Below are 115343 nucleotides of genomic sequence, written 5' to 3' on the forward strand. Positions count from 1 at the left end.
AATATGGACTTAAAACGCTCTTGTAATCTGCATGCACATGAATGACGAACATCGGAAAGCCGTATGAGGGAAAACCTCACGTACGGTTTGATGAGGAGGGGCAGATTTCTCTGCCCTTTACTCTAGGGAAATGATGCGCAGCCATATCCTGTGGAAATCCGGGGTCTCCCCCGAAAGGAAAGTCTACCCATAGAACGATCCCAGAGGAAGGGTTAGACGCCGATCCAGCTTAGGCTGGATGCGGACGGAATAAGCTTCAGAGCATCACGTCACTACCCTGGAAATTACTCTTGGTACCCCATTTCCATTGTCTGTGGTGCCGCGTCGGCGGCATGGATGGCTTTTGGGGGATTTGTTCTTGCCGGGAACCATGCAACATTTCCAGATTCATCCACGTTATGGAAGATAGCGCCGCGTTCGGAGAAACCCGTACGGCAGCGCAATCGGAAATTTACAGGGGGAATGGGAATGCAATGGGACGGAAGCGGGGCGAAGAGGAGCAGCAAAAAGGGGACGGCATGGCGGCTGCGGCTGCCGTGCTGGGCGGCGGCGCTGGTGCTGGCTGCGGCCGTCAGCGGCTGCGGCGCGGCGGATTCGAACAAAAGCGCCGCGAGCACGGAATCGTTGGCGGTGCGGCAGTCCAGCGCCGCCGACGCCAAAAGCGCCGCGCCCGCAGCGGGAGCGACGTCTATGGCATCGGCCGATCAGGCGGGGGCTGCGCAGACAGAGAGCGGCGCCCGCCCGGCCGACAGCTTTGACGGCAATGCGGCTGCGGATGTCAATGCGCTCGACCGCAAAATTATTTATCAGGCGAGCTTGACCATGCAGGTGGAGCAGTACGAAGAAGCGAGCGGCAAAATCGAAGAGGCGGTCAAGCAAGCGGGGGGCTATGTGCTGCAGTTCGATCAGAATGAAACGGCTTACGAGAAATACGGCAATTTCGTCATCAAGGTTCCGGCAGGAGGATTCACTTCCCTGTTGACCCAGCTAGAGAAAATCCATTCCACTTCGCAGAAAAACGTCCGCGGCCAAGACGTCTCCGAGGAGTATGTGGACCTTGCCGCGAGACTAAAGGCGAAGCAGGTCGTGGAGAGCCGGCTGATCGCCTTTATGGAAAAGGCGACGAAAACCGACGAGCTGCTGGCGTTTTCCAATGAGCTGGGCAAAGTCCAGGAAGAAATCGAACGGATCAAGGGCAGAATGAGGTATTTGGACCAGAATGTGTCCTATTCGACCGTGGAGCTTCGGCTGTCGCAGAAAATCGGCTCCGCCGCGGTCATAGGGGCGCAGGATGGAGGGCCCTTAACGAAGAGAGCCGCAGAGGCTCTTCACGGCAGCGCCGCCATTTTGTCGGTAATCTTTCAGTGGATCGTCGTTGCCGCCGCCGCGCTGCTCCCGGTTCTGCTCGTTTTGGCGGTCATTGCCGTGCCCGTGTTTGCGGTCAGGCGCCGAAGACGCAAGAAACTGCTCGAAATCCGCGGCAAACTGTCGGAGGATAACGGGAAACGGGCGCGAACCAAGTCGGAACTGGAAGAACCGGATGAAAACCGAGAATGAAAATATTTTGAGAAATCCTGCGCTGTTGCAGGATTTTTTGTTTTGGTGGAGAAATGTAACTATACAAGTGGTGGAAAGTGGGGTAAAGTGGTGGAAAGGGGTGAGGGTAGGCATGTTCATGGGAGAATACCAGCACACCGTCGACGATAAGGGTCGCATGATCGTGCCGGCGAAATTTCGTGAATCCCTCGGGCCTTCCTTCATCATAACCCGCGGCTTGGACCAATGCTTGTTCGTTTACCCTAAGGAAGAGTGGAGCGTGCTGGAGCAGAAGCTGAAGGCGCTGCCCCTAATGAAATCGGATGCCCGCGCCTTTACCCGGTTTTTCTTTTCCGGGGCGACGGAATGCGAGCTGGACAAGCAGGGCAGAGTCAACTTGCCGAACAACCTCATCGAGCACGCCAAATTGGAAAAGGACTGCGTCGTCATCGGAGTTTCCAATCGGGTCGAGATTTGGAGCAAGCAAATGTGGGAATCCTATTCCCAACAATCGGAAGAGTCGTTTAACGAAATCGCCGAGAAGCTTGTTGACTTTAACTTTGATTTGTAAACCCCGAATGAACAACACAGGAGGCTATGCAGCATGTTTCATCACATCACCGTATTGAAAGAAGAGGCCGTAGAAGGCTTGCAAATAAAGCCGGATGGCGTTTACGTCGACTGTACGCTCGGAGGAGCGGGACACAGCTCCGAGATCGCTTCCCGTTTAGGTCCGAACGGCTTGCTCATCGCGTTCGACCAGGACGACGCGGCGCTTGCCAACGCCAAGATCAGGCTGGAACCCTATCAAGACAAGGTGCGGCTGATCCGCAGCAATTTCCGCGAGATCGAGGCGCAGCTGGGGACGGTCGAGCGGGCTGTCCGGGACGGGAAGCCGCAGGTAGACGGCATTTTATTCGACCTTGGCGTGTCGTCGCCGCAGCTGGATGAAGCCGATCGCGGCTTCAGCTACAATCATGACGCCGAGCTGGACATGCGGATGGATCGAACGGCCGATCTCACCGCCAAGGAGATTGTGAACGAATGGCCGGAGCAGGAGATCGCCCGCATTTTGTTCGAGTACGGCGAAGAGAAGTTCGCCCGCCGCATTGCGGCGAATATCGCAGCGGCACGCGCCAAAGGGCCGATCGAGACGACCGGCCAGCTTGTGGAGCTGATCAAGGAAGGCATCCCTGCGGCGGCGCGCCGCACCGGGCCGCATCCGGCGAAGCGAAGCTTTCAGGCGCTGCGCATCGCAGTCAACGATGAGCTGGGCGCGTTTGAGGAAGCGCTGGAACAGTCGATCCGCAGTCTTGCTCCGGGGGGGCGGGTAGCGGTCATTACGTTCCATTCATTAGAGGATCGCATCTGTAAGCAGACGTTCGCCAAATATGTTGAGCGCTGCACGTGCCCGCCGGATTTTCCGCTGTGCGTCTGCGGCAACAAAGGCATCGTGAAGCTGGTCAACCGCAAGCCTCTCGAAGCGGGCGCCGAGGAGCTCGAAGCGAACCCTCGCGCGCGTTCGGCGAAGCTGAGGATAGCCGAAAAGCTGTAATGTTACCGTTCGTTAGAAGTGCAACCATTTAGCTGCGTGCTGCAAAGGAGGAGAATCATACATATGCCTGCATACATTCATGGGAATTTGGCCGTCGAGCAAAAATCGGGTCAAAAGGTTAGCGTCAAGGAGACGAAAAAGGTCGTCTACCGCAATAAAACGCTTCCGGTTCAAGAGAAGCTGCTGTACCTGTTTACCGTTGTCGTCTGCGTTGTCGTTGCCAGCCTGATCATTTGGCGTTACGCCCAAATCTATGAAATGAATACGAAAATATTAAAGCTCGAGACGGAGATTCAAAAGCTGCAGGCCGAAAATAGCATTTTAAAGCATAAGATGGACGGATTGTCCAGTCCTGACCGGCTGAGACAGGAAGCGACCAAGATGGGTATGGTTCCGGCGAAGGACAATCAAATCAGCAAGGTAGCCAGACCGAATTCCGCAAGCCCGTCCGGCGCGACGGCCGCCAACCAGAGTAAACCGGAGTAATTCCGTAATATCTGACTGGGAGAGTGAACTATGAACAAAAGGGCGAAGCTGAGATCACTGCTTATCGGGGGGGTATTTACCCTCCTTTTTGTTGCTTTAGTGGGGAGATTGTATTGGGTTCAAATTATAGAGGGCAAGTGGCTGTTGGCCGAGGCCCAGAAAAAATGGGAGACGGAGGAAGTGCTCCGCCCGGTTCGCGGTACGATAACCGACCGTAACGACAAGGTGCTGGCGGAAGATGCCCCGGCTTATACCATCGCTTTAAATCCGGATATGATCCGCAAATACCATCTGGACTCGGCGGTAACTACAGGGCTTGCGTCCGTGCTGAACACATCCGACGATCCTGCGGATTTGGCGGCGCTGCAGGAGAAAATTCGTTCCAAAATTGTGAAAACCTATTCCGTACCTAATCCGCAGGTCGAAATTCGCAACGAAGGCTGGAAGATCGACGCCGAGGTTGCCGAGCAGATCAAGCAGATGGTGGAGGAATGGAAAAAACAGGCGGACGCGAGCAATATCGGCGTCTACCTGCTCAAGGATACGAAGCGCTTTTATCCCGGCGGCAAGATGGCGGCGCAGCTGCTGGGCTATAGCGATAAAGAAAACAAAGCGGTCATGGGGCTGGAGGCGATGCTGGACAGCGATCTGAAAGGCGTCCCCGGTTCATTGACCTACGAGAAGGATTTGAACGGTGTCGAATTGCCGGATTCCAAAGTATCCTTTGTCCCGGCCATCGACGGGAACAACGTTAGGCTAACGATCGATAAGAACATTCAATATTACATAGAAAGCGCGCTGGAGAAGGCGTACAACCAATGGCATCCGAAAAGCATGACGGCCATCGCCGCCGATCCGAATACGATGGAAATTCTCGGCATGGCAAGCTATCCCAACTTCAACCCGAACCAGTATTGGAATTCGAAGCCGCAGGACTTCCAGAACAATGCCGTGGCCTCGCAATACGAGCCGGGATCGACTTTCAAGCTGGTCACTTTGGCGGGAGCCGTGGAGGAAGGTATTTTTAATCCCAACGACTCGTACATGTCGGGCAGCATTAAAGTGCCGGGGAACATTTTGCACGACTATAATACGAGCTGGGGGCCGATTACTTACCTGGAGGGCTTGAAGCGTTCCAGTAACGTAGCCTTCGTTAAGCTCGGCTATGAGAAGCTCGGTAAAGACAAGCTTAAATCATATATCGACAAGTTCGGCTTCGGCGCGAAAACCGGCATCGACGTTCCGGGAGAAGTCGCCGGCATGGTCGCTATGAAAAATCCCGTCGAGTTTGCGACGGCGACCTACGGTCAAGGCTTGACGGCGACATCGATCCAGCAGACGGCGGCCTATGCGGCGATCGCCAACGGAGGCAAGCTGATGCAGCCCCATGTTGTAAAAGAAGTGTACAATCCGAAAACCAAGGAAGTGGTCCGCACGATCGAGCCGAAGGTCATCCGTCAAGTGGTGTCGGAAGCGACGGCCAAGCAGGTCAGCGAGTACTTGGAGACGGTCGTCAGCGACCAGAAAATCGGAACGGGGAAAAAAGCGGCGATCGAAGGCTACCGCGTCGCAGGAAAGACGGGAACGGCGAATAAAGTCGAGCCCGGTAAAAAAGGTTATGCCCCGGATAAATGGGTTATGTCTTTTATCGGCTACGCGCCGGTGGAAGCTCCGAAAATTCTCGTCACCATTATTGCCGACGAGCCTGACGTAGGCGGGGACTTCCATCTAGGCAGCGACGTCACGCTCCCGGCCTTCAAGGAAATCGTTTCGCAAACGCTGCGGTATATGGGAATTCCGTCTTCGGCGCAGCAGATGAAATCGGCGGAGAAGGAAATCAAGGTAATGATGCCCGATTTGGCGGGCATGACGATGGAGCAGGCCAAAATCGCGATGAACAAGTACGGCGTCTCGATTGAAGCGATCGGCAAAGGGACGAAGATTGTCGAGCAATCTCCCGCGCCAGGTACTGAAATCGGAGCGGCCGAACGAATCTATGTAACGATGCAGGGAAGCGATGACCTTACGATTCCCAATTTAACGGGCAAATCGCTCCGGGATGCGCTGGAAGTGTGTTCGTTCCTGAATGCGAAATGTCAGTCGACGGGTGAAGGTTATGTCGCTTCGCAGACCGTAGAGAGCGAAGGCGACGTCAAAATCGTCACGCTTCAGCTCAAGCCGTACAACGAGCTCTTGCAGACGCCGCCTCCGGCGGATTCGTCCGACGGCAAGAAGGATAAAGCGTCCGGCACCGCCAAATCGGGCGACTCGTCCAAGGCTCAGGATACGCCCGACAAAAAAGTTGTCCAACAAAACCGATAAGCTTGTTCTATCCCCCGGTTGTCCCGAATAGTCTGGATATGAAACAGTCTAGACTTACCTTCCGGGAGGGGATAGAACGGTCATGAGGGCATCGAACGTAACCGTACGTCGACGGCTATTCGCCGCTTTAATTGTAGGAACTATACTTTTTGTCGCTTTGATCGTGAGGCTCGGATATGTGCAAATTTGGCTCGGTCCCGAGCTGTCCGAAATGGCGGAAGATTCATGGCGCCGCAATATTCCTTTTGAGGCCAAAAGGGGAGAAATTTGGGACCGCAACGGCGTGCAGCTCGCCTACAATATCAGCTCCCCTACCATCTACGCGATTCCGGCGCAGATCAAGGATGCCAAGGCGACCGCAGCGCAGCTTGCTTCGGCGCTGCAAATTACGGAAGAATCCGTGCTGAAGCAAATTACGACGCGTCAATCCAGCGTCCGCATTCAGCCGGGAGGCCGCAAAATTACGCTGGAAAAAGCCCAAGAAATTCAGTCGCTCAACCTTCCGGGAATTGTCGTGGCCGAGGACAATAAACGATATTACCCGTTCGGAGGGCTGGCGGCTCATATTCTTGGGTTTACTGATATTTATAATAAGGGATTGACGGGCATAGAATTGATGTATAACAAATTGCTGACCGGCATGAGAGGCAGTATCTCTTATCTTGCAGACGCGGCCGGCCGGCAGATGCCGAACTCTTCGGACGAATACGTCAAGCCGAAAGACGGCATGAACTTGCAGCTGACGATCGACAATCATCTGCAGTCCGTGCTTGAGCGGGAGCTGGACCAGGCGATGGTCAAGTATCAAGCCAACGACGCCATTGCGATCATGATGGACCCGAACAACGGCGAGATCTTGGCGATGGGCTCTAGACCGGGGTTCGATCCCGGCAATTTCCGCCAGTATCCGAAGGAAAGCTACGACAGGAATTTGCCGATCTGGATGACCTACGAGCCCGGTTCCACCTTCAAAATCATTACGTTGGCCGCTGCGCTGGAGGAGAAGAAGGTATCGCTCACCGAACCGTTCTTCGATCCGGGTGCGATCGAAGTTGCGGGAGCCCGGCTGCGCTGCTGGAAGCGGGGCGGGCACGGCAGCGAGACATTCCTGCAAGTCGTCGAAAATTCCTGCAACCCGGGCTTCGTCGTGATGGGACAGCGGCTCGGCAAGGATACATTGTTCAACTATATTAACAATTTCGGCTTCGGCAAAAAAACGGGCATTGATCTGAACGGGGAGGAAAACGGGATTTTATTCAAACCGTCCAAGGTCGGTCCGGTGGAGCTGGCGACGACCTCCTTCGGTCAAGGCGTGTCGGTGACGCCGATTCAGCAAATTACCGCCGTATCGGCGGCGATCAACGGCGGCAAGCTGTTCAAGCCGCATGTCGCCAAAGCGTGGTACAGCCCGGAAACCGGGCAGCTTGTCGAGACCGAGAAGCCGGAGATGGTCCGCCAAGTCATTTCGGAGGCGACCTCCAAGCAGGTCAGAGAAACGCTGGAGAGCGTCGTGGCGAACGGCACGGGGCGCAACGCCTTCATCGAGGGCTACCGCGTAGGCGGCAAAACCGGTACGGCGCAGAAGGTCATTAACGGCAGATACTCGGCGAGCGAGCATATCGTTTCCTTCATCGGCTTCGCACCGGCGGATGACCCGAAAATCGTCGTTTACGCCGCTGTCGATAACCCGCAAGGCATTCAATTCGGGGGAGTGATCGCAGCTCCTTTGGTCAAGAACATCATGGCGGATGCGCTGCAGTATATGAACGTGCCTCAGCGCAAAGACCAGCTTGAGCGCAAGTACGTCTACGGCGATACGAAGACGGTCGTCGTGCCGAGCTTGGTCGGTATGAGCGTAACCGACATTTACGAGGATTTGAATTCCGATTTCCTTTTGGCGAAGTCGGGAGCAGGCAATTACGTCGTCAATCAGGTGCCCAAAGCGGGCGCGAAAGTGGAGCAAGGATCGACGATCCGGATCTATTTGTCCGACACCGCTCCGAATCCGGATTCTCAGAAATAACAATTTGCTGAAAATGAAAATTTGGGCTTTTCATCGGCGCTTTTTTTGTCCATAATAGATACCATGTGTAAAAAACGGAGGGGGACTCATGCAGCTTAAGGAACTGGCTTCTCAGCTAGCGGTCAGCCATATTTTGGGTGACGGGGAAACGGTGGTTACCGGTATTCAAACCGACTCGCGCAAAGTTCGGCCCGGCGATCTGTTCCTGTGCATTTCCGGCCTTGTCACGGACGGTCATCAATATGCGGCCAAAGCGGTGCAGGCGGGGGCCGCAGCATTGGTGGTCGAGCATGATGTCGATGTGGAAGTTCCGAAACTTGTAGTGAAGGATAGCCGGTATGCGATGGCGGTCATCGCCTGTCACTTCTACGGTTATCCGAGTCGAGAGATGAAAATGATCGGTGTGACCGGGACTAACGGCAAAACGACCAGCACGTACTTGATCGACGCTATTTTATCGGGTCAAGGCTTTCGCACCGGCTTGATGGGCACGATTCAGATGAAAATCGGTTCGCAAGTGACCGATATGGAACGAACGACGCTTGAAGCGGTCGACCTGCAGCGCCATCTTAGACAGATGGCGGATGTCGGAACGGATTATTGCATTATGGAAGTGTCGAGCCATGCGCTGGATTTGGGAAGAGTGAAGGGCTGCCGCTTCCGGACGGGGGTTTTTACCAATTTAACCCAGGATCATCTGGATTATCACGGAACGATGGAACGGTACCAGGCGGCCAAAGGCTTGCTGTTTTCGCGGCTCGGCAACGAATTCACCGGCCGCTCCGACGAGCGCCAGTTCGCGCTGCTGAACGCGGACGATCCGGCTTCGGCCGAATATGCCACACAGACGGCGGCGCAGGTCGTTACCTATGGGATCGACTCGGAAGCGGATGTGAGGGCGGAGCGGATTGAAATTTCGTCCAAAGGAACGCGGTTTCGCTGCGTGACGTTCAAAGGAACCGCCGATTTTCAGACGAAGCTGGTCGGCAAGTTTAATGTGTACAATTCGCTTGCTGCGATTGCGGCAGCATTGCTGGAAGGAATCGAGCTGGACGCCGTTAAGTTGAGCCTGGAGGCCGTTCATGCGGTAGACGGACGGCTGGAGGTCGTCGATGCGGGTCAGCCGTTCCTCGTTCTTGTCGATTACGCCCATACGCCGGACGGCTTGGACAACGCGCTGTCTACCGTCAAGCAATTTACCAAGGGACGCGTCTTATGCGTGTTCGGCTGCGGCGGAGACCGCGACCGCACGAAGCGTCCGCTCATGGGCAAGGTGACGGCGAAATACAGCGATTATTTGTACGTCACATCGGATAATCCGCGGACGGAAGATCCCGGACAAATTTTGCTCGATATCGTGACGGGGATCGAGCAGTCCGGAATGCCGGCCGAGCGCTACGAGCTGATTGCCGACCGCAGGGAAGCGATCGAAAAAGCCATTGCTCGGGCAACCCCTGACGATGTAGTATTGATTGCGGGGAAAGGGCATGAAGCGTATCAGGAGATCATGGGTGTGAAGCATGATTTTGACGATCGTCAGGTTGCCAAAGAAGCGATAAGGGGACGATTCCGTGATTAAACGAACTTTAGAACAAATAGCGGCTATGGCTGGAGGCGCCTTGACGGCCGGAGCGGAGAGCCTTACGGTCCACGGGGTTTCCAAAGATACGCGGACGCTGCAGGAAGGCAATCTGTACGTGCCGCTCATCGGCGAATCGTTCGACGGGCATCAGTTTGTGGAGGACGCCGCAGCCAAAGGAGCGGTCGCTTCCCTGTGGCAGAAGGATCGTCATCCGCGACCAGCGGACATTCCGCTCATTGTGGTCGACGACACGCTTGAGGCGCTGCAGCGGCTCGCCAAAGCGTACCGCTTGGAGCTGCCCGTGCGAATTGTAGGTATTACGGGCAGCAACGGGAAGACGACGACGAAGGATATGACGGCCTCGGTACTAGGCTCTTCCTTTCAAGTGCACAAAACATTAGGCAACTACAATAATCATATCGGCCTTCCGCTGACGCTGCTGCAGCTTGACGAGAATACGGAAATCACCGTTTTGGAGATGGGTATGAGCGGGCGCGGCGAAATCCGTTTTTTATCCGAGCTTGCCGAGCCTGAGCTGGTGATCATTACCAATATCGGCGAAGCCCATCTCTTGCAGCTCGGCAGCCGGGAAGAAATCGCCCGGGCGAAGACGGAAATACTGGCCGGGCTGCAAGAGGACGGCACGTTGATCTACAACGGCGACGAGCCGCTGATCGAGCAGGTGCTCCCGGAGCTTGCGCAGGGCGGCATGAAGGCGAGCCGCTACCATCGCGTGCGATTCGGAGCAAAGGAAGATAATGATTTGTACCCGATCGACGTTCGTATGGATCAGTCGGGAACTCATTTCGGCATCCGGCGGTTTGACGGTGTTTCCTTTTATATTCCGCTGCTTGGCTTTCACAATGTCGTTAACGCTTTGGCGGCGGTTGCAGCCGGCATTCATTTCGGCATACCGGCGGCAGTTATCGCCGAAGGGCTGAAGCAAAGCGTGATGACGGGCATGCGCATCGAAATGCTGAAGGCTCCCTCGGGCCTGACGATTCTTAACGATGCGTACAACGCAAGCCCTACGTCGATGAATGCGGCCTTATCGCTGCTGCAGGAGCTGCAGGGCTATAAGCGGAAAGCCGTCGTTCTGGGCGATATGCTGGAGCTTGGGGAGCAGGAAGCGGAGTTTCACCGTGAGATCGGACGATTGCTGGACCCTAAACGGATTGATCGCGTGTACGTGTTCGGGGCGCTGGCGCGGCATATTGCCGAGGAAGCGGCGCGGACATATTCGCCCGGACATGTGCTCGTTTTCAACGACAAAAGCAGGCTGGCCCAGGCGGTCGCTTCCTTCGTCGGACCCGAGGACGTCGTTCTGGTCAAAGGCTCAAGAGGCATGAAGCTGGAGCAGGTCGTCTCGCTGCTGCAGCAGTTATAGCGGCAATACAATCAAATAGGCTTATGAAGTAACTTTCCTTCGGAAAGTTCTAAAGCAGATGCTTACGAAGTCAACTTTCCTTCGGAAAGTTTTTAGGGGGACTTAATCGTGGATTTTAAAGTGGTCATGATCACATTGGGGGCGGCGTTTCTGCTCGCCGTCATAATGGGGCCATTATGCATACCTATACTTAGAAGACTTAAATTCGGCCAACAAATCCGCACGGACGGACCGCAAGGGCATCTCAAGAAGGCGGGCACGCCGACGATGGGCGGAACGATCATTCTTCTGGCGCTGGCGCTGGCGGTGCTGCGCTTTGCCGATAAGAGCATGGAGATGGTCATCCTGCTGATCGCGTCTTTAGGTTACGGTCTGGTAGGCTTCCTGGACGATTATATCAAAATTTTCCTGAAACGCTCGCTCGGTCTGACAGCCAAACAAAAGCTGCTCGGTCAGCTGATCGTTTCGGTCATCGTCTGTATTTTGCTGGCCAAAATCGGGCACAGCACCGACGTGCGCATTCCTTTTATCGATTATACGATTCCCATGGGATGGCTTTATTATCCATTTGTTATCGTCATGATGCTCGGCACGTCCAATGCGGTTAATTTCACCGACGGCCTCGACGGTTTGCTGGCCGGAACGAGCGCGGTCGCGTTCGGCGCCTACGCCATCATCGCGTTGAACAACACGCAGCCGGATGTGGCCGTATTCTCGGCTGCGATGGTCGGAGCCGTGCTGGGATTTCTCGTCTTTAACGCACACCCGGCCAAAGTGTTTATGGGGGATACCGGTTCGCTCGGCATTGGCGGCGGGCTGGCGGTCGTCGCGATACTGACCAAGGCCGAAATTTTGCTGGTGCTGATCGGAGGCGTTTTCGTAGTGGAAGTGCTGTCCGTCATCATTCAAGTCGTTTCATTTAAAACAAGAGGCAAACGGGTATTTAAAATGAGCCCGATCCATCACCATTTTGAGCTGGTCGGCTGGTCCGAATGGCGCGTCGTCATTACGTTCTGGGCGACAGGCATCGTGCTTGCGGGAATCGGACTTTATCTGAATGAGGTGTTGTAGCATATGAACCATCCGCGATCGTATCGAAACGAACAAGTAGTCATTCTCGGCTTGGCTCGCAGCGGAGTCGCTGTAGCCAAGCTCTTTCACGAACTGGGCGCTATTGTCACGGTAAATGATAAAAAAGAACGGAACCTATGCCCCGAGGCCGATGAACTTACGGCTCTGGGTATTTCTGTTATTTGCGGCAGTCATCCGTCCGGGCTCATTCACGAAGGCGTGAAGCTGGTTGTCAAAAATCCCGGCATCCCTTATACTATTGAACCTATCGTTCGTGCGCTCGAGCTTGGCATCGAGATCGTTACGGAGGTGGAGGTAGCTTATCACGTATGTCAGGCGCCGATGATTTGCATTACCGGCTCCAACGGCAAAACGACGACGACGACATGGATCGGCCTAATGCTGGAAGAAGCGGGAATGAAGCCGATCGTAGCCGGCAATATCGGGCGCGCGCTGACCGAGGCCGCTCTGGAGGCGGGAGAGGACAACACCATGGTCGTTGAATTAAGCAGCTTCCAGCTAAAAGGTACATGCGATTTCAAACCGCAGATCGCCTGCCTGCTCAATGTATACGAAACGCATTTGGACTACCATGGCACGATGGACGATTATATCGCCTCCAAGGCCAAGCTGTTAGCTAATCAGGGCCCGGAAGACACCGCTGTGTTGAACTGGGACAAACCTGTCTGCCGCCAAATCGCCGAGACCGCGAAGGCGCAGGTGCTGCCCTTCTCGATTATGGAGGAGCTCGATTACGGCGTTTTCGTGCGGCCGTCTTTTGCCGACGACGTTCCCTCTGAGCAGAGACAGATCGTGTACCGCGACAAATCCGGGGAAGATCATCTGATCGTTCCGGTGAAGGAGCTCGGCATCCCGGCTTCGTTCAATGTGGAGAACGCGCTGGCCGCCGTATGCGCCGCCTTGACGGCGGGAGCGCCTATCGAACCGATCGCTCGCGCGCTCAAGCAATTTCGCGGGGTGGAGCATCGCCTCGAGCATGTCGCGACCAAAGACGGCGTGCAATTCTATAACGATTCCAAGGCGACCAATGCAGTCGCTACCATCAAAACGATAGAGTCGTTCGAGCAGAACGTTGTACTGATCGCCGGCGGTCTGGACCGCGGTTCGGATTACATGGAGCTGCTGCCCGTATTTAAAGACAGAGTCAAGGGGCTCGTCGCCATCGGTCAAACGAAAGAGAAAATAACTAATGTTGCCAAGCTCGCAGGCATGAGTCTCGTAAAAACGGTCGATACTGCTAACAATGTGCAGGATACGGTAAGCGAGGCGGTTCGCGAAGCTTTCCGCATGGCCGAGGCGGGAGACGTCGTTCTTCTGTCGCCGGCGTGCGCCAGCTGGGACATGTTTCCTTCCTATGAGGAAAGGGGAAGCATGTTTAGGCAGTCCGTGCATAACCTTTAAGAGGGGGGCATACAAGCCTACCCTACCATTTTGCGAGGTAAGAGGTGGCGCGTATGGCAAAAGCACGTTCTGCTCCAGATGTGACAATGTTGGTTTGTACCTTGATGCTGCTAGTCATCGGCGTAGTGATGGTTTACAGTGCCAGCGCCGTACTGGCGTTTCATGAATTTGGGGACTGGTACTATTATTTGAAGCGGCAGTTTCTGTTCGCCGTACTCGGCGTCGTGGCGATGGTTTTTACGATGAACGTAGATTATTGGGTTTGGAAAAAATACGCCAAGATCGGCCTCATCGTCTGCTTTGTCCTGCTATTGATCGTGCTGATTCCCGGCATCGGCGTCGTGCGGGGCGGGGCCCGGAGCTGGCTCGGCATCGGATCGTTCGGCATTCAGCCGTCGGAGTTCATGAAGATGGGAATGATCTTGTTCCTCTCCAAGCTGCTGTCCGAACGGCAAAAGCAAATTACGCTGTTTACCCAAGGGCTGATGCCGCCTCTGGGGCTTGTGGGCCTTGCCTTCGGCCTCATCATGCTGCAGCCCGATCTGGGAACCGGGGCGGTGCTGGTCGGGGCGTCGCTGTTGATCATCTATACGGCGGGGGCGCGCCTCATGCACTTGTCGTATCTTGGCATGGTTGGAGTAGCCGGCTTCGTCGGGCTCATCATTGCGGCGCCTTACCGGTTGAAGCGGATCACCGCTTTCCTGGACCCGTGGCAGGACCCGCTTGGAGCGGGCTACCAGTCGATCCAGTCGCTCTACGCGATCGGGCCGGGCGGCCTGGTCGGTCTCGGCCTCGGCATGAGCCGGCAAAAGTACAGCTATTTGCCGGAGCCGCAAACGGATTTTATTTTTTCCATTATCGCCGAGGAGCTCGGGTTTATCGGGGGCTCTTTCGTTCTTATTTTATTTATGGTGCTGGTATGGCGCGGGATGCGCACGGCGATTACGGCGCCGGATACGTTCGGGAGCCTGCTTGCGACCGGCATCGTCGGCATGATCGCCGTACAGGTCGTCATTAACATCGGCGTCGTCATAGGCATGTTTCCCGTCACCGGCATTACGCTGCCGCTCATTAGCGCGGGCGGGTCCTCGCTTACGTTAATGCTGACATCGATAGGAATTTTATTAAATATTTCCCGTTACGCGAGGTGAACGGCTTGAAAACCATCGTCTTTACAGGAGGCGGTTCGGCAGGGCACGTGACTCCTAACCTGGCTATCATAGCGAAATTGAAACAGCTCGGTTGGGATATTCAATATATCGGCTCCAAAGAAGGCATCGAAAAAGAAATTATCCAGCATGCAGGCATTCCTTTCCATCATATTTCCTCCGGCAAGCTGCGCAGATATTTTGATCTGAAAAACATCAAGGACCCGTTTAAGGTCGTTAAAGGAATCGGCGAAGCTTACTTGCTGCTTAGACGGCTGAAACCTTCCATCGTATTCTCTAAAGGCGGCTTCGTCTCGGTGCCCGTCATCATCGCCAGCTGGCTGAACCGGATTCCCGTCATCAGCCATGAATCCGACATGACGCCGGGGCTGGCCAATAAAATATCGATACCATTCGTTCAGCGCATTTGCGTCAATTTTCCGGAATCGCTGCAGCATATCAAAGGCGGCAAAGGCATCTGCACGGGCCTGCCGATACGCGAGCAGATTCTCCGGGGAAAAGCTTCCAAAGGGCTTGAACTGTGCGATTTTCACAAGCAAAAGCCGGTTCTGCTCGTGATGGGCGGAAGTTTGGGCGCGCAGAAAATCAACGCCGCCGTCCGCGAATCGCTGGGTACGCTGCTCGAACGTTATCAAATCGTTCATATTTGCGGCAAAGGCCAGTTGGACGAGTCGCTGACGAAGCGGAGAGGGTATCGTCAGTTCGAATATGTCAATGAAGAGCTGGCCGATTTGCTCGCCATGTCGGATCTTGTGGTGTCCCGCGCAGGGGCGACCTCGATTTTCGAATTTTTGGCTCTGGGCAAGCCGATGCTGCTCATCCCGCTGACCCGGCAGGCAAGCCGAGGGGATCAGCTGCTCAATGCGGCTTCGTTCGAGAAAAAGGGCTACGCCCGCGTGCTGTTTGAAGAACAGCTCTCCGTCGATACGCTCGTTAGCGGCGTGAACGCCGTGTATGACGGGCGCAGCGAGATGGCGGCGAACATCCGCGCCAATGAGCAGGCCGGCGCCACAGCGGCGATTATCGAGCTGATCCAAGCTAGCAGCTTGAAGTGACGAGTCTCCTTTTGAAGAAACTGTCTGGGCTATTGTCACACTATTTCCGATCTTACATAAACTACACTATAACCGTGACAGACACCCGAGCTTATGAAGGTACACCGACAGCTCCTTAAGCTGTCCGCTTGAAAAGAAACGCATCGCGCGCATTCAGGCGAAAAGCAGCTGGCGTAACGGTACCGGAAGCCGGTCGTTCTGTGAAGGAGGTTTTCCCATTGCAACAGGTCATTGCGCAATTGCTTAGCGGGGCATACGGAACATGTCGTCCGGATGTGCCGCTCGCGCCTTATACCACTTGGAAGATCGGCGGTCCGGCCGATGCGCTGCTGATCCCGCAAAGCAAAGAGCAGCTTGTCGAAGCCGTCAAGCTACTGTATCGGCATCAGACGCCTTGGACCGTCATCGGGCGCGGCTCCAATATGCTGGTCACCGATAAAGGGATACGAGGCATCGTACTCAAGCTTGGCCCCGCGCTGGAAACGCTGAGGATAGAGGGCGAGGAGGTTCATGCCGGAGGCGCTTATTCATTTATGAAGCTGTCCCGCATGGCCAGCAAGGAGGGATTGACCGGATTGGAGTTCGCCGGAGGCATTCCGGGAACGGTGGGAGGCGCCGTCTACATGAACGCCGGAGCTCACGGGTCCGATGTGTCACGCATACTGTTAAGAGCTGAGGTGCTGCTCCCGACAGGAGAATTGGTGACGATGCAGCAGGCTGATTTGGAGTACGCCTACAGGCATTCCGTATTGCAGAAGCGGCCGGGAATCGTAACGGAGGCCGTATTCAAGCTGCAATTCGGCGACAGAAACGAGATAGCCGGAGCGATGGCCGCTTATCAGGACCGCCGCCAAAAGACCCAGCCGCTCCAACTGCCCTGCGCAGGAAGCGTCTTTCGCAATCCGGAAGGAGGCTTTGCCGCGAAGCTGGTGGAGGAAGCGGGCTTGAAAGGTTTCAAAGTCGGAGGAGCCGAGGTTTCAACTCTGCACGCCAATTTCATTGTCAACACCGGGCAAGCGACAGCTCAAGATGTGCTCACCCTCATTGAACAAGTACAGCGGATCATTTGGGAGAAAAAAGGGATCCGTCTTGTTCCCGAAGTATTGGTGGTGGGGGAGCGGTAAATCGGAGGTGGGACTTTGGAAAAGTTGGTTATCGAAGGTGGGAGACCTCTATCGGGAGCCATCAAAATTCACGGAGCGAAAAATGCCGCGCTGCCGATCATGGCGGCTTGTATGATGGCGGAAGGAACCGCCATGATTCGCAATGTGCCCGATCTATCGGATATCGAAGTCATGCTGGACATTCTGAAGGCTCTTGGCTGCCGGACCGATTATCATCAGGATACGGTAACGATCAATACGTCCACGGCTCATTCGCACCATATTCCGGAAAGCTTGATGAGCCAGATGAGATCCTCCATCTTCTTGATGGGGCCGTTATTGGCGCGCTTCGGCAAGGTTCAAGTCTACCAGCCGGGCGGATGCGCCATAGGAGAGAGAAAAATAGATTTACATCTCAGCGGACTTACCGCGCTCGGGGCGCAAATCGAAGAGGCCGGCAACACGATCGTTTGTACGGCTAAGGAACTGCGGGGCGCAGAGATTGTGCTTGATTTTCCAAGCGTGGGCGCAACGGAAAATATCATGATGGCCGCAACGATGGCCAAAGGTCTTACTACGATATCGAACGCCGCCAGAGAGCCGGAAATACAAGATTTGCAGAACTTCCTGAATGCGATGGGGGCTAACATTATTGGAGCGGGCACCGATACGATCACGATCGAGGGCGTAACGGAATTGACTCCATGTACTTATCGCATCATTCCGGACCGTATCGTCGCAGGAACGATGATGATCGCAGCGGCGGTCACAAGGGGCAACATCACGCTTGAAAACGTATGTCCCGCGCATTTGACATCGGCCATTCACGTGCTCAAGCGCGCAGGTGTTCAAATTGCGATTAACGGTGATATAATGAATGTGAGCTGTCTGACGAGGCCGAGGGCCGTCGAACGCATCGTCACCTCGCCGCATCCGTCGTTTCCTACCGATCTGCAATCGCAAATTATGGTACTGCTCTCTCTGGCCGACGGGCTCAGCATTTTGAAAGAAACGGTGTTTGAAGGCAGATTCAAGCACGTCGACGAGCTGTCCCGCATGGGAGCCGATATCCGCCTCGATTTGAATTCGGCCTTCGTCAAAGGGGTGCCGAGGCTGTACGGAGCGACCGTAGAAGCTACCGATCTGCGCGCCGGAGCTGCGCTGGTCATCGCGGGCCTGGCTGCCCAAGGAACGACCGTGATCGAGCAAATCCACCATATCGACCGGGGCTACGACCGAATAGAGCAGATGCTGTCGCGGCTCGGCGCAAGCATCCATCGCGTCACACCGGTTCCCAGCGAATAAGCACTTTTGAAATATTATACGAATTCCTTTTGACCATTGCCGCTGAATGATCCCCTCTTTTTTAGACGGGGATGTCGGCGGTTTACATAGTTTTCGCTTACGAAGTAGGCTTTCTTCCAGAAAGCCCTTAGGAGGGACAACCTTGCATACAGAAGAAAGATTGCCCGTCATCAAGAAGCCCAAAAAACGATCCCGAGGCAGCAAAAGGCTGCTGTTCCTGCTATTTCTTTTTTTCATCACGCTGCTGTGCATTCTATTCTTCCAATCGTCCTTAAGTAAAATATCCGAGATTCAGGTCGATGGGCAGGAATTGCTGACGGCCGAAGCGATACAGGGGGCTTCAGGCGTCAATGCGGGCGACCACTTTTTTTCCGTATCTTCCTCCGCCATCGAGCAGAAGGTTAAGTCGTTGAAAATGGTAGAATCGGTGGAAGCGACGAAGCATTTTCCGGGCGTCATTCACATTCAGGTCAAGGAATATCCGAGAGTGGCCTATCAATTCGGAGATGCCAACCAGCCCGAGGCGATCCTTGCGGACGGCAGCGTCGTTCCTGTCGGCGGCGACATCAATTTCGTGATGGACAAGCCCATTTTGACCGGCTGGGGGGCCAGTCCCGAGCTGAAGAACAAGCTGTGCCAGGCGCTCGCCTCGACCTCGCCGTCGGCGCTTACGGATATATCCGAGATCAAGCCCGATCCTTCGGAATCGTATCCCGACAAGATCAAAATGTATACGAGATCGCAGTTCGAAGTCATTACGACGATCGGATATTTGCCCGAAAAGCTCAAATACTTGGATACGTATATCGCCGATCTGAAGGAAAACAAGATCAGCACGGGCGTGCTGAAGCTGCTGGAGGCGGACACGCACGCTCCGTTCGACACGGATGCGGGCAAAGCGGCCGGAAAAGACGGCAAAGATGCCAAAAGCAGCGCGGGCCAAGACGGCAGGACGGACAAAAAGACAACAACAACACCGACGCCAACGCCAACGCCGCCGGCTTCAGGCAATAACGCCGATTCGAAAAAAGAGTCCGACAATGCGCCGGCAGGCAAAGACACGAAAACATCTGATAAAGAAACGGGGCGAAATTGATACAAACACACTACTCAATCTTTGGAAATAATGATAGAATTGAGTTTATGGTATATTTGGCTACAAGTTTATTGAAAAAAGTTTGTGAAAAAAGAGGGAAAACCCTAACCGTGTGGAATAAGTACAGAAGCTTTCTTTTTCATCGAAGCTTATATCTAATACAAGACATAGGAGGTGCCACAGGTTGAGCAGCAATGACATCATTGTTAGTTTGGACATCGGTACATCCAAAGTTCGTGCTATTATTGGGGAAGTCGTTAACGGCGCCATTAATATAATAGGGGTTGGATCTGCCGACTCGGAAGGTATTCGCAAGGGAGCCATTGTCGATATCGATCAAACCGTACAGTCGATTCGCAACGCGATAGATCATGCGGAACGAATGGTCGGTATTCAAATAGCAGAGGTTTACGTTGGAATTTCCGGGAATCATATTGCTTTGCAATCTAGCCATGGCGTAGTAGCCGTTTCCAATGAGGATCGCGAAATCGGGGATGAAGATATCGAGCGGGTTATTCAAGCCGCTAAAGTGATACCTTTGGCTCCGGAGAGAGAAATCATTGGCGTGGTACCGAATCAATATTTAGTGGACGGTTTGGATGAAATTCACGATCCGCGCAGCATGATCGGCGTTCGGCTGGAAGTCGAAGCGACGATTATTACAGGAGCAAAAACGGCAATACATAACCTGCTGAGGGTAGTCGAGAAGGCGGGAGTGAAGGTGGGCGGCTTGATCTTGATGTCGCTTGCGGCCGGCCATTTATGTCTGTCCAAAGACGAGAAACAGGTCGGGACCGTGCTGGTCGATATCGGGGCCGGGCAAACGACGATCGCCGTATTCGAGCAAAATAATCTGGTCGCCACTTCGACGATTCCGATCGGCGGGGAATACGTGACGAACGATATTTCCATCGGCCTTCGTACTCAGGTGGACATTGCCGAGAAGATCAAGCTGAAATTTGGATGTGCTGTTATCGAACATGCGGCTGAAGATCAAGTATTCAAGGTGAATCGGATCGGAAGCAATGTAGATAAGGAATTTTCGCAAGTGGATCTGGCCAATATCGTAGAACCCCGCGTGCAGGAAATTTTTCATTTGATTCATCTTGAGGTGCAGCGCCTAGGTTATTCGGGACTTCCGGGAGGATACGTCCTCACGGGTGGAACCGTTTCAATGCCTGGCATGCTGGCTGTCGCTCAAGCTGAGTTAGCTACATCTGTCAGAATTGCCGTGCCTGATTTCATCGGGGTACGTGACCCGTCTTATACTAGTGGGGTTGGGATTATTCAATACGCTTCTAAGTACTTGAAATCTGCGAAGCCAATGGGTGCCGTAAGAAAATCCGTTTCCAATCCCAAAAAATCAACCGTTGCCAGCGAGCAGAAGCCCTCGGCTATGGAACGATTCAAAAATTGGTTGAGCGAGTTTATTTAAAGGTGCGCCTGACTTATGAAGCTTAATGAGGGGGAAAATGAAGGCTATGTTTGAATTTGATATGGACATGGATAGTTTAGCTAAAATAAAAGTAATCGGTGCCGGCGGCGGCGGCAGCAATGCGGTCAACCGAATGATCGACAATGGAGTGAAGGGCGTAGAGTTTATTACCGTCAATACGGACGCCCAGGCGCTTCACTTGTCCAAATCGGACCAAAAAATGCAAATCGGCGATAAGCTGACCCGCGGATTAGGGGCGGGCGCGAATCCAGAGGTAGGCAAGAAAGCCGCCGAAGAATCCAGAGAACTGATTTTCAATACGCTTAAGGGCGCGGATATGGTGTTCGTCACTGCGGGCATGGGCGGCGGGACAGGTTAACTTTCAGCACCAGTGATTACAATGCTGGCACCTCTATGCGGAGCGCTGACGGTCGGCGTCGTAACGAGACCCTTTACGTTCGAAGGACGGAAGCGCGCGATGCAGGCGGAGCAAGGGATTGCAGCGCTCAAGGAGAAGGTCGATACGCTGATCGTCATTCCGAACGACCGCTTGCTGGAAATCGTAGATAAGAAAACTCCGATGCTCGAAGCGTTCCGCGTAGCGGATAACGTGCTTCGCCAAGGCGTTCAAGGGATTTCCGACTTGATCGCCGTTCCCGGTCTCATTAACTTGGACTTTGCCGACGTGAAAACGATCATGACCGAGCGCGGCTCCGCATTGATGGGCATCGGTGTAGCGACAGGCGAGAACAGAGCGGCGGAAGCCGCCAAGAAGGCGATTCAAAGCCCCCTTCTCGAAACTTCCATCGACGGCGCGCGCGGCGTACTGATGAACATTACGGGAGGAGCGAATCTTTCCTTGTATGAGGTGAATGAAGCTGCAGATATCGTGGCGTCCGCTTCGGATTTGGAAGTGAACATGATCTTCGGCGCCGTCATCGACGAGAGATTTAAAGACGAAATTCAAGTAACGGTTATTGCGACCGGGTTTGAGAACAAGCCGGAAGCGCCGCCTCAATCGCGCAGACCGATGGGCGGAACGACGAGCTCCTCGGAAACGGCGTCGAGCGAAAGCCGCGTCAATAATCTGCGTCCGTTCGGAGGAGGCCAAACCTCCAACGATCAACTGGACATTCCGACCTTCCTGCGTAACCGCGGAAGAAGCAATTTCGATAAATAAGCCGTACGGCCTATAAACTCCTTGATCCTGAACCAGCGGATTCAAGGGGTTTTTTCGTTATGGGCGATAATGAAAATTTTTCATAGTAATGTATTGACATTTATCATGAGAATGATTATCATTTACATGTATTTGATACTGATAATCATTATCATAAAAAGATGAGCTTATATTTTCGGGAGGAATGGACATGTCGAAGATTATTATGGTTTTTGCCAGCATGACGGGAAATACGGAGGATATGGCCGACGCGATCGCCGAGGGCGTGCAAGAAGCCGGTGCAGAGCTTGACCAGAAAAATGTGATCGATGTCAATGCCGGCGTGCTTGAAGAATATGAAGGCATTTTGCTGGGTGCATATACATGGGGGGACGGGGATCTGCCGGACGAGTTTCTCGACTTCTACGAAGAGATGGACGATCTGGATCTGAGCGGCAAGAAGGCCGCCGTATTCGGTTCCTGCGATTCCTCTTATTCCGAGTACGGAGCTGCGGTCGATACGCTGATCGCCAAGCTGCAGGAACGCGGAGCCGAAGTCGTGCTGGACGGGCTGAAGGTCGAGCTGTCGCCGTCGCAGGACGAGAAGGAAACTTGCAAACAGTTCGGAGTCCAATTCGTTGGACATTTGGGATCATAATAAACATTCCGCATGGGGGGCTGAGGCCTCCCTTTTTTTCGTTACAGCCTCGCGCGTTGTCGGGCCATTTTCGTCTGCTGCAAAATTCCCGCCGCCGGCGCGCGCATGATATGACAAAAATAGTGACGTCTAATCGGCAAGTTTAGACAGACTTTGGAATAAGCTTACTATATACTTGTCTCATTCGCTGGAAACTGGCGGCGGGCAACGGCTGCATGCGGGAGGTCGGGAAGATGATTGTGTATATCGATATCATTTTCCTCGTGAACCTGCTTATCGACGCGGCGCTGCTGCTTGTCACGGCCAAATCCAGGCGGCTTTCCTTTCGGTGGTGGAGACTGCTCTTATCCGCTTGCATCGGAGCCGCATACGTTGTATTCCTGTTTTTTCCGCCGCTATCGTTTCTGTATACGTTCGCCGTTAAATTCATCTTATCTCTGATCATGCTTCTGACAGCGTTCGGATACGGAGGAGTGCAGCACTTTTGGCGGAATGTGGGCGCTTTTTACATTATTAATTTTGTGGCCGCCGGAGCGGTCGTAGGAGTGCATTATTTCTGGATGTCGTCCGGCGAGGTGATAAACGGCATTTTATTTACGCAATCGGGCGGAGTGGAGCACAGGCTGCAAATCGGGTTGTTGTTTCTCGCAGCCGTCCTGTGCTTCGCTTTCTGGCTGTACCGTCATGTGCAGCAAACTGCGAAAAAGAAAGAGGAAATGACCGCTTTCTTTGCCCAAGTAGACGTGCATATCGATCAGTTCGAGTCGAGCTGCACCGGACTTATCGATACGGGCAACCAGCTGTACGACCCTTTGACGAAAACTCCGGTTATGGTTATGGAGCTATCGCAATGGGGCGAGAAAATACCCGAGGCTTGGAGGAAGCGGATTGAACGGGCGGAGGTCGATCAGATCGTGACGGCGATCGGCACCGATGAGTTCGAGTGGCAGGACCGGCTGCGGCTCGTCCCTTACCGCGGAGTGAACCGCAGCACGCAATTTATGCTGGCGATTAAACCGGACCGCGTCGTCATCACGCATAATAACCGCCGGATTGAAGCGATGAAGGTGCTGATCGGGTTGGACGGAGGCAAGCTAAGCGCCGATAATGCTTATCAGGCTATCATACATCCTCATCTGCTGGAAAGCTCTTAGGGCCCGGTCCTGCGACATCTGACAAGCCGATAAAAGGAAATCCGAAGGAAACCAACCGCAATATGCTAAGGAGGAAAAACGAACATGCTCTTGAAACTGAAGCTCATTCTGCAAATCTATTATTTCCGTCTTTTGCTGTTTCTCGGGATTAAAGGGGAGGAAATCTATTATATAGGCGGGAGCGAAGCCCTTCCTCCACCGCTTACACGCGAAGAGGAAGAATACTTGCTGGAGAAGCTTCCTTCAGGAGATGCCGCGATCCGCGCCATGCTCATTGAGCGCAATTTGCGTCTGGTCGTCTATATCGCGCGCAAGTTCGAAAATACCGGCATTAACATCGAGGATCTCGTATCGATCGGGGCGATCGGATTGATCAAGGCGGTCAATACGTTCGACCCCGAAAAAAAGATCAAGCTCGCGACCTATGCCTCGCGCTGTATCGAAAACGAGATTTTGATGTATTTGCGCCGCAACAGCAAAATTCGTACGGAGGTTTCCTTCGACGAACCGCTCAATATCGATTGGGACGGCAACGAGCTGCTGCTGTCCGACGTGCTCGGGACGGAGAACGATACGATCTACCGCAATATCGAGGAGCAGGTAGATCGCAAGCTGCTGCATAAAGCGCTCGACAAGCTGTCCGAGAGAGAGAGGACGATTATGGAGCTGCGTTTCGGGCTGCAGGACGGGGAAGAGAAGACGCAGAAGGATGTGGCCGACATGCTGGGCATTTCCCAATCGTACATATCCCGGCTGGAGAAGCGCATTATTAAACGGCTGCGCAAGGAATTCAATAAAATGGTTTAAACTGGAAAAAATATTTTTTATGTTTCTTGAAAGCGAATCCGTGCTTGTTCTGATTGGTTTCGCTCTTCTTTACGACCCTTCCGGCGACGGAGCAGAGGGAAGGGGGACGCATAAAAACGATGCCTGAGGAGATAATTAACAGTAATGTTTCTCCTTGGGAGGTAATCACGGTGACCCGAAACAAAGTCGAGATTTGCGGTGTAGATACTGCAAAGCTACCTGTTCTTACCAACGCGGAAATGCGTGAATTATTCGTTCAGCTGCAATCCAATAATGAACGAACGGCAAGAGAGAAATTGGTCAACGGCAATTTGCGCTTAGTGCTCAGCGTCATACAGCGCTTCAACAATCGCGGCGAATATGTAGACGATTTGTTTCAAGTTGGATGTATCGGACTGATGAAGGCGATCGATAACTTTGACTTAAGCCAAAATGTAAAATTTTCTACCTATGCTGTGCCGATGATCATCGGAGAAATTCGCCGTTACTTGCGCGACAACAATCCGATACGGGTATCCCGCTCGCTGCGCGACATCGCCTACAAGGCGCTGCAGGTTCGCGACAGTCTGACGAATCAAAATTCCCGCGAACCGACGATCTATGAAATCTCGGAGGCGCTGAACGTGCCTAAAGAAGATGTCGTATTCGCGCTGGATGCGATTCAGGACCCGGTTTCTTTGTTCGAGCCGATTTACCACGACGGCGGCGATCCGATCTATGTCATGGATCAAATCAGCGACGACCGGAACAAAGACGTTTCCTGGATCGAAGGCATTGCGCTCAGAGAGGCGATGCGGAAGCTGAACGACCGGGAAAAAATGATTTTATCGATGCGCTTTTTCGACGGCAAGACGCAGATGGAAGTGGCGGACGAAATCGGCATTTCGCAGGCCCAAGTATCGCGGCTGGAGAAATCGGCCATTTCGCAAATGCAGAAGCATGTGAAAAACTGACCGCGGCATATTAAGCTACAGGCTATTTATAACATGCGGACCTGACTCCGTTATCCGGAGCGCAGGTCTTTTTTTTGTCGCAGTCGAAAAGAGGAGGCGTTCGGTCAGGCGTTATTTTTGCAGCGAAATGGACATTTTGCCGGGCGCCCACATATAGTATGTATAGAGGCTGGTATCCCGGTCCATAATCCATGAGAATACGTGGTGGTTGCAGCGTGAAAATATCAGATTTTCAAACCAAGGACGTAATCAATATAGTGGACGGCAAAAAACTCGGGCAAATTAGCGATTTGGAGCTCGACCTCCGCCAAGGGCGCATCGAATCGATCGTAGTGCCGAACAATAGCCGGTTCTTCGGTTTGTTCGGCGGGACAACCGATGTGGTGATTCCATGGAAGAACATCGTTAAGATCGGAATGGATGTCGTTTTGGTGAAGCTCGATGATGTCCGCAGCTTCCGGCAGCAGGAGGAAGTGGATACGACGTACGAATACAATCGGCAGTATCGTGGATAGCAGCTCCGCTCTTCCTGCAGCTCGGGCAGAGCGGTTCTTGCGAGCAGGCACACAAGCGGTTTGGCGTCCGCCATCACGTACGGCGCGCTAACGCATGTGTGCTGTTTGTCGTCTCGGCGGACCGCCCCGGCAAAAGATGAGAAGAAACTGAGGATTGCGGCCTCCTTCATGGTATACTGGATAAGAGAGTGAGAATAAGGAAACCCGGACGAGGGGAGACAATGAAGCATGGAACCGTTTGTGCTGCAAAAATTGGAGAACGGATGCGAGCTTTTTTTTGTAAAAGGGTGGATGGACCGGTATGCAGGATTGACGGCCGGGTTTACGTCCCGTCACGGCGGCGTGAGCAGGAGGCAGTTCGGAAGTCTGAATTGCGGACTGCATGTGGCGGACGCTCCCGAAGATGTCATTCATAACAGAAGGCGGGTAGCCGAAGCGCTGAATATCCGGCTTGAGGATTGCACCTATGCCGAGCAGGTTCACGGCAATGAAGTGCAAGCGGTGACTCGGGAGCATGCCGGGGCGGGCATCGAATCCAGGGAGCAGGCGATTCAAGCTAAAGACGCTTTTATTACGAATGAAACGGGATTGTTTCTTCATGCGCTGTTTGCGGACTGCGTGCCTCTGCTGTTTTTTGACCCGGTTCGCAGGGCCGTAGGGCTCGCTCACGCGGGCTGGAAAGGGACGGTGCTGCAGATTGCCCGGATGACCGTAGAGGCGATGCGGGAGCGTTACGGGACGCAGCCGGAGGATCTCCTCGCCGCGATCGGTCCGTCGATTCATTCCTGCTGCTACGAGGTAGACGATACCGTCATGGACCGCATTCGCGCGGCGATGAACGAGCTTGGCGTCGGGAATGAGCCTGCGGACGGAGGCGAAGCGATTTACCGAGAGAGAGAAAACCGCAAGTACAGTTTGAGCTTGCAACAAATGAACCGACAAATTATGATAAAAGCAGGGATTTTGCCGTCTCATATCGAAATGAGTAGTTTATGCACAAGCTGCCGTACCGATCTGTTCTTCTCTCATAGGAAAGAAGCGGGAATTACGGGCCGGATGGCCGCATGGATAGGCTTCAACGAATAGCTTCGGGAATCGATGACGGGATAAATAGGTTTTTTAATGAAGAGGTGACTTACGTTTTGCAATTGTCGCAGTCCATATCTTATGTAGAAGACAGAGTAGCTCAAGCATGCGCGCGTGCCGGACGTGAGCGCAAGGATGTACAGATTATCGCGGTAACCAAATACGTTTCTATGGAAACGACGGGCGAAGTGTTCCGGCACGGCCTGGAGCATGTCGGCGAAAACCGCTGGCAGGATGCCGAGGCCAAATGGAAGGCGTTCGGCGATCGGGGAACATGGCATTTTATCGGCCATTTGCAGACAAACAAGGTGAAGGATGTTATAGGGAAGTTCGCCTATATTCATTCGTTGGACAGGCTGTCGCTGGCGAAGGAAGTGGAGAAGAAGGCGGCTGCGCTCGGCATTACGGCGCAATGCTTCATTCAGCTGAACGTATCCGGGGAAGACACGAAGTTCGGGCTGGCTCCCGCGGAGCTGCCGGCGTTCGTCGAAGCGATCCGGCCTCTCAAGCACATTCGTGTCGTAGGATTGATGACGATGGCGCCATACGAGGCGGAGCCGGAGGCGACGCGGCCTGTATTCCGCGGCCTAAGGGAGCTTCGCGACCAAATGAATCGGGAGCTTGCGCTCGGCTATGAAGTGCCCCATTTGTCGATGGGGATGTCCAACGATTTCGAAGTGGCGATCGAAGAGGGAGCTACCTGGATTCGTCTTGGATCTATCCTGGTGGGCAAAGAATAAGTTCGCCTGCGGCGAAACTCAAAGCATCGCTTACGAAGTAAGTTTCGCCTGCGGCGAAACTCAAAGTATCGCTTACGAAGTAAGTTTCGCCTGCGGCGAAACTCTTAGGAGGAGAGAATATGGGCGTAATGAACAAATTCATGAACTTCTTGGGCTTGCAGGATGAAGAAGAGGTCGTTGAAAGGGAGCGGGTCGTCGAGCAATCGGTCGAGGAGCCTGAAACCAATCCTGCGGAGCAACGTAGAAATAAGGGAAATATCGTAAGCATCCACTCGCAAAAAAACGTCAGAGTGATACTTAACGAGCCGAAGTCTTACGAAGATACCCAGGAGATCGCCGACCATCTCCGTTCCCGCCGGCCTGTCGTCGTCAATCTGCACCTGGTACGACCCGATCAGGCTACCCGGATCGTCGACTTTATTAGCGGAACGGTGTATGCTCTGAACGGGTCCATCTCCAAGATCGGGCCGAACATTTTTTTATGCACCCCGGATACCGTTGAAATTCACGGCTCGATCTCGGAAATAATAAATCATGACGGGTACTCACATTAATTGAAATCGAGGTGAACAGCTTGTACAACTCTATTGACGGTTACATCTACACACTCATTGAAATCTATACATATATGCTGATCGCCTACGTGCTGCTGTCGTGGCTGCCAAGCGCGCGGGACAGCTTTGTCGGCGAAATACTCGGCAAGCTGTGCGAGCCGTATTTGTCGATCTTCCGCCGCTTCATTCCGCCTATCGGAGGAATGATCGACATCTCCCCGATCGTCGCCTTGATCGCACTGCGTTTTGTCGGCGAAGGCATCCGGGCCGTCGTCAATTTTTTTATCTAGGTGATGCAGGTGAGCACAGACCAACTTTATTCGCATTTTCATCCGGATGAACACCGTTTCGTCGATAAAGCGGCCGAATGGGTCGAGCGGGCCGGCCAGCATCAGGTGAAGCTGACGGATTTTCTGGACCCTCGGCAGGCGTTTATTTTAACCACTCTGGTCAATCGAAGCCAGGACGTCCAGGTACGTTTCGACGGAGGCCACGAGCAGTCCGAGCGCAGAAGAGCCTTGATCGCTCCGGATTACCGGACGCTGGAGGAAGAGGATATGGGAATCGTTCTGATCTCGGTTACTTCCTTGGACGACAAGCTGAAGGATTTGGACCACAGCGATTATATGGGTTCTATTCTGGCGCTGGGTATGAAGAGAGACAAGATCGGAGACATTCACGTATCGGATCACGGCTGTCATTTCCTTGTCGCCGCCGAGGTCGCCGATTATATGCGGTTGAATCTGCAGCAGGTGCACCGGGTCCACGTGCAAACCGAGGTTCTGCCTCTGGAGAAGCTGAACGCGACGGGCACGAAGCTGGAGGAAATCGGCTTATCGGTAGCCTCCATGCGTTTGGACGGGATCGTAAGCGATGTGTACCATTTGAGCCGGGCCAAAATTTTGACGCCGATCAAAGCGGGCCGCTGCAAAGTCAATTGGAAGCAGGAAGAAGACCCCAGCAAACCGCTCAAAACGGGTGATGTCGTATCCTTGCAAGGGTTCGGACGGTTTAAGGTGCTGGAGGTTGAAGGCGTGACCAAGAAGGGCAGGTTTCGAGTGAAAATCGGCAAATATGTTTAGTTTGCCGATTTTTTTGTGCGGGAATGCAGGAAAATGCGGCCTACTGTCGAATATAGCAGTACGCGTCTGACAGGAATTCATTTTACGGATGTTGCAAAATATTCAGGAGGTGCAGCAATGGCTTTAACACCGTTGGATATACATAATAAAGAATTTGGCCGTTCGTTCCGCGGTTACGATGAAGATGAAGTCAATGAATTTCTGGATTTGGTGATTAAAGATTACGAAGCGCTTATTCGGGAAAATAAAGATTTGCAAAATCAGCTGGCAGGGATTCAGGAGCGGCTCGATCATTTCTCCAATATTGAAGAAACGCTCAGCAAGACGATCATTATCGCTCAGGAGGCGGCTGATGAAGTCAAGTCCAATTCCAAGAAGGAAGCGCAGCTGATCATAAAGGAAGCGGAAAAAAACGCCGATCGCATCATCAACGAATCGCTTGCAAAATCCAGGAAAATTGCCGTGGAAATCGAAGAGCTGAAAAAGCAGGCTTCCATATACCGTACCCGGTTCCGGACGCTGCTTGAAGCACAGCTGGAACTGCTCGGCAAAGAAGATTGGAGCTCCCTGGAGCGCATGGAGATAGAGCATTCTTAGGACTTCCGCGTTCTGCGGAGCCTTATGTTGACTCTGTCTTGTATTTTCGTTATACTCCGTAATAGTAAAAGTAAATGACGATAAAGCGTAGACTGGGACAAGTACTTCATGTTGCGCAAGGGTCAGCGAGCCGGGATGTTGGTGGGAGCCCGGTCCCGGGCGGTGAAGGAATATCACCCACGAGCGTCTCTTGAAAAGAAGAGTAAAGAGAATCGACTGATCCCGTTACAGATCATGGAGTGAAGGCTGACCGGCTGGCGGCGTACGTATAATCGATGCGGACGTCCTGCGGGAGAATGCCTTAATCAGGGTGGTACCGCGAGACTTCTCGTCCCTATTGGGATGAGGAGTCTTTTTTATTGTTTAGGAAACGATGCGCAGCAATATCCTGTGGATATCCGGGGGCTCCCCCGAAAGTAATCGGAATAAGCTTCAGAGAGCATCACGTCACTTTTGGGGGATTTGTTCCTGCTTGGGAAAACTGCTTCTGATAATAATCGGGGGATTTGTTGCTTATTTTATCGGCCACAGAAAGGATGAATTGTAAAAATGGATTATGGAAAAACATTGAATTTACTGCAGACGGAATTTCCGATGCGCGGCAATTTGCCGCAAGCGGAGCCGAAAATGCAGCAGCATTGGAACGAATTGGACATTTACCGGATGGTGCAGGAGAGCCGCAAAGGCAAGCCGAAATTTATTTTGCACGACGGGCCTCCGTACGCCAACGGAGACATTCATATCGGACACGCAATGAATAAAATTTTGAAGGACATCATCGTCCGCTTCAAAACGATGCAGGGCTTCGACGCCCCTTATGTGCCCGGCTGGGATACTCACGGTCTGCCGATCGAGCAGGCAATCGCCAACGGCGGCAAGGTGGACCGCAAAAAAATGAGCGTGCACGAATTCCGCGAATATTGCAAAGAATATGCGCTGCAATGGGTGGAGAAGCAGAAGGCGCAGTTCAAACGCCTTGCGATCCGCGGCGATTGGGATAATCCGTACATTACGCTGCAGCCGAAATATGAAGCCCAACAAATCCGCGTATTCGGCGAAATGGTGAACAAGGGATACATTTATAAAGGCTTGAAGCCGGTTTACTGGTCTCCATCCTCGGAGAGCGCGCTGGCGGAAGCCGAAATCGAATATAAAGACAAACAATCCACATCGGTATATGTGGCTTTCCAGGTTAAGGACGGCAAGGGCAAGCTGCCGGAAGACGCGTCGATCGTCATTTGGACGACGACGCCTTGGACGCTGCCTGCGAACCTCGGGATCAGCCTGCATCCCGACTTTGATTATTCGCTCGTTCAGGTGAACGGCAAAAAATACGTTGTAGCCGCAGGGCTGCTGGACGCCGTATCCAAAGAAATCGGCTGGACGGATGTGCAGGTGCTGTCGCAAATCAAGGGCAGCGAGCTGGAGCATGTGCTGTGCCAGCATCCATTCTACGATCGCACTTCGCTCGTCATGGTCGGAGAGCACGTGACGCTGGACGCCGGTACGGGAGCCGTACATACCGCTCCGGGACACGGCGAGGACGACTTTGCCATCGGGCAGCGCTATAATCTGGGCGTATTGTGTCCGGTGGACGATCAAGGGCATTTTACGGCGGAAGCGCCGGGCTTTGAAGGGATGTTTTATGAAAAGGGCGGCAAGCTGGTAACGGAAAAATTGACCGAGTCCGGCCATCTGCTTCATATGAGCACGATTCAGCATCAATATCCGCATGACTGGCGCACGAAGAAACCGGTCATTTTCCGCGCAACGGAGCAATGGTTCGCTTCCGTGGATAAATTCCGCCAGGAGATGCTGGAGGAAATTAAACGCATTAACTGGACGCCGAACTGGGGCGAGGTTCGCCTGCATAATATGATTGCCGACCGCGGAGACTGGTGCATTTCCCGTCAGCGGGTATGGGGCGTGCCGATCCCGATTTTCTACTGCCGCAGCTGCAACGAGCCGCTCGTCAACCAAGACACGATTGAGCATGTTGCGCAAGTTTTCGAACGGGAAGGCTCCAATGCCTGGTTCCAGAAAGACGAGAAGGAGCTGCTTCCGCAAGGGGCCGTTTGTCCGAAATGCGGTCACGATCATTTCCGCAAAGAAACGGATATTATGGATGTATGGTTTGATTCCGGTTCCAGCCACGTCGGCGTGCTGGAGTCCCGCGAAGAGCTGCAGTGGCCTGCCGATCTGTATTTGGAAGGCTCCGACCAGTACCGCGGCTGGTATAACTCTTCTCTGATCACCGGGGTAGCCGTTAAAGGCCAGGCTCCGTACAAAGGAATTTTGAGCCACGGCTTTACGCTGGACGGGGAAGGACGCAAAATGTCCAAATCGCTCGGCAACACGGTCGATCCGAATCAAGTATGCGAGAAGCTCGGCGCCGACATTTTGCGCTTGTGGGTATCCTCGGTCGATTATCAATCCGACGTTCGGATTTCCGACAATATTTTGACTCAAATTACGGAAGTATACCGGAAAATCCGCAATACGCTCCGCTTCCTCCTGGGCAATTTGTACGATTACAACCCGTCGACAGACCGCGTCGCTCCGGCCGCGATGAACGAGCTCGACCGTTTTGCCGAAGCGCGCTTGAACCGGTTGATCGAAAAAGTGACCCAGGCTTACGAGGCATACGAGTTCCACGTCGTATACCAAGCAGTACATCATTTCTGCGCCGTAGAGATGAGCGCGTTTTACCTGGATATCTGCAAAGACCGGTTGTATGCGAGCGCGCCTGAGGATGCGGGACGCAAAGCGGCGCAAACGGTATTATATGATGTGCTGACGGCAATAACTAAACTGATTGCGCCTATTTTGCCGCATACGTCCGATGAAGTATGGAAGTACATCCCTGGAGCGGAATTGGCGAGCGTGCAATTGTCCGAGCTGCCTACGCCGCAGGCGTCGCTCTTTGACGAGGCGCTGGAAAGCAAGTGGGAGCAGTTTATCGAAGTGCGCGACAACGTGTTGAAGGCGCTCGAGGAAGCGCGTAAAGCGAAGACGATCGGCAACTCGCTGGGCGCGGCCGTACACTTGTATCCGGATGCCGAGACCTATGCGCTGCTGCAAGGCTTCGAGCAGCTGGACCAGCTGTTCATTGTTTCCGCGGCCTTCGTACACGAGCCGGGAACCGGCGCGCCTGAAGGGGCTCATTCGTTCAAAGGAGCGTCCGTAAAAGTCGAAGTGGCTGAAGGAGACAAATGCGAACGCTGCTGGATCGTCACTCCGGAAGTAGGTCACGACCACGAGCATCCGACGCTGTGCAAACGCTGCGCAGGAGTTATTCAGCTGACCAAAGCCTGATCAAATAATGAGCCGCCGCGGCATAAGCGAATTTGCCTTATGCCGGGCAGCTTGTTATGAGAGTTCGGACGTACGGCTGATTAATGGTGTTTCGGCAAGCGAGCTAACGTTTCATGAGTCGGGAGGGATTGGGATGATCGATCAGGAAAAATGGAATAATCATAAGCTTCTTGAAAGTATGAACAAGAAGGTAACCCATATGTCGAACCAGATGGAACGAATCCAGATTGCCGATTACGTGCAGCTTCTGAACAATCCGAGGAGGCTTATTCTAACCAACTTATTGGCGGGCATTTCCCGCGGCGTCGGGATCGCCATCGGGTTTACGGTTTTTGCCACGACGATTTTGTATTTTCTGAAGCTGCTGGGAGCGCTCAATATACCGATCGTCGGCGACTATATCGCCGATATCGTCAAGCATGTGCAGTATCAGCTTGGAGAACGCAGCTATTAGTACAGCCCGTCGTCGTCTTCCAGTTCATGCTCCGGTTCGAGCAGGCCTTCGCCTTCGCCGCTGTTCATATAGTTATGATAAGCTTTGTTGCGGACGACGGTGACGTGCTGGCCGTACATATCGGTAGCTATGAAGCTTTCGTAAGATTCGACATATCCGTCATGCTCGTCCGGCTCGATCTCCATGTCGTTGTAATTATCCGAGACGTTGGGGTTCTCGGCCATGGCAGGAGTATTGGACGTTCCCCAGCTCTCTACGATTTGCCAGGCGTCTTCGCCGTCGAACTGGTTCTGCTCGTCCAGCTCGTCCAAGCTGGTCCGGCCGAACGGAGGCGCAAGCAGCCGCTCTTCGACGGACCGGCGCTGCGATAAATGCGGGTCGGGAACGTGCGCCGTGCAATAAGCTGCAGTCGGAATCGCCTGCAGCCGTTCGAACGGAATAGGAGCGCCGCAGACCGAGCAGGAGCCGTAGGTGCCGTTTTCCATCCGGGCCAAAGCTTCCTTGACGTCCGTCAAATGCCGCTCGCTGTTTTCGAGCAGCGCGATGTCTTTGCCCCGCTCGAACAGTTCCGAGCCCAGGTCCGCCGGATGATTGTCGTTGGTCGACAGCTCCCCGGTCTGGTTGCGCAGCGATTCACTAAGGCCGAAATGCTCGTTGTCCTGCAGCTTCGTTTCGAGCCATTGCCGCTCCTTAACCAGGGTGTCTTTCAGTTCCTGAAGCTGTTTCGAGTTCAATGAGTTCGGGTGATTCGTCATGGAAGACGCCTCCTTGTAGAAATCACGATGCTCCTATTTTTTACGAACGCTGCGCTTTTTACATAGGAAAATCCTTGTATCACAGGAAGAACAATAAGGAGATGTAGCCTTGATCTATTACATTTATGCATTAATTGTGCTGCTGCTGGACCAGGCGACCAAATGGGTTATCGTCAACAGGCTGATGCTTGGGGAATCCAGATCGGTGATCGGGGAGTTTTTTCAAATTACGTCCCACCGAAACCGGGGAGCCGCCTTCGGCATTTTGCAAAACCAGCGGTGGTTTTTCATCGTTATTACCTTGGCCGTAGCCGCGGGAGTGATCTGGTATTTGCAGAAAACGCGCAAGGAAGGCCGCAAACTGCTGCCGTTCGCGCTCAGCTTGCTGCTGGGCGGGGCGCTCGGCAATTTCATCGACCGTGCGCTGTTCGGCGAAGTGGTGGACTTTTTGCAATTCCGCTTTCAGTTCAATTGGTTCGGAACGGCTGTAGATTACACCTACCCTATTTTTAACGTGGCGGATTCGGCGATTGTCGTAGGGGTTATTTTAATCTTTGTCGATTCGATCATCAGCTGGAGCAAAGAAAAGAGAGGCGCGTAAACGATGACGTCAGTTTCGGATCAGGAACAATCGGATAACATCATGGAATGGATCGCGGGATCTGAGGACCGGGGAGAGCGTATCGACAAATTCATTACGGAATCGCTGGAGGAAGAAACCTCGCGCACGCAAGTGCAGCAGTGGATTAAAGAGGGGCATCTGAAGGTGAACGGAGGCCCCGTCAAAGCGAACTACAAGCTGGCGGAAGGAGACCGGCTGGCGCTTGTCATTCCCGAGCCGGAGGAGCTGAATTTGACGCCGGAGAACATCCCTCTCGACGTCGTGTACGAGGATTCCGATGTGATCGTCGTCAACAAGCCGCGGGGACTCGTCGTTCATCCGGCTCCGGGGCATTACAGCGGGACGCTGGTCAACGCGCTGCTGCACCACTGCCGGGATTTATCCGGCATTAACGGAGTGATGCGCCCGGGCATCGTTCACCGGATCGATAAAGATACGTCCGGCCTGCTGATGGCGGCCAAAAACGATTTGGCCCATGTTTCGCTCGCGGAGCAGCTGAAGGAGCATTCCGTGAACCGCAAATATATCGCCGTCGTGCACGGCAATGTCGCGCATGATCACGGGACGATCGACGCTCCGATCGGCCGAGATCCCCATGACCGCAAGCTGTATACGGTAACGGAGAAAAACAGCAAGCATGCCGTCACGCATTTCGTCGTGCTGGAGAGATTCGGCGACTATACGCTGGTCGAGCTGAAGCTGGAAACCGGACGCACCCATCAAATCCGGGTGCATATGAAGTTTATCGGCCATCCGCTGGCCGGCGATCCGGCTTACGGGCCTTCGCGCAGCAAAGGGGTCGCGATGGAAGGGCAGGCGCTGCACGCCGCGGTGCTTGGATTCGTCCATCCGCGCACGGGGCAAGAGCTGCAGTTCGAGGCCGGGCTGCCGGAGGATATGCAGCATCTGCTGCATGCGTTAAAAAATCGATAAGGACGGTCCAGTATGGAACATTTGATCAATGCCAAAGTAAAGGATATTCAAATTTCGGGCATCCGCAAAATATCGAACCTCGTCAGCACGTACAAGGATGCGCTCACGCTGACGATCGGCCAGCCCGACTTTCCTACGCCGGATCATATTATGACGGCGGCCAAGGCGGCTATCGACGCTCATAAAACGACATATACGCCGAACCCCGGCATGCCGGAGCTCAGGCAAGCGGCGTCGGCTTTCGCGAACGGCAAATACGGTCTTCACTACAAGCCGGAGACGGAAGTGATCGTAACGACCGGAGCGAGCCAAGCGCTCGATATTACGCTGCGCACAATTTTGGAGCCGGGCTGCGAAGTGATTTTGCCGGGGCCGATTTATCCCGGCTACGAACCGCTCGTCCGGTTATGCGGCGGAGAGCCGGTATATGTCGATACCCGGTCGAACGGCTTCAAGCTGACCGCCGAGCTGCTGGAGCCGCATATTACGGAGAAGACGCGCTGCATTATTCTGTGCTATCCGTCCAACCCGACGGGACGCGTGCTGAACGCGCGGGAGCTGGCGGACATGGCGCGGCTGCTGGAGGAGAAGCAAATTTTCGTCATCTCCGATGAAATCTACAGCGAGCTGATCTACGACGGGCCGCATACGTCGCTGGCTACCATCGGCAATATGCGCGACAAAACGATCGTCATTAACGGCTTGTCCAAGTCGCATTCGATGACCGGCTGGCGCATCGGATTCACGTTCGCGCCCGAGTACTTGTCGCAGCATATGGTCAAGGTGCATCAATATAACGTAACCTGCGCCAGCTCGATCAGCCAATATGCGGCGCTGGAAGCGTTGACGAACGGGGTAGACGATGCGCTTCCGATGAAGCAGGCGTATATCGAGCGGCGGGATTTTGTGTACGACCGTTTGACGGAGCTGGGTTTCGAGCTGGATAAGCCGGAGGGGGCGTTCTATATGTTCCCGTCGATCGAGCGGTTCGGCTTAAGCTCCATGGAATTTACGATGAAGCTGCTTGACGAGCAGCGGGTCGCCGTCGTTCCCGGAGATGCCTTCTCGGTGTACGGCGAAGGTTATATCCGTATTTCTTACGCATACAGCATGGAAGTGCTGGAGAAAGCAATGGAACGGTTCGGAACGTTCGTCCGCGGGTTATCATAGATTATGTTTTAAGACAGACACCGGAAGCTTTGGGCTCCGGTGTTTTTTTCGTTTGTACAAACAAGTGTTGACATGAAACCATAAGGTTTCGTATAATACGAAATGTGCAGATGTGAAACCTTTTGGTTTCGTAATTAGCGCGAAGAATGAGAAGACTGCATCGAATGCATAATAATTCGAGCCGATAAACTACTATTCCGCGGGAGGAAAAGAACATGAAAAGCGCAAGTCCGTTTGTTTTTGTGGAAAATGTACGGGAGTCCGTCGATTACTATCAGTCGGTATTCGGCGGAGACGTCAAAATCTTGAACGAGCACGCCGGCAAGCTGCTTCACGCCGAGCTGCATCTGGGCGGCAGTCTGATCCATTTCTCCGATCCGTTCGGACGGGAAATTCCGGCTGGCCGCGATGTGAACATTATTTTGCAGCTGGACAGCGAAGAGGAGCTGCGTAATATTTACGAAGCTTTGCAAAAGGACGGCGAAGTGACGGTCGAGCTTCAAGATACGTTTTTCGGCGCTTTGCACGGACAGGTCCGCGATCATAAAAATCATATTAACTGGGTCATGAACTATTTCAAGAAGTGATAAGCAAGCTTCAGAAGAACGAGCAGCTAGCAAAAAATCTCCTTACGCCGCTTACGGCATAAGGAGATTTTTTGCTGCACTATTGTCCGGACTCGGACTTCCAGGTGAAATAGTCGCTGATCGTCGCTATAGCGAGATCGACGGCGCGTTCGTCGGGCTCGATTTTGGCATGATGCAGACCGTACGGCGTGTCGACGCCGAGCCAGAACATGAACCCGGGGATCGCTTCGAGGAAATAGCCGAAATCTTCGCCCGTCATCGCCTCGGTGCATTCGATCAGGTTCATCGCATTCGAAGCTTGAACCCAGTTCATAAATTCTCTAGTCGTCTCTTCGTGATTGAATACTTGGCGGTAGTTAGCCCCGTAGTCGATATCGATCTTGCAGTTATAGGAAGTTTCCATACCCGCCGTAAGCGATTCGATGCGGGATTTCACCAGCGCCATCGTTTCCGCGGACAAGGTACGGATCGTTCCTTCCAGCCGCGCTGTCTCGGCGATAATATTTTGCTTGGTTCCTCCGTCGATTTTTCCGATCGTAATGACCGCGGAATCGAGCGGATTGACGTTGCGGGAGATGATCGTCTGCAATTGGCCGACGAGCTGGCAGGCGGTAATGACCATGTCGTTGGCCAAATGCGGGAATGCCGCATGACCGCCCTTGCCGGTCAAATCGATGAACAGCTCGGATGTGTTGGCGAACAAAATGCCCGGCTTGGTGGCGATCGTGCCGACAGGGTATTCCGGGGCGACATGAAGCGCCACGATTTGATCCGGCATCCAGTCCTTCAGCTCTTCGCTTTCCAGCATAGGCTTGGCTCCGCCGGGACCTTCCTCGGCCGGCTGGAAAATAAACGTGATATCGTCGCGGATCGGGTGCTGGACGAAATGCGTCAGAACGCCGAGTCCGATCGCCATATGCATATCATGTCCGCACGCGTGCATGAAGCCATCATGGGTCGAGCGGAACGCATAGCCGGTATCCTCTTTAATCGGCAGGCCGTCCATATCGGCGCGATAGCCGAATCGGCGAACGGGATTCGTTCCTTTGACCGAAACGAGAATTCCCGTCCTCCAGGTGCGGATTTCATAGCGATCCGCAGGGAGGCTGCGAATATAATGAAGCAAATATTGCTGCGTCTTGAATTCGGCGAAGCCGGGCTCGGGAATTTGATGCAGCTCTCGGCGAATGGACACGAACGGGCTTGGATCGGCAACGATGCTTGTCTTGGTTGTTGTCATTGGCGAATCGCCTCCATCTATAATCTACAATAGGCTATGCAATAAACAAAAAGCCCGGCGATATACGCCGAGCTTCGATTGCCGGGCACCGATAATTACAGAGTGCGCAGGTCTTGCAAAATTTCGGTTTTGGATTTTGTTTTGGCGTCTACGGTTTTGATGACGCGCGCAGGAGCGCCGGCGACTACCGTATTCTCGGGAACGTCGACCGTTACGACGGCGCCCGCTGCAACGACGGAGCCTTTGCCGATGCGCACGCCTTCGAGAATAACCGCATTGGCGCCTACCAGCACGTCGTCTTCGATCACGACCGGCTGAGCGGAAGGAGGCTCGATGACGCCTGCGACGACGGAACCGGCTCCGATATGGCACATCGCGCCGATTTTGGCGCGGCCGCCGACGACGACGTTCATGTCGATCATCGTGCCTGCGCCGATGGAAGCGCCGATGTTGATGGAAGCGCCCATCATAATAATCGCGTTATCGCCGATAGCCACTTTATCGCGAATGATTGCGCCGGGCTCAATGCGGGCATTGATGGTTTTCAAGTCGAGCGTCGGAATAGCCGAGTTGCGGCGGTCGTTTTCTACGACGAAGTCTTCGATTTTTCCTTCGTTTTGATCAAGCGCTTGTTTCACGTCGGTCCATTCGCCGAACAGCACGCCGCTTTTGCCGGAAATAAACGATTTGATCGCCGATCCGAAATCGATCGATTCCAAATCGCCCTTTACATATACTTTCACCGGGGTTTTCTTCGTGCTTGTTTTAATAAAGTTAATAACTTCTTCCGTGTTCATTTCCAACATATTCTTTATTCCAACTCCTTATGTAAAATAACGCGCGCCCGCACAAGGCGGGATGCTTCGAACGAAATCATTCCTTTCCTTTATAGCATAAATGACGTGTTCTAGCAATGTGCCCGCTCGACAATCATCGACAGTTGCTATTGACAGCCGATGTCGAACGTGGGATAATACTCGTAACTGAATAGCACCTTTAAACTCAGTCCAGAGAGGCTGGCAAGGTGAACGATTGGAAGAACGGGGAACCCGCATCAACCGCGGTCTGCTGCATGCAGGCTTCGTGTGCTTACTGCCCGCTCTATCCTTGTGTCTACAACCTTGCCTCCGTGCAAGGTTTTTTGTTTTGGCAAACTACTTTTGGCAGGAGGTCGAAGACCTTGGTGCAGGAAACAGAACATGTATTGATGGATGAGACGGGCATGCGCCGCGCGCTGACCCGGATCGCTCACGAAATTCTGGAGAGAAACAAAGGTTTTGAAAATTGCATGCTGATTGGAGTGCGGACCCGGGGCATTTACCTCGCGCGGCGAATCGCCGAAAAAATCCGGGAAATCGAGAACGTGCCGGTTCCGGTAGAGGAAATCGACGTGACTCGCTACCGCGACGACCGTTCCGCAAAAACGGAGCAAACGGCCGCCGGAGCCGGAGCGGCCTCGGAGATGGACATTCACAATAAAAAAATTATTTTGTTCGACGATGTGCTCTTTACGGGCAGAACGGTCAGAGCGGCGATGGACGCTTTGATGGATTTGGGAAGGCCGCAGATGATTCAGCTTGCGGTGCTGGTGGACCGGGGACACCGGGAGCTTCCGATCCGGCCCGACTACGTAGGGAAAAATATACCGACCTCCCGTCTGGAGAAGATCGAGGTATTGCTGAGCGAAGTGGACGGTTCCGATCAAGTCGTCATAACTGGACAGAGGAGGCAAAACGGATGACACAATTGAAAGTTGCGGCGGAGAGGCATCTGCTTGGCACCAAAGGAATGAGCGCGGAGGACATTACTTCGATCTTGGACCGCGCCGCTTATTGGGAACAATATCCGGTGAAGCTGGCGAATCATCTGCAAGGCCGGTTTGTGGCCAACATGTTTTTCGAGAACAGCACGAGAACGCGGTTTTCGTTCGAAGTCGCCGAGAAGCGTCTCGGCGCCGAGGTTTTAAACTTCGCTGCGGCCGTCTCCAGCGTCCAGAAGGGAGAATCGATTTACGATACCGTCAAGACGCTGGAATCGATGGGGATCGACGCAGGGGTCATTCGCATGAAGCCGAACGGGCTGCTGGCCGAGCTGGCCGAGAAAGTCAAGGTGCCGCTCATTAACGCAGGCGACGGCAGCAACGAGCATCCGACGCAAGCTTTACTCGATCTGTACACGATGCGCAAGCATTTCGGCCATCTAAGAGGGCTGAGCGTATCGATTGTCGGCGATATTCAGCACAGCCGCGTCGCGCGCTCGAATTTGTGGGCTTTGCAGACGATGGGAGCCAAGGTAAGCTTCTGCGCCCCTCCTAGCATGCAGGCTCCCGAGCTGGCGGCATACGCGCCGTATATTACGATGGACGAGGCTATCAAGGCCGACGTCGTCATGATGCTGAGAGTGCAGCTGGAGCGGCATGAAGAGAATGTGTTCAAATCGACGGCGGACTACCGCGAAGCTTACGGATTGACGGCAGCCAGAGAATCGGCTATGGCGCCTCACGCGATCATCATGCACCCGGCTCCGGTAAACCGCGACGTGGAAATTGACGATGCGCTGGTCGAATGCGAACGGTCCAAAATTTTTGCGCAGATGAGTCATGGCGTGCCGATCCGCATGGCCGTGCTCGAACGGGCGCTTAGCTAACGGTCATCCCGCCGGATAACGAGCCAGTTAACAACGATTGGGCACAATAGTAGCAAAATATATAGTATGAAATAAACAAGTCAGGGAGGGTATTATGGGAATCTGGATCTTAAACGCACAAGTTGTCGCTTCAGGCAATGAGCTGGAGACGCGGCATATTCTGGTGGAAGGCAATACGATTGAGAGCATTATCGACGCGGCAAGCGGTCAGCCGGATACGGCGGGCCACACGGTCGTGGATGCGGCGGGCAAGCTGCTTGCGCCGGGGCTGATCGATATGCACGTACACCTTCGCGATCCCGGCTTCGAACATAAGGAAACGATCGCAACGGGGACGCGCTCCGCGGCTCGCGGCGGTTTTACGACGATCGCCTGCATGCCGAATACGCGCCCGGTTATCGATACGGTGGAGACGGTTCAATATGTGCTGGACAAGGCCAAGACGGAAGGCGTCGTACGCGTGCTTCCTTACGGATGCATCACGAAGAACGAGCTGGGTCGCGAGCTGACCGACTTCGACGCGCTGAAAGCGGCCGGCGTCATCGGCTACACGGACGACGGAGTAGGCGTGCAGAGTGCGCAAATGATGAAGGACGCGATGGCCAAAGCGGCGTCGATCGGACTGCCCGTCATTGCCCACTGCGAAGACAACACCCTGGTCGAGGGCGCTTGGGTAAGCGAAGGCGCTTTTTCCAAAAAGCACGGCTTGAAAGGCATTCCGAACGAGTCGGAAGCGATCCATGTCGGCCGTGATATTTTGCTGGCTGAAGCGACGGGCGTACATTATCATGTCTGTCATGTCAGCACAGAGCAATCGGTGCGCTTGATCCGCCATGCGAAGCAATTCGGCATCAACGTAACCGCAGAGGTATGCCCGCATCATCTGCTGCTCTCGGACGAAGATATCCCGGGCATGGACGCTAACTGGAAAATGAATCCGCCGCTTCGCACGCCGCGCGATGTGCAGGCTTGTATCGAAGGGCTGCTGGACGGCACGATCGACATCGTCGTCACGGACCATGCTCCGCACAGCGAGGAAGAGAAGGCGCGCGGCGTCGATCTGGCTCCGTTCGGCATCGTCGGATTCGAAACGGCGTTCCCGCTCTTGTACACCAAATTCGTCGCTACGGGACAATGGACGCTGCAGTTCCTGGTCGATAAAATGACCAAGCTGCCGGCCCAAGTATTCGGTCTGAAGCAGGGCACTCTCGAAGTAGGCAAAACGGCGGATCTGACGATCATCGATCTGGAACAGGAGAAGGAAGTCAATCCGGCAGAGTTCGCTTCCAAAGGACGCAATACGCCGTTTACCGGCTGGAAGCTGAAAGGCTGGCCCGCTTGGACGATGGTGGACGGCAAAGTCGTCTGGTCCGAATAATAATCGGAATACACATAAGCGTTACAAATCAAACGGTTATTCCCCTCCGCGGTTAACGCGGTTTACACATAGGATTGTACACAAAGATAAGGAGTTGAAGACGATGCAGGCAAGGTTGTTGTTGGAAGACGGCACGTTATTTACCGGAACGGCATTCGGCAGCGAAGGCGAATCGACGGGTGAGGTCGTTTTTAATACAGGGATTACAGGGTATCAAGAGGTGTTGTCGGACCCTTCGTATTGCGGTCAAATCGTGACGATGACGTACCCTTTGATCGGGAACTACGGGATTACGAGAGACGATTTCGAATCGATCCGTCCGTTCGTTCACGGCTTTGTCGTACGCGAGCATGAGACGGTGCCAAGCAACTGGAGAGCGGAATATTCGGTAGACAGCCTGCTTAAAGAGTACGGCATTATCGGCATCAGCGGCATCGATACCCGCATGCTGACCCGCCGCATTCGTCATCACGGGGTAATGAAAGGGCTCTTGACAACATCGAACAAATCGGTCGCCGAGCTGATGGAGCAGCTGCAGGCGAATCCGCTGATGATCGATCAAGTTTCCCGCGTGTCCACCAAGAGCGTATTCAGCTGCCCGGGCTCCAAAGAGCGCGTCGTCGTCGTCGATTTCGGCGCGAAGACAGGCATTATCCGCGACTTGTCGAGCCGCGGCTGCGATGTGGTTGTCGTGCCGCAAGATACGACGGCCGAGCAAATCCGCCGCTTGGCTCCGGACGGCATCATGCTGTCGAACGGCCCTGGGGATCCGAAGGACGTGCCTCACGCGGCCAAAATGATTTCCGAAATTCTCGGCGAATACCCGATCTTCGGTATTTGTCTTGGTCATCAGCTGCTGGCTCTGGCTTGCGGAGCCGATACGGAGAAGCTGAAATTCGGTCATCGCGGCGGCAACCATCCGGTGAAAGACTTGAAGACGAACCGCTGCTACATTACTTCGCAAAACCACGGTTATACGGTTAACGATGCTTCCATCGCCGGCACGGAGCTGGAAGTGACGCATATCAACAACAACGACGGCACTGTCGAAGGATTGAAACATAAGAAGCATGCTGCATTCTCGGTCCAATACCATCCTGAGGCGGCTCCGGGGCCTTACGACTCCAGCTATCTGTTCGATGATTTCATTGCCATGATCCGCGAATTCAAACAAGCGAAGCCGGCGCTTCCGAGACAAGCGCAAATTTCCGCCGCTTCCAAGCAAGGTCTGGAGCCTGCGGGCGCTGCTGCCCCTGCATCGAAAGGAGAACTGCACTATGCCAAAAAATAATAGCTTGAAAAAAATATTAGTTATCGGTTCCGGTCCGATCGTCATCGGACAAGCGGCTGAGTTCGACTATGCCGGTACTCAGGCTTGCCAAGCCTTGAAAGAAGAAGGAATGGAAGTCGTGCTGATCAACAGCAACCCGGCTACGATCATGACGGATACGAATATGGCGGACAAGGTATACATCGAGCCGATCACGCTGGACTTCGTAACCCAGATCATTCGTCAGGAGCGTCCCGACGGCTTGCTGCCGACGCTAGGCGGGCAAACGGGCCTCAACATGGCCGTAGAACTGGCGCGCGCCGGCGTGCTGGAGCGCGAGAACGTGAAGCTGCTCGGCACGCAGCTTACCGCGATCGAGAAAGCGGAGGACCGCGACTTGTTCCGCGATTTGATGCGCGAGCTGGAGCAGCCGGTTCCGGACAGCACCATCGTCACGACCGTGAAGGAAGCCGTAGATTTCGCCAATGAGATCGGTTATCCGATCATCGTGCGTCCGGCTTATACGCTCGGCGGCACCGGCGGCGGCATTTGCGCGAACGAAGAAGAGCTGCTGGAGACGGTAGCTTCCGGTATCCGCTACAGCCCGATCGGCCAATGTCTGATCGAGAAAAGCATCGCCGGCATGAAGGAAGTCGAATACGAAGTGATGCGCGACGCCAACGACAACTGTATCGTCGTATGTAACATGGAAAACTTCGATCCGGTGGGCGTGCATACCGGCGACAGTATCGTCGTGGCGCCTAGCCAGACGCTGTCCGACCGCGAATATCAAATGCTGCGTTCGGCATCGCTGAAAATTATCCGCGCTTTGAATATCGAAGGCGGATGTAACGTGCAATTCGCGCTGGACCCGTTCAGCTATCAATACTATGTCATCGAGGTAAACCCGCGCGTCAGCCGTTCCTCGGCGCTTGCTTCCAAAGCAACCGGTTATCCGATTGCCAAAATGGCGGCGAAAATCGCGATCGGTTATACGCTCGATGAAATCATCAACCCGGTTACGGGACAAACCTATGCATGCTTTGAGCCGACGCTCGACTACATCGTATCGAAAATTCCTCGCTGGCCGTTCGACAAATTTACGGCGGCGAACCGCAAGCTCGGCACGCAAATGAAGGCGACTGGCGAAGTGATGGCCATCGGCCGCACGTTCGAGGAATCGATTCATAAAGCGATCCGTTCGCTCGAAATCGGCGTTCACCGCCTCTATCTGAAAGAAACCGACCTGCTCGACCAAGAGACGCTGGAAACGCGTCTGGCGAAGCCGGATGACGAGCGGATGTTCCTGATCGCCGAAGCGTTCCGCCGCGGCTACACGCTCCAGCAAATCCAGGATTTGACCAAGATCGACTGGTGGTTCTTGAGCAAGCTCGAAGGGCTGATTCAATTCGAGGAGCAGCTGCTGCAGCCCGAATTGACGGAAGAGCTGCTGTATCAAGCGAAGCGCAAAGGGTTCACGGACCGCGCGATCGCCGAAATCCGCAGCAATGCGGGTAACGGGCTCAACTTTACGCAAGAAGCCGACATCCGCGCATACCGTCTCAGCTTGAACTTGAAGCCGGTTTACAAAATGGTCGATACTTGCGCGGCCGAGTTCGAAGCGACGACGCCTTACTACTACTCGACATACGAGACCGAAGACGAAGTGAAGGAAACGACCAAGCAAAAAGTCGTCGTCTTAGGCTCCGGCCCGATCCGGATCGGCCAAGGGATCGAGTTCGACTATTCTACCGTGCACGCGGTATGGGCGATCCAGGCGGCAGGCTATGAAGCGGTTATTATCAACAACAATCCGGAAACCGTATCGACGGACTTTAACACATCGGACCGTCTGTATTTCGAGCCGCTGTTCTTCGAAGACGTCATGAACGTGATCGAGCATGAGAAGCCGATCGGCGTTATCGTTCAATTCGGCGGTCAAACGGCGATTAACCTGGCGGCTCCGCTGGCCAAGGCAGGCGTGAAAATTCTCGGTACCGATCTGGAAAACATCGATGCGGCCGAAGACCGCAAAAAGTTCGAAGCGCTGCTGCGCGGCTTGAACATTGCGCAGCCTCCGGGCGGCACGGTCACATCCGTCGATCAAGCGGTCGGCATGGCTTCGAGATTCGGCTACCCTGTGCTCGTTCGTCCATCGTACGTATTGGGCGGCCGGGCGATGGAAATCGTTTATTCCGACGAAGAGCTGCTGAGCTACATGGAATATGCGGTCAAAATCAATCCGGAGCATCCGGTACTGATCGACCGTTATATGCTCGGCAAAGAGGTCGAGGTTGACGCGATTTGCGATAAAGACACCGTATTGATCCCGGGCATCATGGAGCATGTCGAAAGAGCGGGCGTTCACTCCGGAGACTCCATCGCCGTCTATCCGCCGCAAACGATCTCGGAGGACATCAAGCAGCAAATTATCGACATTACGACGAAGATCGCCAGAGGGCTGCAAGTCGTAGGTCTGGTGAACATCCAGTTCGTTATTTATCAAGACCAGGCATATGTTATCGAAGTGAATCCGCGCTCCTCCAGAACGGTGCCGTTCTTGAGCAAAGTAACGAAGATTCCGATGGCGAACGTAGCGACAAGACTCATTATGGGCGAGAAATTGGCCGATATGGGCTATCAGACGGGCTTGTGGCCGGAAGACGAGTACGTATCGGTCAAAGTTCCGGTATTCTCCTTCGCCAAGCTGCGCCGCGTAGATACGACGCTCGGACCGGAAATGAAATCGACGGGCGAAGTTATGGGCCGCGACCATACGTTTGCCAAAGCGTTGTACAAAGGGCTGATCGGCTCCGGAATGAAAATTCCGCCGACAGGCGCCATTATTGCCACGGTAGCGGATAAAGATAAAGCGGAAGCGATCGAAATATTGACCGGCTTCTACAACCTCGGATATAAAATCGTAGCGACAGGCGGTACGGCCAAGGCGCTGGAAGAAGCCGGATTGCATGTTACTCATGTGAACAAGCTGAGCGAAGGATCGCCGAACATTCTCGACCTGATCCGCAACGGCGAAGCCCACTTCGTCGTCAATACGCTGACCAAAGGCAAGACGCCGGAGCGCGACGGATTCCGCATCCGCCGTGAAGCGGTAGAGAACGGCGTCGTGTGCATGACCTCGCTGGATACGGTAAGAGCGCTGTGGCATATGCTGGAAGCGATCAATTTCCAATCGAGACCGATGCCTGCGCATCACGCATAATAAATAACCTATCGATTAGCACAGTAACCCGGGACTGCAAACGGAGGGATGCTGTGCTAATCCCTTGATTAGGCTCGCGAAGAGTTGGCGAAAAGAGTGGTACGCTTTTTGACCAAACCGAACTTTTTTATGGGAGGTACACGATGTCAACACAAACCAACGTCGCCGAACGGATCATGGTGGCTCTGGACTATCCGGATGCCGCATCGGCCGAGCAGCTGCTGCAGGCTTTGCAAGGGATTCCGTGTTATATGAAAGTCGGCATGCAGCTGTTCTACAGCGCGGGCCCGCAGTTTGTGGCCGGGTTGAAAGAGAAAGGCTACAAAGTGTTCCTCGATGTGAAAATGCACGATATTCCGAATACGGTAAAAGGCGGCTCGGAAAGCGTAACCCGGCTCGGTGTGGATATGTTCAACGTGCATGCGGCCGGGGGCAAGCAGATGCTGGAAGCGGCGCTGGAGGGCGTTGACAAAGCGCTCGGCGGGATGAACGGAGCGAGCCGCCCTATCGTCATCGCGGTGACGCAGCTGACGAGCACCAGCCAGACGGTAATGAACGAAGAAATAGGGGTTGCCGGAAGCGTGGAAGAAGCGGTGCTGCGCTACGCACGGCTCGCGCAAAGCGCGGGGCTGCAAGGCGTTGTGGCTTCGCCGCTCGAAGTGACGCGGATTAAGGCGGCCTGCGGAAGCGGCTTCTTCACAGTAACCCCGGGCATTCGTCCGGCAGGCGCGGACATCGGCGATCAGTCGCGCGTAATGACGCCTCAGGAAGCTTTCGCCCAAGGAACCGATTATGTAGTCATCGGCCGTCCGATAACGGCTGCCAAGGACCCTAGAAGCGCGCTGGAAGCGATTATTGAGACTATTTTAATATAAAGGAGATTTGCCATGAGTACCCAATCGATTACGACCAATCCGGAGCTAGCCGAGCAAATCGCAGCATCGCTGCTGCAGATTCAAGCGGTAGCTCTTCGCCCGAACCAGCCGTTCACCTGGACTTCGGGGCTGAAATCGCCGATTTATTGCGACAATCGCTTGACGATCTCGTACCCGGACATCCGCGAGCGGATTGCCGACGGCTTCGTATCTTTAATCCGCGCCAATTTCCCGGATGTCGAGGTGATCGCCGGAGCCGCCACAGGGGGAATTCCTCATGCGGCTTGGGTCGCGCAAAAGCTTAATCTGCCAATGGTTTACGTGCGCGATAAAGCGAAAGGCCACGGCAAGGAAAATTTAATCGAAGGCGTAATCAAGCCGGGACAAAAAACGGTGGTTATCGAAGACTTGATCTCCACCGGAGGCAGCTCGCTGAAAGTCGCTTTGGCCGTCAATGAAGCGGGGGCGAATGCGCTCGGAGTGCTCGGGATTTTCTCCTATCAGTTCGAGAAAGCGGCGGAGGCGTTCCGCGGCGCAGCCGTTCCTTTTGAAACGTTGACCAACTATACGACGCTGGTCGACGTCGCTCTGAAGCAGGGAAGCATTCGTCAGGAAGATATCGAAGTGTTGAAAGCATGGCGGCTGAACCCAAGCGAATACGGTAAATAAGCAGCACAGCAGGTTAGGCTGGACGGTAATGCCCTCGCGCCCCTTAAGATTGGAGCCGAGGGTTTTTTTTGCAGAAGCCGGGCCGAGGCTATATACGATCCGGCGTTTGGAATTTATAATAGAATTACTATTTTGATAGAGAGCCGTATTTTACACGGCAATGGAATGAACTACGATGGTGGAGGTTGTCGCATGAGCTTCAAAGACAAATGGAAAGGATTCGTGCTTGGAGCCGCTTCAGCAACGGTTTTGATGTCGGCTTCTGCCGTGTTTGCCGACAATCCGATGGTCAAGCCGATAACGGCCACGTATAACCAAATCAAGCTGTTCGTGAACGGCCAGCCTGTCGTGCCCAAAGATTCGGACGGCCAAATCGTGGAGCCTTTTATTTACGAAGGGACTACATACCTTCCTATCCGGGCGATAGCGCAGGCGCTGAGCCAGCAGGTCAAATGGGACGGGGAGAAGAACAGCATCTATATCGATTCGCTTGAAGACGAAGTGATTCCGACGCTGGCGCTAACCGATCAACAGGTAATGGAGCTGATCGCCCAATCGGCGAGAGTGTATGAGGTGGCGAGCGGCGGACCCGTGAAGGGCAATTCCGTCTGCAATTATGAATCGGTGCATATTCCCGGAGACGAGGTGAGCCGCAGCTATTCTTGCGGCTTCAATACGATCGCCGAGGTGAAAAAGTATTTGGGGGAAGTGTTTACCCCGGATTACGTGGATACGTTCATCAAGGAGCACGGTTTGACCGAGGTCAACGGCAAGCTGGCGCTGCAGGCGGCCGACGGCGGGACGATCTATGATTGGGATAAAGCACGCATCAAGGAAAAGGCGGTTATCGGCAGCACTGCGGAGGTCGATTTCGAGGTGCCGGTTCGCGAAGGGATTGAAATGCCTTCGGGCGAGAGCAAGACGTCAACGCAGAAGGTCGCTTTCGAATACGTCAAAGGCCAAGGCTGGCGGATGCCCAAAATGCGCTAAGCTGACCGCCAAGCGGCATACCTGCCGGGCGACGGATTGTCCCCGCTTTAGCGGTTCAAAAGTTAGGAGTAGTCTGTCCGATGAACGACGTGGAAGGTATATATATGAAATATACAGTCATTATTCATTCGCTATGCACAAAAGGCACTCCGTCGGACAGACTCTTAGGATTGCATCAAAAAAAGGCGCGAGCTCTCTCAACAGAGCCGCGCCTTTTCGTTTTAATAACTCGCTATTTTTTCAGCAATTCCCAGCGGTACACGTATTCGAATAAATATTCGAATGCTTCCAGGTTGCGCTTCGCTTCGAAGGCGTTCGCGCCCCAAGCGTAAATGCCGTGCTTGCGCAGCATAATCCCCGGCACACGAGGAACGATAGCGCCTTGAACCAGCTCGGCGATCCGCGGAATATCCGCATAGTTCGGAAGAATCGGCACCTCGATCTGCGCGTCCTCTTCCCAAATATTGAATGCCTTGATCAACTCGACGCCTTCGACGGGGATCGATCCGCGTTCCCAGAACAGCTCGGAGGCGAGGTTATTGAACACGGTATGCACGTGAAAAATCGCTCCGCAGCCGGTAGCCTTATAGATCTCGCAATGGATCAGCGTTTCGGCGGAAGGCTTGAGGCTTGTCGCATCGGTAGGCTTCCCGTCTTGATCCACCAGCAAAAAGTCCGACGGCGTGTTGACCGACTTGTCTTTACCGCTGGCCGTAATGGCGAAGGTGAACTGTTCCGGCGCGAAATCGCCGACCCGGATGGACAGGTTGCCGCTGGTTGCGGGAAACCAGCCTTTGGCGGCCAAAATCGTTTTAATCTCTTTTAGCTCGGCGAATGCCTGCTGCTTTTCTTCCAGACGAAGGTTGCTCACTGTACTTTCAACTCCTCAAGCTGCTTGACGATATCGTGGAAATCGTCAAAGGCATAATAATTCAACCCCAAATCTTTGCACAGATCGACGAGAATGGAGCGGGCGAATACAGTCTCTACCAGCTTCGCGCCTTCGAAATCGGTGACGCTGTCGCCGATCATGATGCGGTCGTATTGCTCCGGCGAATAGCGGCGGATGATCGCGGTTTTGCACATGCCGCAATCGTTATGGCAATGCTCGTCGCAAGCGTGAGGCCATAATATTCGGATATGGTTATCGCTAAAATCGCTGCCGTTGCAGTAAATATGATCTTTCGGAATCGGAAATTGCGATAGGACGGGATAGACGAAGAAATCGATCCCGCCGCTCGTCACGTAAAATTCGATGCCGTTATGGCGGCAGTAATCGAGCAGCTGCTGGAAGCCCGGCCGTATCCGCACATTGCCTATCGCAAAATCGACGACTTCCTGCTTGCGCGATGTTGGGAGCAGCGCGAACATCCGGCCGACGCCTTCGCGAATCGAGATCGTCTTGGCGAGCACCTGCTCGACCAGTTGATCCCATCCCGGCGGCTGAAAATGCTTCATGATGGCGACGATATTGTCGTTGACGGTAATCGTGCCGTCGAAGTCGCAAAAGATGATCTGCTTCTTGGTCATTCGCGAATTCCCCAAGCGTCGATAGCCGCTTTTAGCTCAGGATGGTTTTCCGCGTACGCTCTAAGCGATTGCCCGGCTTGGCAGGCTGCTATCGCTTGACGGAATGCTTGTCCGCCGGCAATGGTGCCCATCGGATGGCCGTGAATGCCGCCGCCTGCGTTCACAATGACCTGCTCGCCGAAGTCCTTAAGGATGAGCGGTACAAGACCCGGATGAATACCCGCGGACGGTACGGGGAAGCTCGTTTTGAGCGGCAGCGCGCCTTGCGGACGGCCGTCCCGGGAATAAATGTAATCGGATGCGCGCTCGGTCAGCAGCACTTCCTTGATCGCCATATTTTCTTCGCGCGGCATGACGACGGAGCCGTATGGCGACGGGAACAGCACGAGATCGGCGCCGGAGAGCCTCATCAGCTTGCCGAGCAGCACATTGGCCGCAATGCCGTAATGCGGCGACGGATAATATGCGCCGGCCATCGCCGGATGAGCCATGATCGGAACGTTGATTTCCGGATGGCGGCTCAGCTCGCTTAGCACGTCGAAGCCGTAAGCCAACACGTTGAACAGCAGCGCGTTGGCACCGGTCGCAACCGCTTTGCGGGCTTGATCGAGCAGGCCGAACGTAGGTCCGGTCAAGTTCGTCGCGTAGAGCAGCTTTTGGCCGGTTTTCTGTTCGGCCTGAGCCGCCGCCTGCAGGCATGCCTCCACGCGCTTTTCAATCGGCGTCAGCGGGTTTTCGAACAAGATTTCATCGTCTTTGATCAAATCGACGCCGCCCGCGGCTTGCAAGTAAAACTGCTCGCGCAGCGTATCCAGATCATGGCCGATCACCGATTTGAAAATGCTCATAAGCAGCGGGCGGTCATGGACGCCGAGCAGCTCGCGAACGCCTTGCATACCGAATTTCGGACCGGGGAAGGCCGATAGGAAATCTTCGGAGAACGACAAATCAATGAGCTTAACCTTGCCGTCCATCGACAGCTTGCCGAAGACGGTGACGAGCAGCGCAGGAATATCGCGGCTGAAATTGGCGTCGGGATAAGCGATGGAAATATCGGCATAGCGCTCCGATGCGGGAGCGCCGGGAGCCGGCTCATGCACCTTGACGTCGACAACTTGGCCCAGATGGCGCTGCATCTCGGCTTTCTTCGTTTCCGGCAGATCGGTCCAGCTGCCGACGGTCAAACCGACGGCGATGCCTTGCGCTTTTTTCGCGAAGTCGGCTTTTTCATCATGGCAGCGATATGTGGCAACGCAATAAGAATTGGACAAAACGTACACCTACTTTATTTGGATTGAACTGTAGCGGCTTGGGACGTGATCGCGTCTCCAAGCTCCGCCGCGCGCTCCGCGCAGCGGAGAACGGCTTGGGTTACGCCCACGGCGAAATCATGGCGGTCGAGCGTCTCAATCGCCGCTTGGGTCGTCCCGTTCGGCGAGGTTACCTTGCGGCGCAGCTCGGCAGGCTCTTCGCCGGTCAGCTCGACCATTTTGGCGGCGCCCAGCACGGTCTGCACCGTCAGCTCTCTGGCCGCTTCCGGCGAGAGACCGCCGCGGATGCCGCCTTCGATCATCGCTTCCATCATATAATAGATGTAAGCGGGGCCGCTGCCCGATACGCCGGTGACGATATCAAGCTTCGACTCTTCTACGACGGAAACGATGCCGGTGGAGGCGAAGATGTCGATGGCAAGCTGCCGCTGTTCGGCGCTGACGGCGGCCGAGAAGCTGAGGCCCGTCGCGCCCAGTCCGATAGAGCTGGACGTATTGGGCATCGTGCGGACGATAGGCTGTCCGCTCACGCCGATGACCGCCTCGATTGTCGAGATCGACAATCCGGCGATCACGGATACAAGCAGCTGCCCGCTAGTCAGCTGCGGGGCGAGCGCCTTCAAGCCTTCGATGGCATCCTTCGGCTTGAAGGCTGCGACGATCACATCGGCTTGCGCGATGGCGGCGGCTTTGGCGGCGTCGTCTGCCGCGCAGCTGACGCCGTAGCGCTCGTGAAGCTCCATCAGCCGCTCCTGGTTGGAGCGGTTGATCATAGTAATGCGGGACGGGTTCCCGTCCTGCTGCGAAGTCAGCCCGCGGACGATCGCTTCCGCCATCGAGCCGGCTCCGACGAAGGTGATGCTTGCGCTGGATAAGCCGGATTTGGTCATGATAAGTAGCTCCTCGTAAAGAAATTGCAGGCGCGCGCTCGACGAGCCTGCTTCTATGTTAACCGCGGATTTGACCGCTGCCGCTGATCAAATATTTGCTCGAAGTCAGCTCGGGCAGTCCCATAGGACCGCGCGCATGCAGCTTCTGCGTGCTGATGCCGATCTCCGCCCCGAAGCCGAATTCAAAGCCGTCGGTGAATCGGGTGGAGGCGTTGTGATAGACGGCAGCCGCATCGATCGTTTCCAGGAAGCGCGCAGCATTCTCCTGATTTTCCGTGACGATGCACTCGGAGTGCTTCGTTCCATGAGCCCCGATATGAGCCATCGCTTCGTCCAGTGAAGACACGACGCGGATATTGAGAATATAGTCGTTATATTCCGTATCCCAATCTTCGTCCGCCGCTTCTTTCATTGAAGGAACAAGCAGCCGGGCCGAAGCGCTGCCGCGCAGCTCCACGCCGCTGGCGCCGAATGCTTCCGCAAGCTGTGCCAAATGCCGCTCGGCGAAGGCTTCATGCACCAGCAGCGTCTCCATCGAGTTGCACACGGAAGGCCGCTGCACCTTGGCGTTCAGCGCGATGTTCAGCGCCATCTCATATTGTGCGGTTTCGTCAATATAAGTATGACAAATGCCTGCGCCCGTTTCAATCACGGGAACCGTCGCATTGCGTACGACATTCTGGATTAGAGAATGTCCGCCGCGCGGGATAAGCACGTCGAGCAGGCCGTTAAGCTTCAGCATCTCGTCGACGGAGGCGCGGCTTGGATCTATAACGAGCTGCAAAGCATCCGCCGGAAGCTCGGTATCGCGGAGCGCTTCGTGCAGCACTTCGACGATGCGTTTATTGGAATGAAGAGCCGCGGACCCGCCCCGCAGTACGACCGCGTTGCCGGTTTTCAGGCACAGGGCGGCGGCGTCTACCGTGACGTTAGGGCGGGCTTCGTAGATGATTCCGATGACGCCGATAGGGACGCGGACTTTGCGGATATGCAGCCCGTTCGGACGGGTAAACTCCGCCAATTGGTCGCCGATCGGATCGGGAAGCAAGGCTACCTCGCGCAGCCCTTGCGCGATGCCGGCGATCCGCTGCTCATTGAGCGCGATCCGGTCGAGCAGGGAAGAGCTGGTGCCGTTTTCCTTGCCCTGTCGCAAATCCTCCGCATTGGCGGCTATAATGGAAGCCGTCTCCTTGATCAAGGCGTCGGCCATCGCGTGGAGCGCGCTGTTCTTTTGCTCGGTTGTAGCCAGCGCCAACGGAGGCGCCGCATGTTTGGCCAGCGTCGCTTTCTGAACGACTTCGCTCGCCGTAGTTGCTGTGTGTTGAGTTGACATCTTTAAATTCCTCCTCGCGTGATGGTATGGACGGGATATTCCCGGAGTTCGTTACATCTGTTTATGAACGGATAACGTGATCCATTCATCCCGGTGAATGACTTCAATCCGGTTAACCTCAATGCGCTTCTGCACTTCTTCCGTGCTGAGGCCGGCAACCGCCTGCAGCTGCCAATTGGCGTAATTGACGACGCCGCGGCCGATCGTCTGATTGTCGACATTTACGACCTCGACGACGTCGCCCGGGTGAAAATCGCCGGTAACGGCTACGACCCCGGCCGGCAGGAGGCTTCTTCCGCCGACGGCAAGGGCGTGCTCCGCTCCCGCGTCGACGGTGATGCGGCCTTGGGGAGAAGAGTGGAAGCCGAGCCACTGCTTTTTCATCGGGAGATTATGCTCGCTTGTGACGAAGTAGGTGCCCTTGCCGTCACCTTCGATGGCCGCCCGGAGGTCGCCTTCTTCGGCGACCCGGCCGATAAATACCGGAACGCCTCCGCGCGTCGCGATCCGGGCCGCTTCAATCTTGGAGCGCATGCCGCCGGTGCCTACGGACGATCCGGAGCCCCCGGCGATCCGGTATATTTCCTCGCCGATTTCGTCGACGCGGCCGAGACGCTTGGCATCCGGATTGCTGCGCGGATTGTCCGTATACAATCCGTCGACATCCGTCAATATCGCGAGCTGACGAGCGCGTACCAGGTTGGCGACGAGCGCCGAGAGCATGTCGTTGTCGCCGAACTTGAGCTCATCGACGACGACGGTGTCGTTTTCATTGATGATCGGAATGACGCGATGCTTCAGCAGCTCTTCAATCGTCATGGAGGCGTTATGAATGCGCTGGCGGTTCGAGAAGTCCGAGCGCGTCAGCAAAATTTGCGCGACGCCGACGCTGTGGGAAGCGAAGGCTTCGTGGTACGCCTGCATCAGCAGCGCCTGGCCGACGGAAGCGGAAGCCTGCTTTTCATGCAGCAGCTTCGGCCTGCTTATGTATCCCATCTCGCGAAAGCCCGCCGCTACCGCCCCGGATGTAACGAGCAGCACTTGATAGCCTTTATGATGCAGCTTCGATAGCTCCGAAGCGAAAAAAGCGATTTTATGACGGTTCAGTCCGCCCTCGTCGGAGGTCAAGGAGCTGCTGCCGATTTTGATCACGATGGTTTGCTGCATGGATGAATCACTTCTTTCTCCCATTTTCAAAAATATTTCGCATGAAAGCACAAAAAGCTTCCGTCCTCTAAGGACGAAAGCTTTAATCTTCCGCGGTACCACCTTAATTGATGATAAACATCCAACTCAATCCAGACCTTATTAACGGCAAGGCAGAGCCGTCCAACTCGTCGTTGGCCGTTCCGGGGCGGGTTCGGACAGTGTTCGCGGTAAATTCTCGCAGCCGGTGGAATTTACTCTCTGAGCGCGTATGGACTTCCTACTGTTCCCATCATCACGTTTCGATTTCTTATTAGCATAGCACGGAAACGGCGGTTTTGTAAAGGTCGCAGCGCGCGGCGTCTAGCCGAATAAATTCAGCTTGGCTACGCGTTCCACCGCTTCCTGCAGGCGCGCTTCCGGCGTCAGCAGTCCGAGGCGCACATAGCCTTCGCCATGCTCGCCGAAGCCGATCCCCGGCGCTACGACAATTTTCGCTTCCTCCAGCAGCAGGTCGGCCAGCGTTTCGGAAGTGTGTCCCTTGGGCACCGGAAGCCAAGTAAAGAAAGAGCCCTGGGAACGGTTCGCCTTCCACCCGATCCGGTCAAGCGCCGCAAAGAGGGCGTCCCGGCGGCCCTGATACATGGCGAGGAGCTCCTGCACGCAGTCCTGCGGTCCTGTCAGCGCGGCCGCGGCCGCCTCCTGGATGCCTCCGAACAAGCTGCAGTAGTAATGATCCTGAATCAGATTGATCATCCGCACGATTTCCTTGTTGCCGAGGGCGAAGCCGACGCGCCATCCGGCCATATTGTACGTCTTGGACAGCGTGTAAAACTCGACGCCGACTTCTTTGGCTCCCGGCTGCTGCAGGAAGCTGACCGGCTTCTGGCCGTCGAAGCCAAGGGCGCCGTATGCGAAGTCGCTCGCTACGACGATGCCGTTTTTGGCGGCGAAGCGGATCGTCTCTTCATAGAAGGAAGCCGGAGCCGAAACGGCGGTCGGATTGTTCGGATAATTGATGAACATCAGCTTGGCCTTGTTCAAGTCTTCCTGAGGGATGGAGCTGTAGTCGGGCAAAAACGCGTTCGCCTCCCGCAGCGGCATAAACGACATGCGCGCGCCGGCCAGCGCGACGCCGGACCAGTAATCCGGATAGCCCGGGTCGGGGACGAGGCAGACGTCGCCCGGATTCAGCAGACATTGGCTGATTTCGACGAGCCCCGTTTTTCCCCCGAACAAGATGGCGACCTCGGTCTCGGGATCGAGATCCACATTGTAATCCTCCTTGTAACGCCGGGCTACGGCTTGTTTCAGAAACAAAAACCCGTTGAACGGAGGATAGCGATGATACAGCGGATTTTCGGCCGCTTCCTGCAGCTTCTTGACGATATGGGCAGGCGTAGGCTGATCGGGATTGCCTTGACCGAGGTTGATGACGTCATGTCCGGCGGCGATCTGCACGTTCGCTTTGCCTACCAGCTTGGCGAAAAATTGCGTCGGCAGCTCCTGCATACGCTCGGCAGGCTGAATGGGAAATGCGGAAATACTGGATGATGAAGCAGAACTCATCTATGTGTCACACTCCAATGATAGTTTGTAATAGACGGGCAATCTCAAAACGGACTAGAATTAATGGTATCACGAATCGATTGGAGTGTATAGAACGCCGATCGTTTTACTTTTATTTATTGAAAAAGAATGGTAATATAAAGAAAGCAGGTTTCATTTAATGGTTCATAGTTTTATTGTATGAAACAAAAGAGGCGTTTAAATCTGGAACATCGTAAGCGTGAAAGAGGAGGCGTATTGCAATGACGATGAATTTTCACGCCCGCAGCAACCGGGAGATGTACACGGGACGGCAAGCGGACCCAGGCTGGGTGGAGCTTATCGGATCGCACGTGAAGCTGACGGGAGCAAGAGCGGCCGATATCGGCTGCGGAGGGGGCATCTACACGGCGGCGCTGTCGCTGCTTGGGGCGGAGTCGGTCGTCGGCATCGATTTCTCCGCGGCTATGCTGGAAGGAGCTTCGGCGGCTTGCGCAAAGCTGACGAATGTGCAGTTTCAACAAGGGAACGCGCTTGCTTTGGGCTTGCCGGATGCATCGTTGGACGTCGTGCTGGAACGTGCGCTGATTCACCATTTAACGAAGGAAGAGCTTGCGGACTGTTGTCGCGAGGCTTACCGGATTCTAGCGCCGGGCGGCACGCTGATCGTGCAGGACCGCACTCCGCAGGATAGTTTGATTGAGGGCAGTACGGAGCATGTCCGGGGCTATTTCTTTGAGAAATTTCCTAAGCTGATAGCCAAAGAAACCGGTCGTCGGCACGAATCGTCTGCCGTCGTTCAAGCGCTCGAAGCGGGAGGCTTCTCCGCCGTCAAAGAGCTTCCGTTGTGGGAGACGCGCCGGCGTTTCGAAAGGTTCGATCAGTTTGCCGCGGATATCCGGAAGAGAACGGGAAGAACGATCCTCCACGAGCTGTCGGACGAGGAATTGGTTCAACTGACGGATTACATCCGGGAGCGGACGGGTTGCGAGGACGAACAGCCGATAGAGGACAAGGATCGCTGGACGGTCTGGATCGCCCGGAAGCATTGAAGTTCACGCCCGCATCGTCTATGATTGGGATACCGAACTAATGAAAGGTGATTGGGTATGACGCAAAAACGTTGGCATATCGCGCTGCTGCAGATGGACATCGCCATCGGAGAGCCGGAGAACAATTTCGCCAAGCTGGAAACTTTATTGAACGAAGCGGTGGGAGGAACGGCGAAGCCCGATGTGATCGTGTTCCCCGAAATGTGGAATACGGGCTACGCGCTGGACCGCATTCACGAGTTGGCCGATACCGCCGGAGAAAGGACGATTGAGCTGCTGTCCGCTTTCAGCCGCAAGCATGGCGTGAACATCGTCGGAGGCTCGATTGCCGAGAAGAAGGGCGACGCTATTTACAATACGATCTATGCCTTTGACCGCGAAGGCCGCCAAGTCGGAGACTACTCGAAAATCCATTTGTTCCGGTTGATGGATGAGGAGAAATATTTGAAGGAAGGCGGACATATCGGACAGCTGGAGCTGGACGGCGTGCCTGCCGGTATGATGATCTGTTACGACATCCGCTTCCCCGAGCTAAGCCGCAAGCTGGCGCTGGGCGGTGCGCAAATGCTGTTCGTTCCGGCGGAATGGCCGAACCCGCGTCTGCATCATTGGCGTACGCTGCTGACCGCGCGCGCTATCGAGAATCAGATGTTCGTCATCTCCTGCAACCGGGTCGGCGTCAGCGGGACGACGGAGTTTTTCGGCCATTCGATGGTGATCGATCCATGGGGAGAAGTGCTGGTGGAAGGCGATGAATCCGAAGCGATTCTTCGGGCCGAAATCGATTTGGACCTGGTGAGCCAGGTGCGCGGCAAAATTCCTGTGTTCGAAGACCGCAGGCCTGCGTTGTATTAACAAATCAGGAAGCTACAATATCGGAAGCAGCTCTTAAAGGGCTGCTTTTTGGTTATCAAGGGGAGCGATATTCATCCGTTTCCAGCGAACGACCGATGACAGGGCTCCCTGTTTTCATTTTTTGCCGATTCCTGTTAATGTTACTTTATGACAACAAAGGAGGAGACGTCGCATGCGAATGGAGCTGCATCCGATATCTTATGAGGAGAAGTCGATACTGCAGCATTTGATGGAGCTGTATCAGCATGATATGAGCGAGTTCGAGGAAGAAGGCGATGTCAACGAGCACGGATTGTTCGGTTACCGCTATATCGATCATTACTGGACGGAAGAGGGGAGGTACGCTTACTTTCTGAAAGCGGACGGCAAGCTGGCGGGCTTCGCGCTGGTGCGAAAGCTGGAGGAAACGGCGGGTGAGGAGCTTCATAGCTCGATCGCCGAGTTTTTCGTCATGCGCGCTTACCGCGGCCGGGGAATCGGACGGTTTGCGGCGCATAAGCTGTTTACCGCGTTTCCGGGACGATGGAAGGTAGCTCATTTGGAGAAAAATCACGGAGCGGCGGCTTTTTGGCGGTCGGTCATCGAGGCTTCCGCTTCGGGAGAAGTAGCTTATGACATCCATGGCGGGATGCCGACCTTTACGTTTCGGACTTAAACGGGCCGCACTCGTCAGACGCAGTACCATTAAGCCGATTGGAGGATCAAATGAGCACCGCAGCTAACTTTTTCGCCACACTTTTCAGAAAGCAGGGAGATCTATGCGTCAAACCGATATCCGGCCGTGGACGCCGGAATGGGCGGCTCGTTATGCCGAGGCAGCCGAGTTTTTGAAGAGCGTACTGGGAGAGGAAGCGGTCGCCGTCTATCATATCGGCAGCACCTCCGTTCCCGACATCGGTTATGCCAAGCCGATCGTCGATATTCTGGTTGTCCTCCGGCGGATTGAAGCGGCGGATGCGTGTCATGAACGGCTGAAGGCTTACGGGTTCGAACCCAAAGGAGAGAACGGCATACCGGGAAGACGCTATTTTACGAAAGGCGGAGACCGGCGTACGCATCATGTGCATATGTTCGAGGAAGGACATCCGGCGGTGCAAGCGCATCTTGATTTCAAGGCTTACTTGTCGGCGCACCCGCAGGATGCGGCCGCGTACGGCGAGCTCAAGCTGCGGCTGGCCGAGCAATTTCCGCACGATACGAAGCTGTACCAGAAGGGAAAGCAGGAGTTCGTGAACGGGCTAGCGCAAAAAGCCGCCTCATGGGCGGCGCGCAGCCGGAAGTAGACCATGCGTCTTGTGCCGCATTCCGGAATGCGTATCGTATCGTGCACACGCAGGCCTGTCAGGAACCGGCGTCACTGCTGCTCCACCACCTCGCGGAACGTCCCCATGAACGCTTCGACCGCTTTGGAGATGTAACGCCCTTTGCGGTAAGCGATGACGAGCGTTCGGGTAGGCCGGTGCGACAGCTTCAAGTAGCCCGGCGCCAGCTGGCTCCATGCTCCCCGCGATACCATATGGGGCACGAACGCTATCCCCATGCCAGAGGCGACGAGCGACTGCACGGTTTCGATATTGCTGCTTTCGAAGACGATCCGCGGGGTGAACCCGGAGCGCTGGCACAGCTCCAGCGTGATCTGGCGAAAGCCCTGGCCTTTCTTCAACGCGATGAAAGGCTCGTTCTGCAGCTCCTCGATAGGCACGGTTCCATCGACTTCCTTCGCTGCCTTGGCCAGCCGATGCTGGGGCGGAACGGCCAGCACGATCTCCTCTTCGATCAACGGTTCATAGGTCAGCGCATCGTCCATTAGCGGCAGCGACAGCAGACTGATATCGATCTGGCCGCTCGCTGTCATATGCTCCAGATTCGCCGTCGTTTCCTCGACCAGCATAATCTCGATCTCGGGATATCGCGCCTGGAAGACGGGAAGCACCAGCGGCAGCACGTGAGCGCCCGTAATAGGGAGGCTGCCGACGACGAGCTTGCCCTTGCGCATTTGCGAGATATCCTCCATTTCGCGCTTGAGCTGCTCGACCATGTCGAGAATGGCCTGGGCCTTTTCGACGAACAGGGAGCCGGCATAGGTGACCTCGACCGAGTTGGTCGTCCGCTGAAAGAGCAGGATGCCGATTTCCTTTTCCAGCTTGGACAGCTGTTGGCTGAGCGAGGGCTGGGCGATATGCAGCTTTTCGGCCGCTCTCGAAAAATTTTTGTCAATGGCGATCTGCAGCGCGTATTGCAGCTGTCTGAGTTCCATTATTTTATGGCTCCTTTTCATATGGTGGCGAATGCTATAATAGAAGATAGAGTAAGATGAATTTATGTTTTCACAATTATAACATTTTCCTATCAAGCTTATAGATATTATATCTTGGATCAATGAATAAAGAAATGCTAGTATATGTAACATGAGATGAATTGATTCGCATTCATGACAATGAGGTGAAACTGATGGCAAAAACAATGTTTGAAAAAATTTGGGACAATCATGTCATTCATCAGGAAGCAGGCAAACCTAGCATCATCTATATCGACCTGCAGCTGGTGCATGAAGTGACATCCCCTCAGGCGTTCGAGGGTCTTCGTTTGACAGGCCGCAAAGTGCGCCGTCCTGATCTGACGTACGCTACAATGGACCACAACGTTCCTACCAAAGACCGCTACAATATTACGGACCCTATCTCCAAGCAGCAGATCGACACGTTGTCGCAAAACTGTAAAGATTTCGGCGTTACATTGTTTGATTTGGACAGCATCGATCAAGGCGTTGTTCACGTTATGGGCCCTGAGCTTGGTTTGACGCATCCCGGCAAAACGATCGTGTGCGGCGACAGCCATACTTCCACTCACGGCGCATTCGGCGCTTTGGCATTCGGTATCGGCACTAGCGAAGTAGAACACGTTCTGGCTACTCAATGCTTGCAGCAATCGAAAGCCAAAACGCTGGAAGTTCGCATCAACGGCAAGCTGAACCCAGGCATTACGGCTAAAGACTTGATTTTGGGCGTTATCGCCAAATACGGTACGGACTTTGCTACCGGTTATGTCATCGAGTATACAGGCGAAGCGATCCGCAACCTGTCTATGGAAGAGCGCATGACGGTTTGTAACATGTCCATCGAAGCAGGCGCCAGAGCAGGCTTGATCGCTCCGGATGAGACGACTTTCGAATACCTGCGCGGACGCGAATACGTTCCTCAAGGCGCTGCATTCGACGAAGCGGTTGCCGAGTGGAAGAAATTGACTACAGACGAAGGCGCTGTATACGACCGTGTGGTTGATTTCGACGCCGACAGCCTGATTCCGCAAGTAACCTGGGGAACTAGCCCTGGTATGGGTACCGATGTGACTGCGCTTGTTCCGGACCCACAAAGCTTCGCAACGGAGAACGAACGTAAAGCCGCTGAAAAAGCGATCGAATATATGGGCATCACTCCAGGTACTCCGATGACGGATTTGGCCGTTGATTATGTATTTATCGGTTCCTGTACGAACGGCCGCATCGAGGACCTTCGCGCTGCCGCAAAAGTAGCTCAAGGTCATCAAGTATCCTCGAATGTGACCGCAATCGTAGTTCCGGGCTCCGGACGCGTTAAAATTCAAGCGGAAAAAGAAGGCTTGGATAAAATCTTCACCGAAGCTGGCTTCGAGTGGCGCGATGCGGGCTGCAGCATGTGCCTGGCGATGAACCCGGACGTATTGAAACCAGGTCAACGCTGCGCATCGACATCCAACCGTAACTTTGAAGGACGTCAAGGCCGCGACGGACGTACGCATCTTGTATCCCCTGCTATGGCAGCGGCCGCAGCGATCAAAGGACATTTCTATGATGTTCGCGAGTGGGATTTCAAAGTGAAGCAGGAAGCTTAATTCAATTTATTTGAGTGAGGAGAATAACGACATGGAAGCTTTTAGCAAGCATACAGGCCTCGTAGGTCCGGTTGACCGCGTAAACGTAGATACAGATGCCATTATTCCTAAACAATTTTTGAAACGGATCGAGCGTTCCGGTTTCGGCCAATTTCTATTCTTTGAATGGCGTTTTGACAAGCAGGGTGAAGTGATCAAGGAGTTCTCCTTGAACCAGCCGCGCTACCAAGGCGCGTCCGTATTGATCTCCCGCGCCAACTTCGGTTGCGGATCTTCCCGCGAGCACGCTCCTTGGGCGATCCAGGATTACGGCTTCAAAGTCATTATCGCTCCGTCTTATGCGGACATTTTCTATAACAACTGCTTTAAGAACGGCATTTTGCCGATCAAGCTGAGCGAGGAGCAAGTGGAAGAACTGTTCCAACGCACGGCCAAAACCGAAGGCTACCAACTGACCGTCGATCTGGAAAGCAAAAAGATCACCGACGATCAAGGCCTGAGCATCGATTTCGATCTGGATGAGCACCGCCGCCAGTTCCTGCTGCAAGGCTTGGACGACATCGGTTTGACGCTGCAGCATGCGGATAAAATTGCAGCTTACGAGGAAGCACATAAAGCCCGTTTGGCTTACAAATAAGCATTGCGCGACGACTGTCCGGTTCATGGAACCGGGCAGTTTTTTCGTTGTCCGGGCATTGCAGCGCAGCCGTTTCCGGAGGCTGGAATGAACGGAAGCTCTCTTCCTATCGCCAGTTTATGGTAAAATGGTCTTAAACGGCTGGCAATGCTATGCCGCATAAGGGGGGGCTGCTCTCGTGGAAGGGCAACTGGAACAGGCGAAAGCGATATTAAGTCAATACGGGCAAGAACATCTGCTTCGCTATTACGATACACTGCCGGATGAATCGAAGCGAAAGCTGCTGAAGCAAGTGCTGAAGATCGACTACGCTCGTCTGAATGCGATTCGGGGCGCGATCAAGCCGGTCACGGAGGAGGGGCTTGCCGGGGAGCATATGGCGCCGATGGACGGTTTGAGCCTGGAAGAGCTTACGCAGGAGCAGAGGCGGAATATCGAAGAGCTCGGCTGGACGCTGCTGCGCGAAGGGAAGGTCGGAGCCATTGTGGTGGCGGGCGGGCAGGGCAGCCGGCTCGGCTATGACGGTCCCAAGGGAACGTACGATATCGGATTGCCTTCCGGCAAATCGCTGTTTCAACTGCAGGCGGAACGGCTGCTCAATTTGTCCGGCCGTGCGGGCAGGACGATTCCTTGGTATATCATGACGAGTCCGGAAAATCATGAGGAGACGGTCCGCTTTTTTGAAGCGTCCCGCTATTTCGGATTTCCGCGGGAGCACTGCCGTTTTTTTCAGCAGGAAGCGCTACCCGCCCTGGATGAGGAAGGCAAAATCGTGATGGCGGCCCAAGATGAGATCAGCCTTGCTCCTAGCGGCAACGGCGATTGTTTCGCGGCGTTGAAGCGTTCGGGTCTGCTGGCGGAGATGAAGCTCCGCGGCCTCCGGTGGCTGTTTTATTACAATGTCGACAATGCGCTCGTCAGGGTGGCGGACCCGTTGTTCGTCGGCGCGGCGGAGCGCGGAGGGCACCCGCTTGCGGCCAAGGCGGTGGAGAAGTCGCATCCGGGAGAGAAGGTCGGCATTCTGTGCTGGCGCGGAGGGCACCCGGCCGTCGTCGAGTATACCGTGATTCCGGAGCGCGTCATGAACGAGCGGGATCGCAGCGGCAAGCTGGTCTACGGTATGGGTAACGTGTCTATGCAGCTGTTTCGGATCGACTTTATCGAGAAGGCGGCTGATGCGGAGCTGCCCTTTGATATGGCGCATAAAGCGATACCTTGTATCGGCGGCGACGGCGAGCGGATCGTGCCGGATCGGCCGAATGCCTATAAATTCGAGCGGTTTATCTTCGATGCGTTTCCGTTAGCAGACCGGATCACGGTGCTTAAAGTAAACCCGGAAGAAGAATTCGCCCCCGTCAAAAATAAAGAAGGGGCCGATAGTCCGGCGACGGCCAGAGAGCTGACGCTGGCTTTGCACCGCAAATGGCTGCTTCGGGCAGGCGTGGCCGAAGAGCTTCTGGCCTCCCGCAGCGTCGAAATTTCGCCGCTCGTCTCCTATGCCGGAGAAGGGCTGACCCCGCAGGTTCTCCGCTCTCTCGGGCTGTAAAGTGTAAAGCGCTCCTGTGCGGTGAGGGCGCTCAGGCTGCACCCGCCTGGCGGCAAATCGGCGGCGGCCTGGGACAAAGCAAAGGCTGCCTGACGGGAAGAAGAGCTGCCGTTCCTCTCCGGGGATTACGGCGCTCATTTTCCTTAAGACAGCCTTTCGCCGCAGTCGGCGCTTATTTGCCGCGGTGCTTTCGCTTTGCCTTCTGCACCTTCAGCGCATATTTGCGCTCCTGCATTTCTTCTTTTTGGCGTTTGGATTCGGTTTTACGCTCCTGATTCAAGTATACGGCAAGGGGGCCGGCTCATTCAATAACCTGCTGCCGTCTTCACGCTTTGCGGATATGCCGCAAGCACCATAGCAGCAGTACGATCAGCAGCGGAACCCAGAGCAGGAGCACCGTCTGAATCGCATGCGAAACGCCGCCGCGATCGGCCAAAACGCCGAGGATGAGGAAGGTAGCCATCATCCCCGTCGAGATCATCATGCTGAATACGGAGAGCATGGTGGCGCGCAGCGAAGCGGGAACGAGGTCGTTCAAATAAGCTTCCAAGAGCGGCTCCAGATAGCTGATAAAAACCGAAAGCATGAAGAAGGACAAGACGACGGGCCAGGCGCCCGAGCTTCCCGCGAGCACAATCAGAAACACGGTAAAGCCGATTCCCGATGTGAGGAGCGAAGCGGTTTTGCCGATGCGCCGTTCCACGAGATAAGCTGCGGCGGTAATGGCGGCGGACACCCACGTTTCGATGCCGTTGAAGGTCCCGATCGTTTTATTGGGAAACCCGACGTTTTGGAACAAGACCTGGCTGTAGAACGTAATCGACCATGCCATCGAATAGAGCAGCCCTCCGAACAAACTTAGCGTAAGAAACGGACGGTTGGAGCGGATGAATGAATAGCCGACCTTCAGCTGACCGGCAAACGTTAATTCGGTGACCCCTTGCAGGCGAATTCGGGTGGAGCCGCCCACGGGTGACGGTTTGTTGGAGAAGGTGACGGGATCGATGACCGGCAGCAAAATAAGCAGCGTGAGCAAATGAACGAGCGCTTTGCCTCCGTACACCCATTCCCAATTCATATCCGAGAGGAAGCCGCCGAAGCTTCCGCTGACGCCCATCGAGATCAGCATAATGGCCGAACCGTAAGACATCCGCTGCTTAAACCGGTGTTCCTGGCCTTGGACCTGCAGCGTTTCGTAGAGCAGCGCGTTTGTCGCTCCCGACTGCAGCGTGCCGACGAACCCTCCGAGCAGAAACCCTGCGATAATAAAAGGAGCGCCGGATGAAAGCATCAGGCAGCCGGCGGACAGCATGCCGAGCAGTTGGGCGATAAGCAGACTCGATTTTTTGCCGTAACGGTCGGCCAGGTAGCCGGTAGGAATTTCGAACAGGAAGACGACGCCGTGGTACAGCGCTTCGATGACGCCGATTTCCGCCAGGGAAAATCCGCAGGATACGAGATACAGCATCCAGATACCGCGATCGAGAATGAAGGAATTGCAGAGCTGATATAGGTAAAATAGAGGAATATTTCTTGACAGGCCATGCCCCTTAGGGCTGTTCTTCGAGGTTTGGTTACGATCCATTTTTATCATCCTTTTTTCGGGGTTCCCCCGATTTATACTCGGGAAAAGGACGCATGTCGGATTCCCGGCAATAAAAAAAGCCCCGGATCGTTGCTCCGCGGCCCAAGGATGACAAAGGTTCGCTCATTGCATGGCAATGAAGCTCGTCATGTCCGTCCTGCAGGCTGAAGAAGACGCCGATCCGCACAACCGTTTATAGGCAGACTGATCCCGTTTAGCGCTGCAGTAAATTTGATGACGCGGACATGGCCCAGAAAACGATTCCAATCGTACACGGCTTCTCACCCTTTCAAGGCATAATGAGCAATTTCCGTTTAAGCATAACATAACGCCCCGCCGGGCTCCAAGGAAAATTTCGTTATAATTCTTCGGAGAATAAGCCCTTGGCCTGACGGAATCGGAAATCTTTGGGCGTCATCCCGTATTTGTCGCGGAACACGCGGTGAAAGTACGAATAGCTGCCGAAGCCGGACGTTTCGGCGATCTGCTCCAACGTCATATCCGTATAATTCATTCGCTCGATCGAGGTGGACAGCCGTATTTCCAAAGCGTATTGAATCATCGTTTTGCCGAAGCATTCTTTGAAGAGGTGAACGGCCCGCGATACGCTGAGCCCGACATGAGCCGCCACATCCTCCACTTTGAACGGCAATATCGCGTGCTCCTCGATAAAGCTTTTCATGCGCGAAGCAAGAAACGAGCTTCCGTGCAGCGTCCGCGTTTCGACGATAGCCCGGTCGATATGCAGACAGAGCGCCCTCAGCAAATAATCGGAGAGCTCCGGATTCTCGTCCTCGATCCGCCGTTTTTCCAGAACGATCTGGCGCCATAAGGTCAGCAGCCGTTCGTAGGCGGCGATCCGCACCTTCTGCGGCTTCTTGCTTTTTCTCCACCAGGCGGCAAGCCATTCTCCCTTGCACATAATGTAATAATCGCCGCTGGAGACGATCGTTTGCCCGAGCTTGTTCGCATGCTCCTCCACCCGCAAATCGTACACGTCCCCCGGTTGATAGAGCAGCAGGTCGCCCGTCTCGATCCGCGTCATCGTTCCGTTAACGAGCGCCTGGCAGCATCCTTCGGTTTGCAGGCGGAACAAATAATGACGCATACTTTCCTTGTAGCCGGTTTGAAACCGTTGAGAATGATAGGAATAGCCGCTCGATAAAATTTGCGAGTGCATCAGCGTGGCTCCTTTTATGTTTTTATAGCCAAATAGTTCATGTTACAAGCACATCGTTCATAGTCATTATAGGGGATTTGCGATTAAAATGGTATCAAATAGATCACTTATTTGGAGGATGAAAACGAATGAGAAGAATGGGCATTGGTTTACAGCTTTTTACGCTTCGCGACGATATGGCGAGCGATTTTACCGGAACGCTGCGCAAAGTGGCCGAGCTCGGTTATGAAGGCGTTGAATTTGCGGGATACGGCGGACTGTCCGCCGAGGAGATGAAGCAGCTGCTGGACGAGCTGAACTTAAAGCCGATCGGAGCGCACGTCAGCTTGCAAAATATGCGCGCCGACCTGGACAAGGAAATCGATTATTTGCTCGCTATCGGAGCGGAATATTTGATTTGTCCGTACGTTGCGGCCGAAGAACGCGAAGATGCGGAAGCTTGGAAAAGCTTGTTCGGCTTCCTCGGTCAAGCCGCTCGCCGCGCTAACGAGAAAGGCTTGAAGTTCGCTTATCATAACCATGCCTTCGAGTTCGAGCTGAAAATCGGCGATCAATATGTGTTCGATGCGCTGTATGCGTCGGCGCCGGAGCATATTCTGGTGGAGATGGATGCGGGATGGGTGCAGTATGCGGGCCTTGACACGCTGCAATACATTGCCGATTATGCCGGCCGTTTGCCGCTCCTGCACTTGAAAGATTTCAAAGGCATGATTAACAACCAGATCAATACCGTCGAATTGGGGCAAGGAGAGATCAATCTGCCGTCCACGATTCAAGCGGGGTCCGATGCCGGCGTCGAATGGCTGATCGTCGAGCAGGACCGCTGCCAAAATCCTCCTCTCGAAAGCGTTGCCACCAGCTTGAAATGGCTGCAAACGAACTACTTGAATCAATTTTAATCATAGAAACCGTTGATAAAGGAGCCAGATGACCATGAGTAAAATTAGAGTAGCCGTTGTTGGATGCGGATCGATTTCCAAACACAGACATATTCCGGAGTATGCGGGCAATCCGAATGTCGAGCTCGTCGCTTTCTGCGACGTGATCATGGAGCGTGCGGAGCATTACGCCGGGCAGTACGGCGCCAAAGCCTATACCGATTATAACGAGATGCTGAAAGCCGAGAAGCCGGATGCGGTGAGCGTTTGCACACCGAACGTACTCCATGCTCCGGTAGCCATCGCCGCAGTCAATGCAGGAGCGCATGTGCTCGTAGAGAAGCCTATGGCGACGACGGAGGCCGAGGGATTGGCGATGATCGAAGCGGCCCGTAAGAACGGCGTTTACTTAATGGTGGGGCATAATCAGCGCTTGATGCCTCCTCACGTCAAAGCCAAACAATTGCTGGAGTCCGGCAAAATGGGCAAAGTGCTGACGTTCCGCACATCTTTCGGACATCCCGGACCTGAGGGCTGGAGCATCGACGGACGCGATAGCTGGTTTTTCCGCAAGGAAGAAGCCATTATGGGCGCCATGGGAGACCTCGGCGTTCACAAGTCCGACCTGATCCGCTGGCTGCTTGACGACGAGGTGGTCGATGTGGCCGCATTCGTCAATACGCTGCACAAGGAAGGAACCGATGTCGACGATAACGCTACCTGCGTGCTGCGCATGAAGAGCGGGACGATCGGCACGCTGGTCGCCAGCTGGACATACTATAAAGGCGGCGACAACAGCACGGTGCTCTGGTGCGAGAACGGCGTCATGAAGATCGGGACGGACCCGGACGATCAAGTCATCGTCGAGCTGCGCGACGGATCGGTCGAGAAGTACAAGGTCGGCGCTATGGCGACGAACGAGAAACAAACGACGAGCGGCGTGATCGACGAGTTCGTACAATGTCTCGTGACGAAGACGCCGCCGAGAATATCGGGAGAAGAAGGCTTGAAATCGCTGAACGTCATTTTGGCTGCGTTCGAGTCGCAAGACACGAAGAAAGTTATTTCCCTGTCATAAGCATGATCCGGAAGGCTCGGACCGCTAGAATGCGGTATCGGGCCTTTTTTGCGTCACAACAATGCCACATGAATATTTTTTCTTTTCCGCTTCCGGTTGTGTATAATATTTCTAACAGGTTGATTCATCATTATAGAGTAATTAACCGTTGATGATATACTATATCTTTCTGCAGCGAAAGCGGTTAAGGGGGAGAACGGCATGCATTGCAGCAGAGTCGGCGTCGTCGGCGCAGGCACAATGGGGCAAGGAATCGCGGAAATGTTGGCATGGCAAGGATTGGATGTGGTGCTGATCGAACGCTCCGCCGAGAAACTGGAGCAGGCTTTCGAACATATCGAAGCCAGCCTCGACAAGCAAATGGAGAAGTGGGCGATAACCGCTTCGGAGAAGAAGCTGATCTTGTCGAGAATCCACAAGGAAACCGATATGAACCGGCTTGCCGTATGCGAGCTGGTGATCGAATCGATAAATGAAGACTTGGAATTGAAAAAGCAGCTGTTCATGCAGCTGGATGCGATTTGCCCCCCTCATGTCATTTTGGCGAGCAATACGTCGACGCTCAGCTTGACGGAAATCGCTGCGGTGACGGAGAGGCCGGAGCGGGTCATCGGGCTCCATTTTCTATACCCGGTATCGAAAATACATTTGGTGGAAATTGTAAGGGGTCTGAAGACATCCGAGGAGACTTTTGCTTTTACCAAACGGTTTGCGGAGGACACGATTCAGAAGCGGGGAATCCAGGTTTATGAATCTCCCGGCTTCGTGACGACTAGACTTATCTGCGTCTTAATTAACGAGGCGATGCATACGCTGTCGGAGCGGGTAGCCAGCGCAGAGGATATCGATACGGCGATGCGCATCGGTTATTCGTTCCATTACGGCCCGCTCGAAATGGCCGACCGTTTCGGGCTCGATTCCGTGCTTGCGGCGATGGAGCGCATGTTCCGCGAATTCGGCGATGTCAAGTACCGGCCTGCCGTGCTGCTGAAGCAGATGGTGCGCGCGGGACAGCTCGGGACAAAGACGGGGCATGGCTTTTTCCGCTATGATAGGGACGGTGATCGGGTATGAATATTTTGGTCATTAACGCGGGAAGCTCGTCGCTCAAATTCCAGCTGTTCAATATGAACGACGAGTCGGTGCTTGCCAAAGGCAAGGTCGAGCGAATCGGCATGGATTCCTCTTTGGTCTGCTATGAACCGGCGGGGAAGCCGGAAGAGCAGGAAGTGGCGGAAATTTTGGAGCATACGACGGCGGTTCGCAAGGTGCTGCAGATGCTCGTGCACAAGCGGCACGGCGTGCTGGAATCGATTGATGAAATCGATGCCGTAGGCCATCGGGTCGTCCATGGAGGGGAATCGTTCCCAAGCTCCGTTATCGTCGACGAGGATGTCAAGCGTGAAATCCGGCGGTTGTTCGATCTGGCTCCGCTGCATAATCCGGCTCATATGCTCGGCATCAATGCGGTGGAGGAAAATTTGCCGCAGACGCCGCAAGTCGTCGTGTTCGATACGGCGTTCCATCAGTCGATGCCGGCCGCATCGTATTTGTATCCGATTCCGATGGTGCTGTACAGGAAGCATAAAATCCGCCGCTACGGCTTCCACGGGACGTCCCACGCGTATGTCAGCGACAGGGCGGCCAAGCTGCTGCAGAAGCCGCTCGATCAGCTGAAGCTGATTACTTGCCATATCGGCAACGGGGCGAGCTGCACCGCCGTATGGAACGGCAAATCCTACGATACGAGCATGGGAATGACGCCGCTGGAAGGTCTTATGATGGGCACACGCAGCGGAGACATCGATCCGGCGATCGTGCCTTATGCCATGGGCAAAGAGGACTTGACGCTCGGGGAAGTGAACTCGATGCTGAATAAACATAGCGGTTTGATTGCGATATCAGGTATTAGCAGCGACATGAGGGAAATACTGGAGGCTATGGAAGCGGGCGACCGGGGTGCCAAGCTGGCGTTTGATATGTACGAATACCGGCTGCGCAAATATATCGGCGCTTATGCGGCGGCGATGAACGGGGTGGACGCGATCGTATTCACCGCCGGCGTCGGGGAAAATTCGGCTGCGCTTCGAGGCGCCGTATGCGGCAATTTGACGTTTCTCGGCATCGAGTTTGACGAGGCGGCCAATCTTAGCCGGGACCGGGGGGAGCGGCGCATTACAACCGAGGCTTCCCGCGTACAGGTGCTGGTCATTCCGACGAACGAAGAGCTGGTCATCGCCCGCGATACGCATGAGCTCATATTAGCTCGCACCAATGTAGTATAATCATTTAAGTCCAAATAGAGGAAGGATGGTCTTGCAATGAGCCGACAATTATCGATGATTCGCGATGTCGACCGGCATAAAGACGGTACGGTCACTATCGGCTGCTGGCTGCATAATAAACGGTCGAGCGGGAAAATCCAGTTTTTGCAGCTGCGGGACGGCTCCGGATTTATTCAGGCTGTCGTCGTCAAGAGCGAGGTAGCGCCGGAAGTATGGGAAGCGGCGGGCAAGCTGACGCAGGAAAGCTCGCTGTACGTAACCGGCACCGTGAGGGAGGATTCGCGCAGCAAGAGCGGGTACGAGCTGACGGTAACCGGGGTCGAGATTATCCAGATTTCCTCGGATTATCCGATCACTCCCAAAGAGCACGGCGTCGATTATTTGATGGACCATCGTCATCTGTGGATTCGTTCGCCGCGGCAGCGGGCCATTCTCGTCATTCGGGCGCAAATTATCCGGGCGATCCAGCAGTTTTTCGATGAGCGCGGCTTTCATCTGGTCGATCCGCCGATTTTGACGCCTTCCTCCTGCGAAGGCACGACCAATTTGTTTCATACCAAATATTTTGACGAAGACGCCTATTTGACGCAAAGCGGTCAGCTCTATATGGAAGCGGCGGCGATGGCTTTGGGTCGGGTGTATTCCTTCGGACCGACCTTCCGCGCGGAAAAGTCGAAGACGAGGCGTCACCTGATCGAATTTTGGATGATTGAGCCTGAGATGGCTTTCGTCACTCATGAAGAAAATTTGGAAATACAGGAGCAATTCGTATCCTCGATCGTGCAATCCGTGCTTGCCCACTGCCGTAGGGAGCTGGAGGTGCTGGAGCGCGATACGTCGAAACTTGAGAAAATCCAGGCTCCGTTCCCGCGGATCACTTACGACGAAGCGGTCGAGTTTCTCCAAAAGAACGGCCACGAATTCGAATGGGGCGAAGATTTCGGCGCGCCGCATGAAACGGCCATCGCGGAGCAGTACGAGACGCCGGTATTTATTACCTGCTATCCTACGGAAATAAAGGCGTTCTATATGAAGCCCGATCCGGATCGTCCGGAAGTGGTGCTGTGCGCCGATATGATCGCTCCCGAAGGATACGGGGAAATTATCGGGGGGAGCCAGCGGATCGACGATCCGGAGTTGATGGAAGAACGGTTCGCGCAGCATGAGCTGTCCAAAGAAGCTTATCAATGGTATATGGATTTGCGCAAGTACGGCAGCGTTCCGCATTCGGGGTTTGGTCTCGGGCTGGAGCGTACGGTGGCGTGGATTTGCGGGCTGGATCATGTGCGGGAGACGATTCCATTCCCGAGATTATTGTACCGCCTGTACCCATAAGAGACTTCCTCCCGGTATGCGGATAAGCCGTGTTCGGCAGGTAAGCCGGCACTCAGCGGCATAGAACATCATGAATAGCATAGAACGGTTTAAGCTGTTGTTGGGAGAGGTGAAACGGATGAAGCAATACGGCAATGAAGCGCTGGAGCTGCAGGCCGCCTTTATGGCCGGCTGGCGCGAAGGCAGTATAGGGATACCCTATTTATTGTTGAAGCATTATCATCAGCTGAAGCTGACGGAAGTCGACGTGTTGTTGATGATTCACGTCATGGCGTTTATGGAGAAGGAGCATAAGGAGTTTCCTACGCTGGAAGAGCTGCAGGAGCGGATGAGCGTGTCCGCGGAGAAGGTTATCGCCTCGCTGCAAAAGCTGCTGAAGGACGGACTGCTGGCGATTGACGAGGCCGTCGATCACCAGAACGGAATTCATTATGAGAAATACAATTTTAATCCGCTGTTCGAAAAGCTGGCCGCTTGCTGGTACGAGCAGGAACAGCAGCGCAAGAAGCCCGAGGAGCCGGCGGTCCGCAACGATATTTTCTCGGTGTTCGAGAAAGAATTCGGGCGGCCGTTAACTCCGATGGAGCTGGAGTCGATCACGGGCTGGCTGGATAAGGACCGCTATCCGGAAGAGCTGATTATGGCTGGACTAAAGGAAGCGGTGTTTGCGGGCAAGGTTCACTTCCGCTACATCGACCGCATTTTGCTGGAATGGAGCCGCAACCGCATTACGACGGTGGAACAGGCGAAGGAGCATTCGCAGAAGTTCAGATCGATGCGGTAGCGGATTACGGATGCCGTTCGAAGCCGGCCGGGCATCCAGAGGATTGAAACGACATTGAAAAAAACCTTTCGGGCTTGCGGGCTCGAAAGGTTTTTTGCTGTTGTTTTAAAAAAAAGGGGGGAACGCCGACTGCGCATGCGAAAGCATCTTTCGGATCGCTCTTGTTCCCGGATTTCTTGAATAGGTAAGCCCGTGAAACGGGGGAAATCCGGGAACAAAGGCGAACGCTAAAGCTTCTCCAGATTGCTCTCGCTTAGCGAAGCCCGCTTTTTACCGGGCTTTTAAAAGCATCCGGCTCAGCGGCCTTTATTGCAGACTGAGTGTGATCGTACCGTTTTCTTCGGTTGAGGAAGCTTTTAAAATTTCCGTAAAGAAGGAGGCGGGAACGAGCAGGCTGCCTTCCTGGCTAATATACGGAGCCGCTCCTAAAGCTGCGGGGTCCGCTTTATCGGCCGCATATTTATCTTCCCCGACCGTAATTACGGCCAGTTGGTTTCCGCGGATCAGCTCCGCCCTCTGGTATTGGTCATACCAAGTGACCGTATAGCCCAATGCTTCGGCTATGCCGCGAAGCGGAGCCATCGCGACGCCGTCGCTGCCGGTGACGAGAGCAAACTCCTGACCGTTCGCAGCAGCCTTTGTCGGCTTCGCGCTTCCGGTCCCGGGTTGGCCGCCGTGGACGGCGATACGAAATTCCGGCGCTCCGGCCGCATAAGGAGCGATTTCGTATTGGCCGAACACGATGACGGCTTCGCCGTTTTCAATGTAAAACGTCTGCGTATCCGTGATCCCTTTAAACGCGTCCGCAAAATAATTTTCCGGAGCTTTGGCGATTTCCGCCTGAATGATCGGGTTGATGACGTCCTGGTACTTGTCTCCGAACAGATCGTTAAGCCCGATGCTTGATGCCGTCTCTTTGTCGGAGACGTTGTAGGTGTCGATGCGGGTGCCTCCGTGAGCTCCGCCGGTATACACATAAGTGGACAGCTTGAGCGAAAACCGGTCGTTATTGGCGCTTCCGCCGTCCGATTTGATCTCGTATGTAACCGTGATGTCGTAAGGGCGGAACTCGTAGCCGTTTTGTTTGGCGTCGGCCGCGCCTTCCTTCGCTTGCGATGCGATGCTGTCCAAATCCTTCATCGCGGTTTGCTCCAGCATGTCATTGAACTTCGCCTCATATTGCTTATCCTTCAACCCGGAGATGACGGGAATGCTTAGATCGGCGGTATATTCATCGGTTTCTTGCTGAACTTTTTTGGAGGTCACGCGGATCAGCGAGTCCGTTAGTCCCGCTTCGGCCGGAATGGCGATGCGGAATTCGGGGCTTCCCGACGCGTAAGGCGCAATTTCGTATTGGCTGAACACGATGACCGCTTCCCCGTTCTCAATGTAAAACGTCTGGTCATCCGCGATCCCCTTGAAAGGCTCGGAGAAATATTTGTCCGGATCTTTGGCGATATCGGCCTGGATGCGCTCATTGATGATCGACTTATACTGATCGCCGAACAATGCCTTCAATTCGATAGCGTCCGCTTGGCTGCGGTCCGACACATTATAAGTATCGATTCGGGTCAGCCCATGCGCCCCTCCCGTGAATACGTAGGTGGACATTTTAATGGAGAGAACGCCGCTGCTGTTCGTTTTCACTTCGTAGCTGACATACAGCTCGTACGGATGAAACTCGTAGCCGCTTTGTTTGCTGTTCGCGGCGTCCTCGTGCGCTTTGGCTTTCAAGTCTTCGAGCTCTTTCAGCGCGCTTGCGGAAATGTCGTTGTTCAGCTTGGTTTGATAGGCGGTGTCCTTCATCCCCTCGATGACCGGAACGCTCAGATCGGCGGTATACTCGCTCGTATGCTCTTGGGTTGCATTCGGCTTGACCTGAATATGGGAAGCATTCGCAGGAACGGATGCGGAGACAACCGCCGGAGCGGATACGGGTACCGCGGCAGCGGGAGCGGCCAGTACGCTGGACGAATACGATGCAAGCAAGCATCCGGCAATGCTTAAAGACAATAATTTAAATGGCGTTTTCATGGTATATACCTCCTGTATGAATTAGATCGTCATACGGCCATTATAGCCAAAGACATCCTATATTTGGTTACGCGGAAGTTACAATTCCGGCACATCGGTTTTTCGAAAAATAAACTTTTTCATCGGAAAGTGTAACCTTTTGCGGTTATCCTTCGTCTATAATTTGGAAGTATTGGGTTTGATAGATACATAGAGTCGAGTTGACAATTAGTAGGAGGGTCATCATGCTTGGTTGGCTTCGCCCCAAAAACAAAAGCTTGCCGGCCGACGGCAGCGTCGAGGAACAGCCTCGGGCCGCCGCCGATGGCGAGCCGGACGCGCGGTTGATACATACTGAAGCAATTGCCGAGTCATCGCCGTCTTCATTCGAACGCAGCTTTGCGGAAGCGGAGGACTCCGCCGATTTAACGATACCGCTGCTGACGGTAACCGGAGTCGAGCGTTCCTTTCCGGTGGGAGGGCAGCAACTGCACGTGCTGAAGGGCATTAACATGTCGCTTTATCCGCGAAAGCTGATTATGCTGAAAGGGCGTTCCGGTTCCGGGAAAACGACGCTGCTGAACTTGATCGGAGGACTCGATCAGCCGAACAAAGGCGAAATCGTGTTCAAGGAGCACCCGTTTCATTTGTGCAGCGACGATCAGCGGACGCAAATTCGCCGCAAGGAAATTGGATTTATTTTCCAATCATTCGCTTTGATGCCGCTGCTTTCCGCTTGGGAGAACGTGGAGCTGGCGCTCCGTATGGCGGACGTGCCGCGATCCGAGTGGAAGCAGCGGGCTGCGCACTGCCTTGAACTTGTCGGCTTAAGCAGACGGATGCATCACCGTCCGTTCGAGCTGTCCGGCGGGGAGCAGCAGCGCGTCGCCATCGCCAAGGCGATTGCGCATCGGCCGAGTCTGCTGCTCGCCGACGAGCCGACGGCAGAGCTCGATTCGCAAATGGGAGCCCAGGTTATGTCGGTGTTTCGCGACATCATTGAGACCGAGAAGGTGACCATATGCATGACAACACACGATCCGACAATTATGGAGGTTGCTGACCATGTATTCGAAATGGTGGATGGAAAGTTCATCAACACGTAGGAGGAGGAGCAAGACGAAGCCGCTGCTGGTCGCATGCATGGCCGCGGCTTTGGCGGTCAGCTCGGGCTGCTCTTTGCTGCCGAAGGAGGCGGAAGAGGAGACGCTGCCTGTCGTAACTCCCCCGAAGCTGTCCAAGAAGCCGGAGTACGCGGTGAAGACCGAAACGCTGGAGACGAAGGTACGCGGGTCGGGAAGACTGATGGGGACCAAAGAGGAAGATTTGTATTTTACCGACGAAGAGAGCAGAAGAATCAAAGCGATTAATGTCAAAACGGGCGATCACGTCGAGCAGGGCCAAGTAATTGCCGAGCTGGACGTCACCGAGCTGGAAAGCCAGCTGAAGCAGAAAAGGCTGCAAACCCGCCGGGATGAGCTGACGATGATCGAGACGCTGCGCAAAGCCGACGAGATGAGCGCCGAGGATATCGAGAAGGCGAAGATCGATTTCGAGCTGAAGCGCGAGGATCTGAGCAAGCTGGAGAACACCATAGCCAACGCCAAGCTGACGGCGCCTTATGCCGGCACGATCGTATCCCTCTATTTGCAAAAGGGCGATACCGCCAAAGCCTACGACGCGGTAGCCACGATAGCCGACTTGAATCAGCTGACCGTGGTCGCGAGCTTGAGTGCGGACGACTTGAAGAAGGTCGCCATCGGCATGGAGGCGGTCGTCGATATCAACTCGGCTGGCCAGCATAAAGGCAAGGTGCTGCAGCTGCCGAATCCGAAGACGGACGACAACAACAATAACGGAAACAACGGGTATTACGGCGGGCAGAACGGCAGCGGTCAGCAAAAACAGCCGGATTCCATCGACAACTATTTGGTCGTTCAGCTCGATCCGTTTCCTGAAGGCCTGAACCGGGGGACGCCGCTCAGCGTGTCCATTATTACTCAACGCAAGGAAAATGCGGTCGTTATTCCGCTCTCGACCCTGCGATCGTACTCGGGCAGAAATTACGTGCAGGTTGTGGACGATCAAGGGAACAAGAAGGAAGTGGATGTCGAGATCGGCCAGCAAACGTCGACGGAAGTGGAAATCCTGAAAGGACTAACGCCGGGGCAGAAGGTTGTGGGACGCTAATGCCGATGCTGCGATTTTTATACCGGAAAATGTGGAATACGCGCTGGCTGACGTTAAGCTCCCTGATCGGGCTGATTATGGCCGTGGCGTTTACGACGAGCATCCCGATGTATTCCGACGGCTCCTTAAAGCGCGTCGTCTCCAAGTCATTGGAGGAGAAGAGCGGCGGACTGCCGGCAGGCTCCGTATTAATCCGGTACCAGGCGACCGGTTCGGATCGGGCCGATCTCGAATCGCTCAAGGATGCGGACCAATACATAACGAACGATTTACCCAAAGATATTGCATTCCCTTATGACGCATACGTAAGAAGCTATTCGATCCGCGCTTCCCAACTGACGCCCGAAGATCCGACGAAGGTCGACCCGAGCAAAAAACGGCAGATGACGCTGCTCGCGCAAAACGAGCTGAAGGAGCGAACGGAGCTGAAGCAGGGCGAGTGGTTTTCCGATAAGGTGCAAAGCGGCGTCGTCGAGGCGGTCATTTTGGAAGAAGCGATGTACCGCAACGACATTCATGTCGGGGACGTGTTCAATTATCCGATCTCCGGTGGGCTCGGCATTGCGCCGCTGAAGATCAAAGTGGTAGGTACCGTCGTTCCCAAGGACGATCAGGACCCTTACTGGTTTCAAGGGATGGAAGGCATTATTAATTCCTTTTTCATGAGCGAGACCGGATTTCAGGATTACATATTGAAGCAAAAAAATATTCCGCTTAATTTAGGCAACTGGTATTACGCCTTCGATTTGAAGGAAATACAAACGAGTCAGCTTTCTCCGCTCGAATCGAAGCTGGAGAGGCTGGACATTATTTTATATCAGAAGCTGAAAAACACGCGCGTGGACTTGTCGTTTATTCCGATTTTGCAGGAATTCAAAACGCAAAGCCTGCAGCTGCAAATCTTGCTGTTTACGCTGGCGGCGCCGATGATTGCGATGGTATTCTACTATATCGTTATGAATGCGCGGCAATCGCTGGAGCGGCAGCGAAGCGTCATCGCAGTGCTGCGCAGCCGGGGAGGCAGCACGAAGCAGATTATTTTCATCTACATATTGGAGGGCTTGCTGCTCGGCGCCATCGCCTTGGTCGTCGGCCCGATGCTCGGATGGTTTATGGCCAAAAGCATCGGTTCCTCCAGCGGCTTTCTGACTTTCGTCGACCGCAAGTCCGTTCCGGTAGGCGTTTCGGCCGAAGCGCTGATCTATGGAGGCGTTGCGGTGCTGATCGCGCTGATGGCCAGCGTCATCCCGGCCGTCGTGTACGCCAAGTCGTCGATCGTAAGCTACAAGCAGAAGCTTGCGCGCGCGGACCGCGCCCCGTTTTGGCAAAAATGGTTTTTGGATGTGCTGCTGCTCGGCGTCGTCGCTTACGGCTACTATTTGTTCGATCAGCGGCAGGTACTGTCCGTGCAAACCGGACTGACGACGGATCAGCTGCAGGTGCATCCGCTGCTGTTTTTCGTCCCGGCGCTGTCGATCATTGCGCTCGGCTTGTTCTTTCTGCGCTTGTTCCCATGGCTGCTGCGGCTGTGGAACTGGATAGGCAAACGATTTTTGCCGGTGCCGGTTTACTTGACGCTCACCCAGCTGTCCCGTTCGGCCATGGCTTATTATCCGCTCATGCTGCTGCTTATTCTTACGCTCGGTCTCGGAGTATATAATTCATCCGCGGCAAGAACGATCGATCTTAACTCAACGGACCGCATTCTTTACAGCTATGGTACGGACGTGATCATGCAGCCGGTATGGACTGCGGTGTCCGACGATTTGCCGCAAGATCAAACCGGAGGGCAAGGAGGCGGCAACGGCTCCGGCGCTGGCGGCAATACGGGAGGCGGCGGCTCCGGAAGCGGCGCAGGGGGAGGAGCTCAGGGCGGCGGACTCCCGGGCGGAGGCCAAGGCAGCGGCATGGAAGAGCCTCCGGGAAAGCAGCGGTATATCGAGCCTCCGTTCATCATTTTTCAACAGCTCGAAGGGGTTGAACAGGCGGCCCGCGTGCTGAAGACCAAAGGCAATGTGGTCATGTCCGGCAAATCGTTAGGGCAAGGCATGCTAATGGGGGTCGATAATGCCGACTTTTCCAAAGTGTTCTGGTACAGGAAGGATTTGTTTAAGATCCACCCGAATTATTATTTAAACCTGCTGGGCACGTATGAGCAAGCCGTTATTATCCCGACTTCGTTTGCCGAAAAGAATCATATCAAGGAAGGGGACATTATCAGCATATCCGTACAGCAGCAGCTGGTCGAGTTTGTCGTTGTGGCGACGGTGCCGTATTGGCCCAGTCAATATCCGGATCAGATGCCGTTTTTCATCGCGAATCTCGATTATATTTACGATCAGGCGCCGGTCACTCCTTACGAAGTATGGCTGAAGATGAAGGAAGGAGCCAAGGTCGCTCCGCTGCTCGAAGCGCTGAATCAAAAGCAGATCGACATCGCCAGCGTCAAGGACGTTCGCAACGAACTGATCATCCAGAAGAAGCATCCGGCCCGGGGCGGCGTATTCGGCATCTTAAGCTTGGGCTTCCTCGTATCCGTCTTTGTTTCGTTGATCGGTTATATCTTATATTGGTTCTTTAATTTATCCAGCCGCGTCGTTCAGTTCGGCGTCTTGCGGGCGATGGGACTGTCCCGCAGACAGCTGACGGGGATGCTGCTGCTGGAGCAGGGCTTTACCGCCGGATTATCGATCGCTCTGGGGATCGGAATCGGCAAGCTGACCAGCTACGTGTTTTTGCCTTTTCTGCAGACCGCGGAAAATGTGAAAACCCAGGTGCCTCCGTTCCGTGTCGTGTTCAATGCGCGGGATACGGATCAGCTCTACATTGTCGTAGCTTTTATGATGCTGACCGGGGCGACGCTGTTATTCCTGCATATCCGCAGATTGCGCGTCCATCAGGCCGTGAAGCTCGGAGAGGAGAAATAAACGATGATTTCATGCGAAGAGCTCGTCAAAATATACAAAACCGACGATATCGAGGTTGTCGCATTGAAGGGTCTCAATATCTCCGTCGCCCAAGGGGAAATGATGGCTATCATCGGCAACAGCGGAAGCGGGAAATCGACATTTCTTAACATTCTCGGAGGACTCGACAGGCCTTCGGCCGGTCAGGTCCGAGTCGGGGAATGGAACCTGCTCAAAATTACCGATGAGGAGCTGGTTCAATACAAACGCAATACGGTCGGCTTCATATGGCAAAATAACGCGCGCAATCTGGTGCCATATTTGACCGCGCTGGAAAATGTGGAAATGCCGATGATGCTGAGCGGACGGTACGACCGCGCTTACGCCAAGCAGCTGTTGGAATGGGTCGGTCTGAAGGAGCGCATGGGCAACAAGCTTCAGCAGCTGTCCGGCGGGGAGCAGCAGCGCGTGGCGATCGCGATCTCGCTGGCCAACCGGCCGTCGCTGCTGCTTGCCGACGAACCGACCGGTTCGGTCGACACGAAGACGTCCGACATGATCATGGACATCTTCCGCAAGCTGAACCGCGAGCTCGGCGTCACGATTGTGATCGTCACCCACGATATGGCGCTGGCCGCCAAGGTGGACCGGGTCGTTGCGATACGCGACGGAATGACGAGCACCGAATTCATTAAGCGCAATCCGAATTTGGACGGCGGCGAGGAGGAAGCGGCTGCAGGGCTTGCGAGGATGAGCGACGTCCATGAAGAGTACGTCGTTTTGGACCGGGCGGGTCGGCTGCAGATTCCGAAGGCTTATCTCCAGGCGCTGCAGATCGAATCCAAGGCTTCGATGGAATTCGACGGCGAGAAGATTATTATCCGTCCGCCGAAGGCGATCGATTGACCGGAGCGCGGCAGATCCGATAGCGGGAACCGGGGGGAGACCGTGATTGGAAGACGAACAGCAAGATATTATTTGGAGGGGTGCCACAATGAAACCATGGATGAAGAAAACGATGCTGCTTTCCGTCAGCGCGGGGCTGATAATCCCGACGCTGGCGGGGTGCACGAAAGCGAAAAGCGCAGATACGAATACGGAGCGGGTGTTGAGAATCGCTACCAGCATGGGCTACGGACCGGACGATGAATACTTCCGCCAGCAGTTCACCGAAATATTCGAATTTGCCAACCCGAATATTAAGATTGAAATTATCCCTACGATGGACGACAGCTACTATTACGGAAGAAGAGACCCGAATGAGAAGCCGGTCGACCCGATGGATAAGCTGAAGGAAGCGATGCAGGGGGATAATCCTCCCGACGTCGTGATGGTCGGCTACGAGCAGCTGCCCGACCTGATCAGCAACAATTTGCTGACCCAGCTCGACCCGATGATTACCAAGGATAAATTCGATACGTCGGATATGGTGCCGGCTGTTATCGAGGGCTTGAAGAAAGTCGGCGACGGCAAGCTGTATGCGATGACCCCGACCTTCAATTCATCGGCGCTCATTTATAATAAAGCGATGTTCGACGAAGCCGGGGTTCCTTATCCTACGGATAAGATGACTTGGGAGGAGGCGTTCGACCTGGGCAGAAGGCTTGCCAAGGGCGAGGGAGAAAACCGGAAATACGGGTTTTCCTTCAGCACGCAGTCGATGGGGGATATTTATTATTCGATGCAGATGTACACTGCGCCGCTGCAGCTCACCATGTTTGACGATAAGGGCGAGAAAATGACCGTTGACTCCGATCAATGGGAAAGAGTGTGGAAGACGATGCTCCAGCTGAAGCAGGATAAGATCATCCCCGAGCAGCAGGACCCCGCTGCGATGAAGAGCCGGATGATGGGAGGCGGAGAGGACTTTAATCCGTTTTCCTACGACGATTTCCTGTCCAGCCGCGTAGCGATGTCCATCATCAATTACGGGCAGATCAACCAAATTACGAACGCCAACAAAAACGCGCAAAATTACAAGGGCTTCACTCCGATCGACTGGGATGTCGTCACCCTTCCCGTTCATCCGGAAGCTCCGGACGTCGGCGGCTATATCGGAATGAACGGTATTATGGGCATTAACGCGAAGGCGCAAAATGTGGAAGATGCATGGAAGTTCATCAAATTCGTCAACGGCGAGGATTGGGCCCGTTTGAAGTCGAGCAGCTCCTACAATATCGTGACCCGCAAAAAGTTCATTAAACCGAAAGACGGCGTGCAGTTCCATATTGACGCTTTCACGACGTTGACGCCGGCTCCGCAGCAGGATTACCGCATTTACCGCGAGAAGCCGGACATCGGGCAGGTCCAAGAGATCGGTCATCAGTTGTTCAATGATGTAACGCAGGGCAAGATGCAGGTGAGGGATGCCCTCAAAAAATGGCAAACCGACGGCGACGCTTTACTGCAGAAAATCAAAGAAAGCCCTAACGGGCAGATCAACGGCAACGGCGGAGTCATTCAAGCCGTTCCGGCAGGCTAACGCCAAGCCGGGGGCGGCGCCGATTCCATAAGAGAGCATTTCTATAATTCTTCAGGAGGTTATAAGTCATCATGTTATTAAACAAGAAAACAACCCATATCCTGTTGCTCAGCGCTGCTTTGACCTGGAGTACGGCGGTTCCGGCCTTCGCCGACGACGGCAGTACCCCGTCCGCCAGCGTGCTATCGATGGGCTCGGCCCCTTCGCTGGGCGAGGTAAAGGTAACCGACAGCAGCTATTTCGAACTGAAAAATGTGACCATATTGCCGGAGAAAGGCAGCAAAACGGTTACCTTTACCGTCAGCGTCCATAACGAGGGCAGCAGCGATTTGCTGTTTATCGATTACTGGCCGCGCTTGAAGACGAAATCCGGCAACCAGATTTCCGTGAGGGTGCTTCCCCAGGATAAGGATAAAAACCGGATTACGCCGAAATCCGTCCAGGACATCAGCTTTTACGCTACGGTTAACGATACGACCAATTTGACGGACCTTATTTTTGAATTTATCAAATGGGATTTCAGCCAGCCTAATTTCGAGCGGAGCATCGGAGAAATCGCCGTTCCGGACGATTACACCGTTGTGACTCCGAAAGACGATTCCCATATTATCGATATGGACGGCACCGAGATCAAAACGACGATCAAGAAGGTGCTTTTGACTAAAAACGATAAAAATTACACGCCTACAGTCGTGCTGAAGATGGAAAATGTCGGCAATCGAAGCGCGGCCGTGCCTTCGTACCAATATTTAATCCGGACCAGCGAAGGGTATATGTATCCCCTCGACGCCAAAAATGTGAAGGATTTGACGATCAATCCGCAGGTCGACAAAGAGGTGCAGCTGACCGGCTCCGTGCCGATAGAAGTATCGCGCGAAGGCTGGCAGCTGGTCATTACGCAGAACGCTGCCGACTTGAAGCTGAACCTGCCGATCGCGTACTTCGAGCTGCCGCAGGTGACCGATCCGGATACGGTGGACACGGGCAAGGAGTATGAGTTCTCGAACAAGGAAGGCACTTATACGACCAAGCTGCTGTCGTTCCAGAGGCTGCCGATGGAAGATCAGGATATTTTATCGGCGAACTTGATGCTCCTCAATAAAGGCTCCGATTCTTTGCCTCTTCCTGACTTGACGGGCTATTTTATGCTGGACGACAAGGTCAAGGTGGAAGCGAAGCTGATCCAGACCGATAAAGTAATCGGACTTCCGAGCGGGGGCTCGGCGAATTATCAATTTATCGGGAAAATGCCGTATACGTACCAGTTTTCAACCGTAAAGCTAGTGCTGCAAGAGAAGAAGGGCGAGAATGAGGCGGAGGATCTGCTTGAATTTTTGCATCGTTCCGAGCTGTTGAACATGACTTTCCTTAACGTAGGCGAGACGTACAAAAATATGAACATCGGCCGTAATACCAGCTACGCCGTTCGCGACGTAAAAACATATTCGGGCGATACCGCCGATATATTCACGGTACAGCTGGAAGCTACGAATCTGGAGAAGCGTTATACCGACGTGACGAAGCTGGTAGCCCAGTTCAAAACGTTCGACGGCGACGTGTACCCGGCTGCGGTGTCCGAAATCAAAAACAAAATCACTCCCGGCGGCAAGGCGCTGCTGATTTTGTCCAGCACATTGCCCAAAGGGTTCCCGACATCGAATATGAGCGCGATGATCGGAGAAGCGGTAACGGATAACAAGTTCTCGGCAAGCGCCGATACGCCTGACGCCTACGTCAACGCGGCGGGCTTCTGGCTTCCGCAGGAAAATTACCAGGTGAAGGATAAGCTGGCCGATATCGATTTGCTTCCTTACACGCTTTCGATCAGCAAGATCAATACATGGCTGGATAGCGAAAAATTAAAGCTGACGTTCAACTATGAATTGACCAAAAATCTGTTGATGGAAACAAATACGGAGGGCCGCAAGCTGGTCATCGGACTTGAAGACGAGAGCGGCAACAAGACGTTTATGAAGGAATTCGACTTCAAGGATTTCGATATCGTCGATTCCACGACATCCGATGCGTCGAAGGATACGAAAATTCGTCTAGGCAAGCGGGACGGCTTCGTCATCGAAGAGCAGGATCGCGATTTGATCTATCATCTGGAGACATTGAAGACGTATAAATTGAGTGTATACGATTCCTACCAAGGACAGAAGAAGCTGTTGGCTTCGCAAAAGATCGACTGGTTCTCGACAACGGACTAATTTATTTTATGCCCGCATACGAAACCGCCCGCGCAATGGTGCGTAATGCATCATGGAATAAGCCGGGCGGTTTTTTCTTCTTCGTACAGTAAGGCAAAAATGAATATTTGGTTAAATTTGTTTTGGGGCTATTGACATAATTTACAAAACATTTTATGTTATTATCGTTAACAACATTATTAACGATAATAATCTACATATAGAGGAGAACGTTATGAAGCCACTGCAATCGCCTTTTGCCGACTTGAAACAAAACGTTACCGATCATATGTCCCTTTCCTTCGAGGCGGAAGGGTTCAGTCCTCTGGTCGGTAAAATCTTCGCGCATTTGTTATTTTCGCCCCAGCCTGTAAGCCTTCAAGAAATGGCGGAAGAGCTTGGCGTAACGAAAGCGGCGATTAGCGTGCAGGCGCGTACGCTTGAGAAGCATATGATGTGCCAGAAGCTTCCGACGAGCAACGACCGCAAAGATTATTATTACATATCCGATGATATCAGTATGACGGCTATGAGGAATAACATCCAGAAGATGAAACGCATTCAGCAGAAGGTCGAGCATACTTTGCAAATACTTAATCAATTGGAAGAGGTAAGGGACGAAGAGAGGACGTCCCGCGACGCTTTCCGCCGAAGATTCACCGAGATGCACGCGATGTACGATATGTTTTTAAGCCGCTTAGACGGGCTGGAGGAGGAATGGAACCGAAGGAAGGCGCAATTGTTTCCTCAGAATGACGAGGATGCCTGATTGAAAAAAATGCCCGTAATTTTTCGGAAAATTGAAGGGGTATTTTCATGAGCCCCGTCTAAATGGTCAGTTAATGTGATGGAGGAGTAGAGAGATGAAACAATTAACCGATTTTTCGATGAAAAACATCACGGCTGTGATCATTATCATCTTGTTGCTGTTCGGCGCGGGAAGCTACGCCGCCACGACGCTGAAGGTGGAGAGTATGCCGGATATTTCGTTTCCGGTCGTCCTTGTCAACACGCAGTATACGGCGCCGCCCAAAGATGTGCTTGAGGATGTTACGAAACCGCTGGAGAAGGCGATCGCCGGGCTGGAGGGCATGAAGAATTTAACCTCCACCTCAAGCGACAACTTCTCATCCATCGTCATCGAGCTGGAGCAGGATAAGAAGCCCGACGATGTGAAGAAAGATGTGGAGAGCCTCATCGGCAATGTCGCCCTGCCCCAAAGCTCGGAGAAACCGAAGGTGCAGACATTCGGCTTCGCGTCCGAACCGGTCTATTATTTATCGGCCTACGGAACGAACGGCATGAGTCAAGAGGAGCTCGACAAAGTTTATAAAGACGTCATTCTCCCCGGCTTCAACTCCTTGAAAGGGATCGACCACGTAGATTCCATCGGCAACCAGGAAGCGGTCCTTACCATGAAGATGGACATCAACGCCATCAACAACTACGGCCTGACTCCGGCCAGCGTATCCTCCAGCATTAAAGCTGCGCTGCTCACGAGCCCTGCAGGCTCCGTCGATTTCAACGGCAACACGCAGATGGTTCGCGTCAAGAGCGATTTGAACTCCGTCTACAATCTGGAAAATATGAAAATAACGACGGAGAACGGAGATACGCTGCTGCTGAAGCAAGTTGCCAAGGTTGAGGCGATCACCGAATCAACCTTCCTCTCCCGTTTGAACGGTCAGCCTGCCATCGGGATCAACTTGTACAAGACGAAAAACGCCAATGCGGTTGAATTCGGCGCCGACGCCGACAAAATGATGGCGCAATGGAAAGTCGATTTTCCCAACATTACCTTCCACACGATTTATAACAGCGCGACGGACATTAAGGAATCCGTCAACGGCATGGTCCGCGAAGGCGGACTCGGAGCGATTCTTGCTTCGATTATGATTTTGCTTTTCTTGCGAAATGTTCGTATGACGCTTATCGTATTGGTTTCCATTCCCTTATCGATATTAATTACATTACTTGTTATGGCGCCATTGGGCATATCGCTGAACATTATGACCTTGGGCGGTATGGCGATCGCCGTCGGGCGCGTCGTGGACGACAGTATCGTCGTTATCGAGAATATATACAGCCAGCTGCAGAGAGCGCAGGAACGCAGCGAATCGGTCATCAAGCTGGCAACGAGTCAGGTGGCCTCCGCCATTACTTCTTCGACGATTACGACCGTCGGCGTGTTCGGTCCGATCGCTTTCGTGAGCGGGGTGCTCGGAGAGGTTTTCCGGCCGTTCGCCATCACGCTCGTCGTGGCGCTCATGTCCTCGCTGCTGGTGGCACTGACAGTCATCCCGATGCTCGCCAAGCTGCTCGTTTTGCGAAGCAAGCAGTTTAAGCATCATGAAGAGGAACAGTTAGGCAGATTTTCTAAAATATATCGCAAAACATTGCTGTGGTCGCTCATTCACCGTAAAAAAACCGTATTGATGGCCATATTGCTGCTGATCGCCACGCTGATCGGCACGGTCCCGTTCCTGGCGGTTTCCTTTATGCCGGAAAGCGAAACGGATAAATTGATGCAAATTACAATCAAGATGCCTCGCGAAACGACGATCGAAAGTATGGATGCCAAGGTCAAAGAAATCGAAGCGATGATGAAAGCTTCCAAAGATCCGGCGGGTCAGCCTACGTTCAAATATTTCGATGCGCTGATCGGCTACAACCAAAGTGAAGACCGCATTCCTTACCGCAGCTCCATGTTCGCCGAAGCTTCCGAAGCGACGGATGCGAAGCAGCTGGTCAAAGATTTGAAGCAAGACATTTTGTATATGCTGCCCAGAGGCTCCGAAGCGGAAGTACAGCTTATTTCCGGGGGACCGCCGTCCGGAGGCGACGATTTCTCCTATATGCTGAAGGGAGACGATCTGGCGACCTTGACGCAAGGGGCGCAGCTGGTCAAAGACAAGATGAAGGAATTCCCGATGCTCTCGGACATTAAGGATTCGTTGAGCGAGTCGAAAACCGAGGTCGAGATTAGCGTAGATCAGAATAAAGCACGGATTTACGGACTGTCCTCCGCTCAAATTAACGATTCGGTCCGCAGCTGGCTGGCTGAGGAGAAAATCGGCGATTTGAAGTTCGACAACACGACGTTCAAAACGAAGGTGATGCTGGATTCGGCCTTCAAGGATTCCATCGATAAAGTCGGCCATTTCCTGATCAAAACGCCGACAGGAGCGACGATTAACTTGAATGAAGTGGCCAAAGTGCGGCAGATCGACGCTCCGGTTGCCATTACAAGAGAAATGCAGGAGCAATACGTCAAAGTAACGGCCAAAATCGACAGCGCGGATAAGGCGGGAGTCAGCAAGCAAGTATCCGATGCGCTCAAAACCGTCGAGCTGCCTTCGGGCGTAAGAACCCAGGTCAAAGGGGTTACCGACGATATTCAAGAAAGCTTCTCGCAAATGTTCGTGGCGATGGGCGCATCCATCTTCATCGTTTATCTGGTCATGGTTCTGGCATTCGGCAACGGCAGCGCGCCGTTTGCGATCTTGTTCTCCTTGCCGCTTGCAGCGATCGGCGGACTTCTGGGCCTTCTGGTCACTCATGAGTCCGTCAACATCACATCTCTGATCGGCTTCCTGATGCTGATCGGCGTCGTCGTCACGAATGCGATCGTACTGGTCGACCGCGTGCAGCAGCTGCGCGAGGCGGGGCATGACGTCAAAGAGGCTTTGGTGGAAGCGGGGATGACGCGTCTGAGACCGATCATCATGACGGCGGGCGCGACGATCATCGCGCTCCTGCCCTTGGGGTTGGGCTTATCCAAAGGCACCTTGATTTCCAAAGGACTGGCGGTCGTCGTCATCGGCGGGTTGACAACATCGACCCTGCTGACGCTGCTCGTCGTGCCGGTCGTGTACATGATGATCGACAATGTGAAAAAACGGGTAGGACGCATGTTTAAAAAAGAGAAAACGACGGTGGAAGCCGCTCCGGCGTCCGCGTCCAATTAATACAGGGTTAGGGGAAAAGGAGAATGGTCCAATGAATCCGACAATTGCAAAAACGATGAAACAGAGTACGAAAGTGATGGGTGCCGTAGTCATCAGCTCGGCGCTCATCGCCGGATGCAGCTCCCAGCCGGCGGCTCAGCCGCAAAATGCGGCGGAAGCGCAGATCAAAGCCGTCAAGGTGGCGAAAATCGAGAAAAATAAAATCGGCGACCCGCTGGAGCAGGTGGCGGATGTGGCTTCTTCCATCCAGCTTGATGTCATCACCAAAGCAGGCGGAGACGTAAAGGAAATATTGAAGAAACGCGGCGATCAAGTGGAGAAGGGGGAAGTCATCTTCCGTTTGGACCCTACCGACGTCCTGCTGCAGAAAGAAAAAGCGCAAATTGCGTTGACAGGCTCGCAGCAGCAGCTAACGAAGTCCAAGGAAGATTTGGCCAATTCCAGACAAGATTTGGAAAATGGAATTGCCAAGCTGGAAACTTCCATTAAAGACACGGAGAAAAATTATAATAAAATGCGCAACGACTATGATCTAGGCTTGGTCACCAAGTTCCAGCTGGAGCAGATGGAGAGCCAATTGAGCAATTTGAAGCTCGACTTGGAAAGCTCCAAAGCGAAGCTGAAGACGCTCGATACGACGAATTCGCTGTCGCAGGTGGAGCAGGCGCTGCAAAGCTCCGATCTGTCGATCCGCGAGGCGGACCGCACGCTGGAGAATATGGAAGTGAAAGCGCCGGTAAGCGGCGTGCTGACCGATCTGCCGATCGAGACGGGGATGACGCTGCAGGCCGGGTTCAGAGCGGCTCAGCTTCAGCAGCTGGACCCGATCAAGATTAAGGCGGAACTGACCGAGGATGCGGCGAAGATGATTCGCGGCAAAGAGGAGCTGACCTTCTACGTGCCGGGCGCCGTCGAAAACCAAAAGGCCAAAGTGAGCTACCTGGCCGATGTAATGAGCGGGCAGTCCAAATCGTACTCGCTGGAGCTGGAGGTGGCGAACCCCGACCGGAAGCTGAAGCCGGGGATGAAGGCGCAAATATTGCTTACCGAGGACAGCGATCAGAACGTCGTAACGGTACCTACACTCAGCGTCGTTCGCGAAGGCGGAGACACGTTCGTCTTCGTTCTGACGGGGGATACGGTCGAGAAGCGCAAAGTGCAGCTGGGCCGCTTGAACGAAACGATTCAGGAAGTGTTATCGGGAGTTAAAGAAGGAGAGCAGTTGGTCGTCTCCGGCCAAAATCAGTTAAAGGACAAAGAAAAAGTGCAGCTGGCGAAATAAACGGCTAACAGGAGGAGAACCCAGTGAAAATGAAATGGAAAAAGACCGTAACATCCGTCGTCATTACAACCTCTCTTATAACGACAACAGGCTATGCCGTCCTGGCTGCCGATCCGGTGCAGACAAGCATGCAGCCCGCTTCGGCGGCCGTCTCCTATCCGTTGACGGATACGCTGCAGGTGGAAATCAAGAGCGTGCTGAACGAGCGGGTGGCGGAGGGCACGCGAATCGGCGTCGTCGTCCGCATGAAAAATTCCGGAGCAGGCATAACCCGTGTTCCGGAATATGAGCTTCGCGTCAAGACAAGCGACGGCATCGAATATACGCTGCAGCCGAGCGCATCGAATCCGAAGGCGATTCAGCCGCTGGCCAACACGGAGCTAAGTTATATGGCCGTCATCGACCGCACCGATAATGTAGCGCTGTCGGAAGTCAATTGGACGGATGTCGATTATTACGTCTATCCGAAGAAAGAGACGCTGATCGTAGCCGTACCTGTCAGCGGGCAATCTTGGAAGGGCAGCGATATGGCGATTACCGACCCGACTGCGGTGAAAAAATGGGGCGAGACGTTTACCATTCCGTCCCTCATTTCCCCGCTCGAATATACGCCGGTTAATATTGAAAAAGAATTGAGCGATAAAGGAACTGTACAGGTCGTTCAACTGCTGGTGACGAACCCGACCGATCAGCGGGAAACGCTGCCCGATTTCACGTTGGACGGCAAATCGGAGACGCAGGTATACGCAGGGAAACTTGTCGAGAACGGCGGACTTATCCTCGAAGCGAAGGAGCAGAAGTATATTCATTTCGCCATCCCGACCGATAACGATACCGTTCTGTCCAGTCTGAACGTACTCACTCCGGAGAAGTTCGCCGAGGGTGGAGCCGCAGCGGCCGCTGCGACGGTCAATTATAATGTAGGGCGATTGAATGTGCTGCTTCCGGCAGCCCAAGCTTCGCAAAGCTATCCGGTGTACGAGCTGAAATCTCCGATGAAGTTCGACAGCCTGAGCGATTTGATTCATCCGAATATGCAAGTATCTATGGTCGAATTCCATATGAACGATAATGAAGAGGAAGGCTCCAAGAACGTGACGGCCAAATTCAAGCTGTCCAACAAGAGCGATATGCCGATTGCGGTTCCAGCTTTCCAGACGGATTTGGTAAGCGCCGATGGCTATACGTATAGCGGCAGCCGTCAAAATATTACGACGCCGACCGTTCTGCCGAACTCAAGCCTGGTCGTGAGCTATTCCTTTACGCTGCCTGTTTCCGAGACCGGATCGGGTTTGGCGCTGAAAATTCAGGACACGCAAAAAGCGGCTCCTTACAAAACGACGATCGCCGGCTATAAAGTCGCTTTGCAAGAGTCTGAGGAAGGCGAGCAATTCGACCTGTATCCATTTAACGTTAAAGTTTCGTACTGGACGATTTCGCCGCTGTATAACCGCACGGGCAATAACTCTTATTCATATAAAGCAAGATTCGATCTGGAGATTACCCGCGACGAGCAGGTACAGATAGATCAAAGCTTCTCGAAGCTGCAGTTTGAGCTGTACGATTCGCTTGGCCGTCTGATCGGCACCACATCCGGGAAATTCATCGGTAACGGACGCTTGGTGACCGGCGAGAACAATATGTACTTCGATGCAACGACAGAGCAGCTTGACCGTCCTCTGACGATCAAAGCTTTCGAGGTATTCACGACACAGGCCGGAGATTCCAAACGATTGCTCGGCGTATTCAAACAATAATCCCGGATACAGGACTTATTTTAACTATAAGAAAATGGAACGGTAACGGTTTTAAGGACCTCGCTCCTGCTGTATGGCAGAGTTGAGGTCCTTTTTTCGTTTTCCTCCCTTGAGCATCCAAGCGGAAAACATTTTATGCATGTTCGACATATGATATTCAATAGAACATTGTTTTCACGAAGGGGCGATTTCATATGAAGCGTCAGGTTCACAGTCATGAAGTGAGAGCCGCCGTACTCCGTAAGTTGGCGGAACGCGGCGTGCAAATGGAAGAGATCGCCGATATCGTCTATCAAATGCAAAGCCCCTATAATCCGGATTTACAGCTTGCGGCATGCGAGGAAGCGATACGCGCCGTCTTGCAAAAACGAGAGCTGCAGCACGCTATTTTAGTCGGTATCGAGCTGGATGAACTGGCCGAGAAAGGAATGTTATCCGAGCCTATCCAGTCCATCATCGAGTCGGATGAAGGATTGTTCGGCTGCGACGAAACGTTGGCTTTGGGGTCGGTATTCGGTTACGGAAGCATAGGAGTTACCACCTTCGGATATTTGGACAAACATAAGATCGGCGTCATTAAGCGGCTCGACACGAAGGCGGGATCGGGAGTTCATACGTTCTTGGATGATTTGGTGGCGAGCATAGCGGCGTCGGCTTCCAGCCGCATTGCCCATCATCAGAGGGATGACGACGAGCGCAGCGACGAAGCCTCTTTGCGCCCTTTCGAAGAGGACCATGAGGGCTGAACTTCCAATAAATCGGCAAGAAGCTTTCCTGGATCAAATAAGGAAGCTTCTTTTTGGTTATGCTACAAAGAGAAGATTGGAAGCAGCAACAATTTATAGTAATTTTATTAATCGGGGTGTGAGCGCAATGAACTGGATCTACTGGGCAAAATTATACGAAAGCAAGTTTCAAGCCGGCTGTCTGGCGAAACGGATGGAAGAAGACTGGTGGATATACGGGTACGAATGCCCGCAGGAAGTGGAAGTGTTTCGTTCCAAAAAGGGGCGGTTCGGGGTCCGGTATATCGTCTGAAAAATTTTTGTTATTTTTTTCTTGACAATTCTTAAAGGATTATTGTATTATTGAGTTCGTCGCTAAGACAAGTTAATCAACTGACGCGGGGTGGAGCAGCCCGGTAGCTCGTCGGGCTCATAACCCGAAGGCCGCAGGTTCAAATCCTGCCCCCGCAACCAAACACATAATTGTGGGCCCTTAGCTCAGTTGGTTAGAGCGGTCGGCTCATAACCGATTGGTCGGGGGTTCGAGTCCCTCAGGGCCCACCATATATGCACTACTGTGCAATTGCCGGAGTGGCGGAATTGGCAGACGCACAGGACTTAAAATCCTGCGGTAGGTGACTACCGTACCGGTTCGAGTCCGGTCTTCGGCACCATAACTATACAACATACAACAGTAAATCCTGTGAAGCTCATGAAGATCATGCTGCTTCACAGGATTTTTTGCTGCTCCCGCATGGCCGGAATTGAAGGAATGCGGGAGCTGCGAAGATTATACTTTTTCGTTGCTGTAGGCCATTCTGGAGTCGACATGAAGCGTGCAGCGCCGGTTACCGGCATCATACTCGATGCGGGGTCTGTCTTTGTCGTAAAACCATGCCTTCTGTATCGGCTCCCCCGGCTGCTGTATGAAATAAAATAAATTAAGGTCCTGAGCGTTTTCCTCCAATAAAGCGGCGGTCGCCGGATCGACATCCTCGATTTGAAATGTCCATCCTGCCGAAGCTTCCTCCAGCGTAAACGGCTTGCCGTCTCCGCTTACGTCGAACAGCATGCGGCTCCCGACGGCGTGTTTAATGTACAGATGAGCTTGGCTGCTAGCAGTCATCATGCGTTCACTCTCCCAGATTACAAAATGGTAATAAAGCTTAAGGCAAATCCATTATCAGCAGCGTAGCCCCTTGCTCAGCGGATAGCGAGAGCTTCGACAGTCCGTGAATTCTCGCGGCATCCCGCCGCTGCAAAATATCGCCGCCGTTCAGCGCGACGGAGCCTTCAATAACGAATACATAAATTTTACGGCCTTCCTCTTGTCGGAAATCAAGCGATTGTCCGGCCTCAAGCTCGGATAAGTACAAGGTAAGGTCCTGATGGATGTGAGCGATATTCGGTCCGGAATGATTGGACACAATCGGAAGCAGGCTGTTTTTCATTAAAGACGGATCGTAGCTGGTCGTTTCATAGGAGGGAGGGAGCTGGCGCTGATCGGGTTTAAACCAGATTTGCAGTAAGGCAACCTCTTCGTCTCCGGGATTGACTTCGGAGTGAATGATGCCCGTTCCTGCCGACATCCGCTGAATAGCTCCAAATCCGGAAACCGCTTTGTGGCCTGTGCTGTCTTCGTGCTGCAGCTGGCCTCTAAGCACGATCGAGACGATCTCCATTTCGCGGTGAGGATGGGCTCCGAAGCCGCGGTGTCCGGCTATGACGTCATCGTTAAACACAACGAGCGGTCCGAATTCGGTATTGTCCGGGTCGTAATAATCGCCGAACGAAAAGCTGAAATTGCTTTGGAGCCAGCCGTGGTCGGCCGAGTACCGGGAGGAAGCGGGATATACTTGAATCATGGCGGATCACTCCTTAATAAAATATAGTAGCTTATCTTTAGTATATAGAACAAGGGAGTTATTTTCAATCATTGTATTTCGTTCTATTTTTCGTTAAGATGGACGATGGTATACATTACACTATATTCATAGAATCGGCATAATAAGTTGATGAAATGAGGAGGAAGCGGCGGATGGCTGTGAGGAAAATCGAGCACGTAGGCATTATGGTTTCGAACTTGGAGAATTCCATCGCCTTTTATGAAAAAGTGATCGGGTTGACATTAAAAGGGACACTGACGCATACGAACGGCGTCATGCGGCTCGCTTTTCTCGGCTTCAATGAAAGCGCGGAAACCGAGCTGGAGCTGATCGAAGGCTACAACGACGGCCTGCCGGTCGAGGGCAAGGTGCATCATATCGCATTTACGGTAGATCATGTCGAAGCGGAATTTGCCCGCATTCAAGCGCTGGACGTGAAGCTGATCGATAACGAAATTACGACGCTGCCTAACGGCTCCCGTTATTTCTTCTTCCACGGTCCGGACGGCGAATGGATCGAGATGTTCGAATCGACCCGTAGGAACGGATAAGCGGGATGAGGAGTGAACATTCTGGCTAAACGGGAACGAATAGAAGAGATTCAATATTTGCGCGGTTTCGCTTTTCTGGCCGTAGTGTTGCAGCATGCGATCGGCCATTACGCTTATTTGCCGGAGTCGGGCGTTCAAGACGGCGCTATGCTGGGCATTTTGCTTATTGCGGCCAAGTTTGCCGTGCCTATGTTTATTTTTATAACGGGATTGGTGCTTTTTTATAACTATACGAGCGAAGTGAGTTTTTGGTCTTTCATCGGAAAGCGCTGTAAAGATATTCTTGTTCCTTATATTTTATGGTCAACGGTCTATGCGCTGTGGTTCCAGACGGGAGGAGAGGGGCTATGGTCGGGGCTTAAGATCGTCGTTGCGGATTGGTTTGCGGGCAAAGCTTCGTATCATTTATGGTATGTCGTCATGAGCATACAGCTGTACTTATTGTTTCCGCCGATTCAAAGAGCGGTTCTGCCGCTGTGGAGACGATCCAAGCCTTGGACGCTGCGCGCCGGCTTTGTTCTGCTGTGCCTCGTTTACGTGCTGCTGACGACCAAAGTCGGAGTCATCGGCGAAGCGGCGTCCAAGCTGCACATACCGGTGCTGACTCCTTTATTTACGGAATATGCGGATCGTAATGCGCTGTATTTCTTTATTTACTTTGTTATGGGCGCGGCGGCCGGATTGAATCTGCAAGCGTGGAAACAATGGATGCTCAAGCGGCAGGGCGTCTTCCTAAGCCTCTACGCGATTTTATCGTGCATCTTGTTTTACAAGATCATGGCCAGCTTCCGGACGAAGGACGGGTACGTTATTCAATATAACGATACGCTGCTCGTGCAGCCGTTTATGGCGGTATTTCTGCTGCTGTCCGTTGTCGCCATGTGCATTGCGGCCGTATGGCTGCACCAGTACGGGAACGGGCGGCTGAAGAAGCTGTTCAACCTCCTCGGCCAATATTCCTACGGGGCTTACCTGGCGCATGCGCTGATGCTAACGGCAGGAACCTTTGCGGCGGATGCTTTGTTCCCGGGCTGGAACGTATCGCTGCGCACGGTGATTGCTTTTATATTTTGCGCGCTGCTGTCTGTACTGACTGCCGCGGCATTAGGCAAGTTTCGCCTGGGCCGGTTTATGACGGGAGCGCCTGCACCGCGTAAGCGCGACGTCTGATCGGGAGAGATGAACGCGGAGCGGTAACAAGTGCCGGGTCCTTGAGGGATCGCGGCTTTTTTTATACTATTTGCGCCCTCCAGATTATGGTACGATGAGAGGGCGATTCATAGAGAGGGGATGAAATGATGAGTCAGACTCAAGTGTTGTTGACCAAGCAAAGCGAACGTACCCGGATAGAGGTGCTGTGCTATGAGCAATTGGCGGGGAGCGACGATATCGGCAGCTCGGAAATGCTTTATTTTCTGCAGCAGAGCGGGAGCCGGCTGAAGCAGGTGAAAATAACGCTTCAAAACAGCAGCGTGCTGCTGGAATCCGGGGCGCTGCATTTTATGAAAGGGCGCATCGATGTGCAAAACAATGCGGGCGGCGTAGGCGGCATGCTCAAAAAATTCATCTCCAGCGGTTTAACGGGAGAATCGATGTTCAAGCCGGTATACAGCGGCAGCGGAGACATTTATTTGGAGCCCAGCTTCGGCCATTATTTGCTCGTGGAGCTGCATGATGAGGAGCTAGTCGCGGACAAAGGGATGTTCTACGCATGCGAAGCGTCCGTTAGCGTAGGCGTGGAGCGAATGAAAAACTTATCCTCTGCGATTGCAGGCGGCGAAGGCCTGTTTCAGACCAAGCTGTCGGGCAGCGGGTTATGCGTGCTATCGAGTCCTGTTCCGGACCATGAGATTGTGAAAATAAAGCTGAACAACGAGAAGCTTCAGGTCGACGGCAATTTTGCTTTGCTGCGTAAAGGAAATATTCAATATAGCGTGGAGAAATCGAGCAAATCGATCTTCGGTTCCTTAACGAGCGGCGAAGGGCTCTTGCAGACCTTTACCGGAACGGGAGAGGTATGGGTAGCGCCGACGCAATCCGTCTATGAGCAGCTAAAAGCGCATCGCTTGGGCGGCCTGACCAAGGCAGGAGGATCGTCCAACACGAAAACGACATAGTTTTTTTCAAAAGGAAGTTATTCCCTCTTGAATAAAGAACATTTGTTCTGTATATAATAATTATAAGAACAAATGTTTGGTCGGGAGGCGACGATATGCTCAAGGAATTGGAACGATATGCAGGGCGGCAAGCGGAAATGATCTATATGGATAAAAGCGGCAAAATCACCCGGCGTAAAATTTTCATCCGTACGATCGGCGAAGCGAAGATTACGGCTTACTGCTATGAAAGACGGGCTCCCCGAGTATTCGACGCGAATCGGATTTTGGCCGTATTCCCTGTTTCCCAAGCAGGTGTCCAAGCCGGCAAATAATCTGCGAAAAGCGAGGCTTAGCGGCCTCTTGAGCAGGTACAATCGGGTCTTTGGCTACATAGTATACATCACCCTATTTCGTTGAGGTGAGAGCTATGAGTGGCAAAAAGGCTAAGAAGAAAACAACCCCGACTTCCAATGTGGACAAAAACCGGTTTAACATGAAAATGGTCACCTCTGATGTGTGCAGCCGCTGCAGAAAATGCGAGCGGGGCTTGCAATATTTGGAAAAAATGTCCCAACCCGGCGCTGTAGGCAAAGGGGTTCCGTGCATTTTGACGAGAGGCAAGGCGTATGTCTAGTCAGTCGTAAGTCGAGGAAGGTTCGCAAAGGGGCGGACCTTTTTTGTTGTTTAGGAAATGATGCGCAGCCATATCCTGTGGATATCCGTGGGCTCCCCCGAAAGTAATGTCTACCCATAGAACGATTCCAGCGGAATGGTTAGACGCCGATCCAGCTGAAGCCGGATGCGGACGGAATAAGCTTCAGAGCATTACGTCACTTTGGGGGGGACTTGTTCCTGCTTAGGCTTCAAGTCGTTGACATGATTTAACAAGAGCAGGAGAGAGCATAATGATGAAAGGAAGGATGGATGTGCAGTGGAGCTGTTTTTAGGCATATTGGTGCTGTTGGCGCTGCTTGGCTTATCCAATGTCGTCAACCGGATCGTTCCGTTTGTGCCGGTGCCTCTGATTCAAATTGCGCTTGGGGTTTGTGTGGCCTTGCTTCCCGCGGGGGTGCATATTCCGCTAAATCCCGAATTGTTCTTCGTATTGTTCGTAGCGCCGCTTCTGTTTAACGACGGCAAGAGGACGCCGCTGAAGGAACTGTGGAAGCTGCGCGCTCCGATTTTGCTGCTCGCCGTGGGGCTTGTTTTCGTTACCGTCGCGGCGGCAGGCTATGTCATTCATTGGATGATTCCGGCGATGCCTCTGCCTGCCGCGTTCGCGCTGGCTGCAATTTTGTCGCCGACGGATGCGGTTTCCGTCAGCGCATTATCCGCGCGGATTCATCTGCCCAAACGGATATTGCGCCTGCTGGAAGGGGAGGCTCTGATGAACGACGCATCGGGTCTCGTCGCCTTTAAATTCGCTATTGCCGCTGCGGTGACGGGCGTGTTTTCGCTGCCGCAGGCGGCGCTGAGCTTCATGGTCATTGCTCTTGGAGGTCTGCTGCTCGGCGTGCTGCTGTCCTTGTTGATCGTAGGGCTGCAGCTGCTGCTCCGCCGATTCGGAATGGAAGATATTACGGTACATATGATCATCCAGATTCTGACGCCTTTTTTGCTGTACTTGATTGCGGAAGAATGCGGGGTTTCCGGCATTTTGGCCGCGGTAGCGGGAGGGATCGTACATGCGGTCAAGCAGGAATTGAACCAATCGGTGATGATCGAGCTGCAGATGGTTTCGACCCATACTTGGTCGGTCGTATTGTTCGTATTAAACGGGTTGGTTTTCGTCATACTCGGGCTGCAGATTCCCGCCGTAAGCAGCGTTATATTCCGGGATGCCGCCTACAGCAACTATGAGGCGCTAGGGTACATCGCGGTCATTTCGGTGCTGTTGATCGCGCTGCGCTTTGCGTGGATTCTCGCCTTTACGCGCGGGGCGGGTCTATTCTCCTCCGGCAAGGACACGCGCATCCTGAAGGACGTTCCCGGGATGAAATCGATTGTGCTGACCTCGCTGTCCGGAGTCCGCGGTACGGTCACATTGGCCGGCGCGTTTTCCATCCCGCTCGCGCTTAAGGACGGTAGTCCGTTTCCGGAGCGCAATTTGATCATCTTCCTGGCAGCCGGCGTCATTTTATTTTCATTGCTTGTGGCCAGCATTGTTCTTCCGCTGCTTACCAAGAGAAAGGAAGCGGACGTCAATATGCAAGAGGAAGAAAACGATACGCAGATCCGGACTATGACGGCTGCGCTGCACGCGATCAATCAGGAGAGGACGGAGCATAATGCGAAGGCGGCGGCCGCGGCGGCGGGGGATTATAAAAAGTGGATTCATCAAGTCCGTTCGGAAAAAATAAACCGGAAGCTCGGCCCGGGTGCGCGGGAGGTTGAAACGGAGCTGCGCCTCGCCGCCTTGCGAAAAGAACGGGAGACGGTGGAGGAGATGGCCCAAAATCAAGAAATCAGCCCCGACATGGCGCAGCTGATCGGCCAGCGGTTCGGGCAAACGGAACTGATCCTTGCCAACAGGCTTCATCTGTGGAGGATTATGCTGATGCTGCTGGTACAACGCATTCAAATGCTGATTCAATCGAAAGCGGACCCGGCGAAAGCGCCGATGAAGCTGGATGCAAAGGAGATCGACTCGCTAAGGGAAATGAAAATTCGTACATCGGAGGCGGCCGTAGACGAAATCAAACGGCGGATTCAAGACGATAACCGGGAAGTGGCGCTGGAAGTGATCTCCCACTACAACCATGTCATAGCCCGAATACGGCTGCAGAAGTCCGGAGGCTATCCGCATGACGAACGGTTCGGCGAACAAAAAAAGGAGCTTCATACGGTCGCCGTCCAGGCGGAGCGCGATGAAGTTCAAAAGCTGTACGAGCAGGGAACGATCTCGCGGCGAACCGCCAACAAAATAAGGCAGTATATCAGCTACCGTGAAGCGCTTATGTTCGAACAGGACGAGCTTGAATAAGGATGCTGCGCGAAATTCCGAAGTGTTCATAAATCCGGACTTTTTATTTTTTTGTAATCGTGAAGGAAGACGATCTTATCGTTTTTCTTGCGGCGGGAAAAGAGGAAATTGCCGATGTAAAAAAGCAAGGATAGCAAGCTTATGAAGCCGAGCACGGCCAAATCCTGATTCATTCTGACCACCTGCCGTTATCGTAATAGAATTAGATCTCATCATAGCATAGCCTTGTTTATAAGTGAAATGCATAATGGAAATAAAATCATATGCATTTTTAGCATAAGATGAACTCTATGAAACTGTTGTTAATGATTGACTGCGAACAAATGTTTGGTATAATAGAAACAAGAACAAACGTTCCTAAATTGAGAGAGGGGTGCAAGCTATGAATTCGACGAAAGTTAGGTTTATTGAACGTGACTATTACAGAATGATGATGGTTAATAACAGCGATCATTTGACGGATAGCCAGATTGATAAAATACTGGATGCGGCTGATACGACCTGGTCGGATCTGACCTTCAAATTTTACGATAACGGTTCGCTAGTTATTATCGACAATCATACGGAGCTTAGCATCCCTCTCCATTCGCTGAAGGGGGCGGCTTACGATTTTTATGTAAAGCAACGAATCCGGATGATCAGATCCAATCTCGAGTCGAAGAATTTGCAGAGCGCCTAATCTATTTCTTTTCACGCGTGATGAACGATAAACGATGCGCGGCTTTTGTTGCAGGGAGCGTTATGAAGGCAGGAGCATGGGTGGCAGGCACTTCCGTTTTTAGTGATCAGCGGCCGGATGTGCCCGGAAATATTGGGGAACAGGAGAACATTCATCTATGGAATTTCACGTTAAATTAAAGCAACTGCGCCAGCAACAAGATATTTCTCTACGGAAGCTAGGCGAGAAAGCCGGCGTCAGCTACTCGATTATGAATTCAATAGAAAACGGCAGATTTCATCCCACAAGGGAAGCGGTAATTTCTATTGCGAATGCTTTGAAGTATGAAGCGGTTGAAGAACTGCTATTCCTCGCAGGATATGGGCCGGAAATCTAAAATAAAATTTAGGTCAAATTACCTACATCATTCGACAAAATATACCAATGTATAGTATAATAGTATTACAAGGATAGAGAGGGAGTGTTACTATGTTACTGGTTTGGAATAGTATTGGCTTCATTCTATTATGTACGATTCTTTATTTGTCCATAAAGACACTCCTGCAAAAGGTGGAGTAGAGGCAGGATGCACACTGAGTTATACAAACAGCTTAAGAAGCCTGACGATCAGGAATCCAGAAGACTGCAAGAGCTTATGGTTGAAATCAAAAAAATTATGAGCGAAAAGCAAAATACAGGCGTGTTCAAACGGCTCTTTAAATATAAGAAAAGACCTAAAACGAAGCCGAGGGCTTGGTAATCCGGCGATTTTTCCGAATAACCGGCGTTTACAGTGACTCAGTAGTTACGTTTATAGAAGCTTCCTGTTCTTGGGTATCGGCTGTCATATTTGTAAGCGGATGCTGAATAAGGCAAGTCGCTTTCCACAATTCAAAGGTTTCTTTTGGGATACCCAATTGAAGAATAATTTGTTCGCATTCTAAGTGATTCTTCATTTTCGACCTCCTGATTTGGTTAGATTGTCCTTATAAAAATAAAGACCACCTTTCAATAGAAGGGTGGTCGGGTTGCACTACTAGCTCCATCGAATCCAAGTGCCCACATACGGATTCGATATCATCGCTTACCATATTCCAATAATAACAAGTACTGTGATATGTTTCTGTTTGTTTTCACACACAATTAACAAAAAAAGACCACTCTTTTTCAAGAGAATGGTCTGTTTGGCGTTGAAACCTATGTACAGCCCCCGCATCGAGCGGGGGCCAAGTTATCTGAATCAGATAATCAAGGCAAAACCGACAATGATTAACAGGATAAAAAGAACCAGTATTGAAGCGGAAGAGCCGAACCCAAAACCGTCTACACCACCCATTTGATATGCCTCCTTCCATGGTCACATGACTATTGTATGTGGATAAACGCCAATGTGTATGGACTATGACCTATACGGCAGCTTAATCGGACGCCGCGCAAATGTAATGTACGGAATGAAACCTGCGCATCTTGTTTTTCGTATAAAGAATAGCGAAACCGGGGCGTAGGATTGTCATGAAAATTTGCCGGATGAGGGAGTTTTCTTCGGATGGAATTTTTGAAAAGTTTGTTTGCGCATGTTACTGTAAGAAGATTCTCTATTTTGTTTTTAATCGGGTTGGCCTTGTTTTTCCTCAAAGGAATGCTAAATTTAGTTCTCCTCACTTTCCTGCTCACCTACATTATTAACAGCCTCCAAACGTATATAACGAGCAGGTTAAACCGTTTTTTTCGATTAAATTACAGAGTTGTCGTAATTATTATTTATGTGTTTCTGATCGTGCTGATGAGCGCGGGAATATCTAATCTGTGGCCTAAGATTATCGGGCAGGCCAAGGAAGTATCGGAAAAAATCATTACGCTGTACTACTATCCTGACGACAATATCATATCCCAGTACGTTTCCTATGCGATCGACAGTTTGGATCTTCAAGCTTATACTAAAAATGGATTCGGTTATTTGCTCAAGCTGAGCGATTGGGGGAAAACGCTCTTTTTGTCCGTTTTGTTCAGTTTATTTTTTCTTTTGGAAAAAACGAGAATTATGCAATTTACGTCCAAATTTAAGACGAGTAAAATATCGTGGTTTTACAACGAGGTTGAATATTTCAGCAAAAAATTTATCGTATCGTTCGGAAAAGTCATTGAAGCTCAGTTTCTTATCGCTATCCTTAATACGGCATTGACGACGATCGGGTTATGGCTTTTAGGGTTTCCTTACTTATTTGCGCTTGCCATCATGGTTTTTGTGCTCAGTCTCATCCCTGTGGCGGGGGTTATCATTTCTTTGATTCCCTTATGCTTGATTGCGCTGCAGATCGGCGGCTTGCTGATGATAGCGTATGTAATTATTATGATCATCCTGATTCATCTGGTAGAAAGCTACTTTTTGAATCCGAGGCTGATGTCGTCCAAGACAAAACTGCCGATGTTTTATTCGTTTCTTGTTCTTATTTTCTCAGAGCATTATTTGGGGATTTGGGGACTGATCATCGGGATTCCGATCTTCGTATTCATGCTGGATATATTGGGCGTTACGACCGAACCCGAAACGGATCAGACCGATGCTTCGCCCAAATAAAAAGAGTCGGGAGGAGAGCGCCGCTCCCGCTCCCGGAACGGTTATTATCTGCCAGGAGCGACATCGGTGCGTACAACGCCGACGTCAGAAGCATTGATGGCAAACGCGTTGCCTCCTTGACCTGTTCTGGCGCTGGAGTGTTGTTTGACGACGACTGTGTTTTTACCTTCTTTTTTGGTTTTATGATGTCTTTTGTGCAAGGAACACACCTCCCGTGATTCATTTGTTTTTTACCTGCTTATAGATCTTCACATTGACAGCGTTGCTTGCCAGGACATTCCCCGATTCGGCTTTGGCAACGGCGGATTGAAAAATTTGGATGACGAGGTATCGGTTTTTGCCGATTCGTTGCCTGAACGTTTTTATTTTGGTATGAAGCACAATGTCGTACCTCCCTTGGAATGTGAATTCCTATATCATATTATGCGAACCGTCGGACGAGACGGCGAATCATCTTGGCAAAACGCTTGTTTTACCCCATCACAATGTTTAATAACTACCGCTGAACGCGACTTTATGGAGGCGATCGATTATGAATACGGCTACGCTTGTCATCATCATCGTCGGTTTTTCGCTTTTGACGACGGCGATTACGTTGTTCACCGTTTTCTTAACGCTAAGGAATGCGCGCGGCGAAAGACAAAAGAAAAAGGATATCCTTGCAAACGGCATCTCCGCTTCGGCGATCATCCGGTCGATAGAACAAACGTCGTCGCAGCTGGATGACCAGCCAATCGTTCTGTTAAGCTTGACAGTGACTAGAGAAAACGGGGATACGTTCGATACGGTTATCAAAACGGCGATTCCTATCATTAGCATCCCGCAGTTTCAGCCTGGCCGGACGATTGAAGTAAAGTACATTACAGAGGAGGGGCGTTTACTGGTGGAGGCCGTAGGGGCTTATATCCCTTAAAGCGAGCTTAAGGGAAGCGCGATTTGCCATGGAAAGCTCCCGCAGTTTACTAGCCGTCCGATCGTAACGAACCCGGTGATTCGACACAAGGTTATCGATCCAGTGTAGATCATAGCTCTCTAGCAAATGAATCAGCAGCCTGAGCTGTGCCAAGTACTGATTATCGGTTTCCAAATCCGCTTTCCGTCCTTGGAGCCGCTTGAGCACGGAAGTGCGAAAGAAGCAGGGCCAAATGCACGGGTCGGCCAACAACAGCTCCCATGGATCGGAAAAACGGTCGCCCTTGATGATTTCTTTATGGTCGGCTTTGTCAATCCATATACGAACATTGCCGCAAAAGCCGGCAACATGGTCGGGAAGCATGAGAGCCTTCCCCAGCATGTACTGCACTGCATCGGCTTCCAGCCATTCTTCGGCGTCATGCAGCAAAAAATACGGCGTTTTCGTTTTGGCAATCATCGTGTCAAGGCATTTGCCGTATCCTTGTCTTTCTTCGTTGCTGATCAGCCGGACCCGGCTATCTCTTAGATAGGGCCTAATTATGGCTTCGGTATGATCTGTTGAAGCGTCGTTAACAATGAACAGATTCCAATTGGGAATGGTTTGCGTAATCACATTGTCGATCGCCTGTTTGATGGTGTGAGCTTGATTGTGCGCTACTATCGCTATCGTTACAATGCTCCTTTGCGCCGGACTTCTTTGGACTTGAGCGAAGGCTGAAGAGGAAGGCGGGCGTTCGAATGCCTCTCTTATACATGCTCTAAATTGATCCAGCCGGTGTTTGCGCATAACCTTTTGTTTCCCCGCTATGCCTAATTTCGTTTTTCTTAGTGGATCGGCCAGCAATTGTTGGATGGCTAGCGCAAATTGCTCCTCCTCAACCGAGGATCGGGGAATTAGGATGCCATCTTTTCCGTTCTGAATAAGCTCTTGCCATCCGGGAACGTCAAAGGCTATAACCGGCACTCCGGTCGCCATCGCTTCTAACCCGGTAATGGGTATTCCTTCGCTCGGGGAAGTCGAGATCAGAACATCCGATATTTTCAACATGTCAGGAATATCGTTGCGATACCCTAGGAATTTGACATTATGATCCAGGTTTTGCCGCCGGATCTCGTCGGCAAGCTCCTTTTTGCGTACACCGTCTCCGACGATCATACAGCAAACGCGGCGTTCAGGATCATAGCGCATCAAGTGTTTGACGATGGAAATCAATTTGAGCGGTTCTTTGTCATAGTCCAGACGGCTAATGAAGCTCACAATTTGCATATTTTCCTCCAGCTGCAGCTGGCGCTTAATTTTCGCGATTTTTTCCGCGTTTCCCGGGGCAAACAAAGCCGTATCGACGCCGCTGACAAAAACTTGTATTTTTTTCGGATTGACGCTGAAGATGGTTTCCATCGTCGCTTTTAATGATTGCTTGCTGACCAGATACTGATCAATGCAGGAGTCCGTTTCTACCGATTTTCGAACAAAATCCCAGGGAAGCTCGGGTACGTAACTGTGAAGTATTGCAAGGGCTTTAATATGCGGGAACAGCTCCTTTACGGTTGGGAGCATGTTGTATCCGACTAAGCTGTTGTTGATAAGGATAACCTCAATGTCCCGCGTCTGGATAATATGAAGCAGCAAGGCATCGATATGTTCAGGCTTGCTGAAGTAATTGGGCAAATAAAAAATATCGCGAATCAGCTCCAGCGAATATTCGAACCTGGGGGCCGGTGAGTCCAAGGTTGTAACGACCGTCACTTCAAATTGTTGGTCGGGCAGAGCTTGAACGAGTTCGCCGGTTATTTTCTCAGCCCCTCCAAATTCCAGCCAGCTGGTGACGATCAACACTTTTCTTTTAGCAGCGTCGCGCGGTTTTAAGGTATATGCGTCTGGGCCGTGAGGCCAGGCAAGCTCCAAAGGTAAATCCGGATCTCCGTCGGCATACTTGCATTTGAGCAGCTCCAGCTGCTTTTCTTCAAAAAGATGCGCATGATTGTTGCGGATAGCTTGTACGGTTTGATGATGCCGTTTGTTCGTTTGGCTGAGCAGCGACTCCCCGTGCTTGCGATAGTAAAACAGCGGTTCCTTTATTTGATGCGGCTTCCAACCGTGATCGAACAGCTTGATCCAGAAATCCCAATCCTCATACCCCTGAACCTCCTTGCTCTCGCTATATCCTCCGACCTGCTCCCATGCCATTTTCCGAAATAAAGAGTTTCCCACGACCATATTATTGAACAGCAGCTCGTAAAAATTGCAAGGAGGCAGCTCCGACACCTCTCTATATTCGCCAAAGGTTTGGAGCCAAGTCGTTACAAAGCCGACTTCCGGTCTAGTTTCTAGCACCCATATCCCTTTTTCGAGTAAAGTCGGATGAATCCGGTCGTCCGAATCAAGCGGGAATATATATTTACCGCGGGCTTCCCGTATGGCGCGATTTCTCGCCGCAGCGGGCCCTTGGTTGGCTTGGTGGATCACTCTCGTTCGCGGCTTGCGCAAGTTGCTCAATATATTTGTCGTACCGGCATCTGTAGAACCGTCGTTGACGACAATGATTTCAAAATCTTGAAAGCTGGAAGCCAGACAGGAATCAATCGCTTCTTCAATAAACTCACCGTAATTGTAACAAGGAATAACTATCGAAACCCACGGCTCTTTATACAAAGGGCTACAACTCCTTTTCATAAAAATAGCAGACCTCATGGGGGCGATCGCGAAGAGGGCTGCGGAAATCGTAGATCCGTAAATCGAATCTACCAATGAAAGCTTTCATATTCTATTGAATGTGAATGGGATGGATTTGGTGCAGGCGCTGTGCGCAAGAAATTAAAAATGCGCCGATGAATTTTGTTACGGAGGGGGAGGGAGGGCGGCGTGCGGATCCTGCGTTCGGCACCCAAACGGCACCCAATCACGCTCATTTCAAGTTGGAAAACGGCTCTTTAAACAGCAAAAAACCCTTGATTATCAAGGGTTTTTCTTTATGACCTGTGCTGGGTTCGAACCAGCGACCCCTACCCTGTCAAGATAGTGCTCTCCCGCTGAGCTAACAAGTCATGTTATGAAGTTCGTTCGTCGTTTTTGTTACTTCGTTCAGCGACAAGTAATAATATACCAAGCTCCAAGACATTTGTCAACAAAGTTTTTGAAAAAAGTTTTGTTATCCAAAGAATGAACTCTTTTCTCCGTCTCCAAAAGCTTTTTATGAAGATTCAACCTTCACTACTAGCGGCCATATGCTATAATACTAGCATATCAACCGAGCGAAAGAAGGTACAGGATGAAGGAGTTTCAGCGGTCTTTTCAACCTATTCAATTTCAGGTGCAGCAGGAACAGCAGGCCGGACGGGAAGAAACGGTAGATTGGGGAAGCGCGGAATGGGGGACTCATCGTCACCTGGTGCGCCAGCTAATGGAGCATTCCATGGAGCTGCTGTCTGTGAAAGATAAGGCCGTCGTATTGGGAGCAGGAACTCATGGGGATGTCGATTTGCCGGATTTGGCGAACCGGTTTGTCGAGGTTACGGTCCTCGACACGGAGGCCAACGCGATTGAGGAAGTGCTGGGTCCGGGCAGCAGCGCTCCGATTTCCGGCAAGCTGAATTCGTTAACGAATGTGGATTATACTTGTCTGGATCAAATTCAATTTTACGAGACGTGGGAGGAAATGCTGCTGAACGAGGCGCCTGCGGAGGAAGTGGCGGCGTATATTAAAGACTGCGCATTCCGCGTAAGGCATCGCGATGCGCTGCCGCAATGGAAGCGGAGCTTCTCGCTGGCGGTTTCCTCCTCTGTACATACACAGTTGTTTTATATCCATGCCTTGTCGCAATTTGCGGGGTATGCGGACCAGTACGGTCCGGACGGCGTTCCGCAGATCATCGGAGCGCTCCAGTTTCTGCGAAACAGCCTGGTGACCGGTTATAACCGGATGCTGACGTCTCTATTGAAGCCGGACGGCCGATTGGTAGTGTGGACGGATATGATCCGTCTCGAGGAGCACAACCGGGCGCTGCTGGAGCAATTGTACGGCATGCGCAGCGAAGAAGAGCGAACCCGATTTTTGTTCCGCGCTTTCGGGCAGTATGGCACGGAGGCGGCGGTGCTGGGAATGAAGGATCTTCAGGAGAAACTGAACCCGTTCGGACAGTTGTTCAAATGCTGGGTATGGTCGACCGAGACGGATAAACAGTATATAGCGGCGGGCTTTTCCAGCGGGATACGGGCATAAGCCGCAGCGTTTGCAGTTAGGCATATATAAGGAGTCGGTTGAATGACATCAGAGTTGGATTTACTTATCAATGAACTTTTGGCTCATTATTTCGAAGACGGGCAATGGCGGACAGAGGCCAAGGAGAGCGGGGTCAACAATACGACGCGATTCGTATACCGCGCTTCAGGCACTTATGTACTGCGAATTTACGACAATCATACGGATATGAACAAGATCGTCTACGAAACGGCGGTGCTGCAGCAACTGCAGCGCGTCAAGCTGAGCTATCAGGTGCCGAAGCCCGTAGCTACGATGAAGGGGGCTTCTTACGCCGTGGCCGCTTCCGGCAAAGTGGCCGTTCTCTTCGAATATATCGAAGGAGAACGGGCGGAGCTGGCGAGCCTCATCCATGCGGAAGCGGTCGGGCGCGCAATGGGAGAGCTGACGGAAGCGCTGGCTAAGGTGCAGGTCGATATGGAGGCGGCTTATGAGCCTTACTACGAGCTGTACGAGGTACATCCGCTAGTGACGAGGGATAAGCTGGACAATTGGCTGGAGGAGATGGCCGAAGGCCCCTTGTATGCGGAAATTCGGCTGCTGCGCGATGCGATCGACCGGCTGCTGGACGATATTACCTCGCTATGCCGTTTGCCTGTCCAGCTAACGCATTCCGATATTGTAGCCAGCAATGTGCTGGTAGCGTCGGACCGGGTGACGGGGATTCTCGATTTCGAATTCGTCACCCCGGATTTGCGGGCGATGGACGCAGCCGTATACATGTGCGAGCTGATTCGCTTCTACCCTGAAGAAGGAATGGAGCTGGCGCAGGCGTTTATTGCCGGCTACGGGCAATCCGTTCGCTTGGAGGACGATGAAATCGATACGCTGCCTCAGCTCATTTTGCTGCGCAGCATGGTGCTTGTGATTCATTTCCTGGGACGCTGCTGGGACGGAATTGACGCGGAGCAGGGGATCGATCGTTACATTATCAGCTTTGCGCAGGTTACCGTGTGGCTGGAGCAGCATGAAGAAGAACTGTTGGGACTGCTTCGCAAGCAATGGGAGGTGAGCTGATGAAGAAGCTGTACAGCCAAATGTCTCCGGTCGAGCTTGAAGCGGAAATGACGGAAATTGTGGCGGCCATGGAACATATTGAATTTCCGAGCCAGAAGGAGCTGCTAACGCGCAAGTATTATACGGCCAAAGCCTATTTGCTGGACCCCGCCGATTTCAAGCCGGGCCGCTACAAGGTCGAAGACTTCGAAGAGGAGTTCGAGCTGAAGTATATTAACGGCATTATGGGCTGGGGCCAAATGGGAAAAGACCCGGAAGCCAGCTTTCCTCTTTCGATGCTGACTTGGGTCTAAATACGGCACATATCTTTGGGGCAGTTTTCGCATTGGCAAATGTTGCGAAGGTAGTCGATATTTTCGATCACGATATTATTGTTTTCCATAGAAATGACGTTAAGCTTCTTTAAGTCGCTGAGCATCCGGTTGACGCTTTCGCGGGTTGCGCCGATCATGTCGGCCAGCTCGCTGTTCGTCAGCTTTTTGGTAATGAAAATCTGATTGTCCTGCCGAACCCCGTAGGAGTTGCTTAAACGGATCAAGGTGGAGCATAGAGCCCCCGGCTTGCCGAACATCATCAGATCGCGGAACTTGGTCTGCGTCATCCGATGCATCAGCCCCATCCATTTCATAAACTCGATTGCCAGATCGCCATGCTGCCACAGCAGCGTCTCCAGGTCTCTCTGCTGAATGATTCCGATGCTGCTGTCTTCCATCACTTCCGCGTTGAAGTTGTGCACCGATTGCTGGAACGGGTCGAGCTGCCCGAATAAATCCCCTTGTCCGTACATATACAAAATGAAGCTTTTTCCCTCATCGCTTGTTTTCGTAATTTTGACGCGTCCCTGATTCATAAAGTAAAGCTTATCCGCAGAATCTCCTTCCCAGAACAAGTAAGAACCCGCACTCACTTTATGATCGTACATAATTTCCTTTAATTTGGATAAATTCTCTTCCGAAAAACAATCCGTATTATGAACTCCTTCCATGCTTTGCCAACAACTGCGCATCAGGCGTTCCTCCTTTGTATCGTCCGTACCATGGCCGATTGCTTTGATATAACCATAATGGAAAGCGATGCGAAGCGATGTGATAAAAATCACGCCGGCGGTAAAATATCGCCTAAATCTGTGATTTTTGTAACATGCACGGCACACTTAAACCGTTATAGTAGAAATATAAGGATACGTTGTGCAGAAAGGAAGTGAAAGACCCATGATGAGCGGAGTCATATTAGCCGGAGGAGAGAAGGCGATCGCCCGGGCGCTGCGTCGAATCGATGGGGAAAGGGCAATTGAAGGAATGATTCGCGAAATGCAAACGGTATGCCAAGAGATTATCATTGTGACCGACGCACCTAAGCTATTATTGCCGATTGTGCCGCGTTCCACTAGAATTCTTACGGAGTATTTGCCCGGCTGCGGAACGATCAGCAGCTTGCATGCGGCGTTCGCCTTGAGCCGTAAGAATGCGCTTTGGGTGGTTGACAGCGAAGCGGAGACGGTGCAATTGCCGGCGGCCGCGGCGGTTACCTTGAATGAACGCAGGCGGATGCAAGGCGCCGATGCGGCCGTCGTATTGCGGAATAACGAGCCCTGTCCGCTATTCGGAGTTTATCGTCAAGGATGTCTGGAAGCGATTAACGAGCTCATACGAGCAGGGGAGAGCCGGGTTTCCGAGCTGCTGAATAAGATCGCGTGGGTAGGCATGGATGAAGCGGAATTGACCGCCTCGCAGCAAGTGCACGCCTATGAGCGCTCCATTCGGCATGATGATTGGAGTCACGGCTAACGGAGGCGACGGGCGCGGCATCCGGAAGTGAAAGGAAGCTACATGCGGCAAATATCGGGCGGGCAGTCCGGACACTGAACGATGGAACGCAGGTAAGCCAAATCGCGAATGATCAAATAACCGTCCTCATAAGCGATGGCGCCCCGGTCCTGATAAGCGCTTAGCGTTCGGCTGACGCCTTCCCGCGTCGTTCCGATCATATGAGCCAGCTCGGTTTTGGTGAATTTGACCTGAAGCCGAATGCCGCTCTCGCAGGGCTCCCCGTAAGTATTGCCCATCCGGATCAGAGTCGAGGCGATGGCGCCGCTTTTGCCGAATAACATAAGATCGCGAAACTTGGATTGCGTCGTCCGGTGCATGAGTCCCATCCATTTCATGAATTCAATGGCAAAGTCGCCGCGGCTTGAGATCAGCTCCTCCAGGGCGGTCGCAGGGATAACGCCGATTACGCTGTCCGCGGTCACTTCCGCATTGTAGCTGAACCGGGCGTCTACGGCTCCGAACTCGGTGTAGAAGTCGCCGGCTTGCAGCAAATGAAGAATAAGCTCCTGCCCGTCTTCGGTAATCTTATAAATTTTAAGGCCGCCTTTTTTTATATAGTAGCAGTTAGCTGCCGGATCTCCTTCCCAGAACAGATGCATTCCGGTTTCTTTGGATTCTGTCGTCATTTTTCGCTCCATCAGCGAGAAGTTAGTTTCGGACAAATAAGCCGCAATTTGCGCATGGCGATGAATTTCCCTAGTCATAGAAGATCAAAACCTTTCTTCAAAAATGGCCTTCACTTATTGTATCGGAAATGACGGGCAAATGATATATAAAAACTTTATACACGGGTCAAATAAATTGTGATATGATTATTTCCAAAGAACTTTGTAAGCGTTATCATGATGCGATGGGGTTGATTGTACTGAAGAAATTTGCTGTGTTAGGGACTTTTATCGCAATCTGGTTGATCGGAGCAAGCATCGTCGGGGCACGCGAGGAGGAGCAGCCGAAGGCGGTGTATATTAGTTCCGAAGGGATTCAGTTTGAAAGCTATAGCCCGATGTGGGATACGGATAGGCTGAGAAGCCTCTATGAGCTGCTGATCCAATGCGAGCACGGTGAAGAGCTGCAGCATTTAAACAAGGTCTTGCTGTATCCGGAGAAGAGCGTGGGAAAAAGCGGCTCGCGGGTAGGTCTTTACGATCGGGAATCCGCCTCCATCAGCTTATACGAAGTGGAAAGCTTGCCCGTCGAACGCACGCTTATTCATGAGTACGGCCATCATTTTACCTATTACTGGCTTTATCGAAAAGATGGCGTCTATCCTAACCAGCTGACGGAGCATTCCGAATGGGCGGAGCTGAGGGAGGTGGACGGTTATCCTGTCCGGTGGGCCGGTTCGAAGCTGCCTTTTATTCATAAATGGGACCCCGATGAAATTATGGCAGAGGATTATGTGCAGCTATTCGGCGTCGGTGCGAAGCCGATTCCCGATGATCCTAAGGATGTCGTCTATTTGCTGCGTCATGAAAACGAATATATCCCTGCGGTGCAGACGCTGCCCGAAGTGCGCCGCTACTGGGAGTCGGCGGCGGGGCTGGCCCCCCGGACGCCGTTGAAGCTGCCGCAAATTGAGCGTTGGGAGCCTATGGACGCTCCCGACGGCGAAGGCGGCTTATACCGTCTGGTATTCACATCTGCTGCCGCGGACGATGCTCAAACGGTGCAATACGGTATTCGCGTCGCAGGCTTCAGCGAGCAGGGAGGCATGCCTGTCATCCTCACCGCCGGGCTTGCCGTCCAAGGAAGCGGCTCCGTCGAAACGGTGTTGGATTTACAAGCTTTACAACAGCTGAACCGTTTCTATGCGCATATTCAAATATGGGCTTTGGAGCCCGAAAGCCATCAGCTTATGTATACGCCGTTTTATATGAATTGGTATGCGTACCATCCGGAATCGGGCGCATTGAGCGCGACGGGAATGCCTTTGGAAAAGCAGGGGCTGCCGCGGATGCTGAAGAGCGAAGGAATGGACCGATGGCCCATGGCCGTCGTGATTATGAACGGAAAGCCGGCTGCCGCCGTCAGAAAGTATGACGAGAACGGGATCGTCTACGTGCCGTTAAAAGTATTTTCCGACGATGCACCTCCGGATAGTTCGCTTGACCGGTCGCTTGATGGCGACGGCAAGCCGGTGCATCTCCGGTTTCACCGGCGAACCGTGCAGCTGCAGCTGAATGCCGAAGAGGCCGATGTAGACGGGCAAACCATCAAGCTCCGCCATCCCGCCAAAAAAATGGGCAAAGAGCCTGCCGTGCCGGTCGACGATCT

General features: G+C 53.2%; 107 protein-coding genes, 4 tRNA genes, 2 pseudogenes, 1 riboswitch and 1 other annotated feature (1 of these 115 running past the window's edge). Of the genes and pseudogenes, 86 read left to right on the forward strand and 27 right to left on the reverse strand.

Features of this window, described 5'->3' with window-relative positions:
- Positions 1-468: 468 nt before the first annotated feature.
- The 30 genes and pseudogenes from N0M98_RS03780 to N0M98_RS03925 all read left to right on the forward strand — a co-directional run bounded on the left by N0M98_RS03780 (position 469) and on the right by N0M98_RS03925 (position 33621).
- The gene (locus N0M98_RS03780; protein ID WP_259617005.1) at positions 469-1557 is read left to right on the forward strand and encodes a DUF4349 domain-containing protein; all 1089 of its coding nucleotides are present in this window, start codon (positions 469-471) and stop codon (positions 1555-1557) included.
- Between the two features lie 112 nt (positions 1558-1669).
- Positions 1670-2107 carry a division/cell wall cluster transcriptional repressor MraZ gene (mraZ, locus tag N0M98_RS03785; protein WP_249866502.1) on the forward strand — a complete coding sequence of 146 codons (438 nt, stop codon included), beginning with the start codon at positions 1670-1672 and terminating at the stop codon, positions 2105-2107.
- A 33-nt stretch (positions 2108-2140) separates the two neighbouring features.
- Positions 2141-3091: a 16S rRNA (cytosine(1402)-N(4))-methyltransferase RsmH gene (gene rsmH / locus N0M98_RS03790; RefSeq protein WP_259617006.1), complete on the forward strand. Its 951-nt coding sequence runs from the start codon at positions 2141-2143 to the stop codon at positions 3089-3091.
- A 63-nt stretch (positions 3092-3154) separates the two neighbouring features.
- Positions 3155-3577 carry a cell division protein FtsL gene (gene ftsL / locus N0M98_RS03795; protein WP_249862543.1) on the forward strand — a complete coding sequence of 141 codons (423 nt, stop codon included), beginning with the start codon at positions 3155-3157 and terminating at the stop codon, positions 3575-3577.
- A gap of 30 nt (positions 3578-3607) precedes the next feature.
- On the forward strand, positions 3608-5899 hold the full coding sequence (locus N0M98_RS03800) for a penicillin-binding transpeptidase domain-containing protein (RefSeq protein WP_259617007.1): 2292 nt from the start codon (positions 3608-3610) through the stop codon (positions 5897-5899).
- An 82-nt stretch (positions 5900-5981) separates the two neighbouring features.
- On the forward strand, positions 5982-7922 hold the full coding sequence (locus N0M98_RS03805) for a stage V sporulation protein D (RefSeq protein ID WP_249862545.1): 1941 nt from the start codon (positions 5982-5984) through the stop codon (positions 7920-7922).
- Between the two features lie 88 nt (positions 7923-8010).
- Positions 8011-9501, forward strand: coding sequence for a UDP-N-acetylmuramoyl-L-alanyl-D-glutamate--2,6-diaminopimelate ligase (locus tag N0M98_RS03810; protein ID WP_259617008.1), 1491 nt, complete (start codon positions 8011-8013; stop codon positions 9499-9501).
- Positions 9494-10891, forward strand: coding sequence for a UDP-N-acetylmuramoyl-tripeptide--D-alanyl-D-alanine ligase (locus N0M98_RS03815; protein ID WP_259617009.1), 1398 nt, complete (start codon positions 9494-9496; stop codon positions 10889-10891). Before N0M98_RS03810 ends, N0M98_RS03815 begins: the two co-directional genes overlap by 8 nt.
- A gap of 108 nt (positions 10892-10999) precedes the next feature.
- Positions 11000-11962, forward strand: a complete 963-nt coding sequence (gene mraY, locus N0M98_RS03820) for a phospho-N-acetylmuramoyl-pentapeptide-transferase (protein WP_249862548.1) — start codon at positions 11000-11002, stop codon at positions 11960-11962.
- Positions 11963-11965: 3 nt separating this feature from the next.
- The gene (gene murD / locus N0M98_RS03825) at positions 11966-13384 is read left to right on the forward strand and encodes a UDP-N-acetylmuramoyl-L-alanine--D-glutamate ligase (RefSeq protein ID WP_259617010.1); all 1419 of its coding nucleotides are present in this window, start codon (positions 11966-11968) and stop codon (positions 13382-13384) included.
- A gap of 53 nt (positions 13385-13437) precedes the next feature.
- Positions 13438-14535 (forward strand): stage V sporulation protein E, encoded by a 1098-nt coding sequence (gene spoVE, locus N0M98_RS03830; protein WP_259617011.1) that lies wholly within the window; start codon positions 13438-13440, stop codon positions 14533-14535.
- Positions 14536-14540: 5 nt separating this feature from the next.
- Positions 14541-15608: an undecaprenyldiphospho-muramoylpentapeptide beta-N-acetylglucosaminyltransferase gene (gene murG / locus N0M98_RS03835; protein WP_249866503.1), complete on the forward strand. Its 1068-nt coding sequence runs from the start codon at positions 14541-14543 to the stop codon at positions 15606-15608.
- 218 nt (positions 15609-15826) lie between these two features.
- Positions 15827-16732: a UDP-N-acetylmuramate dehydrogenase gene (gene murB / locus N0M98_RS03840; RefSeq protein WP_259617012.1), complete on the forward strand. Its 906-nt coding sequence runs from the start codon at positions 15827-15829 to the stop codon at positions 16730-16732.
- A 15-nt stretch (positions 16733-16747) separates the two neighbouring features.
- Positions 16748-18016 (forward strand): UDP-N-acetylglucosamine 1-carboxyvinyltransferase, encoded by a 1269-nt coding sequence (gene murA, locus N0M98_RS03845; RefSeq protein ID WP_249862552.1) that lies wholly within the window; start codon positions 16748-16750, stop codon positions 18014-18016.
- Positions 18017-18158: 142 nt separating this feature from the next.
- A complete protein-coding gene (locus N0M98_RS03850; RefSeq protein WP_259617013.1) occupies positions 18159-19112 on the forward strand; it encodes a cell division protein FtsQ/DivIB in 954 nt (317 codons plus the stop codon).
- A 184-nt stretch (positions 19113-19296) separates the two neighbouring features.
- Positions 19297-20547 (forward strand): cell division protein FtsA, encoded by a 1251-nt coding sequence (ftsA, locus tag N0M98_RS03855; protein ID WP_249862554.1) that lies wholly within the window; start codon positions 19297-19299, stop codon positions 20545-20547.
- A 46-nt stretch (positions 20548-20593) separates the two neighbouring features.
- A pseudogene (ftsZ, locus tag N0M98_RS03860) lies at positions 20594-21727 on the forward strand (cell division protein FtsZ).
- Between the two features lie 190 nt (positions 21728-21917).
- Positions 21918-22364 carry a flavodoxin gene (locus N0M98_RS03865; protein ID WP_249862556.1) on the forward strand — a complete coding sequence of 149 codons (447 nt, stop codon included), beginning with the start codon at positions 21918-21920 and terminating at the stop codon, positions 22362-22364.
- 233 nt (positions 22365-22597) lie between these two features.
- A complete protein-coding gene (spoIIGA, locus tag N0M98_RS03870) occupies positions 22598-23518 on the forward strand; it encodes a sigma-E processing peptidase SpoIIGA (RefSeq protein WP_249862557.1) in 921 nt (306 codons plus the stop codon).
- Positions 23519-23602: 84 nt separating this feature from the next.
- Complete coding sequence (sigE, locus tag N0M98_RS03875; protein WP_249862558.1) at positions 23603-24325, forward strand: RNA polymerase sporulation sigma factor SigE; 723 nt, start codon at positions 23603-23605, stop codon at positions 24323-24325.
- Positions 24326-24495: 170 nt separating this feature from the next.
- Positions 24496-25278 carry an RNA polymerase sporulation sigma factor SigG gene (gene sigG / locus N0M98_RS03880; RefSeq protein ID WP_249862559.1) on the forward strand — a complete coding sequence of 261 codons (783 nt, stop codon included), beginning with the start codon at positions 24496-24498 and terminating at the stop codon, positions 25276-25278.
- 215 nt (positions 25279-25493) lie between these two features.
- Positions 25494-25793 (forward strand): YlmC/YmxH family sporulation protein, encoded by a 300-nt coding sequence (locus tag N0M98_RS03885; RefSeq protein WP_249862560.1) that lies wholly within the window; start codon positions 25494-25496, stop codon positions 25791-25793.
- Positions 25794-26021: 228 nt separating this feature from the next.
- Entirely contained in the window at positions 26022-26879 is an 858-nt protein-coding gene (gene pgeF / locus N0M98_RS03890) for a peptidoglycan editing factor PgeF (protein ID WP_249862561.1), read from the forward strand.
- A gap of 56 nt (positions 26880-26935) precedes the next feature.
- Positions 26936-27619, forward strand: a complete 684-nt coding sequence (locus N0M98_RS03895) for a YggS family pyridoxal phosphate-dependent enzyme (RefSeq protein ID WP_259617014.1) — start codon at positions 26936-26938, stop codon at positions 27617-27619.
- Positions 27620-27738: 119 nt separating this feature from the next.
- Positions 27739-28173 (forward strand): cell division protein SepF, encoded by a 435-nt coding sequence (locus tag N0M98_RS03900; protein WP_249862563.1) that lies wholly within the window; start codon positions 27739-27741, stop codon positions 28171-28173.
- Between the two features lie 20 nt (positions 28174-28193).
- A complete protein-coding gene (locus N0M98_RS03905; RefSeq protein ID WP_249862564.1) occupies positions 28194-28463 on the forward strand; it encodes a YggT family protein in 270 nt (89 codons plus the stop codon).
- Between the two features lie 9 nt (positions 28464-28472).
- On the forward strand, positions 28473-29255 hold the full coding sequence (locus N0M98_RS03910; protein WP_259617015.1) for a YlmH family RNA-binding protein: 783 nt from the start codon (positions 28473-28475) through the stop codon (positions 29253-29255).
- A gap of 117 nt (positions 29256-29372) precedes the next feature.
- Positions 29373-29852 (forward strand): DivIVA domain-containing protein, encoded by a 480-nt coding sequence (locus tag N0M98_RS03915; protein ID WP_249862566.1) that lies wholly within the window; start codon positions 29373-29375, stop codon positions 29850-29852.
- 79 nt (positions 29853-29931) lie between these two features.
- Positions 29932-30191 (forward strand) — a binding site (T-box leader).
- Positions 30192-30401: 210 nt separating this feature from the next.
- Positions 30402-33167, forward strand: a complete 2766-nt coding sequence (gene ileS / locus N0M98_RS03920) for an isoleucine--tRNA ligase (protein ID WP_259617016.1) — start codon at positions 30402-30404, stop codon at positions 33165-33167.
- 178 nt (positions 33168-33345) lie between these two features.
- Positions 33346-33621 carry a DUF5665 domain-containing protein gene (locus N0M98_RS03925; RefSeq protein ID WP_249866504.1) on the forward strand — a complete coding sequence of 92 codons (276 nt, stop codon included), beginning with the start codon at positions 33346-33348 and terminating at the stop codon, positions 33619-33621.
- Here N0M98_RS03925 and N0M98_RS03930 read toward each other — a convergent pair.
- The gene (locus N0M98_RS03930; RefSeq protein WP_249862568.1) at positions 33618-34376 is read right to left on the reverse strand and encodes a TraR/DksA C4-type zinc finger protein; all 759 of its coding nucleotides are present in this window, start codon (positions 34374-34376) and stop codon (positions 33618-33620) included. The two genes, N0M98_RS03925 and N0M98_RS03930, sit on opposite strands and share 4 nt — an antisense overlap.
- Before the next feature lie 109 nt (positions 34377-34485).
- On the opposite strand from N0M98_RS03930, the gene lspA reads away from it, so the two are divergent.
- From lspA to N0M98_RS03950, 4 genes are all read left to right on the forward strand, one after another.
- Positions 34486-34977: a signal peptidase II gene (gene lspA / locus N0M98_RS03935; RefSeq protein ID WP_259617017.1), complete on the forward strand. Its 492-nt coding sequence runs from the start codon at positions 34486-34488 to the stop codon at positions 34975-34977.
- Positions 34978-34980: 3 nt separating this feature from the next.
- Positions 34981-35931 (forward strand): RluA family pseudouridine synthase, encoded by a 951-nt coding sequence (locus N0M98_RS03940; protein ID WP_249862570.1) that lies wholly within the window; start codon positions 34981-34983, stop codon positions 35929-35931.
- 12 nt (positions 35932-35943) lie between these two features.
- The gene (locus tag N0M98_RS03945; RefSeq protein WP_249862571.1) at positions 35944-37101 is read left to right on the forward strand and encodes an aminotransferase A; all 1158 of its coding nucleotides are present in this window, start codon (positions 35944-35946) and stop codon (positions 37099-37101) included.
- 215 nt (positions 37102-37316) lie between these two features.
- Positions 37317-37688, forward strand: coding sequence for a VOC family protein (locus N0M98_RS03950; RefSeq protein ID WP_249862572.1), 372 nt, complete (start codon positions 37317-37319; stop codon positions 37686-37688).
- Positions 37689-37767: 79 nt separating this feature from the next.
- On the opposite strand, the gene N0M98_RS03955 is transcribed toward N0M98_RS03950, so the two are convergent.
- Both N0M98_RS03955 and dapD read right to left on the reverse strand, forming a co-directional pair.
- Complete coding sequence (locus tag N0M98_RS03955; protein ID WP_249862573.1) at positions 37768-38928, reverse strand: N-acetyldiaminopimelate deacetylase; 1161 nt, start codon at positions 38926-38928, stop codon at positions 37768-37770.
- A gap of 95 nt (positions 38929-39023) precedes the next feature.
- On the reverse strand, positions 39024-39734 hold the full coding sequence (gene dapD, locus N0M98_RS03960; RefSeq protein ID WP_249862574.1) for a 2,3,4,5-tetrahydropyridine-2,6-dicarboxylate N-acetyltransferase: 711 nt from the start codon (positions 39732-39734) through the stop codon (positions 39024-39026).
- Positions 39735-40111: 377 nt separating this feature from the next.
- Between dapD and pyrR the strand changes: the two genes are divergently transcribed.
- The 8 genes from pyrR to N0M98_RS04000 all read left to right on the forward strand — a co-directional run bounded on the left by pyrR (position 40112) and on the right by N0M98_RS04000 (position 49979).
- Positions 40112-40669, forward strand: coding sequence for a bifunctional pyr operon transcriptional regulator/uracil phosphoribosyltransferase PyrR (gene pyrR, locus N0M98_RS03965; RefSeq protein ID WP_259617110.1), 558 nt, complete (start codon positions 40112-40114; stop codon positions 40667-40669).
- Complete coding sequence (locus tag N0M98_RS03970; RefSeq protein WP_259617018.1) at positions 40666-41574, forward strand: aspartate carbamoyltransferase catalytic subunit; 909 nt, start codon at positions 40666-40668, stop codon at positions 41572-41574. Before pyrR ends, N0M98_RS03970 begins: the two co-directional genes overlap by 4 nt.
- Before the next feature lie 94 nt (positions 41575-41668).
- Positions 41669-42952, forward strand: a complete 1284-nt coding sequence (pyrC, locus tag N0M98_RS03975) for a dihydroorotase (RefSeq protein WP_259617019.1) — start codon at positions 41669-41671, stop codon at positions 42950-42952.
- 103 nt (positions 42953-43055) lie between these two features.
- Entirely contained in the window at positions 43056-44243 is a 1188-nt protein-coding gene (gene carA, locus N0M98_RS03980; RefSeq protein WP_259617020.1) for a glutamine-hydrolyzing carbamoyl-phosphate synthase small subunit, read from the forward strand.
- Positions 44230-47445, forward strand: a complete 3216-nt coding sequence (carB, locus tag N0M98_RS03985) for a carbamoyl-phosphate synthase large subunit (protein ID WP_249862578.1) — start codon at positions 44230-44232, stop codon at positions 47443-47445. The genes carA and carB overlap by 14 nt, the downstream gene beginning before the upstream one ends.
- Positions 47446-47588: 143 nt before the next feature.
- Positions 47589-48320 (forward strand): orotidine-5'-phosphate decarboxylase, encoded by a 732-nt coding sequence (gene pyrF / locus N0M98_RS03990; protein ID WP_249862579.1) that lies wholly within the window; start codon positions 47589-47591, stop codon positions 48318-48320.
- 12 nt (positions 48321-48332) lie between these two features.
- A complete protein-coding gene (pyrE, locus tag N0M98_RS03995; RefSeq protein WP_249862580.1) occupies positions 48333-48989 on the forward strand; it encodes an orotate phosphoribosyltransferase in 657 nt (218 codons plus the stop codon).
- A gap of 192 nt (positions 48990-49181) precedes the next feature.
- The gene (locus N0M98_RS04000; RefSeq protein WP_259617021.1) at positions 49182-49979 is read left to right on the forward strand and encodes a DL-endopeptidase inhibitor IseA family protein; all 798 of its coding nucleotides are present in this window, start codon (positions 49182-49184) and stop codon (positions 49977-49979) included.
- Positions 49980-50211: 232 nt separating this feature from the next.
- Here N0M98_RS04000 and mtnB read toward each other — a convergent pair whose 3' ends face one another.
- The 7 genes from mtnB to N0M98_RS04035 form a co-directional block, all read right to left on the reverse strand.
- Positions 50212-50850 carry a methylthioribulose 1-phosphate dehydratase gene (gene mtnB, locus N0M98_RS04005; RefSeq protein ID WP_249862582.1) on the reverse strand — a complete coding sequence of 213 codons (639 nt, stop codon included), beginning with the start codon at positions 50848-50850 and terminating at the stop codon, positions 50212-50214.
- Positions 50847-51509, reverse strand: coding sequence for a 2-hydroxy-3-keto-5-methylthiopentenyl-1-phosphate phosphatase (locus N0M98_RS04010; RefSeq protein WP_249862583.1), 663 nt, complete (start codon positions 51507-51509; stop codon positions 50847-50849). The genes mtnB and N0M98_RS04010 overlap by 4 nt, the downstream gene beginning before the upstream one ends.
- Positions 51506-52780, reverse strand: a complete 1275-nt coding sequence (locus tag N0M98_RS04015) for a 2,3-diketo-5-methylthiopentyl-1-phosphate enolase (RefSeq protein ID WP_249862584.1) — start codon at positions 52778-52780, stop codon at positions 51506-51508. Before N0M98_RS04015 ends, N0M98_RS04010 begins: the two co-directional genes overlap by 4 nt.
- Positions 52781-52794: 14 nt before the next feature.
- A complete protein-coding gene (gene proC / locus N0M98_RS04020) occupies positions 52795-53670 on the reverse strand; it encodes a pyrroline-5-carboxylate reductase (RefSeq protein WP_259617022.1) in 876 nt (291 codons plus the stop codon).
- A 58-nt stretch (positions 53671-53728) separates the two neighbouring features.
- Positions 53729-55003 (reverse strand): glutamate-5-semialdehyde dehydrogenase, encoded by a 1275-nt coding sequence (locus N0M98_RS04025; RefSeq protein WP_249862586.1) that lies wholly within the window; start codon positions 55001-55003, stop codon positions 53729-53731.
- Positions 55004-55054: 51 nt separating this feature from the next.
- On the reverse strand, positions 55055-56170 hold the full coding sequence (gene proB / locus N0M98_RS04030; RefSeq protein ID WP_259617023.1) for a glutamate 5-kinase: 1116 nt from the start codon (positions 56168-56170) through the stop codon (positions 55055-55057).
- A 342-nt stretch (positions 56171-56512) separates the two neighbouring features.
- Positions 56513-57718, reverse strand: coding sequence for a pyridoxal phosphate-dependent aminotransferase (locus N0M98_RS04035; RefSeq protein WP_259617024.1), 1206 nt, complete (start codon positions 57716-57718; stop codon positions 56513-56515).
- Between the two features lie 242 nt (positions 57719-57960).
- On the opposite strand from N0M98_RS04035, the gene N0M98_RS04040 reads away from it, so the two are divergent.
- From N0M98_RS04040 to N0M98_RS04055, 4 genes are all read left to right on the forward strand, one after another.
- Complete coding sequence (locus N0M98_RS04040) at positions 57961-58749, forward strand: class I SAM-dependent methyltransferase (protein ID WP_259617025.1); 789 nt, start codon at positions 57961-57963, stop codon at positions 58747-58749.
- Positions 58750-58806: 57 nt separating this feature from the next.
- A complete protein-coding gene (locus N0M98_RS04045) occupies positions 58807-59604 on the forward strand; it encodes a carbon-nitrogen family hydrolase (protein ID WP_259617026.1) in 798 nt (265 codons plus the stop codon).
- Between the two features lie 172 nt (positions 59605-59776).
- Positions 59777-60259, forward strand: coding sequence for a GNAT family N-acetyltransferase (locus tag N0M98_RS04050; protein ID WP_259617027.1), 483 nt, complete (start codon positions 59777-59779; stop codon positions 60257-60259).
- Positions 60260-60362: 103 nt separating this feature from the next.
- Positions 60363-60887, forward strand: a complete 525-nt coding sequence (locus N0M98_RS04055) for a GrpB family protein (protein ID WP_259617028.1) — start codon at positions 60363-60365, stop codon at positions 60885-60887.
- 71 nt (positions 60888-60958) lie between these two features.
- Here N0M98_RS04055 and N0M98_RS04060 read toward each other — a convergent pair whose 3' ends face one another.
- Positions 60959-61861: a LysR family transcriptional regulator gene (locus tag N0M98_RS04060; protein WP_249862593.1), complete on the reverse strand. Its 903-nt coding sequence runs from the start codon at positions 61859-61861 to the stop codon at positions 60959-60961.
- A gap of 194 nt (positions 61862-62055) precedes the next feature.
- Here N0M98_RS04060 and leuC point away from each other — a divergent pair, with 194 nt between their 5' ends.
- From leuC to N0M98_RS04075, 3 genes are all read left to right on the forward strand, one after another.
- Positions 62056-63474, forward strand: coding sequence for a 3-isopropylmalate dehydratase large subunit (leuC, locus tag N0M98_RS04065; protein ID WP_249862594.1), 1419 nt, complete (start codon positions 62056-62058; stop codon positions 63472-63474).
- A gap of 31 nt (positions 63475-63505) precedes the next feature.
- Positions 63506-64111 carry a 3-isopropylmalate dehydratase small subunit gene (gene leuD / locus N0M98_RS04070; protein ID WP_259617029.1) on the forward strand — a complete coding sequence of 202 codons (606 nt, stop codon included), beginning with the start codon at positions 63506-63508 and terminating at the stop codon, positions 64109-64111.
- Between the two features lie 178 nt (positions 64112-64289).
- Positions 64290-65657, forward strand: a complete 1368-nt coding sequence (locus N0M98_RS04075) for a UTP--glucose-1-phosphate uridylyltransferase (RefSeq protein ID WP_259617030.1) — start codon at positions 64290-64292, stop codon at positions 65655-65657.
- Positions 65658-65829: 172 nt separating this feature from the next.
- Here N0M98_RS04075 and N0M98_RS04080 read toward each other — a convergent pair whose 3' ends face one another.
- The 3 genes from N0M98_RS04080 to N0M98_RS04090 form a co-directional block, all read right to left on the reverse strand.
- Positions 65830-65937: a DUF2992 family protein gene (locus tag N0M98_RS04080; RefSeq protein WP_249862597.1), complete on the reverse strand. Its 108-nt coding sequence runs from the start codon at positions 65935-65937 to the stop codon at positions 65830-65832.
- 45 nt (positions 65938-65982) lie between these two features.
- Positions 65983-67242 (reverse strand): MFS transporter, encoded by a 1260-nt coding sequence (locus tag N0M98_RS04085; protein ID WP_259617031.1) that lies wholly within the window; start codon positions 67240-67242, stop codon positions 65983-65985.
- 358 nt (positions 67243-67600) lie between these two features.
- Positions 67601-68422, reverse strand: coding sequence for a helix-turn-helix domain-containing protein (locus N0M98_RS04090; protein ID WP_249862599.1), 822 nt, complete (start codon positions 68420-68422; stop codon positions 67601-67603).
- A 128-nt stretch (positions 68423-68550) separates the two neighbouring features.
- On the opposite strand from N0M98_RS04090, the gene N0M98_RS04095 reads away from it, so the two are divergent.
- The 6 genes from N0M98_RS04095 to N0M98_RS04120 all read left to right on the forward strand — a co-directional run bounded on the left by N0M98_RS04095 (position 68551) and on the right by N0M98_RS04120 (position 74782).
- Positions 68551-69321, forward strand: coding sequence for a sugar phosphate isomerase/epimerase family protein (locus N0M98_RS04095; RefSeq protein ID WP_249862600.1), 771 nt, complete (start codon positions 68551-68553; stop codon positions 69319-69321).
- Between the two features lie 34 nt (positions 69322-69355).
- Positions 69356-70378: a Gfo/Idh/MocA family protein gene (locus tag N0M98_RS04100; RefSeq protein WP_249862601.1), complete on the forward strand. Its 1023-nt coding sequence runs from the start codon at positions 69356-69358 to the stop codon at positions 70376-70378.
- Between the two features lie 201 nt (positions 70379-70579).
- Complete coding sequence (locus tag N0M98_RS04105; RefSeq protein ID WP_249862602.1) at positions 70580-71452, forward strand: 3-hydroxyacyl-CoA dehydrogenase family protein; 873 nt, start codon at positions 70580-70582, stop codon at positions 71450-71452.
- Positions 71449-72663: an acetate/propionate family kinase gene (locus N0M98_RS04110; RefSeq protein WP_249862603.1), complete on the forward strand. Its 1215-nt coding sequence runs from the start codon at positions 71449-71451 to the stop codon at positions 72661-72663. The genes N0M98_RS04105 and N0M98_RS04110 overlap by 4 nt, the downstream gene beginning before the upstream one ends.
- Before the next feature lie 36 nt (positions 72664-72699).
- Complete coding sequence (asnS, locus tag N0M98_RS04115) at positions 72700-73998, forward strand: asparagine--tRNA ligase (RefSeq protein ID WP_249862604.1); 1299 nt, start codon at positions 72700-72702, stop codon at positions 73996-73998.
- Between the two features lie 118 nt (positions 73999-74116).
- Complete coding sequence (locus tag N0M98_RS04120) at positions 74117-74782, forward strand: DnaD domain-containing protein (RefSeq protein WP_259617111.1); 666 nt, start codon at positions 74117-74119, stop codon at positions 74780-74782.
- A 306-nt stretch (positions 74783-75088) separates the two neighbouring features.
- On the opposite strand, the gene N0M98_RS04125 is transcribed toward N0M98_RS04120, so the two are convergent.
- A complete protein-coding gene (locus tag N0M98_RS04125; RefSeq protein WP_259617032.1) occupies positions 75089-76816 on the reverse strand; it encodes a PdaC/SigV domain-containing protein in 1728 nt (575 codons plus the stop codon).
- Between the two features lie 224 nt (positions 76817-77040).
- Here N0M98_RS04125 and N0M98_RS04130 point away from each other — a divergent pair, with 224 nt between their 5' ends.
- The 15 genes from N0M98_RS04130 (at position 77041) to N0M98_RS04200 (ending at position 94968) form a co-directional block, all read left to right on the forward strand.
- Entirely contained in the window at positions 77041-77901 is an 861-nt protein-coding gene (locus N0M98_RS04130; protein ID WP_259617033.1) for an ABC transporter ATP-binding protein, read from the forward strand.
- Positions 77861-78985, forward strand: coding sequence for a permuted SH3 domain-containing protein (locus N0M98_RS04135; RefSeq protein WP_249862607.1), 1125 nt, complete (start codon positions 77861-77863; stop codon positions 78983-78985). Before N0M98_RS04130 ends, N0M98_RS04135 begins: the two co-directional genes overlap by 41 nt.
- Positions 78985-81912 (forward strand): ABC transporter permease, encoded by a 2928-nt coding sequence (locus N0M98_RS04140; RefSeq protein WP_249862608.1) that lies wholly within the window; start codon positions 78985-78987, stop codon positions 81910-81912. The genes N0M98_RS04135 and N0M98_RS04140 overlap by 1 nt, the downstream gene beginning before the upstream one ends.
- 3 nt (positions 81913-81915) lie before the next feature.
- Positions 81916-82797: an ABC transporter ATP-binding protein gene (locus N0M98_RS04145; protein WP_249862609.1), complete on the forward strand. Its 882-nt coding sequence runs from the start codon at positions 81916-81918 to the stop codon at positions 82795-82797.
- An 88-nt stretch (positions 82798-82885) separates the two neighbouring features.
- A complete protein-coding gene (locus N0M98_RS04150) occupies positions 82886-84373 on the forward strand; it encodes an ABC transporter substrate-binding protein (RefSeq protein WP_249862610.1) in 1488 nt (495 codons plus the stop codon).
- 71 nt (positions 84374-84444) lie between these two features.
- A complete protein-coding gene (locus N0M98_RS04155) occupies positions 84445-86583 on the forward strand; it encodes a hypothetical protein (protein ID WP_259617034.1) in 2139 nt (712 codons plus the stop codon).
- A 214-nt stretch (positions 86584-86797) separates the two neighbouring features.
- On the forward strand, positions 86798-87331 hold the full coding sequence (locus N0M98_RS04160; RefSeq protein ID WP_249862612.1) for a GbsR/MarR family transcriptional regulator: 534 nt from the start codon (positions 86798-86800) through the stop codon (positions 87329-87331).
- 94 nt (positions 87332-87425) lie between these two features.
- Positions 87426-90530 (forward strand): efflux RND transporter permease subunit, encoded by a 3105-nt coding sequence (locus N0M98_RS04165; RefSeq protein WP_249862613.1) that lies wholly within the window; start codon positions 87426-87428, stop codon positions 90528-90530.
- Between the two features lie 31 nt (positions 90531-90561).
- The gene (locus N0M98_RS04170; protein WP_249862614.1) at positions 90562-91812 is read left to right on the forward strand and encodes an efflux RND transporter periplasmic adaptor subunit; all 1251 of its coding nucleotides are present in this window, start codon (positions 90562-90564) and stop codon (positions 91810-91812) included.
- 29 nt (positions 91813-91841) lie between these two features.
- Positions 91842-93569, forward strand: coding sequence for a hypothetical protein (locus N0M98_RS04175; protein WP_259617112.1), 1728 nt, complete (start codon positions 91842-91844; stop codon positions 93567-93569).
- Between the two features lie 194 nt (positions 93570-93763).
- On the forward strand, positions 93764-94315 hold the full coding sequence (locus N0M98_RS04180) for a phosphatidylglycerophosphatase A family protein (protein ID WP_259617035.1): 552 nt from the start codon (positions 93764-93766) through the stop codon (positions 94313-94315).
- Between the two features lie 127 nt (positions 94316-94442).
- Positions 94443-94607 carry a hypothetical protein gene (locus tag N0M98_RS04185; RefSeq protein ID WP_249862616.1) on the forward strand — a complete coding sequence of 55 codons (165 nt, stop codon included), beginning with the start codon at positions 94443-94445 and terminating at the stop codon, positions 94605-94607.
- Between the two features lie 84 nt (positions 94608-94691).
- Positions 94692-94768, forward strand: a tRNA-Met gene (locus tag N0M98_RS04190).
- Positions 94769-94781: 13 nt separating this feature from the next.
- Positions 94782-94858: transfer RNA gene (locus tag N0M98_RS04195), tRNA-Ile, on the forward strand.
- Between the two features lie 21 nt (positions 94859-94879).
- Positions 94880-94968 (forward strand) — tRNA-Leu (locus tag N0M98_RS04200).
- Positions 94969-95084: 116 nt separating this feature from the next.
- Here N0M98_RS04200 and N0M98_RS04205 read toward each other — a convergent pair.
- A complete protein-coding gene (locus tag N0M98_RS04205) occupies positions 95085-95423 on the reverse strand; it encodes a hypothetical protein (protein WP_259617036.1) in 339 nt (112 codons plus the stop codon).
- 37 nt (positions 95424-95460) lie between these two features.
- The gene (locus N0M98_RS04210) at positions 95461-96159 is read right to left on the reverse strand and encodes a pirin family protein (RefSeq protein WP_249862618.1); all 699 of its coding nucleotides are present in this window, start codon (positions 96157-96159) and stop codon (positions 95461-95463) included.
- A gap of 173 nt (positions 96160-96332) precedes the next feature.
- On the opposite strand from N0M98_RS04210, the gene N0M98_RS04215 reads away from it, so the two are divergent.
- From N0M98_RS04215 to N0M98_RS04240, 6 genes are all read left to right on the forward strand, one after another.
- Positions 96333-96731 (forward strand): VOC family protein, encoded by a 399-nt coding sequence (locus N0M98_RS04215; RefSeq protein WP_249862619.1) that lies wholly within the window; start codon positions 96333-96335, stop codon positions 96729-96731.
- A 12-nt stretch (positions 96732-96743) separates the two neighbouring features.
- Positions 96744-97901, forward strand: coding sequence for an acyltransferase (locus N0M98_RS04220; RefSeq protein WP_259617037.1), 1158 nt, complete (start codon positions 96744-96746; stop codon positions 97899-97901).
- Positions 97902-98026: 125 nt separating this feature from the next.
- Positions 98027-98848: an AIM24 family protein gene (locus N0M98_RS04225; RefSeq protein ID WP_259617038.1), complete on the forward strand. Its 822-nt coding sequence runs from the start codon at positions 98027-98029 to the stop codon at positions 98846-98848.
- A 95-nt stretch (positions 98849-98943) separates the two neighbouring features.
- Positions 98944-99162: a hypothetical protein gene (locus tag N0M98_RS04230; protein ID WP_249862622.1), complete on the forward strand. Its 219-nt coding sequence runs from the start codon at positions 98944-98946 to the stop codon at positions 99160-99162.
- A 95-nt stretch (positions 99163-99257) separates the two neighbouring features.
- Positions 99258-99464, forward strand: coding sequence for a hypothetical protein (locus N0M98_RS04235; RefSeq protein ID WP_249862623.1), 207 nt, complete (start codon positions 99258-99260; stop codon positions 99462-99464).
- A gap of 297 nt (positions 99465-99761) precedes the next feature.
- A complete protein-coding gene (locus N0M98_RS04240) occupies positions 99762-101813 on the forward strand; it encodes a Na+/H+ antiporter (RefSeq protein WP_259617039.1) in 2052 nt (683 codons plus the stop codon).
- A 26-nt stretch (positions 101814-101839) separates the two neighbouring features.
- Here N0M98_RS04240 and N0M98_RS04245 read toward each other — a convergent pair whose 3' ends face one another.
- Positions 101840-101986, reverse strand: coding sequence for a hypothetical protein (locus tag N0M98_RS04245; RefSeq protein ID WP_249862625.1), 147 nt, complete (start codon positions 101984-101986; stop codon positions 101840-101842).
- A gap of 209 nt (positions 101987-102195) precedes the next feature.
- Between N0M98_RS04245 and N0M98_RS04250 the strand changes: the two genes are divergently transcribed.
- The 3 genes from N0M98_RS04250 to N0M98_RS04260 all read left to right on the forward strand — a co-directional run bounded on the left by N0M98_RS04250 (position 102196) and on the right by N0M98_RS04260 (position 103231).
- On the forward strand, positions 102196-102492 hold the full coding sequence (locus N0M98_RS04250) for a hypothetical protein (RefSeq protein WP_249862626.1): 297 nt from the start codon (positions 102196-102198) through the stop codon (positions 102490-102492).
- A 157-nt stretch (positions 102493-102649) separates the two neighbouring features.
- Positions 102650-102868: a helix-turn-helix domain-containing protein gene (locus N0M98_RS04255; RefSeq protein ID WP_249862627.1), complete on the forward strand. Its 219-nt coding sequence runs from the start codon at positions 102650-102652 to the stop codon at positions 102866-102868.
- A gap of 189 nt (positions 102869-103057) precedes the next feature.
- On the forward strand, positions 103058-103231 hold the full coding sequence (locus N0M98_RS04260) for a hypothetical protein (RefSeq protein WP_259617040.1): 174 nt from the start codon (positions 103058-103060) through the stop codon (positions 103229-103231).
- A 28-nt stretch (positions 103232-103259) separates the two neighbouring features.
- Here the strand turns inward: N0M98_RS04260 and N0M98_RS04265 are convergent, their stop codons facing one another.
- Complete coding sequence (locus N0M98_RS04265; RefSeq protein WP_249862629.1) at positions 103260-103427, reverse strand: hypothetical protein; 168 nt, start codon at positions 103425-103427, stop codon at positions 103260-103262.
- Positions 103428-103484: 57 nt separating this feature from the next.
- A riboswitch (cyclic di-GMP riboswitch) is annotated at positions 103485-103568 on the reverse strand.
- 143 nt (positions 103569-103711) lie between these two features.
- The gene (locus N0M98_RS04270) at positions 103712-103807 is read right to left on the reverse strand and encodes a sporulation protein YjcZ (RefSeq protein WP_249862630.1); all 96 of its coding nucleotides are present in this window, start codon (positions 103805-103807) and stop codon (positions 103712-103714) included.
- Positions 103808-104017: 210 nt separating this feature from the next.
- Here N0M98_RS04270 and N0M98_RS04275 point away from each other — a divergent pair, with 210 nt between their 5' ends.
- A complete protein-coding gene (locus tag N0M98_RS04275) occupies positions 104018-105049 on the forward strand; it encodes an AI-2E family transporter (RefSeq protein ID WP_259617041.1) in 1032 nt (343 codons plus the stop codon).
- A gap of 44 nt (positions 105050-105093) precedes the next feature.
- Here the strand turns inward: N0M98_RS04275 and N0M98_RS04280 are convergent, their stop codons facing one another.
- Positions 105094-105249: a hypothetical protein gene (locus N0M98_RS04280; RefSeq protein WP_249862632.1), complete on the reverse strand. Its 156-nt coding sequence runs from the start codon at positions 105247-105249 to the stop codon at positions 105094-105096.
- 19 nt (positions 105250-105268) lie between these two features.
- Entirely contained in the window at positions 105269-105430 is a 162-nt protein-coding gene (locus N0M98_RS04285) for a hypothetical protein (RefSeq protein ID WP_259617042.1), read from the reverse strand.
- A 151-nt stretch (positions 105431-105581) separates the two neighbouring features.
- Here N0M98_RS04285 and N0M98_RS04290 point away from each other — a divergent pair, with 151 nt between their 5' ends.
- Positions 105582-105962 (forward strand): hypothetical protein, encoded by a 381-nt coding sequence (locus tag N0M98_RS04290; RefSeq protein ID WP_249862633.1) that lies wholly within the window; start codon positions 105582-105584, stop codon positions 105960-105962.
- On the opposite strand, the gene N0M98_RS04295 is transcribed toward N0M98_RS04290, so the two are convergent.
- From N0M98_RS04295 to N0M98_RS04300, 3 genes and pseudogenes are all read right to left on the reverse strand, one after another.
- Entirely contained in the window at positions 105927-107870 is a 1944-nt protein-coding gene (locus N0M98_RS04295; protein WP_259617043.1) for a glycosyltransferase, read from the reverse strand. The genes N0M98_RS04290 and N0M98_RS04295 overlap by 36 nt on opposite strands.
- Positions 107871-108065: 195 nt before the next feature.
- Positions 108066-108656 (reverse strand): annotated as a pseudogene (locus N0M98_RS33835) (glycosyltransferase family A protein); the annotation flags it as partial.
- Between the two features lie 281 nt (positions 108657-108937).
- Positions 108938-109009 (reverse strand) — tRNA-Val (locus N0M98_RS04300).
- A gap of 224 nt (positions 109010-109233) precedes the next feature.
- Here N0M98_RS04300 and N0M98_RS04305 point away from each other — a divergent pair.
- From N0M98_RS04305 to N0M98_RS04315, 3 genes are read left to right on the forward strand one after another with little or no spacing between them, the layout of a single operon-like run.
- Positions 109234-110184: a hypothetical protein gene (locus tag N0M98_RS04305; protein ID WP_249862635.1), complete on the forward strand. Its 951-nt coding sequence runs from the start codon at positions 109234-109236 to the stop codon at positions 110182-110184.
- Positions 110185-110226: 42 nt separating this feature from the next.
- Positions 110227-111240, forward strand: coding sequence for a phosphotransferase (locus N0M98_RS04310; RefSeq protein WP_249862636.1), 1014 nt, complete (start codon positions 110227-110229; stop codon positions 111238-111240).
- Positions 111240-111533, forward strand: a complete 294-nt coding sequence (locus N0M98_RS04315) for a DUF1811 family protein (RefSeq protein WP_249862637.1) — start codon at positions 111240-111242, stop codon at positions 111531-111533. The genes N0M98_RS04310 and N0M98_RS04315 overlap by 1 nt, the downstream gene beginning before the upstream one ends.
- Here the strand turns inward: N0M98_RS04315 and N0M98_RS04320 are convergent.
- Positions 111530-112246 carry a Crp/Fnr family transcriptional regulator gene (locus N0M98_RS04320; RefSeq protein WP_259617044.1) on the reverse strand — a complete coding sequence of 239 codons (717 nt, stop codon included), beginning with the start codon at positions 112244-112246 and terminating at the stop codon, positions 111530-111532. The genes N0M98_RS04315 and N0M98_RS04320 overlap by 4 nt on opposite strands.
- A gap of 205 nt (positions 112247-112451) precedes the next feature.
- On the opposite strand from N0M98_RS04320, the gene mobA reads away from it, so the two are divergent.
- Complete coding sequence (gene mobA, locus N0M98_RS04325; protein WP_249862639.1) at positions 112452-113027, forward strand: molybdenum cofactor guanylyltransferase; 576 nt, start codon at positions 112452-112454, stop codon at positions 113025-113027.
- Positions 113028-113065: 38 nt separating this feature from the next.
- Here the strand turns inward: mobA and N0M98_RS04330 are convergent, their stop codons facing one another.
- Positions 113066-113773 (reverse strand): Crp/Fnr family transcriptional regulator, encoded by a 708-nt coding sequence (locus tag N0M98_RS04330; protein WP_249862640.1) that lies wholly within the window; start codon positions 113771-113773, stop codon positions 113066-113068.
- Positions 113774-113949: 176 nt separating this feature from the next.
- On the opposite strand from N0M98_RS04330, the gene N0M98_RS04335 reads away from it, so the two are divergent.
- On the forward strand, positions 113950-115343 hold the 5' portion of the coding sequence (locus tag N0M98_RS04335) for a stalk domain-containing protein (protein WP_259617045.1). It continues 70 nt past the right edge of the window; the window shows 1394 of its 1464 coding nt (coding positions 1-1394); the start codon lies at positions 113950-113952; its stop codon lies beyond the right edge, outside the window.

Source organism: Paenibacillus doosanensis (assembly GCF_025060755.1).
GTDB lineage: Bacteria > Bacillota > Bacilli > Paenibacillales > NBRC-103111 > Paenibacillus_S > Paenibacillus_S doosanensis.

What these genes read in the sequence shown, in the direction of transcription:
- mraZ (WP_249866502.1), top strand. Translation starts at nt 1,670, where the DNA reads ATGTTCATGGGAGAATACCAGCACACCGTCGACGATAAGGGTCGCATG.
- N0M98_RS04090 (WP_249862599.1), bottom strand. Translation starts at nt 68,422, where the DNA reads ATGCACTCGCAAATTTTATCGAGCGGCTATTCCTATCATTCTCAACGG.
- N0M98_RS04040 (WP_259617025.1), top strand. Translation starts at nt 57,961, where the DNA reads ATGACGATGAATTTTCACGCCCGCAGCAACCGGGAGATGTACACGGGA.
- N0M98_RS04035 (WP_259617024.1), bottom strand. Translation starts at nt 57,718, where the DNA reads ATGAGTTCTGCTTCATCATCCAGTATTTCCGCATTTCCCATTCAGCCT.
- proB (WP_259617023.1), bottom strand. Translation starts at nt 56,170, where the DNA reads ATGCAGCAAACCATCGTGATCAAAATCGGCAGCAGCTCCTTGACCTCC.
- N0M98_RS04310 (WP_249862636.1), top strand. Translation starts at nt 110,227, where the DNA reads ATGACATCAGAGTTGGATTTACTTATCAATGAACTTTTGGCTCATTAT.
- N0M98_RS03810 (WP_259617008.1), top strand. Translation starts at nt 8,011, where the DNA reads ATGCAGCTTAAGGAACTGGCTTCTCAGCTAGCGGTCAGCCATATTTTG.
- N0M98_RS04225 (WP_259617038.1), top strand. Translation starts at nt 98,027, where the DNA reads ATGATGAGTCAGACTCAAGTGTTGTTGACCAAGCAAAGCGAACGTACC.
- mobA (WP_249862639.1), top strand. Translation starts at nt 112,452, where the DNA reads ATGATGAGCGGAGTCATATTAGCCGGAGGAGAGAAGGCGATCGCCCGG.
- N0M98_RS04050 (WP_259617027.1), top strand. Translation starts at nt 59,777, where the DNA reads ATGCGAATGGAGCTGCATCCGATATCTTATGAGGAGAAGTCGATACTG.
- N0M98_RS04305 (WP_249862635.1), top strand. Translation starts at nt 109,234, where the DNA reads ATGAAGGAGTTTCAGCGGTCTTTTCAACCTATTCAATTTCAGGTGCAG.
- ileS (WP_259617016.1), top strand. Translation starts at nt 30,402, where the DNA reads ATGGATTATGGAAAAACATTGAATTTACTGCAGACGGAATTTCCGATG.
- leuC (WP_249862594.1), top strand. Translation starts at nt 62,056, where the DNA reads ATGGCAAAAACAATGTTTGAAAAAATTTGGGACAATCATGTCATTCAT.
- carA (WP_259617020.1), top strand. Translation starts at nt 43,056, where the DNA reads ATGCAGGCAAGGTTGTTGTTGGAAGACGGCACGTTATTTACCGGAACG.
- N0M98_RS04025 (WP_249862586.1), bottom strand. Translation starts at nt 55,003, where the DNA reads ATGTCAACTCAACACACAGCAACTACGGCGAGCGAAGTCGTTCAGAAA.
- proC (WP_259617022.1), bottom strand. Translation starts at nt 53,670, where the DNA reads ATGACCAAATCCGGCTTATCCAGCGCAAGCATCACCTTCGTCGGAGCC.
- ftsL (WP_249862543.1), top strand. Translation starts at nt 3,155, where the DNA reads ATGCCTGCATACATTCATGGGAATTTGGCCGTCGAGCAAAAATCGGGT.
- N0M98_RS04150 (WP_249862610.1), top strand. Translation starts at nt 82,886, where the DNA reads ATGAAACCATGGATGAAGAAAACGATGCTGCTTTCCGTCAGCGCGGGG.
- asnS (WP_249862604.1), top strand. Translation starts at nt 72,700, where the DNA reads ATGAGCCGACAATTATCGATGATTCGCGATGTCGACCGGCATAAAGAC.
- N0M98_RS03915 (WP_249862566.1), top strand. Translation starts at nt 29,373, where the DNA reads ATGGCTTTAACACCGTTGGATATACATAATAAAGAATTTGGCCGTTCG.
- N0M98_RS04265 (WP_249862629.1), bottom strand. Translation starts at nt 103,427, where the DNA reads ATGAAGAATCACTTAGAATGCGAACAAATTATTCTTCAATTGGGTATC.
- N0M98_RS04145 (WP_249862609.1), top strand. Translation starts at nt 81,916, where the DNA reads ATGATTTCATGCGAAGAGCTCGTCAAAATATACAAAACCGACGATATC.
- N0M98_RS04120 (WP_259617111.1), top strand. Translation starts at nt 74,117, where the DNA reads ATGAAGCAATACGGCAATGAAGCGCTGGAGCTGCAGGCCGCCTTTATG.
- N0M98_RS03940 (WP_249862570.1), top strand. Translation starts at nt 34,981, where the DNA reads ATGACGTCAGTTTCGGATCAGGAACAATCGGATAACATCATGGAATGG.
- N0M98_RS03945 (WP_249862571.1), top strand. Translation starts at nt 35,944, where the DNA reads ATGGAACATTTGATCAATGCCAAAGTAAAGGATATTCAAATTTCGGGC.
- sigE (WP_249862558.1), top strand. Translation starts at nt 23,603, where the DNA reads ATGCTCTTGAAACTGAAGCTCATTCTGCAAATCTATTATTTCCGTCTT.
- N0M98_RS04315 (WP_249862637.1), top strand. Translation starts at nt 111,240, where the DNA reads ATGAAGAAGCTGTACAGCCAAATGTCTCCGGTCGAGCTTGAAGCGGAA.
- carB (WP_249862578.1), top strand. Translation starts at nt 44,230, where the DNA reads ATGCCAAAAAATAATAGCTTGAAAAAAATATTAGTTATCGGTTCCGGT.
- N0M98_RS03805 (WP_249862545.1), top strand. Translation starts at nt 5,982, where the DNA reads ATGAGGGCATCGAACGTAACCGTACGTCGACGGCTATTCGCCGCTTTA.
- N0M98_RS04215 (WP_249862619.1), top strand. Translation starts at nt 96,333, where the DNA reads ATGGCTGTGAGGAAAATCGAGCACGTAGGCATTATGGTTTCGAACTTG.
- N0M98_RS04010 (WP_249862583.1), bottom strand. Translation starts at nt 51,509, where the DNA reads ATGACCAAGAAGCAGATCATCTTTTGCGACTTCGACGGCACGATTACC.
- N0M98_RS04100 (WP_249862601.1), top strand. Translation starts at nt 69,356, where the DNA reads ATGAGTAAAATTAGAGTAGCCGTTGTTGGATGCGGATCGATTTCCAAA.
- N0M98_RS04185 (WP_249862616.1), top strand. Translation starts at nt 94,443, where the DNA reads ATGAACTGGATCTACTGGGCAAAATTATACGAAAGCAAGTTTCAAGCC.
- N0M98_RS03780 (WP_259617005.1), top strand. Translation starts at nt 469, where the DNA reads ATGCAATGGGACGGAAGCGGGGCGAAGAGGAGCAGCAAAAAGGGGACG.
- N0M98_RS04175 (WP_259617112.1), top strand. Translation starts at nt 91,842, where the DNA reads ATGAAATGGAAAAAGACCGTAACATCCGTCGTCATTACAACCTCTCTT.
- N0M98_RS04060 (WP_249862593.1), bottom strand. Translation starts at nt 61,861, where the DNA reads ATGGAACTCAGACAGCTGCAATACGCGCTGCAGATCGCCATTGACAAA.
- N0M98_RS04055 (WP_259617028.1), top strand. Translation starts at nt 60,363, where the DNA reads ATGCGTCAAACCGATATCCGGCCGTGGACGCCGGAATGGGCGGCTCGT.
- N0M98_RS04255 (WP_249862627.1), top strand. Translation starts at nt 102,650, where the DNA reads ATGGAATTTCACGTTAAATTAAAGCAACTGCGCCAGCAACAAGATATT.
- N0M98_RS04260 (WP_259617040.1), top strand. Translation starts at nt 103,058, where the DNA reads ATGCACACTGAGTTATACAAACAGCTTAAGAAGCCTGACGATCAGGAA.
- N0M98_RS04290 (WP_249862633.1), top strand. Translation starts at nt 105,582, where the DNA reads ATGAATACGGCTACGCTTGTCATCATCATCGTCGGTTTTTCGCTTTTG.
- pyrE (WP_249862580.1), top strand. Translation starts at nt 48,333, where the DNA reads ATGAGTACCCAATCGATTACGACCAATCCGGAGCTAGCCGAGCAAATC.
- dapD (WP_249862574.1), bottom strand. Translation starts at nt 39,734, where the DNA reads ATGTTGGAAATGAACACGGAAGAAGTTATTAACTTTATTAAAACAAGC.
- N0M98_RS04230 (WP_249862622.1), top strand. Translation starts at nt 98,944, where the DNA reads ATGCTCAAGGAATTGGAACGATATGCAGGGCGGCAAGCGGAAATGATC.
- N0M98_RS03930 (WP_249862568.1), bottom strand. Translation starts at nt 34,376, where the DNA reads ATGACGAATCACCCGAACTCATTGAACTCGAAACAGCTTCAGGAACTG.
- N0M98_RS04165 (WP_249862613.1), top strand. Translation starts at nt 87,426, where the DNA reads ATGAAACAATTAACCGATTTTTCGATGAAAAACATCACGGCTGTGATC.
- N0M98_RS03865 (WP_249862556.1), top strand. Translation starts at nt 21,918, where the DNA reads ATGTCGAAGATTATTATGGTTTTTGCCAGCATGACGGGAAATACGGAG.
- N0M98_RS03955 (WP_249862573.1), bottom strand. Translation starts at nt 38,928, where the DNA reads ATGACAACAACCAAGACAAGCATCGTTGCCGATCCAAGCCCGTTCGTG.
- N0M98_RS04155 (WP_259617034.1), top strand. Translation starts at nt 84,445, where the DNA reads ATGTTATTAAACAAGAAAACAACCCATATCCTGTTGCTCAGCGCTGCT.
- pgeF (WP_249862561.1), top strand. Translation starts at nt 26,022, where the DNA reads ATGGAACCGTTTGTGCTGCAAAAATTGGAGAACGGATGCGAGCTTTTT.
- N0M98_RS03925 (WP_249866504.1), top strand. Translation starts at nt 33,346, where the DNA reads ATGAACAAGAAGGTAACCCATATGTCGAACCAGATGGAACGAATCCAG.
- N0M98_RS04205 (WP_259617036.1), bottom strand. Translation starts at nt 95,423, where the DNA reads ATGATGACTGCTAGCAGCCAAGCTCATCTGTACATTAAACACGCCGTC.
- leuD (WP_259617029.1), top strand. Translation starts at nt 63,506, where the DNA reads ATGGAAGCTTTTAGCAAGCATACAGGCCTCGTAGGTCCGGTTGACCGC.
- N0M98_RS04160 (WP_249862612.1), top strand. Translation starts at nt 86,798, where the DNA reads ATGAAGCCACTGCAATCGCCTTTTGCCGACTTGAAACAAAACGTTACC.
- N0M98_RS03950 (WP_249862572.1), top strand. Translation starts at nt 37,317, where the DNA reads ATGAAAAGCGCAAGTCCGTTTGTTTTTGTGGAAAATGTACGGGAGTCC.
- spoVE (WP_259617011.1), top strand. Translation starts at nt 13,438, where the DNA reads ATGGCAAAAGCACGTTCTGCTCCAGATGTGACAATGTTGGTTTGTACC.
- pyrF (WP_249862579.1), top strand. Translation starts at nt 47,589, where the DNA reads ATGTCAACACAAACCAACGTCGCCGAACGGATCATGGTGGCTCTGGAC.
- N0M98_RS04250 (WP_249862626.1), top strand. Translation starts at nt 102,196, where the DNA reads ATGAATTCGACGAAAGTTAGGTTTATTGAACGTGACTATTACAGAATG.
- N0M98_RS04045 (WP_259617026.1), top strand. Translation starts at nt 58,807, where the DNA reads ATGACGCAAAAACGTTGGCATATCGCGCTGCTGCAGATGGACATCGCC.
- N0M98_RS04095 (WP_249862600.1), top strand. Translation starts at nt 68,551, where the DNA reads ATGAGAAGAATGGGCATTGGTTTACAGCTTTTTACGCTTCGCGACGAT.
- N0M98_RS04135 (WP_249862607.1), top strand. Translation starts at nt 77,861, where the DNA reads ATGTATTCGAAATGGTGGATGGAAAGTTCATCAACACGTAGGAGGAGG.
- spoIIGA (WP_249862557.1), top strand. Translation starts at nt 22,598, where the DNA reads ATGATTGTGTATATCGATATCATTTTCCTCGTGAACCTGCTTATCGAC.
- N0M98_RS03800 (WP_259617007.1), top strand. Translation starts at nt 3,608, where the DNA reads ATGAACAAAAGGGCGAAGCTGAGATCACTGCTTATCGGGGGGGTATTT.
- N0M98_RS04085 (WP_259617031.1), bottom strand. Translation starts at nt 67,242, where the DNA reads ATGGATCGTAACCAAACCTCGAAGAACAGCCCTAAGGGGCATGGCCTG.
- rsmH (WP_259617006.1), top strand. Translation starts at nt 2,141, where the DNA reads ATGTTTCATCACATCACCGTATTGAAAGAAGAGGCCGTAGAAGGCTTG.
- N0M98_RS04245 (WP_249862625.1), bottom strand. Translation starts at nt 101,986, where the DNA reads ATGAATCAGGATTTGGCCGTGCTCGGCTTCATAAGCTTGCTATCCTTG.
- N0M98_RS03970 (WP_259617018.1), top strand. Translation starts at nt 40,666, where the DNA reads ATGACACAATTGAAAGTTGCGGCGGAGAGGCATCTGCTTGGCACCAAA.
- N0M98_RS04000 (WP_259617021.1), top strand. Translation starts at nt 49,182, where the DNA reads ATGAGCTTCAAAGACAAATGGAAAGGATTCGTGCTTGGAGCCGCTTCA.
- N0M98_RS04320 (WP_259617044.1), bottom strand. Translation starts at nt 112,246, where the DNA reads ATGCGCAGTTGTTGGCAAAGCATGGAAGGAGTTCATAATACGGATTGT.
- N0M98_RS04210 (WP_249862618.1), bottom strand. Translation starts at nt 96,159, where the DNA reads ATGATTCAAGTATATCCCGCTTCCTCCCGGTACTCGGCCGACCACGGC.
- N0M98_RS04270 (WP_249862630.1), bottom strand. Translation starts at nt 103,807, where the DNA reads ATGGGTGGTGTAGACGGTTTTGGGTTCGGCTCTTCCGCTTCAATACTG.
- N0M98_RS04235 (WP_249862623.1), top strand. Translation starts at nt 99,258, where the DNA reads ATGAGTGGCAAAAAGGCTAAGAAGAAAACAACCCCGACTTCCAATGTG.
- N0M98_RS04105 (WP_249862602.1), top strand. Translation starts at nt 70,580, where the DNA reads ATGCATTGCAGCAGAGTCGGCGTCGTCGGCGCAGGCACAATGGGGCAA.
- N0M98_RS04125 (WP_259617032.1), bottom strand. Translation starts at nt 76,816, where the DNA reads ATGAAAACGCCATTTAAATTATTGTCTTTAAGCATTGCCGGATGCTTG.
- N0M98_RS04275 (WP_259617041.1), top strand. Translation starts at nt 104,018, where the DNA reads ATGGAATTTTTGAAAAGTTTGTTTGCGCATGTTACTGTAAGAAGATTC.
- N0M98_RS04110 (WP_249862603.1), top strand. Translation starts at nt 71,449, where the DNA reads ATGAATATTTTGGTCATTAACGCGGGAAGCTCGTCGCTCAAATTCCAG.
- N0M98_RS04180 (WP_259617035.1), top strand. Translation starts at nt 93,764, where the DNA reads ATGAAGCGTCAGGTTCACAGTCATGAAGTGAGAGCCGCCGTACTCCGT.
- N0M98_RS04330 (WP_249862640.1), bottom strand. Translation starts at nt 113,773, where the DNA reads ATGACTAGGGAAATTCATCGCCATGCGCAAATTGCGGCTTATTTGTCC.
- N0M98_RS04130 (WP_259617033.1), top strand. Translation starts at nt 77,041, where the DNA reads ATGCTTGGTTGGCTTCGCCCCAAAAACAAAAGCTTGCCGGCCGACGGC.
- N0M98_RS04170 (WP_249862614.1), top strand. Translation starts at nt 90,562, where the DNA reads ATGAATCCGACAATTGCAAAAACGATGAAACAGAGTACGAAAGTGATG.
- murD (WP_259617010.1), top strand. Translation starts at nt 11,966, where the DNA reads ATGAACCATCCGCGATCGTATCGAAACGAACAAGTAGTCATTCTCGGC.
- pyrC (WP_259617019.1), top strand. Translation starts at nt 41,669, where the DNA reads ATGGGAATCTGGATCTTAAACGCACAAGTTGTCGCTTCAGGCAATGAG.
- N0M98_RS03900 (WP_249862563.1), top strand. Translation starts at nt 27,739, where the DNA reads ATGGGCGTAATGAACAAATTCATGAACTTCTTGGGCTTGCAGGATGAA.
- N0M98_RS04140 (WP_249862608.1), top strand. Translation starts at nt 78,985, where the DNA reads ATGCCGATGCTGCGATTTTTATACCGGAAAATGTGGAATACGCGCTGG.